The sequence below is a fragment of the Ramlibacter cellulosilyticus genome (assembly GCF_014297465.1).
Classification (GTDB): domain Bacteria; phylum Pseudomonadota; class Gammaproteobacteria; order Burkholderiales; family Burkholderiaceae_C; genus Ramlibacter; species Ramlibacter cellulosilyticus.
On the sequence record NZ_JACORT010000004.1, the window covers coordinates 1 to 113,083 of the forward strand.

Genomic DNA, 113,083 nt, shown 5'->3' on the forward strand with positions numbered 1-113,083 from the left:
ATACACCTTGCCGGCCCGGTCCGCATCGGCGAAGTCGTCGGCCACCCGCACGCGCTGGCCGAAGGTGACGTCCACCACGCCGGAGTTGCTCGTGTACTGGTAGTCGTCCAGCAGCACGCCCGCGAGGTTGTTGATCAGCCCTGCGCCGGCGTCGTTCGTCGGCGCCACGGCCGACAGCAGGTTCGATTCCGCTGCGATGCCAGCGGAATCCTCGGCATGCACCGACACGGATCCGGCCTGCACCGTGTTGCCCGGCCCCGCGGTGGTGAAGTCGATGTACGCCTCGGCCGTGCTGTTCACCATGTTGCTGGAGAGCACGAAGGCGGCGCTCATCCCACCGGCACCCAGGAACGCGCTCGGCGCGGACGTCGCCTCGTTGCCGACCCTGGCGCTCACCTGCGCCGAGGACGCGGCCGTGAGCTCCAGCGCGCCGTCCACGTCGAACGTCGTGTCCAGCGCATGAGCCGTCACGCTGGCCGGTTGCGACGCGGCCAGCGCATTCGCGATCAGCGGATCGCCCACCAGGGCGTCCACCGAGCTGAAGAGGACCCCCGAGGGCTGCCAGCCGATGGTGTTGAAGGCCAGCAGCACGCCCACCGCGTTCGCGCCGGACGTGGCGGCGCTCAGGGTCGTCGCCTGGATGTCGGAGGTGTTGGCAGCGGTGATGCTCGCGTCGCCGCCGGTGACCGTGACCTCGCTGTCCGCCACGTGCGCATCGGCGGCGCTCAGGATCATGTTGCTGGCAATGGTGCCGTTCACGGCGAGCGAGGTGCCCTGCCCCGTGAACGTGCTGCCGCCGGAGGACGACGTGCTGTTGTCCGCCTTCGCGCGGATGACCGCGTTCTCCACGGCTTCGACCGAGAGCGATGCCGCCTCGACGATTGCATTCTCGATGCGCGCCCGGACCGAGGCCCGCACGTCGTTGAGCACCACCATGCCGCCGAGGGCGACCGAGCCGGACTGCGTGAAGTTGATGCCCTGCGGGATGTACTGCGTCTCCGGCACTTCCTTCCAGAAGCCCTGGTCGCTGTAGTCCTGCACGCCGAGGTCCAGGCCGGCGCCGGAGGCGGCCGTGCCCATGTACTCGTAGACGCTGCCGGACGTGCCGGCGATCTTGCGCCACAGCGCGGTGTCGCCGTAATCCTGCACGCCGAGGTCGCGCGTGCCGGCTCCGCCGACGTAGCGGTAGCTCGCCCCGGCCTCGCCGCCGATCTTCACCCACGGGCCGGTGGAGTAGTCCTGCGCAGAGAGGTCGCGCACGCCGCCCGCGCCGGTGTACACGTACACCGCGCCAGCCTCGCCGCCGTTGGCGTAGCCGTCCAGCACCTGCACCTTGTCCCCCGCGACCAGCGCGCGGTTCCCGTACTCGCTGTCGTAGTCGGCATCCAGGTAGTCGCCGGCCACGCCCACGATCGTCCCGGTACCCACCGACTGCAAGCCGTGGTCCGAGCTGCGCGTGGGCACGGCGTAGCCGTCGGCCACGTACACGGTGTCGCCGAAGGCCACGTCCTGCACGCCGTCGGTGCTCGCATGGTCCGAGTCCAGCAGCAGTCCCGCGAGCTGGTCGGCCGTGCGCAGGCCGCCGTCGTTGGTGGTGATGGAACTCGCGACGAACTTGCTGTTGGAATAGATGCCGGCGTCGTCCGAGGCCTGCACGGCGAGGGCGCCGCCAGCCGTGAGGTCCACGTCCTGCGCGTAGGCCTCGGCGCCGCTGGCCACCTTGTTGCTGGCCAGCACGCCGCCGCCCGCACCGCCGAAGGTGCCGAAAAGCGAGGACGCGGTGCTCTGGGCCGCGTTGCTCACCGTGGCGTTGACCTGCGCGGCGTTCTGCGCCCGCACGGTCAATGCGCCGGCAGCCAGCACCGTCGTTCCCTGCAGGAAGGCGCGCGCCTCCATGGGCGTGGCGACGCCGAAGGGCACGAGGTTCTCGATCCAGTCCTTGGCGGGGTCGCCGAGCAGGTCTTCCACCGTGGCCGCGAGCACGTCGTACATGCTCCAGCCGACTGCGTTGTAGGCGGCAGCGGAGCCGAAGGCGAGCGCGGGCGTGGGGACGGGAACGGCCAGCGAGGCGGCCGTCGCGTCGGCCACCACGCGCGAATCGATGCTGGCGGCGTTGACCGCCGTGACCGACACGCTGCCTGCACCGGTGGTGCCCAGCGACGAGTCCTCGACGGAGGCGATCACCGAGCCGTTCACGACGTTGATCGCCGACACGTTCGCCGCGCCGAACACCGGGCTCGTCGCACTGAGCGTCGACAGCGCCGTGACCGAGGTCGTGTTGTCGGCGCTGAGGACGATGCTGCCGCCGTCGGAGGCCAGCGTCGAGGCGGTCGCCGTCGCGGCCACGTCCTTGCGGACGTCGTTGTAGCTGCTGCGGTCGCCCTCGCCCAGCGAGCGGGCGACGTAGCTGGAAGCATCCTCGGCCTCCACCGTGATGCCGCCCGCGTCGGCGGTGACCGTGCTGTCGTCGATCGCGGCACGCACCTCGCCGCGCGCGGTCGTGCCGTTCTCCTCGGCTTCGCTGGCATACGCCGAGGTATTGACGGCGCGGACCTCCAGTCCCGTCACGTCGAGGTCGGCGTTGGTCACCGAGGCCGCGACATCGTCGCGGACGAAGGTGGTCGCGCGGAACTCCAGCAGGCCCGAGGCTACGCGGGTGGCGATCGAGCCGCTGTTCGCCGCACCGACCTTCACGATTCCGCCCTGCACGTCTGCGCGTTGCAAAGCGTCGCCGATGGAGGCCGTGGTGTCGCGGTCCAGGCCGAGGAGGCCTTCCACGTAGTCGTCCGCCGAGAGGCCGGCAAGCGATGCCGTCGTGACGTCCAGCGTGATGGAGACCTCGTCGTGCGCCTGCACGAGCAGGCTGGCGGATTCGGAGCCGGAAATGGGCTCCGTTCCCGTCACCACGTGCGCGCCGCCGTCGATGCTGGCGAGCGTCACGACCACCAGCGGGGTGGAGATCGTCTCCACGTCGGCGCTGCCGGCCAGGGACGCGTCGAGGAAGTCCGCGTACGACAGGTCCTCGCCCACCAGGTTCGTGCTCTCCTCGCCGAACGTCTCGCCGCGCAGCAGCTGCGCCATCAGCGTCTTGGAGTAGCTGTGGTTGGCGGCAAGGTGCCCCGCCCCCGGCTGCGTCGGCGAGTCGGGGTTGACGTACAGGTCCAGGTGGCCGGCGGGGCCGTCGAAGCCCAGCGTGGTCGTGGTGTGCAGCACGACGACGCGGTCGGCGTCGCCCATGTCGAGCCGGTGGTCCAGCGCCTTCGCGGGGATGCCGAGGGTCTCCTCGAAATTCGGGCCGGCCGGGTCCAGCGCATAGATGCGCGCCAGCGCGTTGCCGGTGAGGTCCTGGTAGCGGCCGCCCGCGACCCCGCTCACCTGCCCGCCGAGGCTGTGCCCGATCAGGGTGACGTCCTGGGGGTCGAAGGGACGCGTCGCCAGGAAGTTGGCCAGCAGGCCGCCAACGGCGTAGGTGTCGTCCGCGGCCTCCGGATAGATGGGGTTCTTCGCCCACTCGCCCCAGTCGACGAAGACGACATTGGCTTCCGGATCGACTTCCTGCGCGGCATTGATCAGGTCGTAGTAGCTGGTGTCCAGGTCGCCCATCCAGCCGTGGACGACCACGTAGGTCGCCTTGGAATAGTCCAGCGTGTCCTTGCCCCACAGGTAGAACTTCGCCGGGCCGTCCTGCGTCAGCAGCGTGACCTCGGGGCGGGACGAATCCTTGGTGGGGGAACCGACGCCGCTCGTGCCGCCGGGTGCATCCGTCACGGTGACGGTGACGTTCGTCTGCGAGAGCGAAGACACCGTGAGCGTGCCAGCCGTCACGTGCGCGGTGCCGGCGATGCGCGCCACCGCCTCGGTGCTGGACTCCACCTGCAGGTTGCTGCCGGAGGCCGCCAGCGTGACCGTGTTGTCGACGACCGCCTCGAGCACCAGCGCGCCGCCCACTTCCATCTCGCCTTCGACCAGCACCTGGGCACCGAATTCGATCGCGTCCGGGCTGGCGCTGCCGATGGTTTCCGCGGACGCTTCTGCCCGCAAGCTCACGTTGCCGCTGGTGGCCACGCGCGATGTGGTGGGAACGTGGATGGATTCCACCCGCACGGTGAGATCCGTGCCGCCCAGTTCCAGCGTGCCGAGCGTGATCCCGTCGGCGCCGTCGCCGCCCTCGATGGTCAGCGAACTCGCCGGCAACAGGAAGTCGATGCTTTCAAAGGTGGACCCGGAGAGCACCAGGCGTCCGGCGCCACCCGCCGCCAGCAGCGCATCGGGATCGTCGCCTGCGGTCAGCTCGAAGATGCGCTGCGCCGCCGTCGTGTTGTCGACGATGGGCTCCAGGCCGGTGTAACGCAGCACGTCGCCGCCGCGCTGGATCTCGCCCGCAAGCGGGCCCCACGCGCTGTAACGGACCGTGCCGAAGCTGCCGCCGTCCAGCGTCAGCGTGTCGTGGCCGCCCTCGCCGCCGCTGATGGTGCCGGCGATGCTGCCGGCCGCCGAGACCACGAAGTGGTCCTGGTTGCCGTCCGCGCCCTGCAGGTTCTCGATTTCGCCGAAGCCCGCCGTGCCCACCAGGCCGGCGCCTGCGGCGTTCACCGTCCAGGTCGCGTCGCCGTTGTCCCACTCCAGGGCGTCGGTGCCGCCGCCGCCCAGCAGGTCGACCCCTGCGGTCACGTCGACGAAGCGGAAGCTGTCGTCCCCTTCCCCGCCCCGGACCACGATGGTCGAAAGGCCTGCGCTGTCATCGCCCCACCGGTTGGTGACGCCGCCCACCGTGAGGTCCACGATGACGCCGCCGCCCGCGGAGGTGCCGACCTGCGTCACCACCAGGGTGTCGGCCCCGTCGGTGAGGCTCGCGGTGAGGATGCCGTCCTGCGCCGCGACGAGGGGGTCGCCGGACATCAGCAGGCGCTGTTCGAGCATCTCGAACAGCACCTTGCGGCGGAAGGGGGGCCGCGCGCGCGCGGCGTGTGTGCGCTGCTTGCGCGCGTGGAAGATGCGGGAGAGGGACAGCGCCCGCGCGCCGACCTGGCGCAGGGCACCCGTGAGGGACCACGACCGACGCATACGGAACCTCCGTGCACGGATCGCCCGTCACGGACCGCGCGGCGCGGCTCACGTGGAGTGGCAGCGCCGGCGGGAAACCCGGCGGGCTTGTTGTTCGTGTAGGCACGGGCTCCCGGGCTCCGGCTGCTGCCGGTATCTCCCGCGTGCGAGCCGCGATCCTATCCTCACGCTTGTCTCAGTTCAATGACAGTTTCAACGTCTGGTTGCAACCGGGCGCGCGCTGCTCTTCGCTGGTGCGTCGGCGGCCCGGCGGACGGACCGGGGGAGCGCGCCGATAATCGCGGCGTGACTTCAACTTCTCCAAGCGAAGGCGCCGTGCTGTGGGCCCCTTCGGCTGATCGGGTCGCCGCCTCGCGGCTGGCGGATTACCAGCGTTGGTTGCAGGCCCATCGCGGGCTGGAACTTTCGGCTTACGAAAAATACTGGCAGTGGTCCGTCGACGAACTCGACACGTTCTGGCGCACCGTCTGGGACTTCTTCGACGTGCAGGCGGACGGTTCGCCGGAGCCGGTTCTGGGCACGCGGCAGATGCCGGGCGCGAAGTGGTTCCCGAACGCGCGCCTGAACTACGCCGAGCACGTCTTCCGCAATGCCACGGGAGACCGGCCGGCGATCGTCGCCCGTGACGAAACCGGGGTCCGCGAGGTGTCGTGGCGCACGCTGGAGGACCAGGTGGGCGCACTGGCCGCGACGCTGCGCTCGCTCGGCATCCAGGCCGGCGACCGCGTCGCTGCCTACCTTCCCAACCATCCGGAGACCGTCGTCGCCTTCCTGGCCTGCGCCAGCATCGGCGCGATCTGGTCCAGCTGCGCGACGGACATGGGCCCGTCGGTCGTGCTGGACCGCCTGAAGCAGATCGAGCCGAGACTGCTGCTCGCCTCCGACAGCTACCGGTACAACGGCAAGACCCACGACCGGGAAGCCGTGGTGACCGAGCTGCTGCGCGAGCTGCCCGGCGTGCAGCACGTGGTGCACGTGCCGGGGCCGCTGGCCGCCAGCCGCCCCGTGACCTGGCGCGACCGCCTGCCGTGGCAGGATGCGATCGCCAGGCCCGCCGCGCTGCGCTGCGAGCGCCTGCCGTTCGACCATCCGCTGTGGATCGTCTACTCCTCCGGCACCACCGGCCTGCCCAAGGCGATGGTCCACGGGCACGGCGGCATCGTGCTCACGCACCTCAAGACGATGGCCTTCCAGCACGACGTGCGTCCCGGCGACCGCATGATGTTCCTGGGCAGCACCGGCTGGATCGTGTGGAACCTGCAGGTGGGCGCGCTGCTCGTGGGCGCCACGGTCGTCCTGTACGACGGCAACCCGGCCTGGCCCGATACGCAGGCGCTCTGGCGCTTCGTCGACCAGCAAGGCGTCACCCTCCTCGGTTGCGGCGCGGCGTACCTGATCAACTGCATGAAGGAAGGCCTGCGGCCGCGGGAGTTCGCGCGCTTCGACCAGCTGCGCGCCATCAACTCCACCGGCTCGCCGCTGCCCATCGAGGCCTATCTCTGGGTGTACGACGCCGTGAAGCCGGACCTGTGGCTCGCCTCCATCAGCGGCGGCACGGACATCGCCTCGGGCTTCGTCGCCTGCGCGCCTTCGCTGCCGGTGACGGCCGGCGAGATCCAGTGCCGCGAACTCGGCGTGGCGGCGTACGCCTTCAACGAGGCGGGCCAGCCGGTGGTCGACGAAGTCGGCGAGCTGGTCGTGACGCAGCCGATGCCTTCCATGCCCCTCTTCTTCTGGAACGACCCGGAAGGCCGGCGCTACCGGGAGAGCTACTTCGAAACCTTCCCGGGCGTCTGGCGCCACGGCGACTGGATCCGCTTCACCGAGCGGGGCACGGCGGTGATCTACGGCCGCTCCGACAGCACGATCAACCGCTTCGGCATCCGCATGGGCACGGCGGAGATCTACCGCGTGGTGGAGGAGCTGCCCGAAGTCCGCGACAGCCTGGTGGTGGATCTCGAGTACCTGGGACGCCCGTCCTTCCTCGCGCTCTTCGTGGTGCTGCAGCCGGGGCATGCCCTGGACGACGCGCTGAAGAAGAAGATCTTCGACCGCATCCGCACCAAGGCCTCGGCTCGCCACGTGCCGGACGAGGCGTACGCGATCGCCGAAGTCCCGCGCACGCTCACCGGCAAGAAGATGGAAGTGCCCGTGCGCAAGCTGCTGCTGGGCGCCGCCCCCGACAAGGTGGCGAGCCCCGACGCGATGGCCAACCCCGCGAGCCTGGCGTTCTTCGTGGACCTGGCGCGCGAGCTGAATCCTTCCTGATGCAGGTCGCGCAGATCCGCGAACGGCTGCGCGCCGCCGGCGCCGGCCCCGGCCACGCCTACCGCGTGCTGCGACTGTGGTCCAACGCCCTGCCCCAGTCCAGCGGCAAGCGGCGGCCGGAGCACTTCCTGCCGGCGACGCTGCTGGCCGCCCTGCCGGAGATCGAGGCCGACCTCGCCGCGCTCGCCCGCCTGCAGTCGGTGCACCCGGCGGAGGACGGGTCCGAGCGGCTGCTGGTGGAACTGGCCGACGGCCAGGCCGTGGAGAGCGTGCTGCTGCCGCGCGACGGCCTGTGCATCTCCTCGCAGGTCGGCTGCGCGGTGAAGTGCGTGTTCTGCATGACGGGCCGCGAGGGACTGGTCCGCCAGCTCGGGAGCGCCGAGATGGTCGCGCAGGTCGCGCTCGCGCGCACGCGGCGGCCGGTCAAGAAGGTCGTCTTCATGGGGATGGGCGAGCCGGCGCACAACCTGGACAACGTGGTGGAAGCGATCGAGCTCCTGGGCACCGCCGGCAACATCGGCCACAAGAACCTGGTGTTCTCCACGGTCGGCGACCCGCGCGTGTTCGAGCGGCTGCCGCAAGGCCCGGTCAAGCCTGCGCTGGCGCTGTCCCTGCACACCACGAAGAAGGACCTGCGCGAGCAGCTGCTGCCGCGGGCGCCGCGGATGTCTCCCGAGGAACTGGTGGAGGCCGGCGAACGCTACGCGCGCGCCACCGGCTATCCGATCCAGTACCAGTGGACGCTGCTCGAAGGCGTGAACGACGGGCCGGACGAGATCGAAGGCATCGTGGAGCTGCTCTCCGGGCGGTACGGGGTGCTGAACATGATCCCGTTCAACAAGGTCGACGGCCTCGATTTCCGGCGTCCTTCCTGGGAGCGCGCGGCGGAGATCGCGCGCACGCTGCACCGCCGCGGCATCCTGACCAAGCTGCGTCAGTCGGCGGCGCAGGACGTCGACGGCGGCTGCGGCCAGTTGCGCGCCCGCGCGGCCCAGCCGGTGCGCCTCCAGCCGCGCGCCTTGCTGCAGAAAGAGATTTAGTCTATTATTGCTGCAGCAAGAAAGGAGGTCGCCATGGCCGGGCTTCGCAAGCGCACCGCCGCGCCGCAGGACGCAGCGCCTTCGGCCGACGCCGCCTCCGCCGTGCTGACCAAGGCCACCTTGCGCGCCGCCGAACTCCTGGGCCTCAACAACGCCACCCTCGCGCGGGTCGTGGGCGTGAGCGAAGCGCACGTCTCCCGCATGGCCAAGGGCGAGCGCGTCCTCGAAGTCGGCACCAAGCCGGCCGAACTCGCGGCGCTCGTCGTGCGCGTGTACCGCTCCCTCGATGCGCTCGTGGGCAACAGCGAGCCGCAGCGCCGCGCCTGGATGACCAGCTTCAACCGCGCGTTCAACGAGGCGCCGAAGGACGCGATCCAGCGGGCCGAAGGCCTCGCCCGCGTCGTGCACTACCTCGACGGCGCGCGGGCCATGGTCTGATGCCCTGGCAGCAGGAGTGGCTCGCGGGTGCGGCCGCAGCGCAGCGCGAGCTCTGGCGCGGGGTGGAAGCGCAGCACCGGGTGGCCACGATGCGCCTGGTGGACAACCTCGCCGAGCAGGAGCTGCTGGAGCAACTGCTCGAAGCCAGCAAGCCGCCGCTGCCGCCCGGCGCCCGCACGCGCGACTACCTCCTCTTCACGCCGTTCCGGTATGCGTCGCCATGGCCCTCGCGCTTCCGGCGGCCGCACGAGCCCGGTGCCTGGTACGGCGCGGACGAACCTGCCACCGTGGCGGCGGAACTCGCGCACTGGCGCTGGACCTTCTTCATGGATTCCGACGGGCTGCGCGAGACGCAACTCGTCACCGAGCACACCTTCTTCCGGGCACGCTTCGCGGGCCGCGAGCTGGACCTCACGCAGGCGCCTTGGGCGCAGCACCGCGAGCAGTGGCGCCACCCGGACGACTACGCTGCGTGCCAGCAACTCGCCGCGGCCGCGCGCGCGCTGGAGCCGCCCGTGCAGGCGATCCGCTACGAGAGCGCGCGGCGCGAAGGCGGCCTCTGCCAGGTCGTCTTCGACGTGCAGGCGCTGGCGCTGCCGCGGCAGCACCTGCAGCAGACCTGGGTGTGCAAGACCACCGCCGCCCTCGTGCTCCTCTCGCACGACGACGGCCGCTACGAGTTCAGGATGCCGGCAGGCTGAGCCCTTGCAGCACCCGCGCGACGATCCGGTCGCAGCGTTCGCCGTCGAAGTCGAACACGTCGCCCTGCGCCATGTCCAGGTCCTGCGCGATCGCTTCCCGCAGGAAGCTGCGGGCGCGGAACAGGCGCGTGCGCACCGTCGCCTCGGCGATGCCGAGCGCCTGCGCGGTCTCCTCGACGCTCAGCTCCTCCACCGCGCGCATCACGAAGACGACCCGGTAGGGCCCGGGCAGCTGGTCGATGCGGCGTTCGAGCAGCGCCCGCATCTCGGCGCGCCACAGCAGCCGGTCCGGCGGCTCCACGCGCGCTGCCGTCGCGTCCTCCTGCGGCAATTCGCCGTCCTCGGTGGTCCACGCATCCGAGGCGACGATGGGCACGATGTTGTCGCGCCGCGCCTGGCGGCGCAGGCGGGTCATGCACTCGTTCACGACGATGCGCGAGAGCCACGTGGCGAGCGACGCGTCGCCCCGGAATTCGGCGAGCGAGCGAAAGCCGGAGAGGTAGGCCTCCTGCACCGCGTCCTCCGCTTCGGCCGTGTCCCCGAGCATCGACCGCGCGACGCGGTACAGGCGCCGGTTGTGGCGCCGCATCAGGAGCTCGAAGGCCGCGGCGTCGCGCTCGCGCAGCCGCGGCAGCAGGTCCTCGTCGGTGGCGACGTGCTTGGCGACCGCGCTCATGGGACGCTCACCGTGCCGATCATGCCGGGATGGTAGACGCAGACGTAGCCGTGCCGGCCTTTCCCCTTCGCCTTCCAGGTCCAGCTCTTCCCCGGGGCGATCGATCCCGAATCGAAGACGCCTTTCGCCGTGGCGGTGTGCGGCACCACGTCCTTGTTGCGCCAGACGACCTGGTCGCCCGGCTTCACCTCGATGGATGCGGGATGGAACACCATCCCCTCGATGGTCACGACATGGGTGCCCGCCGCCGCGAGCACCGGGACCAGCCACGCCGCGGCGGCGGCTCCCAGGACGGCCTTCTTCACTTCAGTTGCGCCTGCAGGGACTTCGCGTGCTCGAGGTGGTGCACCAGCGCCGGGCGCACCTTCGCGATCAGGGCCTTCAGCTCCTCGTTGCGGGCCGATGGCAGGAGCGTCTTGTCCACGGCGTCGATCACGGCCTGGTGGTAGGCGACCTCGTGGTCCACGTAGGCCTTGTCGAACGCCTTGCCCTTCAGCTTGCCGAGCGTGGCCAGGTTCTCGTCGCCGCCCTTCTTCAGGCTGGCGCTCGTGTCGTTCGCTTCCGGCTTCACCTTCAGCTTCTGCACGAGCTCGGTCGCGGACTTGTTGACGGCCGTGTGGTCGTCGACCATCTGCTGGCCGAAGCTGCGCACGTCCTTGGAAGAGCCCTTCTTCCGGGCGAGCTTGCCGGCATCGATGTCGACCTGGTTGGCCGTGACCACGATATGGGCGATCTGCGGGTCGGTGGGGCCTTGCTGGGCGGCGAGCGGCAGGACGAGGGAGCCGGCGAGAAGTCCGGCAAGAAGGGTGCGGGTGCGCATGGCGATGGATCTCCAGTGGTTGTGCGGACCTAGACGCCACGAGTCCGCCGCGCGTTCCCGGCGCCTACCCCATCCGTGGCAGTCCCGCTTGATGCATGGCCGCGTCCTACCGGCGCCGCTCCCCGGCGGCCGCAGACGGACCGCAGCCGCAACGGCAGCGAGCGCCGGTGAGCGTCCCCAGCAAAAAAGCCGCCCCGAGGGGCGGCTTTTTCGCGTGCTGCGGACGGCTTACTTGCGCAGCTTCGCCAGCGCGTCCTGGGTCTCCTTCCAGAGATCCTGGCCCACGTCGGCGGCGATGGTCGCGTTCACCTTGGACAGCTTCTCGCGCATGCGGTTGGCTTCCGCGGCCGGCAGTTCGTTGACCTGCATGCCCTTGGCCTTCAGGTCCGCCAGCGCCTTGGCGCCTTCCTCGCGGGTGTCCTTGCGCTCGAAGTCGCGCGCGGCCTTGGCGGCGTCGCTCAGGATCTTCTGTTCGTCCTTGGACAGGCCGTCCCACCACTTCTTGGACACCGTCACGATCCACGGGCTGTACACGTGGTTGGACACGGTCAGGTACTTCTGCACCTCGTAGAACTTGGAGGACAGGATGGTGTTGTACGGGTTCTCCTGGCCGTCGACCGTCTTGGTCTCGAGCGCGCTGAACAGCTCCGAGAACGGCAGCGGCACGGCGTTGGCGCCCAGGGTCTTGAAGGACTCGAGGTACACGTTGTTCTGCATCACGCGCAGCTTGACGCCGTCCAGGTCTTCCAGCTTCTGCACCGGGCGCTTGCTGTTGGTCAGGTTGCGGAAGCCGTTCTCCCAGTAGGCCAGGCCGACCAGGCCCTTGGGCTGCAGCTTGTCCATCACCTTCTGGCCGATCGGGCCATCCAGCACCGCGTCGGCTTCCTTGGCGTTGTTGAACAGGAAGGGCGTGTCCCAGAGGGCCATTTCCTTGGTGATGCCCACCAGGGTGGCCGTGGAGCCCACCATCATTTCCTGGGCGCCGCCGATCAGGGCCTGCTGCATCTGCGTGTCCGGGCCGAGGGCCGCCGCGCCGATCGCGCGGACCTTCATCTTGCCCTGGGAGTTCTTCTCCACCTGCTCGGCGAAGTACTTGACCGCGCGGCCCTGGTTGCTGTTCTCCACCAGGCCGTAGCCGAAGCGGATCAGGCGCGGCTTGATGTCGGCCGCGAAGCCCGCCAGGGGCGCGAGCAGCGCGCCGGTGGCGGCGGCGGCGAGGATGGTGCGACGCACGAACTTCACTTGTTGTCTCTCTTTCGCAAGGACGAAAACCGTGGGGAACACCTCAGCGCATCCACGCGACCGGCACGGTGACCAGCTGCGGGAAGACGACGAACAGCGCGAGGATCAGGACATAGGTGACCAGGAAGGGGTTCACCCCCTTGATCACCTGGTGCAGCGGCAGCCGGCCGACGCCCGCCACCACGTTGAGCACGGTGCCCACGGGTGGCGTGATCAGGCCGATCGCCCCATTGAGCACGAACATGAGGCCGAAGTAGACGGGGTCGATGCCCGCCTTCACGGCGATGGGCAGCATCACCGGGCCGAAGATCAGGATGGTCGGCGTGAGGTCCAGCGCGGTGCCGATCAGCACGAGCACGACCATCATCACGGTCATCAGCAGGCGCGGGCTCTCGACGAGGCCGCCCAGCCAGCCGGTGAGCACGTTGGGCAGGTCCGCCAGCGTGATCATGTAGCTCGCGACCTGCGCGCCGGCGCACAGGAACATCACGACGGCGGTCGTCTTGGCCGCGCGCACCAGCACCGGGCCGATCTCGACGATGCGCATTTCGCGGTGCACGAACAGCGCAACCACCAGCGCGTAGAACGCGGCCACCACGGCGGCCTCGGTCGGCGTGAACACGCCGGTCTTCATGCCGCCGATGATGATGATGGGCATCAGCATGGCCCAGGCTGCACGCAGCGTTGCGCGCAGGCGCTCGCGCATCGGCAGCGGCTCCCCTTGCGGGAGGTCGATCTTGCGCAGAACGAGCTTCCACGCCACCAGCAGGCCGGCGCCCATGATGATCCCCGGCACGATGCCGGAGAGGAACAGCGCGGAGATGGAGGTGTTGGTCGTGACGCCGTAGATCACGAAGGGCATCGACGGCGGGATGATGGGCGCGATGATGCCGCCGGACGCGAGCAGGCCCGCGGAGGTCGCGAGCGGATAGCCCTGCTTCTTCATCATCGGCAGCAGGATGGTCGCGAGCGCCGCCGTGTCGGCGAGCGCCGAGCCGCTCATGCTGGCCATCAGCACCGCGGCGGCGATCGCCACGTAGCCCAGGCCGCCGCGGATGTGGCCGACCCAGGCCTGCGCCATGTCGATGATGCGCCTGCTGATGCCGCCGGAGTTCATCAGCTCGCCGGCGAGGATGAAGAAGGGCACGGCCAGCAGCGGGAAGCTGTCGACGCCGGCGACGAGGTTCTGCGCGAGCAGCTGCGTGTCCCAGAACCCCAGGACGTACGCCATGCCGGCGCCCGTGAGCACGAGCGCGAGCGCCATGTTCATGCCGATGCCCATTAGCACCAGCATGCCGGCGGTGAAGACGACGAAGGCGAGCGCTTCGGGGGACATCGCTTACTCCACTTCCGCCGCGTGGCCCAGGTCCAGCGGATCGCGCCGCACCAGTTCGACGAGTGCCATCACCGCGATGGCGACGGCGCACAGCAATGCCGGCAGCGGCAGCAGCGACGCCGGATAACCCAGCACCACCGACTTGCTGTCCATGCCGACGATCACCTGCTGCCACGCGCCCCAGGCCACCAGCACGCAGCCGAGGATCACGAGCAGCCGGATCAGCGCGGTCATGGCGGCCATCGCGTGCGGGCGGTTGCGCAGCATGCCGACGAGCGAGGTGAACGCCATGTGCTCGCCCGCCGGGTAGGCCGCGGTGGCACCCAGGAACACCATCCAGACGAACAGCAGGCGCGAGAGCTCCTCGCTCGCGGCGATGCCGCTGCCGAAGCCGTAGCGCAGCACCACGTTCACGAACACGGCGACGGCCATCACGCCGAGGCAGGCCGCCATCAGGAAGTGCGTGAGGCGCTGGAAGCGCCCGTGCGCGAGCGGGAGGTTCATGCGGGGTCCTTGTCCTGCAGCCAGGCGGCGACGTCCTGCCGCAACTGCTCGATCGGCGCGAGCGCGTCGGCGCGCAGCACGCCGGGTTCGCCGACGGGCGACTCCAGCGTCGCGAACTGGCTGTCGACGAGGCTTGCGGAGAAGAAGTGCGAGCCGCGGCTGCCCACGCGTTGCAGCGCGCTCTCGCGGTCGATCTCCAGGAACACGAAGCGCAGGCCGGTTGCCGCCGCCCGCAACTGGTCGCGGTAGGCCTTCTTCAGCGCCGAGCAGGTCAGCACCACGCCATCGGGGTGCGCCGCGAGCTGGCCACCGAGCGTGACCAGCCACTGGGCCCGGTCCGTGTCGGTGAGCGGGATGCCGGCGGCCATCTTGGCCCGGCTCGCCGCGCTGTGGAAATCGTCGCCTTCCACCAGCGGCAGCTGCTGCGCTGCGGCGACGGCGGCGCCGACGGTCGACTTGCCGCAGCCCGCCACGCCCATGATCACGATCCGCTTGCCCACTGGATAGCGCTGTCCGAATAATCCGAAGAAAAAGGTGCTTCGAGGCACCCTTGTCAAACCCTGTTGGATAGCGCTATCCTAATCCGCATCCGTACGGTTGCTGTACGGGTTTTCCCTTATCCATGCAGAAAGCACCCCGCTCCCGCGCCACCGGCCGCGTCACGCTGGCCGACGTCGCCCAGGCCGCCCAGGTCAGCCCGATCACGGCCTCCCGCGCCTTGCGCGGCGAGCGGGCCGTGGATCCGGAGCTCGTCGCGCGCGTGCAGGCGGCGGTGGAGCGGCTCGGCTATGTCCCGGATCCGGCGGCGCGCGCCCTCGCCTCGCGCCACGGCACGCAGGTCGCGCTGCTCGTGCCCGCGCTGTCGAACGCGCTCTTCGTCGACCTGCTCGAGGCCGCCCAGGGAACGCTCGCGCGGGCCGGTTACCAGACGCTGATCGGTGTCACGCATTACGACGCCGAGGAGGAGGAGCAGCTGCTGCGCAGCCAGCTGCTGCACCGCCCCGCCGGCATCCTCGTCAGCGGCTTCGACCGCAGCGAACGCACGCGGCAGCTGATCGCCGGCAGCGGCGTGCCTTGCGTGCACCTCATGGAGACCTCCTCCGCCGAAGGCGTGTACAGCGTGGGCCTGTCGCAGCGGGATGCGGGCCACGCCATGACGCAGCACCTGCTCGCCCGCGGGCGCAGGCGCATCGCCTTCGCGGCGGCGCAGCTCGACCCGCGCACGATGCAGCGCCTCGAAGGCTGGCGCGACGCGATGCGCGACGCGGGCCTGCACGGCCCAACGCTCGAGTGGCTGAACCCCGCGCCCTCTTCCCTCGCCCTGGGCGGCGTGCTGTTCGAGCAGATCGTCGGCCAGGTCCCGCCGGTGGACGCCATCTTCTTCTGCAACGACGACCTGGCGCAGGGAGCGCTGCTCTGTGCGTTGCGCATGGGGGTCCCGGTGCCGCAGCGCGTGGCGATCGCCGGCTTCAACGACCTCACGGGCAGCGACCAGATGGTGCCGCCGCTCACCACCGTGCGCACGCCGCGCGCCGAGATCGGAGCCGAGGCCGCTGCCATGCTGCTGCAGTTGATCCGCGGGGAGACGGTGACGAAGCGCTGCATCGACCTCGGCTTCGAGATCGTCGTGCGCGCGAGCACCTGACCCAAGAAGAAGGCCGCTCCGCGACGGCCGCGTCAGCCGGCCCGCAACGGCAGCTGCAACGAGACGGTGCCCTCGGGCGTGGGCCGGGTCGTGAAGCCCAGCGATCGCGCCAGTGCCAGCATGCCACCGTTCTCCTGCAGGCATTCGCCCTTCACCGCGCGCGTGCCGCGCGAACGCAGGTACGCGAGCAGCTTTTCCAGCAGGGCGCGCCCGAGCCCGCGCTTCTGCCAGTCCGATGCCACCTGCACCGCGAACTCCGCCACCTCGTTGTCCGGGTCGCAGATGGCACGCGCCTCGCCGGCGATGCGGTCGCCGTCGAGCGCGACGAACGTCATCTCGCGCTCGTAGTCGATCTGGCAGTAGCGCGCCAGCTCCGAGCGCGGCACCTCCCGCCGCGCAAGGAAGAAGCGCAGGCGCATGTCGGCCGGCGTGGCCTCCGCATAGAAGGCCTGCAGCCGCGTGCCGTCCTCGGGCCGGATCGGCCGCAGCGTGAGCCGGCGGTCGCCGAGCACCAGCGGCTGTTCGAGCTCGGAGGGATAGGGGCGCAGCGCGAGCCGGCTGCCCTCGCCGGCGACGGGGCGGCGCAGGCGGATGCGCGCGTCGAGTGCCAGCACGCCCTGCGCGTCGGCGAGCAGCGGGTTGATGTCCAGCTCCGCGAGCTCCGCGAGGTCGCAGGCCATCTGCGACACGCGCAGCACCGCCTGCACGAGCGCACCCTGGTCCACGCCCGGTTCACCCCGGTAGCCGGCGAGCAGCGGCCCGACCTGCGTGCGGGCGACGAGGTCGCGCACCAGCGCCTCGTTCAGCGGCGGCAGCGCCACGGCGCGGTCCTTGCGGACTTCGACCGCCGTGCCGCCCGCGCCGAAGAGGAGCACCGGCCCGAAGACGGCGTCCTCGGCCACGCCCACGATCAGCTCGTGCGCGCGGGGACGCTGCGCCATCGCCTGCACCGTGAAGCCGGTGACGGAGGCCTGCGGGCTCAGGCGCGCGACCCGCTGCCGCATGCGCACGGCCGCGACGCGGACCTCCTCGCCGGAACCGAGGTGCAGCGCGACGCCGCCGACGTCGGACTTGTGCAGCACCTGCGGCGACAGGATCTTCAGCGCCACGGGGTAGCCGATGTCGGAGGCGGCCGCAACGGCCTCCTCCACGTCGCGGGCGCGCCGGGTCTGCACCATCGGCACGCCGTAGGCTTCCAGCACCTGGCGGGCTTCCGTCTCGTCGAGCCACTCGCGGCCGCGCGCCAGGGCCTGGCGCACCACTTCGCGCGCCGCCCGCGCGTCCACGGCCGGCAGGCGCGCCTGCGCATCGGGCAATTGCAGCAAGGCGGCCTGGTGGCGGTGGTACTGCACCAGCTGCAGCCAGCCATCCACGGCACGCTCGGGGGTCGTGTAGCTCGCGAGGCCGGCGGCGGAAAACGCCGCGCGGGCCTCCTCCACGCTGCTCCCGCCGAGCCAGCTGGACAGGACCGGCCTGGGCGCATCGCGCAGCAGGGGCACGCAGGCTTCCGCGATCCGCGCGGCCGGCACGATGGCGGTCGGCGCATGCATGAAGAGCACGCCGTCCACCTCGTCGGCCTGCAGCAGCACGGAAAGGGCCTGCGTGTAGCGCTCCACCGGTGCGTCGCCGACGATGTCCACCGGGTTGCCGTGCGACCAGTTGGCGGGCAGCACGGCGTCCAGCTTCGCGAGGGTTTCCTCGCCGAGGCTCGCCAGCTGTCCGCCCCCGAGCGCGAGCGCGTCGGCCGCCAGCACGCCGGCGCCACCCCCGTTGGTGATGATCGCCAGGCGCTCGCCGCGCCAGCGGCGCACGTGTGCGAGGGTCTGCGCCGCGTCGAACAGCGCTCCCAGCGTGTCGACGCGCACCATGCCCGCGCGCCGCACCGCGGCGTCGAACACGGCGTCCGAGCCGGCCAGCGCGCGCGTGTGCGAGGCCGCCGCGCGCGCACCTTCGGGTGCGCGGCCCGCCTTGACCACGATCAGGGGCTTGTTGCGGGCTGCGGCACGTGCCGCCGACATGAACTTGCGCGCGTGCTTCACCGACTCCACGTACAGCAGGATGGCGCGCGTGCCGCTGTCGCTCGCCAGGTAGTCCAGCACGTCGCCGAAGTCCACGTCCGCGCTGTCGCCGAGCGAGACGAAATGCGAGAAGCCGATGCCCTGCGCGTTCGCCCAGTCCAGCATCGCGGTGGCCAGCGCACCCGATTGCGTGACGAACGCGAGCTGGCCGGCCTGCGCCTGCCCCGGCGCGAAGCTGGCATTCAGCCCGATGCCGGGCACCAGCGCACCGATGCAGTTCGGACCCAGCACGCGCAGCAGGTGCGGCCGCGCCGCGTCCAGCATCGCCTGTTCCAGCGTGGGGCCGCCCGGCTCCACCGGTGCCTGCATGCCGGCGCCGAGCACGATCGCCGCGCGCGTGCCCTTGCGTCCCAGCGCTTCGACGAGGCCGGGCACCGTCGCCGCCGGCGTGCAGAGTACCGCGAGCTCGGGCGCTTCCGGCAAGGCGTCGACGCCGGCCAGCACCGGCACGCCGTCCACTTCGGTCGCGCGCCGGTTCACCGCCCAGACGGGCCCTGCGAAGCCGCCCGCGCGCAGGTTGCGCAGCACGATGGCGCCGAGGTTGCCCGGCGAAGCGGAGACGCCGACCACCGCGACGGAACGGGGGGCGAACAGGGAGTCGAGATGGCGGACGCTCATGGCAATCGGGGTTTCGGCGGGGGGATGCAGGCAGGTTAGGCCCAGGGCGTGACCGACACTTGCGCCAGATCAAGGCGGCGCCCGGGCGCCTGCCCAGAATGAGGCAACCCTTGACCGCAGGCCTGCCATGAACCTCATCGCTCCTTCTCCCGTGCTCGTCCGGCAACTCGCGACGCAACTGCGCCAGCGCCAGTCCGAACTGCAGGCCATGCTGGCCGCCGCCAACGGCGCCGCGAAGCAGGAAGAACAGGCAGGCGACGTGCTCGACTTCAAGGACGTCGCCGCCGAGGACGCCCGCGCGATGGTCGACGAAGTGGCGCACGCGCATGCGGCCGCGGAACTCGGGGAGATCGCCGCGGCCCTGCGCCGCGTCGACCAGGGGACCTACGGCCAGTGCGAGGACTGCGGCGAGTCCGTCGACGAGCGCCGCCTGCGCGCCCTGCCCGCCACGCGCTTCTGCACCGCCTGCCAGGCGATCCACGAGCGCCCGTCCCTGCAGCGCCGCTGACGCGGCCTCACTCCTCGAACACGTAGCTTCCCGGCGCGGCCACCACCGCGCCGGCCATGCGCACCCGGGGCACCGCGGGTGCCGCGACTTCGCCCGAGCCGTGCGAGCGCAGCCACTGCTCCCAGCACGGCCACCACGAGCCCGCCTCCTGCCGCGCGCGCGCGTGCCACGCGAGCGGGTCCGGCGGCGCCGCGTCGACGCCGTGTTCCGCCCAGCGGTAGCTCGCTTCGGCGTGCGCGGAAGGGCCTGCGGGCGGGCTCACGATGCCCACGTTGTGGCCGCCCGAGGCGAGCACGAAGCGCGTCGGCCCGCCGACCAGCCGCAGCACCTTGTACACGGACTGCCAGGGCGCGACGTGGTCGCGCTCCGTCGCCAGCACGAACAGGGGCACGCGGATGGCGCGCAGGTTCACGGCCTGGCCGTGCACGGGGTAGTCGCCCTCGGCCAGCTCGTTGTCCAGGTACAGCCGCCGCAGGTACTCGCTGTGCATCCGCGCGGGCATGCGGGTCTGGTCCGCGTTCCACGCACGCATGGCCGTCATCGGCGTCTGCGCGCCCATGAGGTACTCGTGGAGCAGCTTGGACCACACCAGGTCCCTGGAATTGAGCAACTGGAAGGCGCCCGCCATGCGGCGGCCGTCCAGGTAGCCAGGTTCGGCCATGAGGTCTTCGAGGAAGGCGACCTGGCTCTCGTCGATGAACAGGCCCAGTTCGCCCGGCTGTTCGAAGTCGACGAGTCCCGCCAGCAGCGTGACGGTCTTCAACACCTGCGACTTGCGCGCGCCGAGCACCGCCGCGGCCATCGCGAGCAGCGTGCCGCCCAGGCAATACCCCGCCGCGTGCACCGGCACGTCGCCGCACGCGGACCGCACGTGGTCCAGCGATGCGAGCACGCCGAGGTCCAGGTAGTCGTCCAGCGTCAGCGCGCGGTCGGCGGTGTGCGGATTGCGCCAGGACACGACGAACACGGTGTGCCCCTGGTCCACCAGGTACTTCACGAGCGAGTCCTGCGGCGTGAGGTCCAGGATGTAGAACTTCATGATCCAGGACGGCACCAGCAGCACCGGCTCGCGGGCCACCTTGGGCGTCGTGGGTTCGTACTGGATCAGCTCGCAGAGGCGGTTGCGGTGCACGACGCGGCCCGGCGTGAGCGCCACGCCCTCGCCCGGACGGAACGCCTCCACGCCGCGCGGCCGGCCGTCGGTGGCCACGGCCATGGCGTCGCGTGCCCAGTTGGCGATGCCCTGCGCGAAGTTGAGGCCGCCGCTCGCGGCGGCCTGGCGCAGGACCTGCGGGTTCAGCCAGGGCACGTTGGAGGGCGAGAGCATGTCCAGCCACTGCCGCACCGTGAACGCGGCGACCTGCTCGTGGTGGCGCGACACGCCGCGCACGCCATGCGTGGCTTCCTCCCACCACTGCTGCGCGAGGAGGAAGCCCTGCGCCAGGGCGCCGAAGGGCGGCGCCTGCCACTCGGGGCGGCTGAAACGCCTGTCGTCGGCGACGGGCGCAACGCAGCTGGCGCCCTGCCCGCGTGCGCAGGCGCCCAGGTACTGCCACCAGAGCAGGTTCTTGCGCAGCGCACTCGAGGCCAGTTCCGCCTGCTTCGACGGCGACACGGCCAGGTGCAGCAGCCAGTCGAAGTGCGCGAGCCCCAGGGAAGCGGGCGAGACGCCGTTCGCCAGGCGAGCGATCGCCGTCTTCAGCGGCAGGTCGAGGGCCGCGGCTTGCGGCTCCGGGGCGGCGGGACGGGAAGTGGCCATGCTCGAATGGTCGAGTTTGGCGCGCGATGCGGACTTGCGGCAGGTCAAGCACCATCGCATCCGGCCGCCGCGCGCGCCGCCCGGCGGCCTAGCATCCGGCGATGCTTCCTTCCTCGATGCGCGCCATGGCCGTCGATGCGGCCACCCGCCGGCTGCAGCCCGTCACGCGTCCCGTGCCACAGCCGGGCCCGGGTGAAGTGCTGCTGCGCGTGCGGGCCTGTGGCGTGTGCCGCACCGACCTCCACATCCTGGACGGCGAGTTGCCGCCGCACCGCGCGGGCGTGGTGCCGGGCCACGAGGTCGTCGGCGAGGTGGTGCTGCCGGGCCGCGGCGCCAGCCGCTTCGCGCGCGGCACGCGGGTCGGCATTCCGTGGCTGGGGCGCACTTGCGGCACCTGTCCCTACTGCACGAGCGACCACGAGAACCTCTGCGACGAGCCCACGTTCACCGGCTACGACCGCGACGGCGGCTATGCGGAGTACGTCGTGGCGGACGAGCGTTTCTGCCTCGCGCTGCCGCAGGCCTGCGACGACGCGCACGCGGCGCCGCTGCTGTGCGCCGGGCTCATCGGCTTCCGCGCCTGGCGGCTCGCGGGCGGACCGTCGGCGCACCGCATCGGCCTCTGGGGCTTCGGCGCGGCCGCGCACATCGTCTGCCAGCTCGCCGTGGCGCAGGGCCAGGCCGTGTACGCGTTCACCCGGGCCGGGGATGTGGCAGGCCAGGCCTTCGCCCGCAGCCTGGGCGCCGTGTGGGCGGGCGGCAGCGACGCAAGCCCGCCGCAGCCACTGGACGCGGCGCTGATCTTCGCCCCGGCCGGCGCGCTGGTCCCCGCCGCCCTCGCGACGGTGCGCAAGGCCGGCGTGGTGGTGTGCGGCGGCATCCACATGAGCGACATCCCCGCGTTCCCCTACGCGCTGCTGTGGGGCGAACGCGAGCTGCGCTCCGTCGCGAATCTCACGCGCGCGGACGGGGAGGACTTCGTGGCCCTGCTCGCGCGCGTGCCGCTGCGCACGCACGTGCGGACGTATCCGCTGGCCGATGCCAACCTTGCGGTGGACGACCTGCGCGCCGGGCGGCTCCAGGGTGCGGCGGTGCTCCTGCCCTGAACGGCCGCCGGCGTGGCGCGGCAGCTTGAGACAGATCAAGCGGCAAGGGGCCCGCGTTTCCTAGAGTGCCTCCCGTGGCCCGTGGCCACCCAACCCCCAACCCTTTCGCGAGGTAGCCCCATGAGCAACATCCGACTGCTGGACCCGGTCTTCGGCGACAACTTCGACGCCGCCCTGCGCCGCTTCTTCTCCCCCGCCGCGTTCGAGGGCGAGCCGCAGATGAAGATGCGCATCGACGTGACGGAGAACGACAAGGCCTACAGCGTGAAGGCCGACATCCCCGGCGTGAAGAAGGAGGACATCAACGTCCGCATCGACGGCAACGTGGTGCAGATCGACGCCACGACGCGCAGCGAGAAGGAAACGCGCGGCGACGGCGACAAGGTGCTGCGCAGCGAGCGCTACTACGGCAGCATTTCCCGCACCTTCAGCGTGGCGCAGGACATCGACGACGGCAAGGTGCAGGCGAAGTACGCGGACGGCGTGCTGAGCCTGGAACTGCCGAAGAAGGCGCCGGCCGACGCACGCCGGATCGCCATCCAGTAAGGGAGGCCGGCCATGGCACCGGCAGGACCGGGCGAGCCGGTCCTGCGGGCCCGGGCGCTCGCCAAGACCTACGGCAGCGGCGCGTCCGCCGTGTACGCGCTGCGCTCGGTGGACCTCGAGATCGCGCGGGGCGAGTTCGTCGTGCTGCTGGGTGCCTCGGGCAGCGGCAAGTCGACGCTGCTGAACATCCTGGGCGGCCTCGACACGCCCACGTCCGGCGAGGTCTGGTTCGAGGACCACGCGCTGCACGGCGCGGGGGACGAGGCGCTCACGGCGTACCGGCGCGAGCACGTGGGCTTCGTGTTCCAGTTCTACAACCTGATCCCCAGCCTCACGGTGGCGGAGAACGTGGCGCTGGTCACCGACATCGCGGCCGACCCGATGCCGGTGGACGAGGCGCTCGCGCTCGTGGCGCTCATGCCGCGGCGCAACCACTTCCCCTCCCAGCTTTCCGGCGGCGAGCAGCAGCGCGTCGCCATCGCGCGCGCCATCGCCAAGCGGCCGCAGCTGTTGCTGTGCGACGAGCCGACCGGCGCCCTCGACTACGCCACCGGCAAGCTGGTGCTGGAGGTGATCGCCCGGATCAACCAGGAGCTCGGCACCACCGCCGTCGTCATCACGCACAACGCCGCGATCGCGGGCATGGCGGACCGCGTGGTCCGCGTCGCCGACGGGCGCATCGCGAGCGTCGAGGTTCCCGCGCGGCGGCTCACCCCGGCGGAGCTCTCCTGGTGAAGGCGCTCGACCGCAAGGTGTGGCGCGACCTGCGCCTGCTCTGGAGCCAGGCGCTGACGATCGCGCTGGTGGTGGCCAGCGGCGTCGGCGGCTTCGTCGCGACGCTCTCGGCGGTGGACTCGCTCGCCCAGGCCCGCGACGACTTCTATGCCGCCGGACGGTTCGCCGACGTGTTCGCGCTCGTCAAGCGCGCGCCCGACGCCATGGCGGCGCGCCTGGCGGAACTGCCCGGCGTCGTCGACGTGCAGCCCACGGTGGAGGCCATGGCGCGCGTCGCGGTCCCCGGCACGACCGACCCCATCATGGGTCAGCTGATCGGCCGCGACCCGCGCCGGCCGCAGCGCCTGAACCAGGTGCAGCTGCGCAGCGGCCGCTGGCCCGAAGGCGGCAGCCATCGCGGCGGCGAACTGGAAGCGGTGGTGACGAGCAGCTTCGCCGACGCCCACGCGCTGAAGCCCGGCGCCACCGTGTCGGCGCTCGTGAACGGCAAGTACCGCGTGCTGCGCATCACGGGCACGGCGCTCTCGCCCGAGTACATCTTCGGCGGGATCATGGGCATGCCCGACCTGCGCGCCTTCGGCGTGTTCTGGCTGGACAAGGACGAACTCGCCGCGGCGATGGACATGCGGGGCGCCTTCAACCGCGTCGCGCTCAAGCTGGCGCCCGGCGCTTCCCCGCCGGCCGTGATCGACGCCGTGACGCGGCGGCTCGCGACCCTGGGCGGGTCGCCGGCGCACGGGCGCGACGAGCAGCCCTCGCATGCCATGCTGGACAACGAGATCCGCGAGCAGCGCGTGCTCGGGACCATCCTGCCCGCGATCTTCCTCGCCGTCGCGGGCTTCCTGCTGCACGTCGTCACCGCGAGGCTGGTGGCCACGCAGCGCGAGCAGGTCGCGGCGCTCAAGGCGCTGGGCTACCGGGACCGCAGCATCGCCCTGCACTACCTCAAGCTCGTGGCGCCGATGGTGCTGGGCGGCTACCTGCTGGGGCTGGTGCTCGGGAGCGGCATGGGGCGCATGATCACGGGGCTGTACGCGGAGTTCTTCCGGTTCCCCAGCTTCGTGCACCGCATCACGCCGGAGCTGGCGTGGATCGCGCTCGCCATCGTGGCGACGACGGCGGTGCTGGGCACGCTCACGGCCATCGCGAGCACCGTTCGGCTCTCGCCCGCGGAGGCCATGCGGCCGCCGGCACCCGGCAGCTACCGGCGCGCGCTGCTGGAACGCGTGCCGCGCCTGCGGCTCGCGCCGGCGCTGCGCATGATCCTGCGCAACATCGAGCGGCGGCCCTTGCGCGCCGCGCTCACCACGGGCGGCATCGCGGCCGCGGTCGCGATCGTCGTCCTGGGCAACTTCTTCCGCGACGCGATCGAGGCGATCGTCGACACGCAGTTCAACCTGCAGATGCGCGGCGACGTGATCGTCTGGATGAACGACCCCGTGGAAGCCTCGGCGGGGCGCGAACTCGCCCGCCTGCCCGGCGTGCTGCAGGTGGAACCCGGCCGGCGGCTCGCGGTGCGCTTCGTCCACCGCCACCGCAGCGAGAAGGGGATCATCGACGGCCACGTGGCCGTCCCGCAGCTGCAGCGCGTGGTGGACGTGCACCAGCATCTCGCGCTCGCGCCCGCCGACGGCCTGCTCATGACGGACCGCCTGGCGGAGAAGCTGCGCCTGCGCCCGGGCGACACGGTGACGGTCGAAGTGCGCGAAGGCCGCCGTTCCGTCGTGCAGCTCGTCCTGCAGGGCACCGTGAGCGACATGATGGGCCTCAACGCCTTCATCCAGCGCGACGCCCTCAACCGGCTGCTCGACGACGGCGACGTGGCCAACTTCTTCAGCCTGCGCGTCGGCCAGGCCGACCTCCCGCGCCTGCTGCAGCAGACGCAGGAGCTGCCGCGGGTGGCGGGCGCCTTCAGCAAGGCCACGATGCTGCGCAACATGCAGGAGATCAGCGCCCGCAACATCCGCATCATGAGCGCGATCCTCACCGCGTTCGCGGCGGTGATCGCGGTGGGCGTCGTCTACAACAACGCCCGCATCGCGCTGGCCGAGCGCACCTGGGAACTCGCGAGCCTGCGCGTGCTGGGCTTCACGCGCGCCGAAGTCTCGCTGCTGCTCCTGGGCGAGCTGGCCCTCGGCATCGCCGTGGCGATCCCGCTGGGGATGCTGCTCGGATGGGGCCTCGCGCACCTGATCGTGGAGGCCATGCGCCACGACCAGTTCCTCTTCCCGGTGGTGATCCAGCCGCGCACCTATGCCTGGGCGGCGCTGTGCGTCATCGCCGCCGGCATCGGCAGCGCGCTCGTCGTGCGCCGGCGCATCGACCGCCTCGACCTCGTCGCGGCCCTCAAGACCAGGGAGTGAACATGTTCCGCAACATCGGCAGGAAGCACCTGTGGACGGGCGCCGCCGTCCTCGCGGTCGCCGCGATGGTGGCCTGGGCCTTCGCGCCGCGGCCCGTGCCGGTCGAGACTGCCGTGGCGGGCCTCGGCCGCTTCGAACAGGCCATCGAGGAGGACGGGCAGACCCGGCTGAAGGACCGTTATGCCGTGTCCGCGCCGGTCGCTGCGCGGCTCACCCGCATCACGCTGCGGGAGGGCGATCCCGTGCGGGCCGGCGAGCCGGTGGCGCTGCTCGTGCCCGTGATGTCTTCCATGATCGACGAGCGCGCGCGCCGGGAGGCCAGCGCGCGCGTGCTGATGGCGACCGCGCTCGTGGCCCGCGCGGAGGCGCAGGTCGGGCGCGCGCGCATCGCCGTCGACGACGCCCAGCTGGAGCTGCACCGCACCGAGAAGCTGGCGCGCGAAGGCTTCCTGCCCGGGTCGCGCCTGGACAGCGCCCGGCTCGCGCTGGACGGCGCGAAGCGCGAGCACGACGCCGCGCGCGCAGCGCGAAGCCGCCATCCACGAACGCACGCAGGCCCAGGCGGCCCTGCAGCCGGCAGGCGGCATCGAGGCCGGCAAGCCCTACACGGTCACGTCGCCGGTCGACGGCGTCGTGCTGAAGGTCGCCCAGCCGAGCGAGGCGACGCTGCCCGCCGGGGCCGTCCTGCTGGACGTGGGCGACCCGAAGCGCATGGAGGTCGTGGCCGACCTGCTGACCACCGACGCCGTGCAGGCGCAGCCCGGCCGCCGCGCCTGGATCGAGCGCTGGGGCGGCCCGCCCGTGGAAGGACGCGTGCGCCGCGTCGAACCGGCGGCGTTCACCAAGGTCTCGGCACTCGGCATCGAGGAGCAGAGGGTCAAGGTGGTCGTGGACCTGGACCAGGTGCCGGATGCCTGGCATGCGATGGGCGACGGGTTCCGCGTCACGCTGCGCGTGATCACGCAGGGCGTGGACCAGGCCGTGCTCGTGCCGGTGGGCGCCCTCTTTCCCATTGCCGACGGCGGCACGGGCGTGTACCGCGTCGAGGACGGTCGCGCCCGCCTGCGCCCGGTGGAGCTCGGCGGCCGCAACGGCAACGAGGCCCGGGTGCGCGGCGGGCTCCAGCCCGGCGACACCGTCGTCGTCTATCCCCCGCCTGCCGTGGCCGATGGCCTGCGCGTCGCCGCGCGCCGCCCTTAGGATCGCCCCGATGGCCGACATCCTGACACTGACGCCCAACCCAGCCCTCGACGTGTTCACCAGCACGGCGCGCGTGCAGCCCACGCACAAGCTGCGCTGCGGCGCGCCCCTGCTGCACCCCGGCGGCGGCGGGATCAACGTCGCGCGCGTGCTGGCGCGGCTCGGCACCGGCGTGCGCGCGCTGTTCCCGTCGGGCGGCGTCGCGGGGCAGCAGCTGTGCGGGCTCCTGGAGGCGGAAGGCGTGGCGTACGAGACCCTGCCGATCGCCGGCAGCACGCGCGAGAGCTTCTCGGTGCGCGAAGAGGCGAGCGGACAGGAATACCGCTTCGTGCTGCCCGGCCCCACCCTCTCGGACGCCGAGTGGCAGGCCAGCCTGGACTTCGCCTGCCTGCATCGCCCCGGTGCCCGCCTGTTCGTCGCGAGCGGCAGCCTGCCTCCCGGCGTGCCGGACGATTTCTACGCCCGCCTCGCGCGCCGGCTCGCGGCCGCCGGCGTGCGGCTGGTGCTGGACACGTCGGGCCCGCCGCTGGCCGCCGCGCTCGATGCGGGCGTGCACCTGGTCAAGCCCAGCCTGCGCGAGTTGCAGGAACTCACGGCCCAGCCGCTCGCGACCATGGCGCAGCGGGAGGCAGCGTGCCGGTCGCTCGTCGAGCGGGGCAGCGCCGGCATCGTGGCGCTCTCGCTCGGTGCCGAGGGCGCGCTGCTCGTGTCTGCGCAAGGTGCGTGGCACGCGCCGGCGCTGCCCGTGCAGGTGGTCAGCACCATAGGCGCCGGCGACAGCTTCGTCGGCGGCATGGTGTTCGCGTTCGCGCGCGGCGAGGACTTCGCAGCGGCGCTCCGGCACGGAATGGCCGCCTCCGCGGCGGCGCTGCTCTCCGGCGGCACCGCCTTGTGCCAACCGGAGGACGTGGCGCGGCTGCTGCCGCAGGTCCAGGTGCGCAGCCTCGGCTGAGTGGCGATGCAGCGCGAACGCGTGGAACGGCTGGCCCGCCGCCTCGGAGCCGAACTCGTCGAGACGCACATCTCCTGGGTCGTGCTGCTGCCGGACCGCGTGTACAAGCTGAAGAAGCCGCTGCGCCTGCCCTTCGTGGACTATTCGACGCCCGAGCGGCGGCAGGCGTTCTGCGAAGAGGAAGTGCGCCTGAACCGGCGGCTCGCGCCGACGCTGTACCTGGGCGTGTCGCGCGTGACCGGTCCCGCGGACGCGCCGGCGTTCGACGGCACCGGCGAAACGCTTGACCACGCCGTCCGCATGGTGCGCTTTCCCGAGGAGGCGACGTTCGCCGCGCGCGCCCAGGCAGCTCGCCTGGGCCCGGCCGACGTCGACCGGCTCGCGGCCATGCTCTCGGCCTTCCACGCGGCCGCACCGGCGGTGCGCGACCCGGCCCCGGCCACGCTCTCGCAGCGCGCGCTGGCGGTGCTGGACGCGTGCGCGGCGCTCCTGTCGATGGAAGATGGCGAGGCGCTGCGCGCCTGCATCGGGACGGAAGCGAGCGTCGCCGAACCCTTGTGGCAGCAGCGCCGCGCGAGCGGCCATGCGCGCGACGTCCACGGGGACCTGCATCTCGCCAACCTGCTGGAGCTCGGCGACGAGGTCCTCGCCTTCGACTGCATCGAGTTCGACCCCGGCCTGCGCTGCATCGACGTCCTGGAGGACGCCGCGTTCGCCGCGATGGACCTGGCCGCCCATGGCCTGCCCGCCCTGTGCTGGCGCTTCCTGAATGCGTGGCTGGAAGGCACGGGCGAGTACGACGCCCTCCCCGGGCTGCGGCTGTGCCTCGTCTACCGCGCCCTGGTCCGCGCCTCGGCGCAGCACCTCCGGGAGGCGCGCAGCGCCAGGGCGTTGCACTACGCGGCGCAAGCACTCGCGTGGAGCCGGCGCACGCCGGCGCGCCTGGTCATCACGCACGGCCTGCCGGGATCCGGCAAGACCTGGGCCTCGCAGCGCCTGCTCGAACGCGAGGGCGCGATCCGCATCCGCTCCGACGTGGAACGCAAGCGCCTGCACGGGCTCGCCGCGCTGGCCGACTCGCGCGCGAGCGGCTTGGAGATCTACGGGACCGAGGCGACGCAGCGTACGTACGAGCGGCTCTTCGCGCTGGCTTCCCCCATCCTGCAGGCCGGATGGACCGTCGTGCTCGACGCGGCCTTCCTGCGGCGGGCCGAGCGGAACGCGGCGCGCTCGCTCGCGCAGTCGCTGGGCGTGCCGTTCGCCATCCTGCACTGCGAGGCTCCTGCGGAAGTCCTGCGCGACCGGATCGCCGGGCGCCGCGGCGACGCCTCGGAAGCAGACCAGGCGGTGCTGGAGAAACTGCTGGCGCAGGCGGAGCCACTGGCGGACGACGAACGTCCCCTCGTGTGCGCCTAGCGTGCCGCGCTCTGCCGCTCGACTTCCTCGCGCTTCATGCGCAGGTAGGCATCGCGCTCCACCTCGTGCAGCTGGCGCGGGTATTTCTCGGTCGCGTCGTACCAGGACTGCAGCCGCCGCTCGAGCTGCTGCCCGGCGGGCGCCGCGAGCGAGTCGAGGTAGGCGTCGATCGCGAGGTAGTAGCGCATGGTGTTGCGTTCCACCACGCCGCGCATGCCGCCGACGAAGGCCTCGTCGGCGGTGCGGGTCGGGTGCAGCCGGGTGAAGCCGACCTTCTCGCGCGCCACGGTGCCGAGGTACAGCTGCATGGCCACCTCGCTGGCGATGCCGTGGCTGAGCGCATAGCCCATGTGCAGGAAGGTGCGGTTCGTGTCGAGCGGCACGGCCTCGGCCAGCAGGCGGTAGTCGCGCGTGTCGTAAGGCCCTTCGGCGGCTTCCAGCGTGGCCGCCATGTAGTCGGGCCGGACCACGGGCGGCCGCCAGCTGAAGGCCAGCTTCGATGCGGACTGCACGGACTGCGGGCCCTTCTTGCCGATGCGCACGTCCAGGCTCGTGCCGGCCGGCTCCTGCTGCCGGCGGCAGTACTTGGTGTTCAGGTGCAGGATGAGGATCTCGCACCACTGCGCGGGGTCGGACAGCGCCGCCGACACCTTGGCGAACGGGTGCTCGACGATGGCGAAGACCTCGCCGTCGATGCGCCGCGCCGCCTGTTCCGACTTCAGCACCAGCGGCCCGCCGAAGGGGTTGCTGGCCAGTTCGGGGCCGAGCGCCGCGTGCCGCGCCTGCAGGGCGGCGGGACCCAGCGTCCCGGCTGCCGGTGCGAGGCCGGGCAGCAGTGCCATGACGAGGAGCGCCGCGGCGCTCCAGAGCCTTGTCTTGTTCATCCTTGCACCATACGGGCTCGACGCCGACACCGCATGCGCTAGCGCAATTCCCCGCCGGCTGAGCCACCCATCCGCGCAGCCTGCAGGATGGCGACCACCTCGGCATCTTCCAGCTGGGGGAAGGAACGGTAGAACTGGCTCACCGCGCCGAAGCGCCGCGGCACCTGCAGCGCGACGACCTCGTCGGCGTGCGGCCGCACGAGCTTGACGCTTTCCTCGGAGGCGACCGGCACCGCGCACACCAGGTGGGCCGGACCGCGCTGGCGCACGGCATGCAGTGCCGCGATCATCGTCGCGCCGGTCGCCAGGCCATCGTCGACGACGATCACCACGCGGCCCGCAGCCGGGATGGCGGCGCGCCCCGGCGTGTACAAGGCCCGTCGCCGGCGCAGTTCCTCGAGCTCGTTTTCCTTCTGCTCGCGGACGTAGCTCTCGGTCGCACCGACGGCGGTCGCGTGCGGCGCGAGGTACACCCAGCCGGATTCGTCCACCGCGCCCATGGCGAACTCCGGCGCGCCGGGCGCGTGGATCTTGCGCACCAGGACCAGGTCCAGCTCGCCTTCGAGGCGGCGCGCGATCTCCGCCGCCATCGGCACCGCGCCGCGCGGGATGGCGAGCACGAGCGGGTGCCGCCCGCGCCAGACGTCCAGTGCCTGCGCGAGCTGTGCGGCGGCGTCCGTGCGGTCCTCGAACATGGCATGACCGTACACCTTCCCGCAGCGTCCGCCAACGCCCCGCGGCTGATCCAGGTCAAGCACGCAGCGCGCGCCGCGCAACGTGCGCAGGCGGCTGCCGGACAATCGTCCGCATGAGCGCCGCACCCCTCCCCGCCCCGCCTTTGCGCCTGCGCCGCCTGGGCATCGACACCTACCAGGAGCCGGTGCTCTACATGCACCTCGAGTGCCCGGTGTGCCGTTCCGAGGGCTTCGAGGCGCAGTCGCGCGTGGAGATGACGGCGGGCGGGCGCACCATCGTGGCCACGCTGAACGTCGTGCAGGGCGGCTTCCTGGGCGTGGCGGAGGCCGGCGTGTCCGAAGCCGCGTGGCGCATGCTGCAGGCGCCGGAAGGCAGTGCCGTGGCCCTGCGCCACCCGCCGCCCCTGGAATCGCTCGGCCACGTGCGCGCGAAGATCCACGGCCGCAAGCTGACGGCGCCGGCCGTGCGCGCGGTGATCGAGGACGTGGCCGCCGGCCGCTACTCCGAGCTGCAGCTCGCCGCCTTCGTCACCGCGTGCGCGGGCGACCGGCTCGACCAGGAAGAGACGATCGCGCTCACCCGGGCCATGGTCGACGTCGGCGAGCGCATCGCGTGGGGCGGCGGACGGGTGCTGGACAAGCACTGCGTCGGCGGGCTTCCCGGCAACCGCACCACGATGATCGTGGTGCCCGTCGTGGCCGCCTGCGGGCTGCGCATGCCCAAGACGTCGTCGCGCGCCATCACCTCGCCAGCGGGCACCGCGGATGCCATGGAGACCGTCGCGCCGGTGGAGCTCGACGTGCCGGCCATCCAGCGCGTGGTGGAGCGCACCGGCGGCTGCATCGCCTGGGGCGGCGCCGTGCGCCTCAGCCCGGCCGACGACGTCCTGATCCGCGTCGAGCGGCCGCTGGACCTGGACAGCCAGGGCCAGCTCGTCGCGTCCGTGCTGTCGAAGAAGGTCGCGGCCGGATCGACGCACGTGCTGATCGACGTGCCGGTCGGCCCCACGGCCAAGGTGCGCAGCGCGCAAGCCGCACAGGTGCTGGCGCGCCAGCTCGAGGTCACCGCGCAGGCCCTGGGACTGCACCTGAGCGTCGTGCAGACCGACGGCACCGCGCCCGTCGGCTACGGCATCGGCCCCGCCCTGGAGGCGCACGACGTGCTGGCCGTCCTGCGCAACGAGGCGGCCGCGCCGCCGGACCTGGCCGACCGCGCCCTGCTCCTGGCCGGCCACCTGCTCGAGCTTGGCGGCGCCGCGCCCGCCGGCGGCGGCCGCGCCCTCGCGCACCAGGTGCTGGCGACCGGCGCCGCATGGCGCAAGTTCCAGGACATCTGCGAGGCGCAAGGGGGCATGCGGCAGCCGCCGGTCGCGCCGTTCCGGCACGCAGTCGCCGCGCAGCGCAGCGGCTCGGTGCTGGCCATCGACAACCGCCGGCTGGCCCGCATCGCCAAGCTGGCCGGCGCGCCGCGCGCGGCCTGTGCCGGCCTGGCCCTGCACGTGCGTATCGGCGACTTCGTGGAGCGCGGCGAGCCACTGTTCACCGTGCACGCCGATTCGCCCGGCGAACTGGCGTACGCTCTCGACTACGCCGCCGTCCAGTCCGGGACGGTGCACGTCAGCGAGGACGCATGAACACCATCATCCTGGCCTTGCCGGGCGCGGAGACCCTGGCCGAAACGCTCGCGCAGCAACTGCACTGCCCGGCCAGCACGCTCGAGCTGCACCGCTTTCCCGACGGCGAAGGCGTCGTGCGCCTGCGCACGAGCGTCGACGGGCAGCGCGTGCTGCTCGTGGCGCATCTGGACCGCCCCGACGACAAGACGTTGCCGCTCGTGTTCGCCGCGGATGCCGCGCGCGAACTCGGTGCGCGCGAGCTGGGCCTGGTCGCTCCCTACCTGCCGTACATGCGCCAGGACGACCGCTTCCGTCCCGGCGAGGCGATCACCTCGCGCACCTACGCGCGGCTGCTGTCGTCCACCGTCGATTTCCTGGTGACGATGGATCCGCACCTGCACCGCTGGCCCAGCCTGGATGCGATCTACACGATCCGCACCCGCGTGGTGGCTGCCGCGCCCGCCATTGCCGAATGGATACAGCGCGAGGTGGAGCGGCCGATCATCGTGGGGCCGGACAGCGAGAGCGAACAGTGGGTCGCCGACGTGGCACGGCGCATGGGCGCGCCCCACGTGGTCATGAGCAAGGTGCGGCACGGCGACCGCGACGTGCGCGTGCACCTGCCCGCGGGCGCGGACCACGCCGGCCGCACGCCGGTGCTGGTGGACGACATCATCTCCAGCGGCCACACCATGGCCACGGCGGCGCACGTGCTGCGCGGCGCGGGCTGGGGACGGCCGTGGTGCGTCGGCGTGCACGCCCTGCTCGACGTGGCGAGCGTCGACATGTTGCACCGGGCCGGCATCGCGCGCCTGGCGAGCTGCGACACGGTGCCGCACGCCACCAACGCGATCGGCGTCGCGCCGCTGCTCGCAGAAGGCATCCGCGGCTTCCTCGCCGCCTGAGCACGGCCGCCCGGGTCAGGCGTGCGGCTCGCGCCAGGGCGTCGGCCCTTCGCGCGGCAGCGTGGGCGGATGGGGAATGTGCGCGTTGAGCGAGCGCAGCTGCTGCTCGAGCTGGGCGATGCGCTGCAGGTACCCGAGCAGGAGGCTGATGGTGAACAGGTCCAGGTCGTAGTGCGCGCGCAGGCGCGAGGCTTCGCGCAGCGGGGGCACGCAGCTCGCGCTGAACTGGCGGTTGCGCGGCTCCGCCACCACGGGCACGAGGGCGCCGTACTCCACGAGCTCGTCGAGCTCCGTCACGCTCATGCTGCACATGTGCGCGAGCTCGGCCTGGTCGATGCGGCGCAGCGGGTCGAGCCAGGTCCAGTCGGAAGCTTCAGTGGCCATGCACGGCCTCCTTGGCGACGGTGGCGCGCGCATCGAAGCGGGATTCGCGCGCCAGCTCCTCGAACAGTTCGCGTTCGCGCGGGCTTAGGCTGGCCGGCACCTCGATGCGCGCCGTGGCGTACAGGTCGCCCCGGCCGCCGGTACCGTTCGCGAGGCCGCGTCCGCGCAACCTGAGCTTACGCCCGGATTGGGTTCCGTGGGGCACCGTGAGCAGCACGGCACCTTCCAGCGTGGGCACCTCCACTTCCGCGCCGAGCGCGGCTTCCCAGGGCGCGAGGGGCAGGTCCATCAGGAGGTCGTGGCCGTCGGTGCGGAACACCGGGTGCGGCGCAAGGGTGATGTGCAGGTAGATGTCGCCGGCGGGCCCGCCGTGCCGGCCGGCACCGCCCTTGCCGCGCAGGCGCAGGCGCTGGCCGTCGACGACGCCCGGCGGCACGGTCACCGCGAGCGTGCGCGTGCCGTCCTCGTGGGTCACGTCGAGGTTCACCGTGGTGCCGCGGTGTGCATCCTCCAGCGACAGCCGCACGGCGGTTTCGTAATCGCGTCCGCGCAAGGGCACGGTGCGCGACGAGGCGCGGCCGCCCCCATGGCGTCGCGAGAGCGCATCGAGCAGGTCGGACAGGTCGATGTCGCCGAAGCCGGCGGCCCCGAAGGCGTCGCCGCCGCCGAATTCCCGCTGCCAGTGCGGCGGCGGGCTGAAGTCCTCGCCGCCGGGGCGCTGCCCGAGCGCGTCGTAGGCGGCGCGCTTTTCCGGATCCTTCAGCGTGGCGTAGGCCTCCGCCACTTCCTTGAAGCGGGCTTCGGCCTGCGGATCCTTCGACACGTCGGGATGGTGCTGGCGCGCGAGCTTGCGGTACGCCTTCTTGATGGCGTCGGCGTCCGCATCGCGCGGCACCCCGAGTGCCGCGTAGTAGTCCTTGAACTTCATGCCGGGACTCCTTGGGAGTCCACCGACTTTACTGGACGCGCAGCTCGAACGCCTGCTGCAGCCCCGGCAGGTCGGTGATGCGCACGTGCTTCTTGTCGACTTCCAGCAGGCCCTGGTGGGCGAAGGCCGAGAAGGTGCGGCTGACCGTCTCCAGCTTCATGCCGAGGTAGCTGCCGATCTCGGCACGCGACATGCGCAGGTGGAACTCGCTGGCCGAGTAGCCGCGGGCCTTCATGCGCTGGGAGATGTTCAGCAGGAAGGCCGCCAGCCGCTCTTCGGCGTTCATGGAGCCGAGCAGCATCATCAGGCTGTGCTCGCGCACGATCTCGCGGCTCATCAGGCGCGAGATCACGTGCTGCAGGTCCGTGCTGGTGCTCGCCAGTTCGCTCAGGTGGGCATAGGGGATCGCGCAGATCTCCGCGTCCTCCAGGGCCGTCGCCGTGCTCGCGTGCTTGCCGGAGGCCAGCCCGTCCAGGCCCAGCAGCTCGCCCGCCATCTGGAAGCCCGTCACCTGTTCGCGGCCGTCCCGGAGGTTCAGCGTGGACTTGAACGTGCCGCTGCGCACCGCGTAGATGAACTGGAACTTGTCGCCTTCGTGGTAGATCGCCTGGCCTTCCTTGACGCGGCGGCGGGCGAACTTGAGGCCGTCCAGGCGCTCCACGTCGGTGCCGGTGAGGCCGCACGGCAGGCACAGGTCCTTGAGGTGGCAGGTCGAGCACTGCGTCTTCAGGGGCGTGGGAGCGTCGTCGATGGCGGCGGCAGTCGCGCGCGGGACGAAGCGGATCGGGGCGACGGAAGCGTGGGTGGCGGTTTGCATGGGGGTCCTCCTGCTCTTGTTCATCAATGGACGGAATGGCTGCCGGCGCTCGCGACGGCCTGGGCCAGCTGGTCGAACTCGGTGCTCTTGTCGAGGAAGCGCACGGCGCCCTCGCCCAGGTAGCGCTTGCGGTAGGCAGGCGCGGAGTTGTTGCTGAACACCACGAAGGCGACCTGCGGGTCGGCCAGGCGCACCGCCTTCAGGACTTCCAGTCCCGTGCCGCCATCGAGCTGCACGTCCAGCACCACGACGTCCGGGTGCGAGTCCAGGATGCCGGCGATGCAGGTCTGCGGCGTGGCGGCTTCGCCGACGATCGACATGTCGGCGGCGCCGAGCATCGCGTTCACGCGGTCGCGGATCTGCTGCGAGTCGTCGGCGAGGAAAACCTTGATGGAAGCGTTCGGAACCATGGGATGAACTATCGCGGAGCCCGCGTCTTCGCGACATCGGCGCCGGCTGAATCGAAGGCTCGGAGGAATCCGAATCGCCCCGGCGCGGGGACCGAGGCGGCCTAGGAATCGTCCTAGTTGATGCGGGTCAACTCGCGACGCGATGGCGCCCTCCACCATGGGTGCATGGCTCCCGGAAAGGAAGGAACTCCATGTACAAGCGCATCCTCGTGCCGGTGGACGGCAGCGAAACGTCGAACAAGGCGCTGGTCGCCGGCCTGCAGATGGCGCGCGAGAGCGGCGGCCGCGTGCGCCTGGTGCACGTGCTCGACCCCATGGCCTTCATCAGCACGGGCTACGGGCCGGTGGTGGACCTGCTGGAGGTGGGCAAGCGAGGCGCCGCGCAGGTGCTGGCCGATGCCCTGGAGATGGCGAAGGCCGCCGGCGTGCCCGCCGACACCAAGCTGATGGACTCCCCCGGTGCCCGCCTGGGCGAGGACATCGCCGACGAAGCGCGGTCCTGGGAGGCCGACCTGGTGGTCGTCGGCACGCACGGCCGCCGCGGCGTGAGCCGCGCGCTGCTCGGAAGCGGCGCGGAACAGGTGCTGCGCCTGTCGCCCGTGCCCGTGCTGGCCGTGCGCGCGAGCGAGCCTCCTGCCCGCTGAACACCGGTGCCGCGGCACCGGGCGGCTCAGTGCAGCAGGACGGCCCCCGCGGCCTCGCCCGCACCCTGCAGCGGGCCGAGCGGGTTCGTCTGGCTGTCGGTGCGGCCCAGCCTGGGCTGCCCCGCGACGTTGCGGAAGAGGACCACCCCGTTGGCGTCCACCACGACCAGCGCCTCGAACCACCAGCCGGTCACGTTGGTCACGCGGCGGATGTTGAAGAAATCCAGCATGAAGCTGCCTTCGCGCTTGCGGTCCTCGCGCTCGAAGCGGAACAGGTAGCCCTTGCAGCCCGCCATCGCCAGGATGCAGCTGCGGATGCCGGGGTCGAGGTGCTCCAGGGCCAGCGCGGAGTACGGCGCGAGGCGCGCGACGATGTTGGGGTACGGGATCAGCGTCACGTTGCTGCCCTCGCGCGCATCGAAGCCCAGCCGGGGCAGTTCGCCCTCGCGGGTCTGGAAGGGGACGATCTTCCCGGCCGCGACCTCCGCCTGTTCGTAGCTCTCGAACGGCCGCGGCGCATCGGTGGCACCGTGCGGCAGCATGGTCGTGCAGGCGGTCAGCAGGAACGCGAGGCAGGCGCAGGCGGCGGAGCGGGCTTTCATGCTACCACTTTGGAAGCTGCCGGGCCAGGAGCAGTTGACGCGGGTCAACCGTTCGTCATCCCCGGATGGCGCGGACCTTGGTCCTTTTGTTCTACTTTCCCCGACGAACGGCAGACATGGCTGACCTCCGGTTACGAATCGAAGTCTTGTCCAGCTAGATTCCGTGAACTCCGTCACCGGGCGCCCTTGTCACTCCAGGACAATCGGCATACCTTTCGCAAGACGGATCACATCCGAACACAAGCCGTTGGGGACAGGATCGAATATGCGCTGGTTCAAAGGCTCGCTCCGTCAGAGCATCTATGGTCTCCTGGGCAACCCCGCGTTGCCCAGCGAATCCGTGCTGGACTCCGGCACCGAGGACATCCGCGAGGCGATGCTGTCCCTGCTGTCCGAAGCGGGCGGCCGGCAGTTCGCCAACGTCACGCGCCGCGTCCGCTACGCGAACGACATCCAGGGCCTGTGGTACCTGCGCGGCGACCTGCTCGCGGCGCTCGCCAGCGTGCACGGCGAAGCGGTGGCGCGCCAGAAGGTGCAGCGCGTGACGCGCATGTTCCAGGGCCTGCTGCCCGGCAGCCTCACCTCGCGTCCCAGCCCGCTGATGAACTGAGCGATCCCCACCCTCGCAACGAAGCGCGGCCCGGCCGCGCTTTTTTCATGCCTCAGTGGCCGTGGCCGTGCGCATGGCCCCAGAACACCAGCGCGTCGCGGCCCTCGGCGGCGAGCGTGACCTCCGCGCCGACAGGCAGGCAGACCTTGGTGGGGACGTGCCCGAACGGCAGCCCCGTGAGCACCGGCGCCTTGACCTGCGTGCGCAGCCAGTCGAACACCGTCTTCAGCTTGAAGCCCTTGTCGTGCGGCACCGGCAACCAGTTGGTGAAGTGGCCGAGCAGGATCGCCTTCTGCTTCTGCAGCACGCCGGTGTACAGCAGCTGCGTGAGCATGCGTTCGATGCGGTAAGGGTGCTCGCTGACGTCCTCCAGGAACAGGATGCCGCCCTTCACCTGCGGCATCCACGGCGTGCCCGCCAGCGCCGCGACCATCGCCAGGTTGCCGCCCCACAGCACGCCCTTGGCCTGCATGGGACGCGCGAAGCTCTCCGCCGCCGGCAGCTGCCAGCCCGTGCCTTCGCCCTGCCCGCTCGCCAGGTCTTCGAAGCAGGCCTGCATGATCTCGTCCGGCTCCGCTTCGACGCCGAAATCCTCGCCGACGGCCGGCCCCGACCAGGTGACGCGGCCGGTCTCGGCCAGCACCGCGTTCTGGAAGGCCGTGAAATCGCTCAGGCCCACGAACTTCATGCCGCGGTCGATGGCCTTCGCGACCTTCTTGTACGGGATCTGCGGCAGCAGGCGCGTGAGGCCGTAGCCGCCGCGCGTGATGATCGCGATGTCCGCGCCGCTCGCGGCTGCACGCTCGATCGCCGCCACGCGCGTGGCATCGTCGCCCGCGAAGCGCATGTGCGTGGAGAAGGCGGAAGGATCGAGTTCGACTTCGTGCCCGAGCGCCTTCAGCCGCGCGATGCCGCGCCGCAGCGCCGGCTTGTTGCGCACGGCGCTGGAGGGGGAAAAGATGTAGATGCGTTGCGTCACGCCCGGAAGTATCCCACTGCCTCGCGGGCGATCGCCTCGCCGTGCTCCTGCACGAAGTGCCCCGCCTGCGGCAGCACCAGCGGCTCGGGGCAGTTGCGGATCTGCGCGCGCAGCGCCTGCATCACCGGGACGCCGAGCACCGGGTCCTGAGCGCCCACGGCCATCATCGTGCGCCCGTCCCAGTGCTGCGCGAGGAAGTCGCGGGCCTGCCGCGAGACCGCGGCGCCGTCGGCCTCGGGATGGTCCGGCACCATGGGCGGGAAGGCCCGCAGCGCGGCGCGATGGCCCGCATCGGGAAATGGCGCGTCGTAGGCGGCGCACTCCGCGGGAGAGAGGTGCGGGTTGCCGCGGGCGAACAGGCGGCCGACGCCGAAGTCCGGGTTCTTCGCGCACATCTCGCGCCAGGCGAGGAAGCCCGGGCTGAGCGGCGCATCACCGGTGCCCAGCGCCGTGTTCATCACGAGCAGCCCCCGGTAACGCTCCGGATCCTCCATCGGCAGCGTCAGCCCGAGCAGCCCGCCCCAGTCCTGCACGACGAGCACGATGTTCCTCAGGTCCAGGCGCTCGACGAATTCCAGCAGCACCTGGCGGTGCCATTCGAAGCGGTGCGTCGCGTCGCGCTTCGGCTTGTCGCTCCTGCCGAAGCCGACCAGGTCCGGCGCCACGACACGGCCTCCCGCTTCGAGGAACACCGGGATCATGCGGCGGTACAGGTAGCTCCACGCGGGGTTGCCGTGCAGGCACAGCCACGTGAGCGGCGCATCGCGCGGGCCTTCGTCCAGGTAGTGCATGCGCAGGCCCGCGAGCGCAGGCAGGTCGCCCACGTAGTGCGGCGGCCAGGGATAGCCCGGGAGGTCGCCAAAGCGTTCGTCCGGCGTGCGCAGCGCGTCGTCGCGCAGGGGCTGGGCCTTCCTGCGGGTCTCCTGCCGGCGGGCGCGGAAGAACGTGGTGAGCAGCGCGCCGCAGTCCTGCGCCAGCACGCCGCCGGTGATCGCGGTCTGGTGATTCAGGCGCTGCTGCGCGAACAGGTCCAGGACGGAGCCGGCGGCGCCCGTCTTCGGATCGTCGGCACCGTACACGACGCGCGCGAGCCGTGCGTGCAGCATCGCACCGCTGCACATCGCGCAGGGTTCCAGGGTCACGTACAGCTCGCAGCCGTCGAGGCGGTAGTTGCCGAGTGCCTGCGCCGCTTCGCGCAAGGCGCGGATCTCGGCGTGCGCGGTCGGGTCGTGGCTGCCCACCGGGGCGTTGTGCCCGCGGCCGACGATGCGGTCGCCGTGCACGACGACGGCGCCCACGGGCACCTCGCCTGCCGCCAGCGCGAGCGACGCCTGTGCGAGCGCCTCGCGCATGAACCGCGCGTCGCGCTCGCCGCCCTGCGTCACTTGGGCTCTTCCGGCAGCGGGCGCGCCTGCTGCATCGCGCTTTCCGCCGCCTTCTGGAACTGCTGCACCTGCTGCTGCGGCGTGACCGCCGCCGGCGCACCGGTGGCCGCGGGTGCGCCCGCCGCCGTCAATTGCTTCTTCGCCAGCAGGCCGACGATCGCCACCACCACCAGCAGTCCCACGACTCCGAATGCCGCCTTCATCGCTTTCCCTCCATGCCGAGCCGCTGCATCCATGCGGCGAGTTCCCTCTCGTCCTCGCCGCCGGCCGCATACGCCGCGTGCAATGCCGCATGCGACTCGGGCCGGTGCTGGTTGAGCTTCAGCTTGCAGGCGCACTCCAGCACCTCCAGCTCGAAGCCCATGATCCCCGCGAGCAGCTTGTGTGCGAATTCCTCGCCGAGGCCGCGCCACTGCTCCGCGTACGGCGGCTCGTGGTCGGCTATCAGTTTCTTCAGCAAGGCGTCCTTCGCCACCGCGTCTTCCACCAGCCGTGCCTGCACCTTGCAGTGCACGGCCAGGTAGTTCCAGCTCGGCACGCGCTGGAGGTCGGGATAGACCTTCGGGGACAGGTAGGCGTGGGGGCCGAGGAAGGTGACCAGGGCCTGCGGCCGCGCCTGCAGGTAGCGCCAGTGCGGATTGGGTTTCGCGCAGTGCCCGAGCAGGACGAAGCGGCCTGCCCTCTCCTCGAGGTGGAGCGGCAGGTGCGTGACGAAGGGAAAGCCGGCGTCGTCCGTCGAGACCAGGCTCGCGAACGGGTGCTGCCGCATCAGCTCCGCGGCGACGGCGGGATCGGCGTTGCGGAACTGGGGCGGCTGGTACATGGCCGCATTGTGCCGCGCGGCCCCCGGCGCGTCGCCAGGAGCCGCGGCGCGCGTCTCACGCGCGCATCAACGCTGCATCATGTTCGCGCCGCCGGGCGACACGACGTTGGCGCCACCGGGGGCGATCACGTTGGCGCCGCCACCGGACACCACGCGGCCGCCATTCAGCGCGGGGTTGACGTTGCCGAAGTTGTTGCCGCCCGCGCCGGGACGCGCCGAGCCGGCGATGTTCTTGCCGAACGCGACCTTCACCTTGGACACGAGGTCGGGATAGCTGTTCCAGCGGCCGCCGCCGTAGCGGTGGATGTCGCATTCGCCGCTGCTGCCGGAGCCGTTCGGCGCGCGGCCCATGACTTCGGTGACCGCCTGCGTGACCCACGGGTCCTTGCAGGTACCGGCGCTTGCCGCGCCCGCGACGGCCAGCAGGCCGAGGGTGAACAACTTCTTCACTGCTCTCTCCAATGACGTCTCCGCAGGATCGCGGCTTCGCCCCTGCCGTGCGCAGGTGCCGACGCAATGTAACGAGGCGTGACGAAGCGGCCCTATCCGCCGGAAGGAGTATTCGCGCCGGGCGCGTGCTGCGCGGTGCCGACCGGCACGCGCAGCGTGAGGCGCGTGCCGCCTTCGGAACTCGCGACCTCGAGCTGCCCGTGCAGTTGCTGCGCCCGCAGCCGCATGTTGCGCATGCCGCGATGCGCCGTTCCCGCGAGCGCACCCTCGGCCGCGAAGCCGCAGCCGTCGTCCTCGATGCGCAGCACGAAGTCGCCGCCCTCCATCCCGCAGGCGAGGCGAAGCCGGGTGGCGCGCGAATGCTTCAGGACGTTGGTGACGGCCTCCTGCACGATGCGCAGGACCTGCAGCGAGGCGCTGGCCGAAGGCAGCGCCGCCACGTCGTCCATGCGCCACTCCAGGGCGACGCCGGAGGCGCGCAGGCGCGGCTCGAGGCGGTAGCGCAGGTTTCCCAGGGCGATCTGCAGGGAGTCCCGCTCCGGCTCCAGCGAATCGATGACGAGCCGCAGGTCGTCGATGCAATCGCGCAGGTGCCGCTCCACTTCCTGCGGGTCGGCTGCGCCGCGCTGCACGGCGTCCAGCGTCGTGATCAGCTGCGAGCCGATGCCGTCGTGCATGTCGCGCATCAGCCGGTCGCGCTCGGCGGCGACGGTCGCGTCGCGCTCCAGCGCGCGCAGCCGTTCGTGCGTGCGCTGCAGCTCGCCGGCGCGCTCCTGCACCCGCTGCTCCAGTTCCGCGTTCAGTGCGCGGGCATGGTCGTAGGTCCGGAAGTAGTTCTCGGCCATCGCGTAGACTAGCGCGCACAGCAGCAGCGGCGCGCCGTAGGCCATGCGGGCCGCGGGCCCGAAGGGCAGCACCTGGGCGGAGACGCCGAGGTCCGTCAGGCCCAGCAGCAGCGTGAGCACCAGGCCGCCGAGGATCACCCAGGGGCCGGCACTGCTCCGTGCGGGTCCCCGCAGGTGACGCAGCAGCAGCACGATCGCCCAGGCGCCCACCGCGGCGCACAGCAGGTACCAGGGCATGCGCACGGCACGCACCACCTGGGGGTCGAGCAAGGCGAAGACGGGCAGCGCCGCCAGGGCGGACGCCAGCAGCCCCCGCTCCACCCGCGCGGGCGGCAGGCCCGTGTAGCGCCGCATGAACATCCACGTCAGCACCACCACCAGTCCGAGGCTGCCCAGCACGAAGGCTTCCCAGACCGACGACGGCAGGCCCCGCACGTCGAGGCTGTAGTGGAAATTGCGCAGCGACCACACGAGCGCCAGCGCCGCGAACAGCCCGTAGATGCCCTCCTCCGGCCGGCGCAGCCACAACAGCAGCACCAGCACGCCGACGAACACCAGCGCCATGTTCAGCGCGCGCGGGAAGGTGACGCGCAAGGCGAGGTCCCGGTCGTAGACGGGCTCGACCACGGTCTGCGGCCCGAGGGTGACGGGCCCGAGCCCGCCGCGCAGGTTGGGCGCCACCCGCAGCCGGATCGCCACCTCGTTGCGCCCCGCGCGCAGCAGCTGCGGCGCGATCACGTTCAGCTGGGGCCGCCCCAGGGAGCGGCTGATCGCCCCCGTCATGGGTCCGCCGCCGACCGTCACGCCGTTGACGAGGAGCTGGTGCGTCGTCGCCACCGTGGGCAGGAAAGCCGCCCAGGTTTCCGCCGGCGCGGACGGCAGCTCGAACTCCGCGCGGTACCAGCCGTAGCCGGACTGGCCGGGGTTGCTGCGGTTCCAGTTGTCGGGGAGCGCGCGCAGCACCCAGCCCGCGCCGGCGGGCGGCGGCTCGCGTGCGTCGGACTTGAGGAACAGGGCCTGCGTGATCTCGATGCTGTGCGCGTCCACCGGCGGCTGCGCGAGCTGCACCATCGCCGCCGCCGCGCCGAGCGCGGCCAGCAGGAGCAGCAGCAAGGCGCCGGCGAGCCGGCTCACAGCTTCAGGAACCCGCGCTGCTGCGCGAGGTACACCGCGTGCTGGCGGGAGGTCGCCTCCAGCTTGCGGTAGATCTTCTGCACGTGCGACTTCACGGTGAGCGGCGAGATGTGGAGGTTTTCGCCGATCTCGGGGACGCTGCTGCCGCGCGCGATGGCTTCGAGGATGGTCATCTCGCGCGGCGACAAGGGCGACGGCTCGGCGGGCGCCGCCGGGACGGCCGCCGCCTCGGTGACCACGGGCGCGGCCGGCGCGGGCGCGCCGGACCCGGGGCGCAGCCGCACGAGCAGCAGGCGCGCGAGCGCGGGGCTGATGGGCGACTCGCCTGCCTGCAGCGCGTGGATGCTGGCGTTGAAGTCGTCGGCCAGGCTGTCCTTCAGCAGGTAGCCGGTGGCGCCGGCCTCGATCGCCTCGAAGAGGTTGCGCTCGCCCCCGAACACGGACACCACCATGATCGACGTGTGCGGGCTGGTGGCTCGGATGTGCCGGATCACGTCGAAGCCGCTGCCGTCCGGCAGGCCCAGGTCCACCAGCGCGACGTCGGGCGCCAGCTTGCCGACGGCCGCCATCGCGGCGAAGGCGCTGTCGAACTCCCCCACCAGCACCAGGCTGGAGTCGCGGGCCAGGTTCTCGCGGTAGCGCTGCGCGTGCAGCGCGTTGTCTTCCACGATGACGACGGAGGTGCGGATCGCCGCGCGGCCGGCGGGGTACTGCTGAATCACCGGATCACTCCCACTCGATCGTCGCCGGCGGCTTGCTGCTCACGTCGTAGGTGACGCGGTTGATCCCGCGCACCTCGTTGATGATGCGGCTGGACACCTTCTTCAGCAGCGCGTACGGCAGTTCCGCCCAGTCGGCGGTCATGAAGTCGCTGGTCTGCACGGCGCGCAGCGCCACCACGTAGTCGTAGGTGCGGCCGTCGCCCATCACGCCCACGCTCTTGACCGGCAGGAAGACGGTGAAAGCCTGGCTGGTGAGGTCGTACCAGGTCTTGCCGGTGTGCTCGTCGCGGAAGTTGCGCAGCTCCTGGATGAAGATGTCGTCCGCGCGCCGCAGCAGGTCGGCGTAATCCTTCTTCACCTCGCCGAGGATGCGCACGCCCAGGCCCGGGCCCGGGAAGGGATGGCGGTAGACCATCTCCGGCGGCAGGCCGAGCGCCACGCCCAGCTCGCGCACTTCGTCCTTGAACAGGTCGCGCAGCGGCTCCAGCAGCTTGAGCCCGAGCTGCTCCGGCAGCCCGCCCACGTTGTGGTGGCTCTTGATCGTGACGGCCTTCTTGCTCTTGGCGCCGCCCGACTCGATCACGTCCGGGTAGATCGTGCCCTGCGCCAGCCACGCGACGTGGCGCTGGTGCGTCTGCTTGATCTTCGCGGCTTCGGCCTTGAAGACGTCGACGAACAGGCCGCCGATGATCTTGCGCTTCTGCTCGGGGTCGCTCACGCCGGCGAGCTTGCCGAGGAACAGGTCGCTCGCGTCCACGCGCACCACCTTCGCGTGCAGCTTGCCGGCGAACATGTCCATGACCATGTCGCCCTCGTTCAGGCGCAGCAGGCCGTGGTCGACGAACACGCAGGTGAGCTGGTCGCCGATGGCGCGGTGGATCAGCGCCGCGGCCACGGAGGAATCGACGCCGCCGGACAGGCCGAGGATCACTTCCTCGTCGCCCACCTGCTGGCGGATCGCCTCCACGGCTTCGGCGATGTGGTCGCGCATCACCCAGTCCGGCTTCGCCTGGCAGATGCCCAGCACGAAGCGCTCCAGGATCGCGCGGCCCTGCACGGTGTGCGTGACCTCGGGGTGGAACTGCACGGCGTAGAAGCGGCGCGCCTCGTCCGCCATGCCGGCGATGGGGCAGCTTTCCGTCGACGCCATGAGCTTGAAGCCGGGCGGCATCTCCGCGACCTTGTCGCCGTGCGACATCCACACGTTCAGCATGCCGTGGCCTTCGGCCGTGGTGAAGTCCGCGATGTCGCGCAGCAGTTCCGTGTGGCCCCGCGCGCGAACCGCGGCGAAGCCGAACTCCCGCTTGTGGCCCGGCTCCACCTTGCCCCCCAGTTGCTGCGCCATGGTCTGCATGCCGTAGCAGATGCCCAGCACGGGCACGCCGAGCTCGAACACCGCCTGCGGCGCGCGGTCGGTGGACTCCTCGTAGACGCTGGCGTGGCTGCCGGAGAGGATCACGCCCTTGAGCTTGCCGTCGGCGGCGTATTCGCGCACCCAGGCGTCGGTGACGTCGCAGGGATGCACTTCGGAGTAGACGTGCGCCTCGCGCACGCGGCGGGCGATCAGCTGCGTGACCTGCGAGCCGAAGTCGAGGATGAGGATCTTGTCGTGTTGCATGTTCAGGCGTTCAGGGCAGGTCGGTGATCAGCGGATGGTCGATCTTCCGGCAGGCGCGCTGCAAGGCGCGGTCCATGGTCACCAGGGGGGCTTTGAGGTCGACCGCGACCTTGAGGTACGCGGCGTCGTAGGGCGTGAGCTCGAGCGACCGGGACCAGTTCCAGAACTCGAGGGGCGAGACGCGCAGGGGCGCGAGCGCCACGGGCAGGCGGCTCAGCAGGCGCAGCACGTGCTGGTGCACGCTCGGCGTGAACCGGCCACGCGCGAGCGCCTGGCCGGCCGCATGCAGGGCTTCGAGCGGGAAGATCGCCGCGCTGGTGGCGCTCTCCTCCTCGGTGATCACGCGCACGAGGGCCTGCGACACCTTGTCGCCGCCTTCGTCGGGAAAGACCCAGCTCGCGAAGGCCGAAGCGTCAACGACCAGCATCGTCGCCCTTGGGGTCGCGGGTCCACGCGTCGCCGCGCGCATCGCGGTCGCGCTTGTGGTCTTCCCAGAGTTCCTGGAAGGGCTCGCCGCGGCCGACCTTGGCGCGCAGGGCCTCGAGCTCCTGCGTGATCGCCTGGCGGCGCGCCTCGATGCTGGGCTGCTCCGTCTCCGGCTCCTTGATCAGCCGGATCACGCGCTTGCCGTGCCGCGTGAGCACGACTTCCTCGCCCTGCTCCACCGCGCGGATGAGCTCGGAGAGCTGGCTCTTGGCCTGGTGGATGGGAATCGTCTGCATATCTGGCTCGACTGCGGCGGGATCTGGCCAGATTTTAAGGGCGTGCAAGAAAAAAGGCCAGAAAATTCTGGCCTTTTTTGCCTTGCGACTCAGTCCGCCCGGTAGTTCGGCGCTTCCTTCGTGATCTGCACGTCGTGCACGTGGCTCTCGCGCATGCCGGCGGCCGTGATCTCGACGAACTCGGCGCGGTTGCGCATGTCCTCGATGTTGCCGCAGCCGCAGTAGCCCATCGCCGCGCGCACGCCGCCGGCGAGCTGGTAGACGATGGTGACCAGCGAGCCCTTGTACGGCACGCGGCCTTCGATGCCTTCGGGCACCAGCTTGTCCGCGTTCGGGTTGCCGGTGGTCGCTTCCTGGAAGTAGCGGTCGGCGCTGCCCTGCTGCATGGCGCCGATCGAGCCCATGCCGCGGTAGCTCTTGTAGCTGCGGCCCTGGTACAGGACGATCTCGCCGGGCGCCTCCTCGGTGCCGGCGAACATGCCGCCCATCATCACGGTGCTCGCGCCCGCGGCGATCGCCTTGGCGATGTCGCCGGAAAAGCGGATGCCGCCGTCCGCGATCAGCGGCACGCCGCTGCCGGCCAGCGCCGTGGCGACGTTGTCGATGGCGGTGATCTGCGGCACGCCCACGCCCGCGACGATGCGGGTGGTGCAGATGGAGCCCGGGCCGATGCCGACCTTCACGGCGTCGGCACCCGCGTCCGCCAGCGCGCGCGCGGCGGAACCGGTGGCGATGTTGCCGCCGATCACGTCCACCTGCGGGTAGTTCTGCTTCACCCAGCGCACGCGGTCGATCACGCCCTTGCTGTGGCCGTGGGCCGTGTCCACCACGATGGCGTCCACGCCGGCCTTCACCAGCGCCTCGACGCGTTCCTCGGTGCCCTCGCCCACGCCGACGGCGGCGCCGACGCGCAGCCGGCCGCTCGCGTCGCGCGCGGCGTTCGGGAAGCTGGTCTGCTTGGTGATGTCCTTGACGGTGATCAGGCCCTTGAGCGCGAACGCGTCGTCGATCACGAGCAGCCGTTCGAGCTTGTGCTTGTTCAGCAGCGCCTTGGCTTCCGCCGGGCTGGTGCCTTCGCGCACGGTGATCAGCTTCTCGCGCGGCGTCATGATCTGGCTCACCGGCACGTCGTAGCGCGTCTCGAAGCGCAGGTCCCGGCCGGTGACGATGCCCACCACCTTGCCCGCATCGAGCACGGGGAAGCCGGAGATCCCCAGCTGTTCCTGCAGCGCGATGACCTGGCGCACGGTGTGCTGCGGCGTGATCACGACGGGGTCGCGCAGCACGCCGGACTCGTAGCGCTTGACGCGCGCGACCTCCGCGGCCTGTTGCTGCGGGGTGAGGTTCTTGTGGACGATGCCCATGCCGCCTTCCTGCGCGATGGCGATCGCGAGGCGCGCCTCCGTCACCGTGTCCATCGCCGCGGACACCAGTGGCAGGTTCAGCTGGATGTTGCGCGAGAGCTGGGTTGCGAGGGAGGTGTCCTTGGGCAGGACCTGGGAGAACGCCGGCACCAGCAACACATCGTCGAAGGTGAGCGCTTTTCCGAGAAGGCGCATTCTGAAGGCTCCAAAAAAAGGATTGTACCCGCGTGCAATTTCGCACAGGCGGCCCGGGGCATGGCCGCAACGAAGAGGGATAGGCACTAGGGTCCGGGGGGGCCGCCGAGCTAAACTGAAACGCATGAATGCTGCCCGCCTCGCCCTGCTCGCCCTCGCCTGCTCCCTGCCCCTGGCCGCCACTGCGCAATGGCAGTGGGTGGACAAGAGTGGCCGCAAGGTCTACAGCGACCAGGCTCCGCCGGCGGACATCCCGGCGGACAAGATCCTGAAGGGCCCCAAGGGCATGGTGCCCGCGGCGGCCGCGCCCGTCGCCACCCCGGTGGTGGATACCGCGACCGCTCCCGCCGTTCCCAAGCTCTCCGGCAAGGACAAGACGCTCGAGGAGAAGAAGAAGCAGCTCCAGGCCGCCGACGCCGAGAAGAAGAAGGCCGAGGAGGCGCAACTCGCCGCCGCCCGCGCGGAGAACTGCGCCCGCGCCCGCAACGCCAAGACCACCTACGAGTCCGGCCAACGCATCGCGCGGGTCGACGCCAAGGGCGAACGCGTCTACGTCGAGGACGCCGAGCGTGCCGCCGAGATCAAGCGGCTCGGCGACCTGATCTCGCGCGACTGCGTTCAGTAACCCGGCTTCGCGCCCGGCCGCCGCTGCGCGAACAGGCCAGCGGCGCGGGAGCCCTGCTTGCGGAAACGCTCGCGCCGTGCCACCTTCGGGTCCACCTTGAGGTCGCGGTAGACCTCCACCCGGTCCCCGTCGCGCACCGGCTGCTGCCCGGCGCAGCGCCTCCCCCAGATCCCGACTTCCGGCACGGCCACGTCCGGTGCCGCAGCGCGCCAGCCGCTCGCGAGCACGGCGTCGCGCACCGTGGCGCCCTCGGGCAGGTCCACGGTCCACTCCAGCACCTCGCGGGGCGCGGGCGAATAGAGCACGGTCACGCGCGGCATGGCATCACCCGTAGATCTGCTCGGCGCGCTTGACGAAGGCGTCGACCAGGTTGCCCGCGATGCGGTCGAACACGGGACCCACCAGGGCCGCGAGCGCGGCGTTCTTGAACGCGTACTGCAGCTCCAGCGTCACCTTGCAGGCGCGCTGGCCGGCGTGCCCGAGCGGCTGGAACTTCCAGGTGCCATCGAGGTTGGAGAACGGCCCGTCGACGAGTTTCATGCGCACCTCGCGCCCCGGCAGGTGCGTGTTGCGGGTGGTGAAGGTCTGGCGGATGCCGGAGAAATGGATGCCGACCTCCGCCTTCATGCCGTCCGGCTCGAGCGCGATCACCGAGGAGCGGTCGCACCAGGGGAGGAATTCGCAGTACTTCGCCACGTCGGTCACCAGCGCGTACATCTCCTCGGCGCTGTACCAGATGAGGACGGACTTGTGGACGGATTTCATGGAGAATTGCGGGCCCGCGCGGGATTGTAGAGAGCCGCTGTCGGCCTCAACTGTCATCCTATGGCGCAAAAGAAAGAAACCTCCTCTCCCCGCATCGCCGAAAACAAGAAAGCCGCCTTCGACTACTTCTTCGAGGAGCGGCACGAGGCCGGCCTCGTGCTGCAAGGCTGGGAGGTCAAGGCGGCGCGCAACGGCAAGGCGCGCATCACGGAGGGCTACGTCGTCATCCGCGACGGCGAGCTGTTCCTGATCGGCTGCCACATCGACCCGCTGAAGACCGCGTCCACCCACGTCAATCCGGAAGCCGCCCGCACCCGCAAGCTCCTGATGCACAAGGACGAGATCCGCCGCCTGATCGGCAAGGTGGAACAGAAAGGCCACACGCTCGTGCCGCTCCAGTTGTACTGGAAGGCCGGCAAGGTGAAGGTCGAAATCGCGCTGGCCCGCGGCAAGGCCACGCACGACAAGCGCGAGACGATCAAGGACCGCGAAGGCAAGCGGGAAGTCGAGCGCGCCATGAAGGAACGGCACCGCTGATCCGGCCCGCGCCAGCCCGGCGGGAATAAACCGGCCCCGCCCCGCGTTCATCCGTCAAACCCATACACGGAGAACGCCATGCGCGCCCTTTCCCGCCTCGCCCCCCTCGCCTGCGCCGCCCTGCTCGCGGCCTGTTCGTCCATGCCCTGGTCGCGCGCGCCCGCGACCGTGGCCGACGGCGTCTTCGTCGGCCCGAACGGCATGACCCTCTACACCTTCGACCGCGACACCATGGGCGCGGGCAAGTCCGTGTGCAACGGTCCGTGCGCCACCGCCTGGCCGCCCCTGATGGCCAGCGCCGGCGACACCGGCAGCGGCGAATGGACCATCGTCACGCGCGACGACGGCAGCCGCCAGTGGGCCTATCGGGGCAAGCCCGTGTACTACTGGGCGCGCGACGCCAAGCCGGGGGACCGCACCGGCGACGGCTTCAACAACGCCTGGCGCCTGGCCCGTCCCTGAGCCATGCTGAAGCAGCTCCTGTCCTTCGCGCGCTGGGGGCGTCCCCGCTTCCTGGAGTCCGCGCCGGTGATGGATGCCTGCGTGGTCGAGGAAGTGCGGCAGGCGATGCGTGAACGCGTGCAGGAAGTGCCGGGCGCAGCCACGGCGCGCCTGATGGGAGCGATCGAGCGGGCGCCGGACCTCCAGGCGCTGTGGTTCCTTCGCTCTCCCCTGATGCAGGCCCTCGCCAAGGTACGGGGCGAGTTGGGAGCACGGGTGGCCCTGGCGGAACTCGATCTCCTGTTCCGCCAGGGCTGGCCCGACGCGCCGCTGTCGCGTTTTGCTGCGCTCGGGTAGGCTCGCGGCATGTCGTCCACGCAACCGAGCAGCCTCGTCGGCCACATCCCGGACCTGCGGCGCTATGCCCGCTCGCTCACGGGCGATGCCTGGGCGGCCGACGACCTGGTGCAGGACACGCTGGAGCGCGCCTGCCATCGCTGGCAGCTCTGGGCGGCGGGCAGCGACCTGCGCGCGTGGCTGTTCACGCTGATGCACAACCTGTTCGTCGACGGGGCGCGCCGTGCGGTGCGGCAGCAGGTGGCGCACCGGGTCGACGTGGACGACGTGGCGAACGAGCTGGCCGCTCCCGGCGGCGTGCCGGACCAGGCGCTGGACCTGCAGCGCTGCCTGCTGCGGCTGCCGGCCGAACAACGCGAGGTGCTGCTGCTGGTGACGCTGCAGGACCTGGGCTACGAGGAAGCGGCGCGCATCACGGGGGTGCCGATCGGCACCGTGATGTCGCGCCTGTCGCGGGCGCGCGCCCGGTTGCGGGACCTGATGGAGGGCAAGCCCGTGCCCGCCACGCCCTCCGCCCCGGCGCTGCGCCGACTGAAGTGATGGACATGAAGGAAGACACCCAACTGCTGCCCGGGGAGGCCGAATTGCACGCCTACGTCGATGGCCGACTCGACGCCGCCGCGCGGGCGGCGGTGGAAGGCCGGCTCGCGGTCGACCCCGAGGCCGCGGAGCGCGTGCGGGCGTGGCGCATGCAGCGCGACCTGCTGCGCGCGCTGCACGTCGACGTGCGCGACGAGCCCGTGCCCGAGCACCTGCTGCATGCCGCCGGCCAGCTGCAGCGGCGCAGCGTGCGCTTCGCGCAGTGGCAGCGCTGGGGCGGCATGGCGGCTTCCGTTCTGCTCGCGTTCGCGCTGGGCTGGGCGGGCCACGTGCAGTGGCAGGCCAGCGGCTTCGGCGCCGGCAATGCGCGCGGCACCGTCGCCTTCGCGCACCAGGCCGCGGTGGCGCACGTCGTGTACATGCCCGAAGTGCGGCACCCGGTGGAAGTCGAGGCCGCGCAGCAGCAGCACCTGGTGCAGTGGCTGTCCAAGCGGCTGAACCGGCCGCTGAAAGTGCCCAACCTCACCGCCAACGGCTACGAACTGGTGGGCGGCCGGCTCCTGCCCGGCGACGGCGGCGCCCGCGCGCAGTTCATGTTCCAGAACGCGGCCGGCGAACGCATCACCCTCTACATCGGCGCCGTCGACGGCGCGAAGCAGCGCGGCATGGAGGAAACCGCGTTCCGCTATGCCACGGAAGGCAGCGTGTCGACCTTCTACTGGGTGGACCAGGGCTTCGGCTACGCGCTGTCCGGACGCCTGCCGCGGCAGGGGCTGCTGTCGCTGGCGGACGCGGTCTACAAGCAGCTGTAGGAAGGTCCTGCGCGCATCGCTGGGGTTCCTTTGCCACCGGCACCCTACGTTCACGCCCCCTCACCTGTAGGCTGGCGGTGAGCGGAGCGAACCCCAGCGGTGCGCGCAGCGCCGTCCTTACCCGAGGTCCCGCAACGGGTGCGCGTGCCCCGGCCACGGGCTCGCGAAGAACGCCTGCACCATCTCCGGCGTGACGTCCTCGATGCGCGCCGGGTTCCAGCGCGGCGCATGGTCCTTGTCCACCGCCAGCGCGCGGATCCCTTCGAACGTCTCGCCCGCGGCCCCGGGCCGCAGGTGGAAGCAGTGCCGCACCATGTCGCGCTCCATCCGCAGGTCCGCGGCCAGCGTCATGTGCCGCGCGCGCCGCAGGTGTTCCAGCGTGACGTGCAGCATGAGCGGGGACCGCTTGCGCAGCACCGCCGCCGTCTCGCGCGCCCAGTCGGACGCGTCCGCCTCCAGCGCGCGGACGATCTCGCCTACCGTGCCCAGCCCGAAGAACCGGTCGATGCCGGCGCGGCGCGCCGCGAGATCGCTGGCCGGCCGGGCGGCCAGCTGCACCTGTTCGCGCAAGGCTTCGAAGCTCTCGCGGTCCGCGAGGCTGTCCCACGCGCGCGCGAGCTCCGCGGAAGGCAGCACGCCGTCCGCGAGGCGCACGGCGGCGGCATCGCCGCCGGTGATCAACTGTCCCGTGAGCGCGAGGTACTCGCCGATCCGCCCCGGGCAGCGCGCCAGGAACCAGCCGCCGCCCACGTCCGGGAACAGGCCGATGTTCGTCTCCGGCATGGCCATCTTCGTGCGCTCGGTCGCGATGCGCAGGCTGGCGTCGCTGCCGTGCGCCGAGATGCCCATGCCGCCGCCCATCACGATGCCGTCCATGAACACGACATACGGTTTCGGATAGCCGTGGATCAGGTGGTTGAGGGTGTATTCCTCGGTGAAGAAGTCCTCCAGCCGCGGGTCGCCCGCGAGCACCGCCTGGTGGAAGAAGCGGATGTCCCCGCCCGCGCAGAAAGCGCCGAAAGGTCCTTCCTTGCCCATGCCTCGCACGCCGACGCGCTCGATGCGCGGGTCGTCGCGCCAGGCGAGCAAGGCCGCCGTGAGGTCGCGGATCATCTCCAGCGACAGCGCATTGAGCGCCTTCGGTCGGTCCAGCGTGACCAGGCCCGCGGTGCCGCGCACTTCGGCCTGCACGTGACTCATATCCTCTGCCTCCATCCCACGAGTTCGTTGACCACCAGCGCCCCCACCACCAGCGCGCCGCCGGTGAGCACGGAAGGACGCGGCACTTCGTTCGCCCCCAGCCAGGCAAGCAGGATGCCGAAGATCACTTCCAGCAGCGCCAGCAGCGCGACCTCCGGCGCCTGCAGCACGCGCGCGCAGACCACGGCCAGCACGCAGGGGATCGCCAGCTGCACGAGCCCGAGCAGCGCCAGCAGCCCGAGGTCGTGCGACGTGGCCTGGAAAGGCAGCGCCAGCGGCAGCGTGGCCAGCGAAGAGAGGGCCGCGCCCACGAGCACGGCCGGAACCAGGTCCACCTGCGTGCCCTGCGCGTGCGCGCGCTGCGTCAGGGTCCAGTTCACGCCGCCCGCGATGGGCACGCACAGCGCCACCAGCGTGCCGGCGAAGCGGCCCGCCTCGATCTGCGTGCCGTACATGTAGGCGATGCCGGCACCCGCGACGAAGATGGCGAGCCAGGTGCGGCCGGGAATGCGGTGGCCGATGACGGCCCACGCGATCAGCGCCGTCAGGAAAGGGCCCAGCGCCATCGTCACGAGCACGCTGGCGACGCTCGTCATGGTGAGGGCCACCATGAAGGCGGTGAACATGATGCTCCAGCACACGCCGGACAGCCACAGGGGCCAGCCCGCGCGCCGGATCTTCGTGAACACCTCGCGCCCCTGGAAGAACGGCAGGATCACCAGCAGCGACACCACGGTGAAGAAGCTGCGCCAGAAGGTCACCTCGAAGCTGCGCGCGTGCTCCAGGTGCCGCGTGACCACGCCGGCGATGGACCACATGAGCGTCACGGCGACCATGAGGAACACCGCCTGTGTGTGGGTGAGTTTCATTGTTGTTCTGCCGGGGTCGGCTTCGCCGGACCCGGCCTGCGGGCGAAAGAAAAGGCGGGCACCGGGCCCGCCTCGCATCTTAAGCCGCTTCGCGCAGCGCACGCTTGCGCTCGTGCTCCTTGAGGAAGCGCTTGCGCAGGCGGATCGTCTGGGGCGTGATCTCCACCAGTTCGTCCTCCTCGATGAACTCCACGCCGTATTCCAGCGTGAGGTCGATCGGGGGCGTGATCTTGATCGCGTCTTCCTTGCCGGAGACGCGGAAGTTGGTCAGCTGCTTGGTGCGCGTCGCGTTCACGACCAGGTCGTTGTCGCGGTTGTGCACGCCGACGATCATGCCTTCGTAGACCTTGTCGTTCGGCTTCACGAACATGCGGCCGCGGTCGTCCAGCTTGCCCAGGGCGTAGGTGAAGATCTCGCCTTCGTCCATGGAGATCAGCACGCCGTTCTTGCGGCTGGCGATGTCGCCCTTGAACGGCTCGTAGCCGTCGAAGATGTTGGAGATCAGGCCCGAGCCGCGGGTCAGGTTCAGGAACTCGTTGGAGAAGCCGATCAGGCCCCGCGCGGGAATGCGGTACTCCAGGCGCACGCGGCCGCGGCCGTCGGGCTCCATGTTCACCAGCTCGCCCTTGCGCTCGCCGAGCGCCTGCATCACGCCGCCCTGGTGGCCTTCCTCGATGTCGGCCGTCACCAGCTCGATCGGCTCGTTGCGCACGCCGTCGATGTCCTTGAACACCACGCGCGGCTTGGAGACTGCCAGCTCGTAGCCCTCCCGGCGCATGTTCTCCAGCAGGATGGTCAGGTGCAGTTCGCCCCGGCCGCTGACTTCGAACACGCCTTCCTCGTCGGTCTCGCGCACGCGCAGGGCCACGTTGGACTGCAGTTCCTTCTGCAGGCGGTCCCAGAGCTGGCGGCTCGTCACGAACTTGCCTTCCTTGCCGGCGAACGGCGAGGTGTTGACGCAGAAGTTCATCGTCAGCGTCGGCTCGTCGATCTTCAGCATCGGCAGCGGCTGCGGGTTCGCCGGGTCGGTGACCGTCACGCCGATGCCGATGTCCTCGATGCCGTTGATCAGCACGATGTCGCCGGGGCCGGCTTCCTTGACCTGCACGCGCGTGAGGCCCTCGAAGGTCAGCACCTGGTTGATGCGGCCCTTGACCTGCTTGCCGTCCGGGCCTTCCATCACGAGGACGTCCATCGACGGACGGATCGTGCCCTGGTTGATGCGGCCCACGCCGATGCGGCCCACGAAGGTGGAGTAGTCCAGCGCGGAGATCTGCAGCTGCAGGGGCGCGGCGGCGTCGCCGGCGTGCTCCGGCACGTGCTTCAGGATCGTGTCGAACAGGGCGGACATGTCCGGGCCCCACTGGGCGCCGGCGTCGCCCTCTTCCATCGAAGACCAGCCGTTGATGCCCGAGGCGTAGACGACCGGGAAATCGAGCTGTTCGTCGGTGGCGCCGAGCTTGTCGAACAGGTCGAAGGCGGCGTTGATCACCTTGTCGGGGTTCGCGCCCGGCTTGTCGACCTTGTTCACGACCACGATCGGGCGCAGGCCCAGGGCCAGCGCCTTCTTGGTCACGAAGCGCGTCTGCGGCATCGGGCCTTCCTGCGCGTCGATCAGCAGCAGCACGCCGTCGACCATCGACAGGGCGCGCTCCACCTCGCCGCCGAAGTCCGCGTGGCCGGGCGTGTCGACGATGTTGATGTGGGTACCCTTCCAGCTCACGGCGCAGTTCTTGGCCAGGATGGTGATGCCGCGCTCGCGTTCGATGGCGTTGTTGTCCATCACGGTGTCCTGCACCTTCTCGTGCTCGGCGAAGGTGCCGGACTGGCGCAGCAGCTGGTCCACCATGGTGGTCTTGCCGTGGTCGACGTGGGCGATGATGGCGATGTTTCGGATTTGCGTCATACGTTCTCTGGCTCGGCCACGCCGAGGATTTGCTGGATTTCGATGGGGCTCAGCAGGCGGGAGGGGATCAGCTCCCCCGCCTTCACGTGAGCGGTGCCGAGGAGCGCACGCGGAGCGTCCCCGAAGACTGCGACCTGGGGGGCGTCGCGCCAGCCGCCGCGGCGGCGCAGCCCGCTGAGGAAGCGGGCTGCATCTTCCGTGCCCAGCGTGACCGGCACGTGGCCGGGCAGCAGGGCCTCCACCGGCAGCAGCCGGCCGATACGGTCAGACTCCGGCAGCGCCTCGAGTTCCGCCAGCGTCAGGCATTGCGAAACATCGAAGGGCCCCGTGGCAATTCTTCGCAGGGCGCGCAGGTGGGCGCCGCAGCCCAGCGCCTGGCCGATGTCCTCGCCCAGCGTCCGGATGTAGGTGCCCTTGCTGACCCTGGCCACGATCTTCAGGAGCGCGGGCTCGACGAGTTCCAGGCGGAGCTCGAACACGCGCACCTGCCGCGCCTCGCGTTCCACCTCGACGCCCGCGCGGGCGTACTCGTAGAGGGCCTTGCCGTCCTTCTTGAGCGCGCTGTGCATGGGCGGGACCTGGGCGATCCCGCCGGTGAACCGCGCCTGGACTTCCGCCAGCGTCCCGGGCGGGATCGCCGGCACGTCGCGCCGCTCGACCACCTCGCCTTCGCTGTCGCCGGACGCCGTGCGCACGCCCAGCCGGGCCAGCGCTTCATAGCTCTTGTCCGCGTCGAGGTGCAGCTGGCTGAACTTGGTCGCCGCGCCGAAGCACAGCGGCAGCACGCCGGTGGCCATCGGGTCGAGCGTGCCGGTGTGGCCGGCCTTCTCCGCCCGCAGCAGCCACTTGGCCTTCTGCAGCGCGTCGTTGCTGGACAAGCCCAGCGGTTTATCGAGCAGCAACACCCCATGCACAGGGCGCCGCTGCACCCTGGTGCGTGGCGCGTTCACGTGCTATTCGTCCTTGGAACGGGAAGAGACCGCCTTGGCGATCAGGGCGTTCATGTCGGCCGCGCGCTCGGTGGTGCGGTCGAAGTGGAAGTGCAGCGTGGGCACCGTGTGGATGTGGAGCCGCTTGAACAGGTGGTTGCGCAGGAAGCCGGCGGCCTGGTTGAGGGCCTCCTCGGTTTCCTGCGGGTCCCCCACGAGGATGCTGAAGAACACCTTGGCGTGCGCGTAGTCCGGCGTGACCTCCACGGCACTGACCGTGACCATGCCCACCCGCGGGTCCTTCAACTCGCGGGCGATCAGCTCCGTCAGGTCGCGCTGGATCTGGTCCGCGATCTGGTAGGAGCGATTGGGCTTGGTGGACTTCTTGGGCATGACTTTGCGCGATCTGAACTACCAACATCCGGACGCAGAAGACGCAGAGGTTTCGCAGAAGACGCAGAAGGAGCCAAGAAAGTCCTTCTGGAAGTTCTTTTGCGTCTTCTGCGTCACTTTTGCGCCTTCTGCGTCCGGTTGTTTGTCTTTGGCTGTCCGCCTTACAGCGTCCGCGCGATCTCCTTGACTTCGAAGAATTCGAGCTGGTCGCCTTCCTTGATGTCGTTGTAGTTCTTCAGCTTGATGCCGCACTCGAAGCCTTCCTTGACTTCGCGCACGTCGTCCTTCATCCGCTTGAGCGACTCGAGCTCGCCCGTGTAGACCACCACGTTGTCGCGCAGCAGGCGGAAGTGCGCGCTGCGGGTGACCGTGCCGGACGTGACGTAGCAGCCTGCCACCGTGCCGATCTTGGACGCCACGAAGACGGTGCGGATCTCGGCGGAGCCGATGACCTCTTCCCGCTTCTCGGGCGCCAGCATGCCGGACATGGCCGCCTTCAGTTCATCCACCGCGTCGTAGATGATGTTGTAGTAGCGCAGCTCGACCCCGTTGCCCTCGGCCAGCTTGCGCGCGCCGGCGTCGGCACGCACGTTGAAGCCGATGATGATGGCCTTGGAGGCGATCGCCAGGTTGACGTCCGATTCGCTGATGCCGCCGACGGCCGTGTAGACCATCTGCACCTTCACCTCTTCGTTCGACAGCTTCAGCAGCGACTGCGCCAGCGCTTCCTGCGAGCCCTGCACGTCCGCCTTCACGATGATCGGCAGCGTCTTCACCTCGCCGGCGGTCATGTCCGCGAACATGTTCTCCAGCTTGGCGGCCTGCTGCTTGGCGAGCTTCGTGTTGCGGAACTTGCCGGCACGGTAGGTCGCGATCTCGCGCGCACGGCGCTCGTCCGACATCACCATGAACTCGTCGCCGGCCTGCGGCACGTCGCTCAGGCCCTGGATCTCCACCGGGATGGAGGGACCCGCGGACTTGATGGTCTTGCCGTTCTCGTCCAGCATGGCGCGCACGCGGCCATAGGTCTGGCCTGCCAGCACCACGTCGCCGACCTTCAGCGTGCCGGACTGCACCAGCACCGTCGCGACCGGACCGCGGCCCTTGTCCAGCTGCGCTTCGATCACGAGGCCCTTGGCCATCGCGTCCACCGGCGCCTTCAGCTCCAGCACTTCGGCCTGCAGCAGCACCTGCTCCAGCAGGTCGTCGATGCCGGCACCGGTCTTGGCCGACACGCTCACGAAGGGCGAATCGCCGCCGTACTCTTCCGGCACGACTTCCTCGGCCACCAGTTCCTGCTTCACGCGGTCCGGGTTGGCATCGGGCTTGTCGATCTTGTTCACGGCCACCACGATCGGGACGCCGGCCGCCTTCGCGTGCTTCACGGCTTCCTTGGTCTGGGGCATGACGCCGTCATCGGCCGCCACCACCAGGATCACGATGTCCGTCGCCTGCGCACCGCGGGCACGCATGGCGGTGAACGCCTCGTGGCCGGGGGTGTCCAGGAAGGAGATCACGCCGCGCGGGGTCTCCACGTGGTACGCGCCGATGTGCTGCGTGATGCCGCCGGCTTCGCCCGCGGCGACCTTGGCGCGGCGGATGTAGTCCAGCAGCGAGGTCTTGCCGTGGTCGACGTGGCCCATGACGGTCACGACCGGCGCGCGCGGCAGCGCCTCGGCGGTGGCGCCGGACACTTCTTCCTCGGTGAACGCTTCCGGATCGTCCAGGGCGGCGGTCACCGCCTTGTGGCCCATTTCCTCGACCACGATCATGGCCGTGTCCTGGTCCAGCGACTGGTTGATCGTCACGAGCTGGCCCATCTTCATCAGGGTCTTGATCACCTCGGACGCCTTCACGGCCATCTTGTGCGCGAGTTCGGAGACGGTGATCGTCTCCGGCACGTGCACTTCGATGATGCGCTGCTCCACCGGTGCGGACTGCTGGTGGTCGTCGCGGTCGCCGCGGTGGTCGCCACGGCGCCCGCCACGGGGGCCGCCGCGCCACGAATTGCGGCCGACGCCGCCGGACGCATCGCCGCGGGTCTTGATTTCCTTCTTCTTGGCCGGATCGTTCGCCCAGCTGGAGGACAGCTTGGCGGACTTCACTTCCTTGCCGGCACCCGGGCCGGCGGGCGCGGGGGCGGCGCCGGGCGCGCCCGGACGGCCCGGCTGCGCCGGCGGCTTGTGCAGCGTGCCCTTGACGCCCGGCTTCGCGGGTTCCGGTGCCTTGGCGACCGGCTTCTCCGGCGCCTTGGCGACCAGCACCTTCTTGGGCGCGCTCATCATCGAGCGGATCGCGGCCGCTTCGGCTTCGGCCTTGCGGCGGCGTTCCTGCAGGTCCTTGGCGCGCTGGGCTTCCTCGTCGGCGCGTGCCTTCGATTCGGCGGCGGCCTTCTCGCGCGCTTCCGCGGCGGCCTTGTCGCGTGCTTCCTGCTGCGCCTTGGCGACGGCCTGCGCCGCTTCCTGTTCGGCGGCCTTGGCGGCGGTGGCGCCGGCCTGCTTGGCCTCGTACGCCTCCGCGCGCTCCTGCGCCTCGCGCTCCTTCTGGGCCTGCGCGGCACGGGCTTCTTCCTCGGCGCGCTGGCGCGCTTCGGCTTCCTCGCGCTCGCGGCGCTTGGCGGCCAGTTCTTCTTCCTGGCGGCGGATCAGTTCGGCCTGGTGGCGGGCTTCCTCTTCCCGGCGCGCCAGTTCAGCCTCGTCCGGGCCTTGCGGCGCGGGCGGCTGGGCGGCTTCCGGCGCCTCGACGACCGCGGTGTCGCTGCCTTCGTCGCGCTTGATGAAGGTGCGCTTCTTGCGCACTTCCACCTGGATGGTGCGGGCCTTGCCGGTCGCGTCCGCCTGCTTGATCTCGCTGGTGGACTTCTTCACCAGCGTGATCTTCTTGCGTTCGGGCGTGGCGGTGCCGTGGCTCGCCTGGAGGTGCCCCAGGAGCTTCTGCTTGTCGGCGTCGGTCAGGGAATCGGTCGGGCCCGATTTGGTGACGCCGGCGCTGCGGAGCTGCTCCAGCAGCGTCTCGGTCGATTTCTTGAGTTCGTTCGCGAACTCGGCGACGGTGGTGCTAGACATGTTCTGTTCGTCCCCCTCCCTTTATTCATGGGTCGCAGCAGCGGGCTGGTTGCTGAACCAGTGCTCGCGCGCCTTCATGATCAGGGCCTTGGCTTCATCGGCGGTCTGGCCGGTGATATCCGTGAGTTCGTCGACGGCCAGGTCGGCCAGGTCGTCGCGGGTGTGCACGCCGTTCTCGGCGAGCTTGGCAATGAGCTGCGGGTTCAGCCCGTCGAGGTCGCGCAGGTCCTGCGAGACTTCCTCGACGCTTTCCTCGCGCTGGATCTCCATCGTCAGGAGCGCGTCCTTGGCGCGGGTGCGCAGCTCGTTGACGGTGTCCTCGTCGAAGGATTCGATCTCCAGCATCTCGGAGATGGGCACGTAGGCCACTTCCTCCAGGCTGGTGAAGCCTTCCACGATCAGGATGTCGGCGATCTCCTCGTCGACGTCCAGCTTCTCCATGAACAGCGCGCGGATCGTGGACTGCTCCTCGGCCTGCTTCTGCGCCGACTCGTTCGCATCCATGATGTTGATCTTCCAGCCGGTCAGCTCGGAAGCCAGGCGCACGTTCTGGCCGCCGCGGCCGATGGCGATCGCGAGGTTCTCCTCGTCGACCACCACGTCCATCGCGTGCTTCTCCTCGTCCACGACGATGGAGGTCACGTTGGCGGGCGCCAGGGCGCCGATCACGAACTGCGCCGGGTCTTCCGACCACAGCACGATGTCCACGCGCTCGCCGGCGAGCTCGTTGGTCACCGCGTTCACGCGGGAGCCGCGCACGCCGACGCAGGTGCCGATGGGGTCGACGCGCTTGTCGTGCGAGACCACGGCGATCTTGGCGCGCGAACCGGGGTCGCGGGCGCAGCTCTTGATCTCCAGCAGGCCCTGCTCGATCTCCGGCACTTCCTGGCGGAAGAGCTCGATCATGAACTCGGGCGCCGCGCGCGACAGGATGATGGGCGCGCCGCGCAGCGTCAGGTCCACTTCCATGATCATGGCGCGGACGCGGTCGCCGTTGCGCAGGTTCTCCTTGGGGATCATCTCGGCGCGGCGCAGGCGTCCCTCGACGCGGCCGCTCTCGACGATGATGTCGCCCTTGTCCATGCGCTTGACGGTGCCCACGAAGATCTTGTCGCCGCGCGACATGAAGTCGTTCAGCAGCATCTCGCGCTCGGCGTCGCGGATCTTCTGCAGGATCACCTGCTTGGCGGCCATGGCGCCGATGCGGCCGATCGGCAGCGACTCGACGCCTTCCTCGATGTACTCGCCGGGCTCCACCTCGCCCTCGCCGCCCACGCGGTCCTTGGCGTCCATCAGCAGTTCCTCGGCGTCCGGGTTCTGCAGGCCCTGCTCGTCGGGCACGACCAGCCAGCGGCGGAAGGTCTCGTAGTCGCCCGTGTCGCGGTCGATGGCGACGCGGATGTCCACCTCGCCCTGGTACAGCTTCTTGGTGGCCTGGGCAAGGGCGGCTTCGACGGCGCCGAAGACCACGTCGCGCTCGACGTTCTTCTCGCGCGAGATGGCGTCCACCAGCATCAACAGTTCGCGATTCATTTCCCTTGCTCCTGAACCCCGGCGCGCTTGCGCCCCTTGAAATCCACAATCGGTGCCAGACGCGCCTCCTTCAGCTCGTCCAGCGTGAAACCCAGGACCTGCACCGGCGCAGGTTCCTTCTTCTTCTTCGAGACCTTCTGGCCCGGCTTGGGGGCCGGCTCGTCGCTCCAGCTCACCTGCCAGCCCCTGCCGTCGGCCGCCTGCTCCAGGGTGCCCCGGAACTTGCGGCGGTTGGCGGCGACCTGCCCGGCCGCTGCGGCACCCATGGGCGCCTTGAGCGTCACGTCGACGACTTCGCCCGCGTAGCGCTCGAAGTCGCGCTCGTTGCGCAACGGACGATCGATGCCGGGCGATGACACCTCGAGGCGCTTGTAGTCGACTTCCTCGACTTCCAGCGTGTACTGCAGCTGGCGCGTGACGCGCTCGCAGTCCTCCACGTTCACGAACTTCTCGTCACCGGGCTCCCACGGGAAGTCGATGGTGACGCGCAAGGTTCCTCCGGCGGAACGTTCGAGTTCCACCAGTTCGTAGCCGAGTCCGGCGACGGTTTGGGCGACGATGTCCTGCAGAGCCAAGTTCGTGAGTCGATCAGCCAAAAAAAACGGGCGGTTGGTACCCGCCCGTTTGGTCGTGAAGCCGGTATTGTAACGAGGATCGCCTTGTGCTGCAAGGCTCCACGGGCGGCGCGCGGCCCGTGGCGGGCGCGGATTTCCTAGCTGGCAGCCGCGCCGCGCTTTTCAAGTGCTCCCGCCCGCGTGCGGCGCGGGGCCGAAACTCAGCCGGATCCACGCCTGCACGAGGCTCACGCTCGCCACCATGCCCCACACCATGCCCGCGGCCATGCCGGCGAGGACGGCGGGCGCATCGCGCACCGCCTGCACCCAGCCCGCGAGCTCCAGGAACACGAGCGAGCCCGCCGCCATGCCCACCACCATCCACGCGGAGCAGACCACGTTCTGGCCCAGCCGGGCGCAGAGCTGGCGGCGGCAGCCTCGGCGCACGCGCGGCATCAGCGGCACGACCAGGAGCCCGCCGGCCAGCATGCCCACGTGGGCCAGCGGGAGCTGGCTCAGGTGCAAGGCCAGCATGCCGGCGAAGTCGGTCGGGCCGGAACACAGGGCGGCGAGCACCTGCAGGCCGCCGGACCGCGCATCCAGCGCCAGCCCGCCCCCCATGCCGAGGGCGCCGAGGAGCAGCATCCATTGCGGCGAGGTGAGCCCGCCGCGCGCGGGCCGCAGCCGCGAGAGCACCAGGAGCCCGGCGAGCACCAGCGCCACTCCCAGCGCCGTCCAGGCGAGCGCGGACACTTCACGCCTCCACCGGCTCGGCGAGCCGCTGCAGCACCCGCTCGTAGTCCGCGGGCGTGTCCAGGTCCGTGGTGAACCGGTCGTGGACGGCGTCGTGGTACCAGGTCTCCTCCGGGTACTGGGCGGCCAGCTTGCGGCAGCCGACCAGCCGCCGCCCCGCTGCGACCTCCGGCGCGTAGGCTGCGGCGAACACGATCGGATTGCCGCGCTGCCCCCCATGGCGCGGGATGACGATCGAGTGGTCCGCGTGGGCGGCGTAGGCGTCCATCAGCTCCGCGACGTCGGCCGCCGTCAGCAGGGGCAGGTCCCCCGGACAGACGAGGATGGCATCGGTGGCGCGCGCGAGAGCCGCGACGCCGGCCGCCACCGAGCGCATCTGTCCGTCCTCGTGCCGGAGGTTGGGCTGCAGCGTGACGGGCAGGTCCGCCAGCACCCGCATGACCTCGCGCGCCTGGTGGCCGGTGACGACCACGGCCTCCTGCACGCCCGCCGCGAGCACTGTGCGCACCGTGCGGCGCACGAGCGGCTCGCCCTGCACGGGCAGCAGCAGCTTGTTGGGGCCTCCCATGCGGGAGGACGAGCCCGCCGCCAGGACGACGGCGGAGAAGCGGAAGGCGGGATCGTTCATCGCAAGGCCTCCAGGAGTTCCGGCAGCACGGCCTCGATCGCGGCGAGGCTCGCGCCGGGGGCGTGCAGGTCGAGGTACGGCAGAGCCGCCTGCATGCCGCGGGCGAGCGGCGCGTAGCCGGGGAGCGCGGCGAGCGGGTTCAGCCACACGATGCGGCGCGCGCGCCGGCGCAGCGCGGCGAGCGCGGTCGCGAGCTGCTCCGGCTCGCCCGTGTCGTAGCCATCGCTCAGCACGAGCACCGCGGTGCGCGCATGCACCAGGCGGCGCGCGTGTTCGCGGTTGAACTGGGCCAGGCTCTCGCCGATGCGCGTGCCGCCGCCCCAGCCCTGCGCCAGCAGGTGCAGGCGCTCCTGCGCGCGCCACGGATCGGGGTCGCGCAAGGCGTCGGACACCGCGGTCACGCGCGTGTGGAAGATGAAGGTGTGGACGTCCGCCAGCTCGCCGCTCAGCGCGCGCGCCAGGCGCAGGTAGAAGAAGCTGTACGCGGCCATCGAGCGGCTCACGTCGAGCAGCAGCACGAGCCGCGGCCGCACGCGCCGCGGCGCCTTCCAGCACAGGTGGAAGGGCGTGCCGCCGCTGGCGATGCTCCGGCGGATCGTGGGCGCCAGCGCAAGGCGGTGCCCGCGGCGCGCACGCGCCTCGCGGCGCAGCTGCACATGCCGGAGCCGGCGCGCGAAGCGGCGCATCAACGCTTCGATCTCGAGGAGCTGCTCGCCCTCGTGCAGCTCGCGGAAATCGGCGGAGGCCAGCGATTCGGCAGGGCTCGCCGCGTCGCGCGGGCTCGCGCCCTCGCCGGCGCGCCGCCCGCCCTCCCCGCCCCGGGGCGACGGGACACCGGCGCCCACCTCCACGCTGCGCCGTTGCGGCGCGGCCCAGCGGTTGGCCGGAAGGAACCAGGCATCGAACAGGGCGTCGAAGCGCCGCCACTCGTCCGCGCGGCCGCACAGCAGGGCCTGCAGCGACCAGCGCAGCAGCCGGGGATCGAGCACGCCGACGAGGGCGGCCGTGCGCAGCACCTCCACGGCGTCGCCGGCGCCCAGCGCGAAACCGTTGGCGTGCAGGAAGCCGGGGAAGCCCGCGAGGCGTTCGCTCGCCCGCGCCTCCAGCGGCAAGGGCGCGAGATTCAACATGCGGCCGCCAGCCGGGCGACCGTCTCCCGCGGCAAGGCGGTGCGGTCGACCCGCGTCTTCACCAGCGCGCCCAGGGTCTCGAGGATGCGGTCGGTGCCGTCCCGGTCGATGGCGGTGATGCCCAGGCGCAGCAGGGCCGCGGTCCAGTCCAGGGTCTCCGCGATGCCCGGCTTCTTCTGCAGCTCGAGCCGCCGCACCGCCTGGACGAAGGCGACGATCTGCCGCGCGAGGCCGGGCGCCGCCTGCGGCGCCTTCATGCGCACGATCGCGAGCTCCTTCTCGTGGTCCGGGTACTCGATGTACTGGTAGAGGCAGCGGCGCCGCAGGGCGTCCGACAGTTCGCGCGTGCCGTTGGAGGTGATCACCACGTGCGGCCGGCTGGTCGCCCGCACCGTGCCCAGCTCCGGGATGGAGAGCTGGAAGTCGGACAGGAGCTCCAGCAGGTAGGCCTCGAAGGCCTCGTCGGCGCGGTCGACCTCGTCGATCAGCAGCACCGGCGGGTCCGCGCAGCTGATCGCCTCCAGCAGCGGCCGCCGCAGCAGGTAGCGCTCCGAGAAGATGTCCTTCTCCTTCTGGCCCAGGTCCCGCCCGTCGTCCTCCAGCAGCTTGATCGCGAGCAGCTGGCGCTGGTAGTTCCACTCGTACATCGCCGACTGCGCATCCAGCCCCTCGTAGCACTGCAGGCGGATCAGGCGCGCCTGCTGGATCGCGGCGAGCGCCTTCGCGACCTCGGTCTTGCCGACCCCGGCGTCGCCTTCGAGCAGCAGCGGCCGGCCGAGGTCCCGCATCAGGAGCAAGGCGGCGGCGAGCGCGGGCTCGGCGATGTAGCCGGCGGCCGCCAGCGCCTGCTGCAGTCGGGCCACTTCCTGCATGCGGCCACCCGTCATGCCCGCCGGGCGAAGAGCTGCTGGAACCAGCCGCGCACCATCGCCCACAGGAGGGCCAGGCCGTTGAGCTCGCGCGCGGGCTCCGCAGGCGCGGGCGCGGGGCGTGCCGCCTCGGGCTGCACCGACGGCAGGCGCTCGCGGAAGTTGGCGACGAACTGCTGCAGCACCTGGTCGGCCACGCCGGACATCAGGCGCCCGCCGAAGGTGGCGGCCTTGCCGCTGACCGACACCTCGCTGTTTCCCAGCAAGGTGCAGGACGCCGGGTCCACCGGCTCGATCCGCGCCTGCAGGTCCATGGACGCGCCGGACGTGCCGGTCGTGTCCGTGCCGCGCGCCATCAGCCGCAGCATGCGTGCCTCGGGATCGCAGGCGACGACCTCCACTTCGCCGCGGAACGCGAGGCTCGCCGGCCCCAGCTTCACCGTCACGGTGCCCTTGTAGTGCGTCGCGTCCACGCGCTCCGTGATGCGCGCGCCCGGCATGCAGCCGGCGACGGCCTCCACGTCCTGCAGCAGCGCCCACGCGGACGCGGCCGGCGCCGCCAGCGCATACGACTTCTCGAGCTGCACCTTCATGGCTCAGCCCTCGTGCCTGTCGATGCCGAGCGCGTGGCATTGCTGCCAGACCCGGAAGGCGCTGTGGGGCATGTCCATGTGCGTGACCCCGAGGTGCGCGAACGCATCGACCACCGCGTTGCTGATGCAGGGAATGCCGCCCACGTGAGGCGACTCCGCCACCCCCTTCGCGCCCAGCGGATGGTGCGGCGAAGGCGTCACCGTGTGGTCGGTCTCCCACTTCGGCGTCTCGACGGCCGTGGGCAGGAAGTAGTCCATGAGGCTGTTGCCCAGGTGGTTGCCGTTCTCGTCGAACGGCACCTGCTGCCCCAGCGCCACCGCGAAGGCCTCGGTGAGGCCGCCGTGGATCTGGCCCTCGATGATCATCGGGTTGATGCGCGTGCCGCAGTCGTCCAGCGCGTAGAAGCGCCGCACCTTCACCTCGCCGGTGAAGCGGTCGACGTCGACCACGCAGACGTAGGCGCCGAAGGGATACGTGAGGTTCGGCGGGTCGTAGTAGGCGACCGCGTTGAGGCCCTGCTCCATGCCTTCGGGCAGGTTGCCCTGGTGGGCGGCCATGCAGATCTCCTTCATGGTCTTCGCCTGGCCCGGGTTGCCCTTCACGGTGAAGCGGTCCACCTCCCAGTCGAGGTCGCCCTCGCCCACTTCCAGCAGGTGCGCGGCGATCTGGCGCGCCTTCTCCTTGATCTTGCGCGCCGCCTTGGCGGTGGCCGCGCCCGACACCGGCGTGGAGCGCGAACCCCAGGTCCCGGCGCCGTAGGGCGCCTTGTCCGTGTCGCCCTCCTCGACCACGATGTCGCTGGCCGGCAGGCCCAGTTCGGTCGCGATGATCTGCGCGTACGTCGTCGCGTGCCCCTGGCCCTGGCTCATGGTCCCGAGCCGGGCGATGACGCCGCCGGTGGGATGCACGCGGATCTCGCAGCTGTCGAACAGGCCGATGCCCAGGATGTCGCAGGCCTTGGTCGGGCCGGCGCCGACGATCTCCGTGAAGGTGGAGATGCCGATGCCCATCAGCTCGCCCTTCGCGCGCTTCTCCGCCTGCTCGCGCCGCAGCCCTTCGTAGTCCACCGCCGCGAGCACCTTCTCCAGCGCCGGGACGTAGTCGCCGCTGTCCAGCGTCCAGCCCAGGGACGTCGTGTACGGGAACTGCTCCTTCTGCACGAAGTTGCGCCGGCGGATCTCCGCCTTGTCGATGCCGAGCTTCTGCGCCAGCACGTCGATCATGCGTTCGATCAGGTACACCGCCTCCGTCACCCGCAGCGAGCAGCGGTAGGCGACGCCGCCCGGCGCCTTGTTGGTGTAGACCGCGTCGACCCGGCAATACGCGTTCGGGATCGCATAGGAACCGGTGCAGATGGAGAACAGCCCGGCCGGGAACTTCGTCGCCGACACGTGCGAGTTGAACGCGCCGTGGTCCGCCAGCGCCGTGAAGCGCAGGCCCTTGATGCGCCCGTCGGCGTCCGCCGCGAGCTCGCCGACGCCGTGGTAGTCCCGCGCGAACCCGGTGGTGGAGATGTTCTCGATGCGCGACTCGATCCACTTCACCGGCACCCCGGTGACGATGGAGGCCACGATCGCCACGACATAGCCTGGATACACCGGCACCTTGTTGCCGAAGCCGCCGCCGATGTCCCCGGCCACGACGCGGATCTTGCTCTCGGCGATGCCCGAGAGCATGGCCAGCACGGTCCGCACCAGGTGCGGCGCCTGCGTGGTCAGGTAGACCGTGAGGTTGCCGGTGGCCTTGTTGAACGAGGCGACGCAGCCGCAGGGCTCCAGCGGGCAGGGATGCACGCGCGGGTTCAGGATCTCCTCGCGCACGGTGACCGCCGCACCGGCGAAGGCCGCGTCGGCCGCCGCCTTGTCGCCCGCTTCCCAGGTGAAGATGTGGTTGGGATGCGTGCGCGGCCCGTGGCCCACTTCCTTCTTCTCGGCGATGTCCTCGCGGATGACGGGCGCGTCCGCGGCCATGGCCTTCTTCGGGTCGACGATGGCGGGCAGTTCCTCGTAGTCGACCTCCACCAGCGCGGCGCCGTCCGCGGCCGCGTAACGGTCGGTGGCCAGCACCATCGCGACTTCCTGCAGCTGGAAGCAGACCTTCCCGTCCGCCAGAACGGCCTGCACGTCGCCGCCGAGCGTCGGCATCCAGTGCAGGTTGACCGGTTTCAGGTCGTCGGCGGTGAGCACCGCCACGACGCCGGGACAGGCCAGAGCCTTGTCCTTGGCGATGCCGCGGATGCGCGCGTGCGCGTACGGGCTGCGCACCAGCGCGCCGAACAGCATGCCCGGCAGCTTCACGTCGTCCACGTAGCTGCCCTGCCCGCGGATGAAGCGGGCGTCTTCCTTGCGCAGGAGCGAGGTGCCCAGGCCCTGCAGCTTGTCTTCGCGTTCGCGGATCTCGGACAGGTCCATGGCAGCTCCTCAGGCCGGCTGGGCGGCCGCGAGCTTGCGCGCCGCCGCCTGCACCGCCTTGACGATGTTCTGGTAGCCCGTGCAGCGGCACAGGTTGCCGGAGATCCAGTAGCGGATCTCGTCCTCCGTGGGGTCCGGGTTCTCCTGCAGCAGCCGGTACGCGCGGGTGAGCATGCCCGGCGTGCAGAAGCCGCATTGCAGCCCGTGCTGTTCGTGGAACGCCTCCTGCAGCGCGTGCAGCACGCCGCCCTGCTCCAGGCCCTCGACGGTGAGCATCTGCGCGCCGTCGCACTGCACCGTGAGCATCGTGCAGGCCTTCACCGACATGCCGTCCACGTCCACCGTGCAGGCGCCGCAGTGCGAGGTCTCGCAGCCGATGTGCGGGCCGGTGTGCAGCAGCCGCTCGCGCAGCGTGTGGACCAGCAGTTCGCGCGGTTCCACCGCGACGTCGACGTCCTTGCCGTTCAGACGGAACGACACCACCTGTTTGTTCGCCATGTCCTGCTCCTTGGTGCTCAGGCCGCGCGCGAACGCGCACGCAGCAGGGCGCGACGGGTCATCTCGCCCGCCATCGCCCGCTTGTAGTCGGCGTCGCCGCGCTGGTCGGCGACGGGGTCGCAGATCTCCATGGCCAGTTGCGCCGCCTCCGTGAGGGCGGCCTCATCCAGCCGGCGGCCGACGAGGGCCTGCTCCGCATCCCGCGCCTTCAGCGGCGTGGCGCCGACGTTGGTCAGCGCGATGCTGGCGGCCGCGATGCGCTCGCCGTCCATGCGCAGGAGCACCGCGGCCGCCGCCGTGGCGAAGTCGCCGATCTTGCGCTTGAGCTTCTCGTAAGCCCAGCCCGTGCCCGGCGGCGGGATGGGCACCTCGATGCGCGTGAGCACCTCGCCGGGCTGCAGCGCGGTCATGTACGGTCCCTGGAAGAAGTCGGCCGCGGCCACCATGCGCTCGCCGCCCGCGCCCCGCACCGCGAACGCGGCATCCAGCGCCAGCATCAGCGCCGGGTGGTCGTTGCCGGGATCCCCGTGCGCGAGGTCGCCGCCGACCGTGCCGCGATAACGCACCTGCGGGTCGGCGATCGCGCGGGCGCCTTCCACCAGCAGCGGCACCTTCTCGGCCAGCAGCTTCGACCAGACGAGGTCGTTCTCGGTGGTCATGGCGCCGACGTGCAGGGCGCCGCCCACCTCCGCGATGCCCCGCAGGTCCGGGATGCGCCCCAGGTCCACCAGGTGCGCCGGCGCGGCGAAGCGCAGCTTCATCATGGGCAGCAGGCTGTGGCCGCCGGCCAGCGGCCGGGCGTCGTCGCCCAGGCGCACCAGCAGCGCGATCGCGTCGGCCAGGCTGGCGGGGGCGTGGTACTCGAAGGCACTGGGAATCACGTGCGTCTCCTCGTGCGGCCGGCAGGCCCGGGCGGAGGACTGTAGGCACGCCGCCGGTGCACGCGCGGACGGCGCAACCAACGGCGGTCCGGCTGCACGAACGGCAGCCGGGCTGCACGAACGGGGGGCGGAGGCTGCTACGGATGCGTGGGGATGCCGCCGGCGAGCCCCAGCTGCTCCAGCAGGTGCGGCGCGCTGGCGCGGGACACGGGGATGTCGACCGGCGTGCTGCCCATCATGCGCAGCATCAGGCGGCCGTCGTCGCGCACGATCTCGTCCACCTGCGCGAGGTTCACAATGTAGCTGCGGTGCACGCGCAGGAAGGCCTGCGGGTCGAGCCGGCTCTCCAGGTCGCCGATCGCCAGGTTGCAGAACTGTGCGCCCTGGGGCGTGTGCACCCAGGTGTAGTGGCCCTCGGACCGGATGAAGGACACCGCGGGCACGTCCACCAGCAGCACGCGGTTCTTCTTGATCGTCGGGATCTTGCGCAGGCGGCGGCGCTCGGAGCCGCGGGCCGGGTCGTCCTCGGCCTTGTGGCTCACCACCTCGGTGATGTCGTAGAAGACGAGCGTGTAGCCGGTGGTCGCGCCCTGGGCGTCGCCGATCTTGGACACCTTGATCAGCAGCACGCGGTCGGGGATGTTGATCATCAGCGCCATCGGCGGCGCGTTCATCACGGGGCATTCGGCCTGCCCGAGCAGGAACTTCAGCTTGGCGCGCGCGGCCTCGGGATGGAAGGACGTGACGATCTTGCCGAAGGGCAGCTTCTCCTGCACCGGCAGGCTGCGCCGCGCGAAGTCGTTCATGCCCACGACGCGCAGCTCGCGGTCGACGTTCACCACGCCCACGTCGAACCGCTCCAGCAGGTACAGCCAGGAGCTGGAGGGCGCAGCCGGCTCGGCGCCGTAGGGGCAGGTCTTCACGGAGGAAGCCAAGCTACTCCGATCGCCGGCGGCCCGCAAGCGCATTTGCGCGGTCCGGCCGGCTTGACTCCGCGCGCGAACGGTCCACCATCGCAGTCCCCCGTCCGAGGAGCCTGCCATGACCGAACCGCTGCGCCCGGACCCGACCTTCCACCCCTCGCCCCGCCTGGCGATGGAGGCCGAGCCCGAACATCTCTGCTACACCGCCCTGCTCTCGCCGGACCGCTCGCGGCCCGACGCGATCGCCGTCGTCGACGTCGACCCCGGCTCGCGCAAGTACGGCCAGGTCCTGACGAAGGTGGACCTGCCGAACAAGGGCGACGAGCTCCACCACTTCGGCTGGAACGCCTGCAGCTCGGCGCTGTCGCCGCTCACCGGCCACGCCTTCCTGCAGCGGCGCTACCTCATCGTGCCGGGCATGCGCTCCTCGCGCATCCACGTCTACGACACGCAGCCGGACCCGGCGCGGCCGAAGCTCGTCAAGACCATCGAGCCCGACGAGATCCTGCGCAAGACCGGCTACTCGCGCCCGCACACCGTGCACTGCGGGCCGGAAGGCATCTACGTCAGCACCCTCGGCGGCGCCGGCCCGGACGGCACGCAAGGGCCGCCCGGCATCTTCATCATGGACTGCCAGACCTTCGAGGTGCTGGGACGGTGGGAGATCGACCGCGGGCCCCAGAAGCTGCACTACGACTTCTGGTGGAACCTGCCGCGCGACTACATGGTGTCCAGCGAATGGGCGCTGCCGCCGCAGTTCGAGAACGGGATCGTCCCCGAGGACCTGCTGGGCAACAAGTACGGCCATGCCCTGCACTTCTGGGACCTGCGCGATCGCAAGCACGTGCAGACGATCGACCTGGGCGCGAACCACCAGATGGCGCTGGAAGTGCGGCCCGCGCACGAGCCCACCAGCGAGTACGGCTTCGTCGGCGTGGTCGTGGATACGACCAACCTGGAGGGTTCCATCTGGACCTGGTACCGCGAGAACGGCAAGTTCCACGCGCGCAAGACGATCACCATCCCGCCGGAACCCGCGAAGGCGGACGTCCTGCCCCCGCTGCTCAAGGGCTTCGGCGCGGTGCCGCCGCTGGTGAGCGACATCGACCTGTCGCTGGACGACAAGCACCTGTACGTGGCGTGCTGGGGCACGGGCGAGCTGCGTCGGTACGACGTGAGCGACCCGATGGAGCCGAAGCAGACCGGCAGCGTGCGCGTGGGCGGCATCGTGCAGCACGCACCGCATGCGAACGGCAAGCCTTTCGGCGGCGGGCCGCAGATGATCGAGATCAGCCGCGACGCGAAGCGCGTGTACTTCACCAACTCGCTGTACAGCAGCTGGGACACGCAGTTCTATCCGGAAGGCATCCCCGGCGTGCAGGCGATGTGCAACGCGAACGGCGGCTTCGCGCTGGACAAGGAGTTCTACGTGGACTTCGGCGCGGGCTACGGCGCGCACCAGGTGCGGCTGCAAGGCGGCGACTGCTCCACCGACTCGTTCTGCTACCCCTCGGCTTGAGCACCGCGGCCGCGCTCTGGGCCACCGTCGTCGCGCTCGGCCTCTACCACGGGCTCAGCCCCTCGATGGGCTGGCCGCTGGCGGTGGCCAACGGGCTGGCGGAGCGCCGAGGCGCGGCGGTGTTCCGCACGGTGCTGCCCCTGGGCGGCGGCCACTTCGCCGCGATGGCGGTGGTGCTCGTGCCGGTGGCCTTCCTCGGCTGGCTGGTGGAATGGAACCGGCCGATCCGCCTCGGCGCGGCCGGGCTCGTGCTGGCCTTCGGCCTGGCACGGCTCGCCTGGCGCCGGCATCCACGGGCGCTTGCGCGCATCGCGCCCAGCCGCCTCGCGTGGTGGTCCTTCCTGATGGCGACGGCGCACGGCGCCGGGCTGATGCTGGTGCCTTTCCTGCTGGGCCTGTGCGGGCCGGAAGATGCGGCGCACGCGCGCTTGCAGTCCGCCCTGGCCCGTTCCGACCTGGCAACGGCCTTGCTCGTGGCCGTGGTGCACACCGTCGCGATGATGGTCGCCGGCCTGTGCATGGCGTGGGCGGTCTACCGCTACCTGGGCCTGCAGTTCCTGCGCAAGGCGTGGTTCAACCTGGACCTGGCCTGGGCGGCGAGCCTGGTGCTGGCGGGTGGGGCGGGACTCTGGATGGCGCTGTGACCGTAGGCTGGGTTGCGCGGATGCGCACCCCAGCGTTGCGTCAAAGTGCTGGGGTTCGCTGGCGCGAAACCCAGCCTACGAAGCCGCAGCGACCAAGGCCTGCGTGTACGGATTGCGCGGCCGGCGCAGGACGTCTTCGACCGTCCCGGACTCCAGCACCTGCCCGTCCTTCATCACCAGCACGTCGTGCGCCATCGCCCAGATCACGTCCACGTCGTGGGTGATCAGCAGGTAGGACAGGCCGCGTTCGCGCTGCAGCCGCTGCAGCAGCTTCAGCACCTGCTTCTGGATGGTGACGTCCAGCGCGCTCGTGGGTTCGTCCAGCACCAGCAGCTGCGGCTCGACGATCAGCGCCCGCGCGATGGCGAGGCGCTGGCGCTGGCCGCCGGAAAACTCGTGCGGGTAGCGACCCAGCAGGCCCGGAAACTGCGCTTCGGTCAGTCCCACTTCCTCCAGCACGCGGTAGACGCGCTCCCGGCGCTGCTCCTCGGACAGCGACGGCTCGTGCACCAGCAGGCCTTCGCCGACGATCTCCTCCACCGTCATGCGCGGAGAGAGCGAGGAGAACGGGTCCTGGAACACCACCTGCACGAGGCGGCGGATCGCCCGGTTGTCCGCGCTGTCCGGCCCCCACTGCTTGCCCACCACCTGCAGCTCGCCTTCGTGCGGGATCAGGCCCAGCGCCGCGAGCGCCATCGTGGACTTGCCCGAGCCCGACTCGCCGACGATGCCGAGCGTGCCGCCGGTGGGCACCGCGAACTTCGCGCCCTGCACCGCGACGAAGGCACCCTTGCGGAACCAGCCCTTGAAGCCGGGGAGCGGCACCGGGTAGCTCACGCGCAGCGCGTCGGCCTGCATCATGGGTGCGGCGCCCGGCTGCGGGTCCTGCACGTCGCGGGCCGGGCGGCTCTCGATCAGCTTGCGGGTGTAAGGATGCTGCGGCTGCTCGAACACGGAGGCGACGGGGCCCTGCTCCACGAGGTGCCCGCCTTCCATGACGGCGACGCGGTCGGCGAAGCGCCGCACCAGGTTCAGGTCGTGCGTGATCAGCAGCACCGCCATGCCGGTCTGCCGCTGCAGGTTGGCCAGCAGCTCGAGGATCTGCTGGCGCAGCGTCACGTCGAGCGCCGTGGTCGGTTCGTCCGCCAGCAGCAGCCGCGGCCGGCAGGCCAGCGCCATGGCGATCATGGCGCGCTGGCGCTGCCCGCCGGAGAGCTGGTGGGGATAGGTGCCGGCGCGGCGCGCCGGCTCGGGAATGCCGGTGGCGGCCAGCGCCTCGATCGCGGCGTCCCACGCCTGCTTCGCCGACAGGCCCTGCTTCAGCTGCAGCACCTCGGCGATCTGGTCGCCAACCGTGTAGACCGGGTTCAGGGCCGTCATCGGCTCCTGGAAGATCATGGCGATGTCGTCGCCGCGGATGCCCAGGAGCTGGCGCTCGGAAGCCTGCAGCAGTTCGACGGGCTGCCCGCCCGGCTTGGCGGGAGCCAGGCGCGCCGACCCCGTGATGCGCGCGTTGTGCACGAGCCGCACCAGGCTCAGCGCCGTGACCGTCTTGCCGGAGCCGGATTCGCCGACCAGGGCCAGCTTCTCTCCAGGCGCGATGGCGAGGTCCACGCCGTGGACCACTTCCTTGCCGCCGAAGGCGACGCGGAGGTCCTTCACCTGCAGCAGCGGCGGCAACGCGTTCTTCTGTTCATGCATGTTCAGGAGCCCTCACCCCGCCCCTCTCCCAGAGGGAGAGGGTGAGAACCGTGCTTCGCACACATCATGTATCGGCCTTCCGCGGGTCGAGGGCATCGCGCAGCGCGTCGCCCATGAAGGTCAGCAGCAGCAGCGTGATCACCAGCACGGCGAACGTGGACAGCGAGATCCACCACGCGTCGATGTTGTTCTTGCCCTGCGACAGCAGCTCGCCGAGCGACGGCGTCCCCGGCGGCACGCCCAGGCCGAGGAAGTCCAGCGAGGTCAGCGCCAGGATGGACGCGCTCATGCGGAACGGCAGGAAGGTGATCACCGGGGTCATGCTGTTCGGCAGGATGTGCTTCCACATGATCCGGCCGTTGCCCACCCCGAGCGCCTTCGCGGCCCGCACGTAGTCCATCTGCCGGTTGCGCAGGAACTCGGCCCGCACGTACTGCGACAGCCCCATCCACCCGAACAGCGACAGCAGGATCAGCAGCAGCGCCACGCTCGGCGCGAAGATCGCGCTGAAGATGATCAGCAGGTACAGCTCCGGCATCGAGTCCCAGATCTCGATGAAGCGCTGGAACGCGAGGTCGGTCTTGCCGGCGAAGAAGCCCTGGATCGCCCCCGTGATCACGCCGATCACCACGCCGATGAAGGTCAGCGCCAGGCCGAACAGCACGCTCAGGCGGAACCCGTAGATCAACTGCGCCAGCAGGTCGCGGCCGCGGTCGTCGGTGCCGAGGTAGTTCTCGCGCGTCGGCGGCGACGGGTTCGGCGCCTTGGCGAAGTAGTTCAGCGTCTTGGAGCCGTAGGGGTTGGGCGGGTAGATGGCGAAGTTGCCGTCCTTGCCCAGCTGCTCGCGGATGAAGGGATCGAGGAAGTCGGTCTCGGTCGGGAAGTCGCCGCCGAAGGTGGTCTCCGGGTAGCTCTGGACCAGGGGGAAGTAGTAGTCCCCGTTGTAGCGGACCACGAGCGGCTTGTCGTTGGAGATCACCTCGGCGAAGAGGCTCAGGACGAACAGCACCAGGAACAGGACCAGGCTGACGAAGCCCAGCTTGTTGCGGCGGAACCGGCGCCAGGCCCGCATGCGCGGCGAGACGTGGACCGGGAGCACGACTGCCGCGGGCGCAGCCGCCATCGCGCCGCCGCCCTCGGTCTGGCCCACGGCGGCGGGGTCGGCCATCAGGGTGCGGTCAGTCGAATTTGACACGGGGGTCCACCCAGACGTACATCAGGTCGCTCAGGAGCTTGGTGAAGAGGCCGATCAGCGTGAAGAGGTACAGGGTCCCGAGCACCACGGGATAGTCCCGCCGGATCACGCTGTCGTAGCTGAGGAGCCCGAGGCCGTCGAGCGAGAACAGCGTCTCGATCAGCAGCGAGCCGGTGAAGAAGGCGCCGAGGAAGGCGGCCGGGAAGCCGGCGATGATGGGCATGAGCGCGTTGCGGAAGACGTGTTTCCACAGCACGCGGCGCTCGTCGAGGCCCTTGGCCCGCGCCGTCAGCACGTATTGCTTGCGGATCTCCTCCAGGAAGGAGTTCTTCGTGAGCATCGTCGTGACGGCGAAGCTGCCCACCACCATGGCGGTGACCGGCAGCGTGATGTGCCAGAGGTAGTCGACGATCTTGCCGCCCAGGCTCATCTCGTCCCAGTTCGACGAGGTCAGCCCGCGCAAGGGGAACCACCCGAGCTGCCCGCCGAAGATCACCAGCAGCGCCACCCCGAGCACGAAGCCGGGGATCGCATAGCCGATGAGGACCACCAGCGTCGACACGAGGTCGAAGCGCGAGCCGGCCCGCACCGCCTTGGCCACGCCGAGCGGCACCGCGATGAGGTAGCTGATGAAGAAGGTCCACAGCCCCAGGCTGATGGAAACCGGGAGCTTCTCGACGATCAGCTGCGACACGGCCTTGTTCTGGAAGAAGCTCTGGCCCAGGTCGAAGCGCGCGTACTGCCCGAGCATCTGGAAGAAGCGCTCGTGCGGCGGCTTGTCGAAGCCGTAGAGGGCCTTGATCTGTTCCAGCTTCTTCGTGTCGACGCCCTGCCCGCCGCGGTACGAGAAGGTGCCGCCCTCGGCACCCCCGCCGCCCGCGCCGGCGCGCGCCTCGGCGAAGTATTGCTCCACGGGGCCGCCGGGCACGAACTGCGTGACGACGAAGGTGACCAGCAGCACGCCCAGCAGCGTGGGCAGCATGAGCAGGAGGCGCTTGAGGATGTAGGCGGCCATCAGAGGTTCGCCTGCTGCGGCCGCGACCACCAGGTGTCGATCGCCCAGCCTTCGCCCTGGGAATACGGCGGCATGGAGGGCGTGGGCTGCAGGCGCCAGGCGTTGTAGGCGATGCGGTGGGTCGACGCGGACCACTGCGGGATGAGGAGGTGCGAGTGCATGATCACGCGTTCGAGGGCGCGGCAGGCGGGGAGGAATTCGGCCTTCGTGTGCGCGCCGGTCATCTTCGCCAGGATCGCGTCCACCGCCGGGCTCTTGATGCCGGTGTAGTTGCCCGAGTCCTCGATGTCCGCCGACTTGCTGCCGAAGAGGTCCACGTACTCCTGTCCGGGCGTGTGGGTGCCCTGGACGTTGAGGCTGATGATCTCGAACTGCTTCTTCTGCAGCCGTTCCTGGTACAGCGCGAAGTCCACCGGCCGGAAGTTCAGCGTGATCCCGAGCTTCTCCAGGTTGCGGATCCAGGGCGTGACCACCCGCGCGCCGCTTTCCTGGCTGTCCAGGTATTCCAGCACCAGGGGCTCGCCCTTCGCGTTGCGCAGCGCCCCGTCCTTCACTTCCCAGCCGGCCTGCCGCAGCAGCTCGCGCGCCTGCCGCAGGTTGTCGCGCAGCGAATGGCCGGGCCCGTCGGTGCGGGGCGGCTCGTAGGCCGGGCCGAACGCGGCCTCCGGCACCTTGCCGCGCCAGGGTTCCAGCAGCGCCAGTTCCTCGGGCGACGGGCTGCCGGACGACTTGCAGTCCGTGTTGCCGAACAGGCCCGTGACCCGCTGGTACGAGTTGTAGAACATCGTCCGGTTCATGTACTCGAAGTCCATCGCGAGGCCGAGCGCCTGGCGCACGCGCGGGTCCTGCAGCTTGGGCAGGCGGGAGTTCAGGAAGTAGCTCTGGAAGCCGGAGGGCAGCTTGTGCTGGAACTCGCCCTTGACAAGCTCGCCGCTGTTGAACTTGCGGCCGTTGACGCGGCGGGCCCAGTCCCCGGCGGAGAAGAACCGCATCATGTCGAACTCGCCGGCCTTGAGGGCCTCCAGGCGTGCCGTGGCGTCCTTGTAGATCTTGACGGTGATGCGGTCGAAGTTGGACGTGCCCTTGCGCACGTTCAGGTCGCGCGCCCAGTAGTTCGGGTCCCGCACGTAGGTGATGTCCCGCCCGAACTTGACCGGGCCGATCTTGTACGGGCCGCTGCCGATCGGGATGTCCATCACGACCTGGTCGAAGCGCTTGGCCTTGCCGTTCTCCATGCCCCACTTGCGGCTGAAGATCGGCAGGCCGCCGACCGTCAGCGGCAGTTCGCGGTTGTTCTTCTTGAAGCGGAAGCGCACCGTGCGCTCGTCCAGCACGTCCAGGCCCGCCACGTCGTCCAGCACCGTCTTGTACGCCGGCGAGGTGTACGGGCCGATGAGGATGTCGTAGGTGTGCTTCACGTCGGCCGCGAGCACGGGGTCCCCGTTCTGGAAGCGCGCTTCCTTGCGCAGGCGGAAGGTGGCGCTCAGGCCGTCGGCGGGCACCTCGACGTCCTCGGCCAGCAGGCCGTAGCCGGAGCCGACCTCGTCCGCGGCGCCGGCCAGCAGGCTGTCGAACATCAGCGCCGAGAGGTAGGCCGGCGGCGAGCCCTTGATCGTGAACGGGTTGTACTTGTCGAAGGTGGAATACCGCAGGTTGCTCACCAGCCGCAGCTCGCCGCCCTTGGGCGCCTGCGGATTGACGTAGCTGAAGTTGGGAAAGCCGGCGGGATACTTCAGGTCCCCCCAGAGCGCGTATCCGTGGGCGGCCCAGGCGGCCGGGCTCAGGATCGCGCAGGCCAGCAGTAGCGGCAAACCTCGCATGCGACAATTCTGCCGAGATTTTCTGGAAGAGAGACCCATGGGATTCCTGGCTGGCAAGAAATTGTTGATCACCGGCGTGCTGTCGAACCGGTCCATCGCCTACGGCATCGCCCGGGCCTGCCACGCGCAGGGCGCGGAGCTCGCCTTCAGCTACGTCGGCGACCGCTTCAAGGATCGGATCACGGAATTCGCGGCCGAGTTCAACTCGAAGCTGATCTTCGACTGCGATGTCGGCGACGACGCGCAGATCGCGAAGCTGTTCCAGGACCTGTCGGCCACCTGGCCCAAGTTCGACGGCTTCGTCCACAGCATCGGCTTCGCCCCACGCGAGGCGATCGCGGGCGACTTCCTGGAAGGCCTGTCCCGCGAGGCGTTCAAGGTGGCGCACGACATCAGCGCCTACAGCTTCCCGGCGATGGCCAAGGCCGCCCTGCCCTACATGAACGAGAAGGCGGCGCTCCTGACCCTGTCCTACCTGGGTTCGGTGCGCATCGTCCCGAACTACAACACCATGGGGCTGGCCAAGGCGTCGCTGGAAGCGTCCGTGCGCTACCTCGCCGGCGCGCTGGGGCCCAAGGGCATCCGGGTGAACGGCATCAGCGCCGGCCCCATCAAGACGCTGGCCGCCAGCGGCATCAAGGACTTCAGCAAGCTGCTGAACATCGTGGCGGAGACGGCGCCGATCCGCCGCAACGTGACGATCGAGGACGTGGGCAACGTGGCTGCGTTCCTCCTGAGCGACCTGGCCGGTGGCGTGACGGCGGAGATCACGTACGTGGACGGCGGGTTCAGCCACACGGCGATCGCGGCGGAATGAACAAAGGGCCGCTGGCGCGGCCCTTTCACTTCGGGAAGCCCTGCGCCCCCGCCTTCGCGGGGGTGACGTTCACTTGCCGTTCCCGCCCGCGTTCTCCTGCACGCAGTCCGCGTAATACCGCATCTTCCCGTCCGGCCCTTCCTCCGCCACCAGGCCGTGGATGTCCGTCTCGAAGCCGGGGCACTCCTGGTTGAACGCGCGGGCGAACTTCAGGTATTCGACGATCCGCTTGTTGAACACCTCGCCCGGGATCAGCAGCGGGATGCCGGGCGGGTAAGGCGTGATAAGCGCCGTGGTCACGCGGCCTTCCAGCTCGTCGATCTCCACCCGTTCCGTCTTGCGGTGGGCGATGTGCGCGAAGGCGTCGCTCGGCTTCATCGCCGGCTGCAGGTCGCTCAGGTAGATGTCCGTCGACAGCTTGGCGATGTCGTACTTGGCATACAGCTCGTGGACGTACTGGCACAGGTCCGCCAGCCCCATGCGCTCGTAGCGCGGGTACTGCTGGCAGAACTCGGGCAGGATGCGCCACATCGGCTGGTTCTTGGCGTAGTCGTCCTTGAACTGCTGCAGCGCCGTCAGCATGGTGTTCCAGCGGCCCTTGGTGATGCCGATGGTGAACATGATGAAGAAGCTGTAGAGGCCGGTCTTCTCCACGATCACCCCGTGCTCCGCCAGGAACTTCGTGACGATCGCGGCCGGGATGCCGGTCTTGGCGAACTTGCCGTTCAGGTCCAGGCCGGGCGTCACGATGGTGGACTTGATCGGGTCCAGCATGTTGAAGCCTTCGGCCAGGTTGCCGAAGCCGTGCCACTTGGCGGTGCGCGCCTCGCCCTTGATGATCCAGTCGTCGGCGCGGCCGATGCCCTGCTCCACGAGCTTGTCGGGGCCCCAGACCTTGAACCACCAGTCCTTGCCGTACTCCTGGTCCACCTTGCGCATGGCGCGGCGGAAGTCCAGGGCCTCGACGATGGACTCCTCCACCAGCGCGGTGCCGCCCGGCGGCTCCATCATGGCGGCCGCCACGTCGCAGCTCGCGATGATCGCGTACTGCGGGCTGGTGGACGTGTGCATCAGGAACGCTTCGTTGAACAGGTGCCGGTCCAGCTTGCGCTCCTTGGCGTCCTGCACCAGCACGTGGCTCGCCTGGCTGATGCCGGCCAGCAGCTTGTGGATGGACTGCGTCGCGTACACCACCGACTTCTTGGTGCGCTCCCGCTTCCGGCCCATGGCGTGGAAGCTGCCGTAGAACGGGTGGAAGGCGGCGTGCGGCAGCCAGGCCTCGTCGAAATGCAGCGCGTCGACGTAGCCGTCCAGGAGGTTCTTGATGGTCTCGGTGTTGTACAGGACGCCGTCGTAGGTCGACTGGGTCAGGGTCAGGATGCGCGGCTTGACCTTCTCCGGGTCCACGCCCTTGAGCAGCGGGTTGGCCTTGATCTTGGCCTTGATCGCCTCGGGCGAGAACTCGCTCTGCGGGATGGGCCCGATGATGCCGAAGTGGTTGCGGGTCGGCTTCAGGAAGACCGGGATCGCCCCGGTCATGATGATCGAGTGCAGGATCGACTTGTGGCAGTTGCGGTCCACCACCACGATGTCGCCCGGCGCCACCTGGTGGTGCCAGACCATCTTGTTGGACGTGCTGGTGCCGTTGGTGACGAAGAAGCAGTGGTCGGCATTGAAGATGCGGGCGGCGTTGCGCTCGCTGGCCGCCACCGGGCCGGTGTGGTCCAGGAGCTGGCCCAGTTCGTCCACGGCGTTGCACACGTCGGCGCGCAGCATGTTCTCGCCGAAGAACTGGTGGAACATCTGCCCGACCGGGCTCTTGAGGAAGGCGACGCCGCCGGAGTGGCCCGGGCAGTGCCAGGAGTAGGAGCCGTCCTCCGCGTAATCGAGCAGCGCCTTGAAGAACGGCGGCTGGATGCCTTCCAGGTAGCTGCGCGCCTCCCGGATGATGTGGCGGGCCATGAACTCCGGCGTGTCCTCGTAGGCGTGGATGAAGCCGTGCAGCTCCCGCAGGATGTCGTTGGGCAGGTGCTGGGAAGTCTTGGTCTCGCCGTAGATATAGATAGGCACTTCCGCGTTGCGGCGGCGGACCTCGGCGATGAAGTTGCGCAGGTTCAGGACAGCGGGGTCCAGGTCGGGGCCCTGCGTGAACTCCTCGTCGTCGATGGAGAGGATGAAGGCGCTGGCCCGGCTTTGCTGCTGCGCGAACTGCGACAGGTCGCCGTAGCTGGTGACGCCCAGGACCTCGAAGCCTTCGGCCTCGATCGCCTGCGCCAGGGCCCGGATGCCGAGGCCGGAGGTGTTCTCCGAGCGGTAGTCTTCGTCGATGATGACGATGGGGAAACGGAACTTCATGCGGGACGGTCCAGGGCGGCGAAAAAGCGAAACGAAGGGGCGAAGTGTATGAAATCCGCAGCGCCCGGAAGTTGCGTGCCTGAGGAATTCGCCCACAATCCGCTCAAAGGGGACTTATGGCTGACTGGACTTTCTGGTGGCTGCTGGCCGGCGCGGCCGTGGCCGTCGAATTGCTGACGGGCACTTTCTACCTCCTCATGCTGGGCATCGGCATGGCCGCGGGGGCACTCGCCGCGCACGCGGGTGCCTCGATGACCGCGCAGGTCGTCGCGGCCGCCATCGTCGGTGGCGGCGCGGTCGCGGGCTGGCACGTGGCGCGCCGCCGGCGCATCGTCGACGGCCTGCCCGGGAACAACATGGACTTCGACGCGGGCGAGCGGGTCCACGTGGACGCGTGGACGGCGGACAACACCTCCACCGTGCGCTACCGCGGCACCGTCTGGACGGCGGTGCCCGCCGGCGGCACGCCGCAGGGCACGGGTCCGCACTGCGTGCGCCAGGTCGACGGCAGCCGGCTCGTCGTCGAAAAGATCTGAGGAACAAGAGGAGAAGAAGAAATGGAAATCGCAGTCGTCCTGTTCGTCGTGGCGGTGATCTTCGTGGTCCGCTCGATCAAGGTCGTCCCCCAGCAGAACGCCTGGGTGGTGGAGCGCCTCGGGAAGTACCACGCGACCCTCACCCCCGGCCTGAACTTCCTGGTGCCTTTCGTGGACCGGGTCGCCTACAAGCACAGCCTGAAGGAGATCCCGCTGGACGTCCCCAGCCAGGTCTGCATCACGCGCGACAACACGCAGCTGCAGGTCGACGGCATCCTGTACTTCCAGGTCACCGACCCCACGCGGGCCAGCTACGGTTCTTCCAACTACGTCGTCGCCATCACCCAGCTGGCCCAGACCACGCTGCGCAGCGTGATCGGCAAGCTGGAACTGGACAAGACCTTCGAGGAACGCGACATCATCAACGCGCAGGTCGTGCAGGCGATCGACGAGGCGGCGCTGAACTGGGGCGTGAAGGTGCTGCGCTACGAGATCAAGGACCTGACGCCGCCCAAGGAGATCCTGCACGCGATGCAGCGGCAGATCACGGCGGAGCGGGAGAAGCGCGCGCTGATCGCGGCCTCCGAAGGCCGCCGCCAGGAGCAGATCAACATCGCCACCGGCGAGCGCGAGGCCTTCATCGCCCGCTCGGAGGGCGAGAAGCAGGCCGAGATCAACAAGGCGCAGGGCGAAGCCGCTGCCATCGTCGCGGTGGCCGACGCAACGGCGGACGCCATCCGCAAGGTGGCCGAGGCGATCCGCCAGCCGGGCGGCGAGCAGGCGGTGCAATTGAAGGTGGCCGAGCGGGCCGTCGATGCGTTCGGGAAGGTGGCCGAGGATTCCAGTACCACGCTGGTGATCCCGGCGAACATGAGCGAGGTGTCCGGCCTGATCGCTTCCGCGATGAAGATGATTACCGGGATGCGCGCGCCGGCCGGCAGCGCGGGGTCCCCTGTCGTTCCTCCTCCGCCCTCCCCTCAGCTCTCGTCCGAGTGGGGGCGCGAGGTCCGGTAGTCCTCCGGCGGGCGCGAGTTGCGGTAGCTGGAGTTCAGCGGGCTCGGGCGCGAGCGCAGCCCGCTGGGCAGCAGGTCCGAGAACAGCGAGCTCAGCTCGTCGACCTTCTCCCGCGCGACGGCCTCCCCCTGGTCCCGCGCCAGCAGCTGCATCACCTCCCCCCGCATGAACCACAGCGCCTGCAGGTCCGTGGCGTAGCGGATGCGCCGCGCGAGGCCCGCGGCGCGCTCGCCCGGGTCCTCGGACACGAGGGCCAGCATGGCTTCGCGGATCTGGTCCATCGAGGCGGCATCCTCGGCATGCGAGGCGCGCGTGGTGACGCTGAACATCGCGTAGATGCTGCTCCTCAGGTCTTTGGTCTTGAACCAGCGCATGGGGAATCCTTTCGAATCAGCCTTCTTGGGGGCGTGTGGTGCCGTTGAGGGGTTGCAAGTCGATCAGTTCGGCCGCCGCGAGGCCGGCCACGCGCGCCGGCACCGCCTGGGGGGCGGCGATGTCGGCGAGCCGTGCAAACGTGGAAAGCAGCGGCGTCTCGGAACGGGTGCCCTCGAGGCGGGGCACGCCGAACCTGACGCGCTGGCGCTGGTCCGCCGGGAGCTTGCCCAGCAGGCTGCGCGTGACCAGGATGGCGCCTTCGCGGCTGACGCGGGAAAGCTGCTCCGCGTGGTCGGCCGTGTCGCCGACCACGCGGAGTGCTCCCTCCCCCGTCGCTCCCACGACGCCCATCCATTCCTGTCCTTCGTCGATGCCGACGTTCATCGCCAGCTCGAGCTCCCAGCCCTTGCGCGCCTGCCAGCGCTGCGAGAGATGGCGCATGGCCTCGCGCGCCTGCTGCGCGGCGGCCAGGGCGTTCCAGAGGTGGCTGCCGCCCTCCTGGGGCAGGAAGTAGCAGACCAGCACCTCGCCGCCCTGGGGGCCGGCGCGGCCCTTGTGCTTGCGGAACACGCGATCGAGCTCGGCCCAGATCTCGTTCAGCAGCTCGAAATACTCCTGCGCCGTGAGCTTCACCCACAGGCCGCTGGCGTCTTCCAGCGTGCTCACGAGCACCGACACCGGCGTGATGACCGGCGCCGCCACGGGCCGCTGCGCCGGCACCGGCACCGCGACAGAGCCCGATTCATCCTGCGCCGCATAGGCGAACAGCACGCCTTCGCGGAACTGCACCGCGTACACGGTGCGGGCCGGCAGCCCGTTGCCGGCGGGGATCGCCGCCTGCATCAGCAGGCCGGCGTCGCCGCGGCTGGGCTCGTCGTAAAGGCGATGGAGGCGCGAGGCTTCGTCCGGGGGAAGGTCCCGGAACAAGGCCCCGGCGGTGGCGCCGCGCGCCTGCGCAACCCGGAGATGAAAGCGCAGGATCGCGTCGCCCCCCTTGGCGGGGTCCACCGAGAGCAACTGGCTGAAGATGCTGGTGCCCTGCACGCCGGCGCGCTGGGCGAGCGGCGAGCGGGCGTCGGAGCGGGTCTCGTCGTTCGACCAGGTGATGCGGAAGGCGTCGTTCACCAGGTAGGCGGGGTGTCCCAGCGGACCGGCCGGCAGGCTGAGGACGACCGAGGGAGCGTCGCCGCGCGTCGAGGCAGCCACCGCGGCGGCCACGGGCGTGACGGGCGCCGGCGGCACGGTGCCGGAACGCTGCGCGGGGGCGGCTGCGGGCGGATGGGCCGAGAGGTGTTCGGCGATGCGGGCGATGCTCCAGCCCTGCGACTTCAGGCGCTGGATCTCCTCGACCCGCGCGATGGTGTCGTCCGGGAAGAAGCCGATGCGAGGCGCAGCGCCGTGCTCCGGTCCCGGCGGCAGGACCTGGGGCCGCGGCACGAGGCCGCTGGCGATGTAGTTGTTGAGAGTGGCACGCGAGATGCCGGTCCTCTCGATGATTTCCTTGCTGGTGAGCAAGAACGCCTCGTCTGTCTAATATGGACGAGGTGGAATGTACAGATGGGGAATTGGACGGTCAATGCAGTTGCTTACCGTCTGTCTGGACATTGATACACAGACAAACCCTTAGAAGCGCACAAGTCATTGAATTTACATGACTTGAACTGTCTTGCTTAGGTGAGTAGACAGTGGCACCCATCGGTAGACTGCTTAGGTCGTGTGTCTACTCTGTCTAATTGACTGTCCAAGTGTCTGTCCAAGCATCTGGACAGACATACCGGCTGCATCTTCGCTGTCTGTCCCAGGCAACAAAAAACCCGCCGGAGGCGGGTCGTTTGTTCTGCTGGCGGAGAGGGCGGGATTCGAACCCGCGGTGGGCTATTAACCCACACACGCTTTCCAGGCGTGCGACTTAAACCGCTCATCCACCTCTCCAGCAGAGCCCGCGATTGTAGCTCACGCCGTGGCGACCGCCCGCCTCGCTTCCTGAGGATTCGCCAACATCGACAGCAGCAGGTTCACGTCCGCGGGCTTGACCATGTGGAAATCGAAGCCCGCCTGGGCCGAGCGGGTGCGGCTTTCCGCCTCGCCGTACCCGGTGAGCGCGATCAGCAGGGCCTCGCGCGACTCCTCCAGGCTGCGCAGCCCGTGCGCCACCTCGAAGCCGTTCATGCCCGGCAGGCCGATGTCCAGGAGCACCACGTGCGGCTTGAACTCCCGCGCGATGGCGAGCGCCTCCTGGCCGTCGTGCGCCATGCGGACCTCGAAGCCTTCCATTTCCAGCAGCGTCAGCAGCGTCTCGGCGGAGGCCTGCAGGTCGTCGACGACCAGGATGCGGGACGCACCGGCGGGCATGGATGGGCTGTGGTGGCTCACCGCCGGCAGCGGCTCCGCGGGGTCCGACGCCACGCTGGCGGGAAGCGCCAGGCAGACCTGGGCGCCCTTCCCCAGCCCTTCGCTGGCCGCCCAGACGCGGCCGCCGTGCAGTTCCACGAGGTGCTTCACCAGGGTCAGGCCGATGCCCAGGCCGCCCTGCGAGCGGTCCAGGGACTGGTCCGCCTGCGCGAACAGGTCGAACATGTGCGGAAGGAACTCGGGCGCGATGCCGGCGCCCTCGTCCTTCACCGCGATCTCCAGTTCGCCCTCCTGGTACTTCGCCTCCAGCCCGATGCGGCTGCGGATCGGGGAGAACTTGCTCGCGTTGTTGATCAGGTTGGAGAGCACCTGCGACAGGCGCACCGAGTCGCCTTCCAGTTCGATGGTCTCCTTGGGCAGGATCACGTCCAGCACCTGCTCGCGGGCGCCGAGGCGGGGCGAACTCGCCTCCACCGAGCGCTCGATCAGCGTCGACAGGTGCAGCTTCTCCGGCTTGACGGCCACCTTGCCCTGCACGATGCGCGAGACGTCCAGCAGGTCGTCGATGAGGCGCGCCATGTGGTCGGCCTGGCGGCCGATCACGTCGCGGGCCCAGGCCAGCTTGGGCGGCAGTTCCTCCGCGCTGGCCAGGATGTGCACCGCGTTGCGGATCGGGGCCAGCGGGTTGCGCAGCTCGTGGGCCAGCATGGCCAGGAACTCGTTCTTGCGCCGGTCCGCCTCCTGCACCGCGGAATACAGGCGCGCGTTCTCCATGGCGATGGACGCGCGGCTGGTGAATTCGCGCATCAGGGCGATGCGGGTCGAATCGAACTGGGCGGCCGGCCCCAGCAGGACCAGCGCGCCGCGGATCTCGTCCCCCGCCAGCATCGGGCAGATGGCGCCGACGCGGCCGTCCTTCTGCCACAGGTTGAACTGGCGCGTGCGGATCACCTGGTCGGCGGCCTCGCGCAGCTCCGCCGTGAAGATCTCGTGGTCGTCCGCGCGCGGCGCCGGATGCATCTCCAGCCGGCGCACGCCGCCCTCCTTGTCCGGGATGCCCAGCACGGCCCGCTCCGCGAGCATCGGCACGCACAGCTGCAGCACCGCGGCGATGGTGTCGTCCAGGTTCAGCGAGCGCGACAGGGTGCGGCTCGCCTCGGCCAGGAAGTCGGCGCGGTGGATCGCGTCCTCGGCCGCCGCCCGGGCGGCCTCCGAACGCGCCAGCTCCTCGCGCTGCACCGCCTGCTTCTGCAGCTGGCGGTTCATGCGGAACAGCTCGACGAACACCCGCACCTTGGAGCGCAGCACCTCCGGCACCACCGGCGACGGGATGTAGTCCACCGCCCCCAGCGCGTAGCCGCGCCGGGCCTGGAGCTCGTCGACGTACGCCGTGATGAAGACGATGGGCGTCTGGGCCGACTTCTTGTACTGCCGGATCAGGCTCGCCGTCTCCAGCCCGTCGATGTCGGGCATGTTGACGTCGAGCAGGATGACCGCGAACTCCATGTCCAGGATGTACTTCAGCGCCTCCTGGCCGGACCGGGCACTGACGATGTTCTGGTCGAGCTCGTCCAGGATCGTCCGGAAGACGACGTGCTTCTCCGGGAGGTCGTCCACCACGAGGATGTTGACCTTCTCGGCAGCCTCCGGCGCGCTCGCAGCGCTGGTCGTCAATGGGCTCTCCTTACTGCTGCAACCACGCGCGCAGCACCGCCAGCAGGTCCGGCGTGTTCACCGGCTTGGCCAGGTAGTCCCAGGCCCCTGCCTCGATGCACTTCTCGCGGTCTCCCTTCATGGCTTTCGCCGTCACGGCGATCATAGGCAGATTCCGGCCCTGCGGGAGCTTGCGGATCTCCTTCATCGTCGCCATGCCGTCCATCTCCGGCATCATGATGTCCATCAGCACGACCTGGATCCCCGGGTCGTTGGCCACCCGGTTGATCGCCTCGCGGCCGTTGTCGGCCCAGACGATGTCCATGCCGTGCTCTTCCAGGACGGTCGCCAGCGCGAAGATGTTGCGCATGTCGTCGTCGACGATCAGCACCCGCTTGCCGGCGAGCGGCTTGGCGGTCTCGTAGACCATGTCGATGACGTTGCGCTTGGCCTCCGGCAGGCGCGCCAGGCTGCGGTGCAGCGCGATCAGCGCGGCGTCGAACAGGCGGGCGCCGCCGTGCACCTCCTGCACGGTGATGCCCTCGTCGGAGTGCCAGGCGTGGCGGGCGCCGTTGTCACCGCGGTAGAGGACGAGCGGCACCGGCCCGATGTTGGCCTGGGCCGCGACCTGCCGGCGGTACTCGCGCGGGTCGAGCCCGCCGAAGCCGTCCTCCAGCACCACGGCGTCGAAGCGCCCGTCGTCCAGCGCCTGCAGCAGCTGGGCGCCGGAAGCGACCACCGTCACGTCCACCTGCTCGCCTTCGAGCTGCGCGAGCAGCTCGTTGCGGGCCACCTGGTCGTCCAGCGCCACCAGCAGGCTCTTCTCGTGGCGGGAGACGTAGGCGTGCAGCTTGTCCAGCATGCCGTCCAGCACTTCCTTGGAGCGGATCGGCTTCTCCAGGAAGGCCAGCGCGCCGGACTTGAAGGCCCGGTCCTTGCTGTCGTCGGTGGAGATCACGCAGACCGGCACGTGGCGCAGGTCCAGGTCGTGCTTGATGCGATCGAGCACGCGCCAGCCCGCCATGTCGGGCAGGTGCATGTCCAGCGTCACGGCCGCGGGCTTGTGCTGGCTGGCCAGGGTCAGCGCGCCGGCGCCGACCGTGCTCACCAGGCCCTTGAAGCCCTTGGCACGGGCGGCATCCAGCAGGAAGCGGGCGAAGGCGAGGTCGTTCTCCACGATCAGCAGCACCTGGTCGCCCCCGTGGATGTTGTCGCGGTCGTCGTTCGCGACGTTGTCCGCGGCGACCTCCTCGTTCTCCACCGGCGCCTCGATGGCGACGTCCGTGACCTCCTCCGCGGCGCCCGGCGAAGGCTGCTGCGGCGGCGGCAGGCGCTTGGCGACCGGGGCGATCGTCGGCTCGGAGCGGTAGTCGGGACCGCCGCGGCGCGCCGTGCGCGTGGCCATGTAGACCAGCGGCAGGTACAGCGTGAAGGTGGAGCCCTGCCCCGGCGCGGACACCAGGCGGATCTCGCCGCCCAGCAGCTTCGAGAGCTCGCGGGAGATCGCCAGGCCCAGGCCCGTGCCGCCGTACTTGCGGCTGGTGGAGCCGTCGGCCTGCTGGAAGGCCTCGAAGATGATCTGCTGCTTGTCCGGCGAGATGCCGATGCCGGTGTCCGACACCGAGAAGGCGATCACCTGCTGGGCGCGGCCCAGGTCCTCGTTGTCGTTGCTCCAGCCCGCGAACACCTCCTCGATGGAGAGCGTCACGTGGCCCTGGTGGGTGAACTTGAAGGCGTTGGACAGCAGGTTCTTCAGGATCTGCTGCAGGCGCTTGGCGTCCGTGACCATGGAGGCCGGCAGGTTGAGGCCGCTGCGGACGGTGAAGTCCACGTTCTTGGCTTCCGCGACGTGGCGGAAGGTGCGCTCCACGTACAGCTGCAGGTCCGACAGGCGCAGCTCGTTGACGTCCACGACCACCGTGCCGGACTCGATCTTGGACAGGTCCAGGATGTCGTTGATCAGCATCAGCAGGTCGTTGCCGGACGAGTGGATCGTCTTGGCGAACTCCACCTGCTTGGGCGTGAGGTTGCCTTCCGGGTTCTTGCACAGCTGGTCGGACAGGATCAGCAGCGAGTTCAGCGGCGTGCGCAGCTCGTGCGACATGTTGGCCAGGAACTCGGACTTGTACTTGGAGGTCAGGGCCAGCTGCTTGGCCTTGTTCTCCAGCTCCTGCCGGGCCTGTTCCACTTCCGCGTTCTTGCGCTCCACCTCCTGGTTCTGGTGCGCGAGCAGGCGGGCCTTCTCCTGCAGCTCCTCGTTGGTCTGCTGCAGTTCTTCCTGGCGGGACTGGAGTTCCTGCGCGAGCGACTGCGACTGCGCCAGCAGGTCCTCGGTCCGCATGTTGGCCTCGATCGTGTTGATCACGATGCCGATCGATTCCGTCAGCTGGTCCAGGAAGGCCTGGTGGGTCGGGTTGAAGCGCTCGACCGAGGCCAGCTCGATCACGCCGCGCACCTGGCCTTCGAAGATGATCGGCAGCACCAGCACGTTCAGCGGCGTCGACTCCGTCAGGCCGGACACGATCTTCAGCGTCTCCGGGAAGCTGGAGGTCAGCGTGATCTTCTTCTTGTCGAAGGCCGCCTGGCCGACGAGGCCCTGCCCCAGGTCGACTTCCTTGCCATAGGCGCCGTGGCCGTCCGAGGCGTACGACGCCATCAGGCGCAGCTTGGGCTGTTCCTGGCTGTAGCGCAGCACGTAGAACTCCGCCTGCTGCGCGCCCACCACGGGTGCCAGCTCGGACAGGATCAGGTGGCCCACCGCGACCAGGTCGCGCTGGCCCTGCAGCATCCGCGAGAACTTGGCCAGGTTGGTCTTCAGCCAGTCCTGCTCCGTGTTCACCTGCGTGGTGTCGCGCAGGTTGCGGATCATCTCGTTGATCGTGTCCTTCAGCGCGGCCACTTCGCCCTGCGCCTCCACGGTGATGGAGCGGGTCAGGTCGCCCTGCGTCACGGCGGTCGCCACTTCGGCGATGGCTCGCACCTGCGTCGTCAGGTTGGCGGCCAGCTGGTTCACGTTCTCCGTCAGGCCCTTCCAGGTACCGGCGGCGCCCGGCACCTTGGCCTGCCCGCCCAGCTTGCCTTCCACGCCCACTTCGCGCGCCACGGTGGTCACCTGGTCGGCGAAGGTCGCGAGCGTGTCGGTCATGGAGTTGATCGTGTCGGCCAGCGAAGCGATCTCGCCCTTGGCTTCCACGGTCAGCTTCTGCTCCAGGTCGCCGTTGGCCACGGCCGTCACCACCTTGGCGATGCCGCGCACCTGGGACGTCAGGTTGCCGGCCATGAAGTTCACGTTGTCCGTGAGGTCCTTCCAGGTGCCGGCCACGCCCTGCACGTAGGCCTGGCCGCCCAGCTTGCCCTCGGTGCCCACCTCCCGCGCGACGCGGGTCACTTCGGAAGCGAACGAGGAGAGCTGGTCCACCATGGTGTTGATGGTGATCTTCAGTTCCGAGATCTCGCCCTTGACGTCCACGGTGATCTTCTTGGACAGGTCGCCGGCCGCCACGGCCTTGGTCACGTCGGCGATGTTCCGCACCTGCGAGGTCAGGTTGCCGGCCATGAAGTTCACGTTGTCCGTGAGGTCCTTCCAGGTGCCGGCCACGCCCTGCACGTAAGCCTGGCCGCCCAGCTTGCCTTCGGTACCCACCTCGCGGGCGACGCGGGTCACTTCGGAGGCGAACGAACGGAGCTGGTCCACCATCGTGTTGATGGTGTTCTTCAGCTCCAGGATCTCGCCCTTCACGTCCACGGTGATCTTCTTGGACAGGTCGCCCGCCGCCACGGCGGTCGTCACGTCGGCGATGTTCCGCACCTGCGCCGTCAGGTTGCCGGCCATGGAGTTCACGGAGTCGGTCAGGTCCTTCCACGTGCCGGCCACGCCCTGCACGTCGGCCTGGCCACCCAGCTTGCCTTCGGTACCCACTTCCCGCGCCACGCGCGTCACTTCCGAAGCGAAGGATCGGAGCTGGTCCACCATCGTGTTGATGGTGTTCTTCAGCTCCAGGATTTCGCCCTTCACGTCCACGGTGATCTTCTTCGAGAGGTCACCGGCGGCCACGGCCTTGGTCACGTCGGCGATGTTCCGCACCTGGGCGGTCAGGTTGCCGGCCATGGAGTTCACGTTGTCCGTGAGGTCCTTCCAGGTGCCGGCGACGCCCTGCACTTCCGCCTGGCCGCCCAGCTTGCCTTCGGTACCCACCTCCCGGGCCACCCGGGTCACTTCGGAGGCGAACGAACGGAGCTGGTCCACCATCGTGTTGATGGTGTTCTTCAGCTCCAGGATCTCGCCCTTCACGTCCACGGTGATCTTCTTGGACAGGTCGCCGGCCGCCACGGCCTTCGTCACGTCCGCGATGTTCCGCACCTGCGCCGTCAGGTTGCCGGCCATGGAGTTCACGGAGTCGGTCAGGTCCTTCCACGTGCCCGCCACGCCCTGCACGTCGGCCTGGCCGCCCAGCTTGCCTTCCGTACCCACTTCGCGCGCCACGCGCGTCACCTCGGAGGCGAACGAGGAGAGCTGGTCCACCATGGTGTTGATGGTGTTCTTCAGCTCCAGGATCTCGCCCTTCACGTCCACGGTTATCTTCTTGGACAGGTCGCCCGCCGCCACCGCCTTCGTCACGTCGGCGATGTTCCGCACCTGCGAGGTCAGGTTGCCGGCCATGAAGTTCACGGACTCGGTCAGGTCCTTCCAGGTACCGGCGACGCCCTGCACGTCCGCCTGGCCGCCCAGCTTGCCTTCGGTACCCACTTCCCGCGCCACGCGGGTCACTTCCGAGGCGAACGAGGAGAGCTGGTCCACCATCGTGTTGATGGTGTTCTTCAGTTCCAGGATCTCGCCCTTCACCTCCACGGTGATCTTCTTGGAGAGATCACCGGCCGCCACGGCGGTCGTCACGTCGGCGATGTTCCGCACCTGGGCCGTCAGGTTGCCGGCCATGGAGTTCACGTTGTCCGTGAGCTCCTTCCAGGTGCCGGCCACGCCCTGCACGTCGGCCTGGCCACCCAGCTTGCCTTCGGTACCCACTTCGCGGGCCACGCGGGTCACTTCCGAAGCGAAGGATCGGAGCTGGTCCACCATCGTGTTGATGGTGTTCTTCAGCTCCAGGATCTCGCCCTTCACGTCCACCGTGATCTTCTTCGAGAGGTCACCGGCGGCCACAGCCTTGGTCACGTCGGCAATGTTCCGCACCTGGGCCGTCAGGTTGCCGGCCATGGAGTTCACGGAGTCCGTGAGGTCCTTCCAGGTCCCCGCCACGCCCTGCACGTCGGCCTGGCCGCCCAGCTTGCCTTCCGTACCCACTTCGCGCGCCACGCGGGTCACTTCCGAAGCGAAGGATCGGAGCTGGTCCACCATCGTGTTGATGGTGTTCTTCAGCTCCAGGATCTCGCCCTTCACGTCCACGGTGATCTTCTTGGAGAGGTCGCCGGCGGCCACGGCCTTGGTCACGTCGGCGATGTTCCGCACCTGCGAGGTCAGGTTGCCGGCCATGAAGTTCACGGACTCGGTCAGGTCCTTCCAGGTGCCGGCCACGCCCTGCACGTCGGCCTGGCCGCCCAGCTTGCCTTCGGTACCCACTTCGCGGGCCACGCGCGTCACTTCCGAAGCGAACGAACGCAGCTGGTCCACCATCGTGTTGATGGTGTTCTTCAGCTCCAGGATCTCGCCCTTCACGTCCACGGTGATCTTCTTGGAGAGGTCGCCCGCCGCCACGGCCTTCGTCACTTCCGCGATGTTCCGCACCTGCGCCGTCAGGTTGCCGGCCATGGAGTTCACGGAGTCGGTCAGGTCCTTCCACGTGCCCGCCACGCCCTGCACTTCCGCCTGGCCGCCCAGCTTGCCTTCCGTGCCCACCTCGCGCGCCACGCGCGTCACTTCGGCGGAGAAGGTGCCGAGCTGCTGCACCATCTTGTTGATGGTCATGGCCGTCCGCAGGAACTCGCCTTCCAGCGCGCGGCCGTCGGCCTCGAGCGCCATGGACTTCGAGAGGTCGCCCTGCGCCACGGCGCCGATCACGCGCGCCACTTCGGACGTCGGGTGCACCAGGTCGCCGATGAGGGAGTTGATCGATTCGGCGGAGTCGCGCCAGAAGCCGTCGCTGCTGGGCATGGAGGCGCGCTCCTTCAGCTTGCCCTCCTTGCCGACCACGCGCGAGAGGCGCGCGAGCTCCTGCGACATGCGCACGTTCTGCGCCACGACTTCGTTGAAGGCATCGGCGACCTTGCCGAACAGGCCGGTCCAGTCGTGCGGCAGTTCCGCATGCGAATTGCCCTTGCGCAGCTCGGTGATGCTGGCCAGGAGCGTCTTGGTCCGCTCGTTCACCAGTTCGACTTCGTCGAGCAGGCCGTTGACCGCGGCCACGTTCTCCTGCCAGAAGCCGGTGAGCTTGTCGTCGGCCACGCGCCGGCCGGCCTTCGCGCCGCTGTGCGGCCCGGCCGAGACGGACTTCAGCTTGTTGCTGGAGCGCGCCGTCTGCGACGACAGCTCGTTGAATTCGGCGGCGATCTTGCCGTACAGGCCGTCCCACTCCGTGGGCAGCGTCACCCCTTGCTCGCCGCGGCGGAAGGCCGACAAGGCCTTCAGCACGAGTTTCAGATCCCCATCGCGGTGCTCAGCGGCAGGCGGTTTCGCCAGAACTTCCATGTGATTCCCCATTCGTAAGCATCTGTTGACACGTCAACAGAGCTTGGGAGGGTACTGTCTTCCCAAAGAGCCTTCAACACGACAGGAAGTGTGCATCGCCCGCAAACCCAGTACTGGCGCGGGTTGTAGGAGCGCTCCCACAGGAAAAGCACCGCAGAGCCTACATGGCGCGAGCGGGGAAGCGACGCTTTTGCATCAATGCACCGGAAACGAAAAGGCCGCCCGGAGGCGGCCTTTTCGGATACGCGGTGTTACCGCGGATCAGCAGCTTACAGCGGCGTCTTCTTGCCGTCGACGTACTTGTACAGCGTGGTCGCGGCGTTCTTCAGCTCGCCGTTCGGCTCGAAGGCGATGTTGGCGGTGACGCCCTTGTAGTTCGCCTTCTTCAGCATGGGGATGTACTTCTTCGGGTCGATCGAGTTCGCGCGCTTCATCGCGTCGACCAGCACGAAGGTCGCGTCGTAGGTGTACGGGCTGTACACCTGGAACTGGTTGGGGTACTTCTTGTCGTACTTTTCCTTCCAGGCCGTGCCGCCGGGCATCTTGGCGATGGACGCGCCGCCTTCGGCGCAGATCACGTTGCCCAGCGTCTTGGCGCCCGCGGAGAGCTTGGCGATCTCGGACGTGCAGATGCCGTCGCCGCCGAAGTACTTCACGTTGGTCATGCCCAGCTGCTCCATCTGGCGGAGCATCGGGCCGGCCTGGGGGTCCATGCCGCCGTAGAAGATGGCGTCGGGGTTCTTGGCCTTGATGGCGGTCAGGATCGCCATGAAGTCCGTCGCCTTGTCGTTCGTGAACTGCTCGTCGACGACCTGCATGCCCTTGGACACGGCGGTCTTCTTGAACACTTCGGCGACGCCCTGGCCGTAGGCCGTGCGGTCGTCGATGATGGCAACCTTCTTCAGCTTCAGCTTGTCGGCCGCGTGCAGGGCCAGCGCAGCGCCCAGGGCGTTGTCGTTGGCGATGATGCGGTAGGTCGTGTCGTAGGCGGGTTTGGTCAGGGCCGGGTTGGTGGCCGCGCCGGTGACGTGCGGGATGCCGCAGTCGTTGTAGACCTTGGAGGCGGGGATGGTCGTGCCGGAGTTCAGGTGGCCCACCACGCCGGCGACCTTCGCGTCGCACAGCTTCTGCGCGGCGGCGGTGCCCTGCTTCGGATCGGCCGCGTCGTCTTCGGCCTGGATCTCGAACTTGACCTTCTTGCCGCCGATGGTGACGCCCTGGGCGTTCAGGTCCTCGATGGCCATGCGGACGCCGTTCTCGTTGTCCTTGCCGTAGTGCGCCTGCGGGCCCGACAGCGGTGCGACGTGACCGATCTTGACGACCTGGTCCTGGGCGGCGGCCATGCCGCACACCGCGGCGATGGCCATCGCGGCCGTCAATTTCAGCTTGAATTGCATAGGGAAACCTCCGGATTGGGTAATGGGTTGAGGTCCGTTGTTCTTGCTCAACGGGCGCGAACATATCGCAATTTCCGAGCCCGAACCATAGGGATTGGTTCTAGGCGTCAGCGAATCGCGACCATCGCGCCGCCAAGCGAGCGCGCAGCCCCCGTTGCCTCAAACGCCGCTGCCGCCGCTGCGTTGACGGGACTGCATCTCTTCCGCGACAGCCTGCGACACGATCTCGCGCACGAGGTCCTCCACGCGCTCGCGCAGCAGCGGCGCGAGCGCACTGGTCTGCTCGAGGACCACGGTGGCGATCTCCTCGCGCAGGCGCCGCTCGAGGACGAGGTCCACGCGGCGCAGCACGCGCTCGGCGAGCTGGTCCAGCGGCGGGACCACGGAGGTGGGGCCGAGGGACGCCGGACCCGAATGCACCACTTCGGTCAGCGTCGGCACGAACCGCGGCGGGGGCCGGTTGGTGGCCATCAGGTGCCCTCCTTCGTGGCGACGTCGTGCCGCTTGATCGCGTAGCCGCGGTCCGCATAGTGCTTCCAGCGGCCGCGCGCCTGCTGGCGATCGTCCTCGTCCACCGACACGAGCTCGTTGAGGCGCTCGAAGCGCTCGAAGCCTTCGGGGATGCGGCCCCCGAGGTTGACCAGGACCTGCTCGTGCGGCGTGCCGCGCGGCGAATCCGCCAGCACCACCGGCGAGGCGGCCAGCACCTGCGGCTCCGCCGAGGCCGCGTAGCAGTGGGGGATGAACTCCTGCGGGGAGAAGGTCCAGAGCTCCACGTCCAGGCTGCGCAGCATCTCGGGCTGCCCGGTCACCACGACGCGGTAGCCCGCCCCCGTGGCCCTGCGCAGCAGCCGGCAGGCGTACGCCAGCTTGTCCTGCACGTTGAAGTGGAACGTGACCTCGGTCATGCGTGCGGGACTCAGGCCGCGGCGCGGCGGCGGCCCGCGGGCTTCGTCGCGGCTTTCGCAGCGGGCTTGCCCCCGGCCGCGCGGGGCGCGCCGGCCGCTTCCTGCGCGACGAGGTATTCGAGCAGCAGGCCGACCGGACGGCCGGTCGATCCCTTGGCGGGGCCACCCTTCCATGCCGTGCCGGCGATGTCCAGGTGCGCCCAGGGATAGTTCTGCGTGAAGCGGTGCAGGAACTTGGCCGCCACGACGGCACCGCCGGCGCGGCCCGCCACGTTGGCGACGTCGGCGAAGTTGGTCTTGAGCCCTTCGGCGTATTCGTCGTCCAGCGGCAGGCGCCAGCACGGGTCCAGCGCCGCGTCGCCGGCCTGGACCAGCTGCTGCGCGAGCGCGTCGTCGGTGGCGAACATGCCGCTGCGCACGTTGCCCAGGGCGACCACGCAGGCGCCCGTGAGCGTCGCGATGTCGATCACGGCACGCGGCTTGAACCGCTCGGCGTACGTCAGCGCGTCGCACAGGATCAGGCGGCCTTCCGCATCCGTGTTCAGCACCTCGATGGTCTGGCCCGAGAGGCTGGTGAGGATGTCGCCGGGCTTGTACGAGCTGCCGTCCGGCATGTTCTCGCAGCTGGGGATCAGCCCGATCACGTTCAGCTTCGGCTTCAGTTCCACGAGCGCACGGAAGGTGCCCAGCACGCTGGCGGCCCCGCCCATGTCGAACTTCATCTCGTCCATCTCGGCCGAGGGCTTGATGGAGATGCCGCCGGTGTCGAAGGTGATGCCCTTGCCCACCAGCACGATGGGCGCCTCGCCCTTGCCCGCGCCTTCGTAGCGCAGCGTGATGAAGCGGGCCGGTTCGGCGGAACCCTTGGCCACGCTCAGGAACGAGCCCATGCCGATGCGCGCGATCTCCTTCGGGCCGAGCACCTCGACCTGCAGGCCGTGGGACTTCGCCATCCGGGTGGCCTCTTCGCCGAGGCGCGTGGGCGTGGCGTAGTTGGGCGGCAGGTTGCCCAGCTCGCGGGCGAACTCGATGCCGACGGCGGCCGCGCGGGCGCGGTGGAACGCCTGCTTGCCGGCGGCCGCGTCGGCGACGCCGATCACCACCTTCTTCAGCTCGCGGCCTTCCGGCTTGGACTTGGTGGCGACGTAGACGTAGCTGCTTTCGGCCGTGCCGCAGACGGCGGCGCGCACCGCGTCGTCGCCGGTGCCGGCCGGCAGCAGGATCACGAGCTTCTTGGCGGCGGAGGAACGCAGCGCGCCCGCGGCAGCCTGCACCGCGGACTGCACCCGCTTGCCCGAACCATCGCCGCAGCCCGCGAGGATCACGCGCGGCGCGGCGATGCCTTCGGCGCGGTACGCGTGCAGCAGCTTGCCGGGCTTGGGCTCGAGGTCGCGGGCCTGCAGGGCCGCCGACACGAGGCGCGAGACCGGGTCCTTGCCCGCCTGGAAACCTTCCGTCACCAGCACCAGCAGCACGTCGGCCTTCTCGGTGGCCGCACCCGCGGGAGCCAGGGTCTTGAGTTCGAAGTCCATAATCCTTGTTGTTCGTTCCAGCGCGCCCAGGCGCCTGCCAAGCCGCAGATGTTATTCCATTCAACCGTACGCAAGGAGCTGGCCCGCAGTTTCGGGGCGTCCCTCGTGGTGCTCGTCACCATCGTGATGACGATGACCCTGATCCGCACGCTCAGCCTCGCCAGCCGCGGCAGCGTGAATCCCGAGGAAGTGATGATGGTGATGGGCTACACCGTCCTGGGCTACCTGCCGACCATCCTCACGCTGTCGCTCTTCGTCGCCATCGTCGGCACCCTCTCGCGCATGTATCGCGACAGCGAGATGGTCATCTGGTTCAGCGCCGGCCGCGGCCTGTCCGCGCTCGTGCGGCCGCTCTTCGGCTTCGCCTGGCCGGTGCTCCTGGTGATCGCGCTCATGGCCCTGGCCGTGTGGCCGTGGGCCAACCAGCAGGCGCAGGACCTCAAGGACCGCTACGGCCGCCGCGGCGACCTCGAGCGGGTCGCGCCCGGGCAGTTCCAGGAATCCGCGAGCGGCCGCCGCGTGTTCTTCCTGGACAAGGACACGCCGGACAACAAGTCGGGCAAGAACATCTTCATCTCCACGGTGGAGAAGGACAAGGAGACGGTCACGTCGGCGCGCAGCGGCCGCGTGGAGTTCATCGGCGACGACCAGTTCCTGCTGCTGTCGAACGGCCAGCGGCTGGAGAACTCCCTGCGCGGCGAAGGCCTGCGCATCAGCGAGTTCGAGCAGCACGGCACCCGCGTGCGCGAGAACTCCCTGCTGCCCGGCGACAACACCCCGGTGAAGACGCGCTCCAGCCTGTTCCTGGCGCGCAACCCCACGCCGGCCAACCTGGCGGAGCTCGCCTTCCGCGTCGGGCTCGCGCTCGCGGGCCTCAACTTCGTGCTGCTGGCGATCACCGTGTCCAGCGTCAACCCGCGCGTGGGCCGCAGCGGCAACCTGGTGTTCGCCCTGTTCGCCTTCATCGTGTACTACAACCTGCTGAACCTGGGCCAGAGCTGGATCTCCAGCCAGCGCATCCCCTTCGCCTCCTTCCTGCTCCTCGTGCACGGCGGCACCTTCGCGCTGGCGTCGCTGTGGCTCGCCAAGCAGCACAACAACTGGGCGGTCCGCCCGCTGCTGCGCCGCTTCCGGCGGGATCCGGCATGAGGACGATCCGCCGCCTCATCTACGTCGAAGTCCTCTACGCCGTCCTCTTCGTGAGCGTCGGCTTCCTGGGGCTGTTCTTCTTCTTCGACTTCGTCGAGGAGCTGGGCAACGTCGGCCGCGGCGTGCAGGCCTACCGGGTGACGCAGGCGCTCGTCTACGTGGCGCTGCGCATGCCCAGCCACCTCTACGAGCTGCTGCCCATCGCGGTGCTGATCGGCACCATCTTCGTGATGGCGCGCTTCGCGCAGAGCTCGGAATACACCATCCTGCGCACGAGCGGCCTCGGGCCGTGGCGGGCGCTGCGCACGCTGCTGGTGCTGGGTCTGGGCTTCACCATCCTGACCTTCGCCACGGGCGACTACCTCGCGCCGCTGTCCGACCGCACCGCGCAGCTGCTCAAGGCGCGCATGAGCGGCGGCCTCACGGTCGGCACGACCGGCGCCTGGCTGAAGGAGCGGCAGCGCTACCTCTCGTACAACGTGAACGTCTTCCAGCTCACGCCCGAGGGCCAGATGGACCGCGTGCGCATCTTCGAGGCCGACTCGCGCGGCTTCCTGGTGTCGCTCACGCAGGCGCCGCGCGCGACCTTCGCCGATGGCGCGTGGGTGCTGCAGGACGTGGAGCGCACCGAGTTCCAGAGCGAAGGCGGGACCACGAAGGTGGAACGCCTCAAGCTTCCCACGATGCGCTGGCCGACGGAGATCACCCAGGAGATGGTGTCGGTGGCCCTGCTCAAGCCGGACCGCATGAGCACCATCGCCCTCTTCCAGTACGTCCGGCACCTCGCGGCCAACTCGCAGACCTCGCAGCGCTACGAGATCGAGTTCTGGCGCAAGGTGTTCTACCCGCTGTCGTGCCTGGTGATGGTGGTGCTGGCCCTGCCCTTCGCCTACCTGCATTTCCGCTCGGGCGGGATCACGAGCTACGTGTTCGGCGGCGTGCTGATCGGCATCAGCTTCTTCCTCCTGAACAACGTCTTCGGCTACATCGGCAACCTGCAGAACTGGCAGCCCTGGGTGGCGGCCGGGGCACCCGGCTTCCTGTACACGCTGATGTCGCTCGGCGCCTTCGGCTGGCTCGTGCTGAGGCGGTAGGCATGGCACGCGCCGTCGTCCTCTTCGGCCACGGATCGCGCGATCCGCTCTGGCGCCTGCCCATGGAAACCGTGGCCACCCGGCTGCGGACCATGCGGCCGGACACGCTGGTGCGCTGCGCCTTCCTGGAACTGGATGCGCCCAGCCTGCCGGCGGCCGTGGCGGACCTGGTCACGGCAGGTGCCGTGCAGGTCACCGTGGTGCCGATGTTCCTGGGCACCGGCCGGCATGCGCGCGAAGACCTGCCGGCGCTCGTGGAGCAGCTGCGCGGCGCCCACCCGCAGGTGGAATTCGTGTTGCAGAAGCCCGTCGGCGAAGACGGGCGCGTGCTGGACCTGATCGCAAAGATTGCCCTGGAATAAAGAGCGAAGGCATAATGAATTTCTCCTTTAGAAGAAATTCAGCATGAACCTGCATCAGTTTCGCTTCGTCCAGGAAGCGGTGCGGCGCAATCTCAACCTGACGGAAGCAGCCAAGGCGCTGCACACCTCGCAGCCCGGCGTGTCCAAGGCGATCATCGAGCTGGAAGAGGAGCTCGGCGTGGAGATCTTCGCGCGCCACGGCAAGCGGCTGAAGCGGGTGACCGAACCCGGCCAGCACGTCCTCAAGAGCATCGAGCTGATCATGCGCGAGGTCGGCAACCTCAAGCGCATCGGAGAGCAGTTCAGCGCGCAGGACAGCGGGACGCTGTCCATCGCCACGACGCACACGCAAGCACGCTACGTGCTTCCCATTCCCGTGGCGAAGCTGCGCGAAGCCTATCCCAAGGTGTCCGTCAGCCTGCACCAGGGCTCGCCCGACCAGGTGGCCCGCATGATCCTGGACGAAGTGGCGGAAATCGGCATCGCGACCGAATCGCTGTCCGACTACCCGGACCTGGTGACGATGCCCTGCTACGAGTGGCAGCACGTGCTGGTGCTGCCGCAAGGCCATGCGCTCGCGAAGAAGGAGCGCGTCACGCTGGAAGACCTGGCGGCCGAGCCGCTGGTCACCTACCACCCGTCCTTCACCGGCCGCACGCGGATCGATACCGCGTTCGCGCAGAAGAAGCTGCAGCCGCGCATCGCGCTGGAGGCGATCGACTCCGACGTGATCAAGACCTACGTGCGCCTCGGCCTGGGCATCGGCATCGTCGCCGAGATGGCGGTGCGCGACGATCCCCTCAACGGCAACAGCGACCTCGCCGTGCGGCCCCTCGGCCACCTGTTCGGGCAGAACCTGGCGCGGGTGGCGTTCAAGCGCGGCGCCTACCTGCGAAACTTCGTCTACCGCTTCGCCGAACTGCTGTCCGACCGCCTCGACCGCAACCTCATCGCGAAAGCGATGAGCGGCCACGGCAACGACTACGAGTTATGACCCCCGATGCGGCCTGCGGCCGCCTCCCCCCGAGGGGGCGCCACCAGCGGCCCGGCAAAGCCGGTTCCGCGGTGGCCCTGGAACAGCGCTGACACAATAGGTTCCATATGAGCATTTCCGAACGCACCCCGCCCATCGAAACCAAGTTCCCGACGATGGGAACCACCATCTTCACGGTGATGTCCGCGCTGGCCGCCGAAAAGGGCGCCGTGAACCTGGGCCAGGGCTTCCCCGACTTCGAATGCGACCCCAGGCTGGTCGACGCGGTGACGGAGGCCATGCGCAAGGGGCTGAACCAGTACCCGCCCATGACGGGCATCGCGCCCCTGCGCGAAGCCATCGCGGCCAAGGTGGAAGCGATCTACGGCCGCAAGTACGACCCGGTCTCCGAGATCACGGTGACGGCCGGCGCGACGCAGGCGATCATCACCGCGGTGCTGGCGATCGTGAAGCCGGGCGACGAGGTCATCGTCCTGGAACCCTGCTACGACAGCTACGTGCCCAACATCGAGCTGGCCGGCGGCAAGGTGGTGCGCGTGCCGCTGGTGCCGGGCACCTTCCGGCCCGACTTCCCGAAGATCGCCGCGGCCCTGTCGCCGCGCACGCGCGCGATCATGATCAACTCGCCGCACAACCCGAGCGGCACCGTGTGGACGCGCGCCGAGATGCTGCAGCTGCAGGAGCTGCTGGCGCCGACCGACGTGTTCGTCATCAGCGACGAGGTCTACGAGCACATGGTGTTCGACGGGCAACTGCACCAGAGCGCCGCGCGCTTCCCGGGGCTGGCCGCACGTTCGCTGATCGTCTCCAGCTTCGGCAAGACCTACCACGTGACCGGCTGGAAGGTCGGCTACGTGGCCGCCCCCGCCGCGCTGAGCGCGGAATTCCGCAAGGTGCACCAGTTCAACGTCTTCACGGTGAACACGCCCATGCAGTACGGGCTGGCGAGCTACATGGCATCGCCGGAGCCCTACCTGCAGCTGCCCGCGTTCTACCAGCGCAAGCGCGACCTGTTCCGCGAAGGGCTGGCGCGCACGCGCTTCCGGCTGCTGCCCAGCGAAGGCACCTACTTCCAGTGCGTGGACATCTCGCAGGTGAGCGACCTGAAGGAAGCCGAGTTCTGCAAGTGGCTCACGAGCGAGATCGGCGTGGCGGCGATCCCGCTGTCGGCGTTCTACGGCGGTGGTTTCGACCAGCGCGTGGTGCGCTTCTGCTACGCGAAGAAGGACGAGACGCTGCGCTCGGCGCTGGACCGGCTGGCGAAGCTCTGACGCGCACGCGGGGTGCGTTGCGCTGGGGTTCGCTGGCGCGAAACCCAGCCTACGAAGGGCACCCGGATTGCGCGAAGCGCCCGTAGGGTGGGTTACGCGACGCGCACGTAGGCTGGGTTGCGCGAAGCGCACCCCAGCATCCCGCCATCAACACTGGATCGGATTCTTGCAATACCGCTCCAGCTCCCGCACCACCGTCCGCTCGCCCACCGCATTCCGCGCCTTCGGCCCGACGTCCAGGCTCAGCTTCATCTCGTACTTGCGGAAGAACTCGTCGAACAGCTCCGCGCCCAGCGTGGCGTAGGCCGTGAGCGTGTCCGCCTGCGCATCGTGCTGCAGCAGCACGGCGCACAGGGGCTGCTTCGCGGGCCCGGACAGCACCTCGGCGCCCCGCGCGGGGTCGTACTGGCTGTGCTCGGCGCAACAGTGGATCAAGCCGTCCTGCACCCCCCGCTGCGCCCGCGTCTTGCGGAAGCTGATGAAGCTCACGTCGCGCGTGGGGTAGACCAATTGGTGCGCGCAGATGGCGGAGAAGGCGACGATGCTGCGTTTCGGGCCCACCCCGCCCGGCCAGCTGTAGGAGTTGCGGTCCTGGGTGCTGAGCGTGTTCGGCCCCACGGCCTTTCCGAGGTCCAGCAGGAACACCGGCGTCGCCTCGAAGGGATACAGGAAGACGTAGTTGGTCTGCGGCTTGAGCGCGGACGCCTTGAGGGGATCGCCGCGCTCGTCGACGAGCAGGGTCCGCGCGTAGGCCTTCGGCTTCGCGTCCGCCGCCCAGGCGGGAAAGCTGGCCGCCGCGGACATGCAGGCGGCGCCGGCGGTGCAGGATTCCAGGAAACCGCGTCGGTCCATGGCAGGACTCCCTTCTTCGTTCCGCCCAAGGTAGCCGCTGGGCAGGCGGCTGGCTATCCGGGGTTTGTACCGTGAACGCAGGTTCTCAGCTTTGCAGTTGAGACCACACCTTATCCAGCCTTTTCACGCTCACCGGCTGCGGCGTCCGCAGCTCCTGGGCGAAGAAGCTCACCCGCAGCTCCTCCAGCAGCCAGCGGAAATCCTCCATGCGCTCGTCGACGTGGCCCTTGCGCTCGGCGACCAGCCGCCAGTAGCGCTGCTCCTGCGCCTTGAGCTCGGCCAGCCGCTGCGTATCGCGCGCGGGGTCGGCCCGCAGCTTGTCCAGGCGCAGCACGATCGCCTTCAGGTAGCGAGGCAGGTGCTGCAGGCGCGCCCAGGGCGTCGCGGCCAGGAAGCGCTTCGGCACGAGCCGTTGCAGCTGTTGCAGGGCGTCGGCGGTCGCCTCCGGCTGGATCTTGGTGTCCTTGATCTTGCGCGCGGCGGCGGCGTGGTCGACGAGGATGGTCGACGCGAGCCGCGCCACCTCGTTGGCGATCAGCGTCAGGCGCCCGCGCCCTTCCTCCAGCCGCTTCTGGAAGGCGGCCGCGTCGGCGGGCAACGGGTCGAGCAGGAACGCGCGGTCGAGGGCCACCTCCAGGATCTGCTCGCGCAGCTCCTCCTGCGTGCCCAGCGGCATGAACGCCACGGCCATCTTCTGGAGGTCCGGGATGTTCTTCTCCAGGTACTTCAGGGCGTCGCGCAGCTGCAGCGCGAACAGGCGCCGCAGGCCGCCGCGATGCTTTGCCGCGGCCACCTCGGGCTCGTCGAACACCTCGATGGTGACCGCATCGCCCTTGTCGATCAGCGCCGGGAAGCCGACGAGGCTGGTGCCGCCCTTGCGGATCTCCATGAGCTCGGGGAGTTCTCCGAAGGTCCAGGCGGTGTATTTCTGTTCGGCAGTTGCTCCTCCCCCCTTCGGGGGGAGGCTGGAAGGGGGGCTCGCGGCCTGTGCGCGGGCCGGAGCGCCCCCACCCTGCCCTCCCGCGGAGTTGGAGGGAACCACAGCCGTCTTGAGGCCCGCCAGGGCCTGGAATGCGCCACGCGCCTTGGCCCCCAGTTCCGCCTTCAGCGCCCCCAGGTTGCGCCCCATCCCCAGCTGGCGCCCGTGCTCGTCCACCACGCGGACGTTCATGAACAGGTGTGCCGGCACCATGTCCAGCTTGAAGTCGGTGCGCTTCACGTCGAGGCTGGTTTCTTCGCGCACCAGCTTCAGCAAGGCGTCCGTGAGGCTGCCCGCGGCGTAGCGTTCCGGCACCGACAGGTGCTCCGCGATGCGCGTAGCCGACTCCGGCAGCGGCACGAAGCGCGAACGCGGACGCTGCGGCAGGCTTTTCAGCAAGGCCTGCACCTTGTCCTTGAGCATCCCCGGGACCAGCCATTCCGCGCGCTCCTCGCTCACCTGGTTCAGGACGAACAAGGGCACCGCCACGGTCAGGCCGTCGCGCGGGTCGCCGGGCTCGTGCAGGTACGTCGCGCTGCAGTCCACGCCCCCGAGCTTCACGGTCTTCGGGAAGGCGCTGCTGGTGATGCCCGCTGCCTCGTGCCGCATCAGCTCGTCGCGCGTGAGCTTCAGCAGGTCCGGGTTCGCGCGGCTGGCCTCGCGGTACCAGCGCTCGAAGGTGGAGCCGCTGTACACGTCGCGCGGCACCTGCTGATCGTAGAAGGCGTAGATCAGCTCCTCGTCGACCAGCACGTCCTGGCGGCGCGACTTGTGCTCCAGCTCCTGCACCTGCCGCACCAGCTTCTGGTTCGCCGCCAGGAAAGGCAGGCGCGTCTCCCATTCGCCGGCGACCAGGCCTTCGCGCAGGAAGATCTCGCGGGCACCCTGCAGGTCGGCGCGCGCGAACGGCACGCGGCGGCCGCTGTAGATCACCAGCCCGTACAGCGTCGCGCGCTCCAGCGCGACGACTTCGGCCGCCTTCTTCTCCCAGTGCGGGTCCAGCAGCTGCTTCTTCAGCAGGTGCCCGGCAACCTCTTCGACCCACTGCGGTTCGATGTTCGCGATGCCGCGGCCGAAGAGGCGCGTGGTCTCCACCAGTTCCGCGCAGACCACCCAGCGGCCCGGCCGCTTCTTCAGGTGCGCGCCCGGATGGCGGTAGAACTTGATGCCGCGCGCCCCGAGATAGGCGTCGGGAGCCTGCCCCGGGCTTGACCCGGGGTCCTCCAGCTTGAAGCCGATGTTCCCGAGCAGGCCCGAGAGCATCGTCTTGTGCAGCTGCTCGTAGCTGGCGGGCTGCTCGTTCAGGCGCCACTTGTGTTCGGTGACGACCGTCAGCAGCTGCGAATGCACGTCGCGCCACTCCCGCACCCGGCGCACGTTGATGAAGTTCTGGCGCAGCAGCTGTTCGTACTGGCGGTTCGACAGTCGATGGTCCGTGCCATGGCCGCCGCGCGACTCCTCCAGCCATTGCCACAGCCGCAGGTAGCCGGAGAACTCGCTCTTCTCGTCGTCGAACTTGGCATGCTGCTGGTCGGCCTGCGCCTGCAGTTCCATCGGCCGGTCGCGCACGTCCTGCAGCGACAGCGCGGAGGCGATGACCAGCACCTCGTGCAGCGCACCGCGCTGGCGCGCTTCCAGGATCATGCGGCCGACCCGCGGGTCCAGCGGCAGCCGCGCCAGCTCCGCGCCCATGGGCGTGAGCTCGTTGGCGTCGTCGACGGCGCCGAGTTCGTTGAGCAGCTGGTAGCCGTCGGCGATCGCCCGCCGCGACGGCGGGTCGATGAAGGGGAAGTCCTCCACCGTGCCCAGGTGCAGCGACTTCATGCGCAGGATCACGCCCGCGAGCGAGGACCGCAGGATCTCGGGATCGGTGAAGCGCGGGCGGCCGGCGAAGTCCTGCTCGTCGTACAGCCGGATGCAGATGCCGTTGGCCACCCGGCCGCAGCGGCCCGCGCGCTGGTTGGCGGCGGCCTGGCTGACCGGCTCCACCAGCAGCTGTTCCACCTTGCTGCGGAAGCTGTAGCGCTTGACGCGTGCCGTGCCGGTGTCGATCACGTAGCGGATGCCGGGCACGGTGAGCGAGGTCTCCGCCACGTTGGTGGCCAGCACGATGCGGCGGCCCGTGTGGCCGTCGAACACGCGGTCCTGCTCCGCTTGCGACAGGCGCGCGAACAGGGGCAGCACCTCCGCGTTGCGCGTGAGCGCGTCGTGCGCCAGGTGCTTGCGCAGGTGGTCCGCCGCCTCGCGGATCTCGCGCTCGCCGGGCAGGAACACGAGGATGTCGCCCGGCGCGTTGCCGCGCCAGAGCTCGTCCACCGCGTCGGCGATCGCGTCGTTCAGGTCGAACTCGCGCGATTCCTCGAAGGGATGCCAGCGCTGCTCCACCGGGTACATCCGACCGGAGACGTAGATGACGGGCGCCGGCCCCTTCGCCGAAGCGAAGTGCTGCGCGAAGCGCTCGGCGTCGATGGTGGCCGAGGTCACCACGATCTTGAGGTCCGGCCGCCGCGGCAGCAGCTGCCGCAGGTACCCCAGCAGGAAATCGATGTTGAGGCTGCGCTCGTGCGCCTCGTCGATGATGATGGTGTCGTACGCGTTCAGCAGCGGGTCGGACTGCGTCTCGGCCAGCAGGATGCCGTCGGTCATCAGCTTGACGGAGGCGTCGCGCTGCAGCCGGTCCTGGAAGCGGACCTTGTAGCCGACCACCTCGCCGAGCGGCGTCTCCAGCTCCTGCGCGATCCGCTTGGCCACGCTGGAAGCGGCGATGCGGCGCGGCTGCGTGTGCCCGATCAGGCGGCCCTTGCCGTCCGGCGCGTTCCGCTTGCCGCGGCCCATGGCCAGGGCGATCTTGGGCAGCTGCGTGGTCTTGCCCGAGCCGGTTTCGCCGCAGACGATCACCACCTGGTGCGCGGCCATCGCGGCCATGATCTCCTCGCGCCGGGCGGAGACCGGAAGGTTCTCGGGGAAGGTGATGTTCAGCGGGGAAGGCAAGACGGCACGGGGAAAAAGCCCGTGATTATCCGATGTCGCCGGCGACCGTGCCGGCGCTCAGGCGGCCGCGGCCGCGGCGGCGCGGGCCACCCAGGCGGGCGCGCGGGTGTCGAGCTCGGCGATCTGCCCTGCTTCGGGGTCGAAGAAGGCCATGCGGCTGCCGTAGCTCCAGGCCGTGCGCGCCATGGCGCGTGCCGTCGATACGGCCTGCGACGGGCGGACCTGCGTGCTGGTGGACAGCACGCCGATGCCGACGTCGGCGCCCCAGCTGGTCCCCGCCTGCTCGAGGGCTGCGGGATCGCGCGCCGTGCTGAGCGACAGCGGCCGCGCCAGCCGGTCGCGGATCTGCACCGCCAGCACCGCCAGCCGCTCCAGGTCGGTCCCGTTCGGCACGAGCAGCAGGAAGCCGTCCTCGCCCAGGCGGCCCATCTCCACGTTCTGGGGCACCACGCGCCGCAGGCGCCCGGCGCACACGAACAGTGCGTGGTTGAAGGCGGCGCGCCCGTGCAGGTTCTCCAGCGCGTACAGGTTCGCCACGACCACGGCCAACACGCCGATCGGCCGCGCCTCGGCATTGCGCTGGAAGAACACGTCGCCCACCATCTGCCCCGTCTCGCTGTGCGAGCGCATGCGGGTGACGGGGTCGTAGCTGGGCCCGTGCGCCAGCACCTCGGACAGTTCCAGCAGGTAGGAGTAGCGCGCCCACAGCACGGCGGCGATGACGCACAGGTAGGCGACGCCGGCCGTGGCGCTGAGCGCGTGCACGGGCCAGGCGCGGGTGCGGCTCAAGGCGATCCAGCTCAGGCCCGCGATGGCCACGAGCATGAACACGAGGCCGGCGACCGCCGTCCAGCCCGCGCGGTCGCCGCGCAGCGCGCCCCGCGTGGCGGCGACCAGCATCCCGGCCCCGACCGCGAAGGCCGCCACCGAACTGAGCGCAAGCGCCTGTTCGGCCGCGAGCAGCCACCCGGCCACCAGCACCAGCGCGCCCCCGCCCACCAGCATCGCCACCCCTGCGCGACCGAGGGCCGCGTGGCGCAACATGCCCATGGTGGACATCAGCATCAGGGCCAGCGTCACCGCCGTGAGCACGGCGACGTGCGCCAGCACCCTCGCCTCCGCCGGCCCGTCCAGCGGCAGCCAGCCAAGGTAGGCCACGACGAAGCCGGCGGAGAACACGGACGTGAGCGCCGCCATGAGCGCCACCCGCCGCTGCGACCGGAGGAAGGCCGCCAGCGAGATCACCAGCATCAGCGTCGCCGTGCAGAAGAAGGCGCCCCAGAACGCGGCGGCGACGTTGTCCATGCGATGAAGATATCAAAGGGCGCCGGTAGGCGCCACACGGGTGTTGTCAGGCGATCGAAAGCGGCGAAGGCTGCGTGGGCAGCAGTTCCGCGATCTGGCCTGCCTGCGGATCGAAGAAGGCGATGCGGCTGCCGTAGGTCCAGGCAGTGCGTGCCATGGCGCGCACCGTGGCCACGGCTTGCGCGGGACGCACCTGCGTGCTGGTGGAAAGCACGCCGATGCCCACGTCGGCCGCCCAGCCCGTGCCGCGTCCGTCGATACGCCCCGGTTCGCGGCTGATGCTCAGGGACACGGGGCGCGAGAGGCGGTCGCGCAGCTGGCGGGCGAGCTGGTCGAGGGCGCGCAGGTCGTCCATGCTGCGCGTGAGCAGCAGGAAGCCGTCCTCGCCCAGCCGGCCCATTTCCACCGTTTCCGGCACGCAGCGGCGCAGGCGGCCGGCGCAGATGAACAGCGCGTGGTTGAAGGCGGCGCGCCCGTGCAGGTTCTCCAGCGCGTACAGGTTCGCGATGCACACCGCCAGCACGCCGACGGGCCGGGCCTCGGCTTCGCGGTGGAAGAACACGTCGCCCACCAGCTGGCCGGTCTCGCTGTGCGAACGCATGCGCGTGACGGGGTCGTAGCTGGGCCCGTGCGCCATCACCTCGGAGAGTTCCAGCAGGTAGGAATAGCGGATCCAGAGCGCCGCGGCCATCACGGACAGGTAGGCCATGCCCGCGATCGCGCTGACCGCATGCACGGGCCAGGCCACGTCGCGGTCGATGGCGATCCAGCTCAGGCCCGCGAGCGAGATCAGCATCACGGAGATCCCGCCCACCGTCGCCCAAGCCAGGCGGTCGCCGCGGCGGGCGCTGCGCATGGCCACGCCCAGCATCGCGCACCCGAGCGCGAAGGACACCACCGAGCTCAGGATCAGCGCGTGCTGCGCCGGCAGCGTCCACCCCACCGCCAGCACCGCCGCATCCAGCGCCGCCAGCGCCAGGACCGCGCGTCGGGCGATCCCCGGCTGCCGCAGCAGCCCCAGCAGCGCCAGCAGCATCAGTGCCAGGACGGTGCCGACCCCCATCGCCAGGTGCGCCAGCACGCGTGCCTCGGCGGCGCCTTGCAGCGGCAGCCAACCGAGGTAGGCCGCCACGAAGAGCGCGGAGACGAGCGCGGACAACCCCGCCGTGAGCGCGACGCGGCGCTGCAGGCGCAGGAAGGCGGCCAGGGAGATGCCGAGCATGAGGGTCGCCGTGCCGAAGAAGGCCCCCCAGAACCCGGCGGCGAGCGGATCCATGGCGCGCACGATAGCGCAAACGGCGCGGTCCGCCCAAGGGGTTCCCTTACACTGTCGCGCCGAGTCCTCACCGAGTTGCGCAGCGCCGCCGAATGTCCGCCATCTTCAACTTCACCTTCGTCCCGTGGTTCCGCTCGGTGGCGCCCTACATCCACATGCACCGCGGCAAGACCTTCGTGCTCGGGATGGCGGGCGAGGCGGTGGCGGCGGGCAAGCTGCAGCACATCGCGCAGGACATCGCACTGATCCAGAGCATGGGCGTCAAGGTGGTGCTGGTGCACGGCTTCCGCCCGCAGGTGAACGAGCAGCTCAAGGCCAAGGGCCACGCGGCGCGCTACTCGCACGGGATGCGCATCACCGACGAAGTGGCGCTGGACTGCGCGCAGGAAGCCGCGGGCCAGCTGCGCTACGAGATCGAGGCGGCCTTCAGCCAGGGCCTGCCCAACACGCCCATGGCCGGCTCCACGGTGCGCGTGATCTCCGGCAACTTCATCACGGCCCGCCCCGTGGGCATCCTGGACGGCGTCGACTTCCAGCATTCGGGCATGGTCCGCAAGGTGGACGTCGCCGGCATCAAGCGCACGATCGACCTGGGCGCCCTGGTGCTGCTCTCCCCCTTCGGCTTCTCGCCGACCGGCGAGGCCTTCAACCTCACCATGGAGGAGGTCGCCACCAGCGTGGCGATCGCGCTGCAGGCGGACAAGCTGGTGTTCCTCACCGAGATCCCCGGCGTGCGCACCCGTCCCCTGGAAGCCGAAGGCGAGGACAACCCCATCGACACCGAGCTGCCGCTCGCGGCCGCCGAGCAGCTGCTGGCCAGCCTGCCGCCGGCGAGCAACCCCAGCGACACGGGCTTCTACCTGCAGCATTGCGTCAAGGCCTGCAAGGCCGGCGTCGAGCGCAGCCACATCATCCCCTTCGCGGTGGACGGCTCGCTGCTGCTGGAGGTCTACGTGCACGACGGCATCGGCACGATGGTCGTCGACGAGAAGCTGGAGGAGCTGCGCGAGGCGACCGCCGACGACGTGGGCGGCATCCTGCAGCTGATCGAACCCTTCGAGAAGGACGGCACGCTGGTCAAGCGCGACCGCACCGAGATCGAGCGCGACATCGCGAACTACACGATCATCGACCACGACGGGGTGATCTTCGCGTGCGCGGCGCTCTACCCCTACCCCGAGGCCCGCACCGGCGAGATGGCGGCGCTGACCGTGTCCCCGCAAAGCCAGGGCCAGGGCGACGGCGAGAAGATCCTGCGGCGCGTGGAGCAGCGCGCCCGCGCCATGGGCCTCGAGAGCATCTTCGTGCTCACCACGCGCACCATGCACTGGTTCCTCAAGCGCGGCTTCGTGCAGGTCGACCCCGACTGGCTCCCGGAGGCGCGCAAGCGCAAGTACAACTGGGACCGCAAGAGCATGGTCTTCGTGAAGAAGCTGACCTAGTGACACGGGGCCGCGAGGCGCCTATGGTTGCCTGATCCGCGGCCGGCCCGCGCGTCCTACAGCACCGGCGCCCTGCGCCGACATCCGGGACCCGCCGGCTGCTCTACCTTCACCAGGAGGCAGCCATGACCAGCCCGTCCCCCGCCATCCCCTTGCAGGAAGTCCGCATCCCGGCCGGCACCGCGTCCCTTTCCGGGGACCTGGCCGTGCCGCCCCAGGCCCGCGGCATCGTGCTGTTCGCGCATGGCAGCGGCAGCGGGCGGCACAGCGCGCGCAACCGGCAGGTGGCCCGCCGGCTGCAGCAGGAGGGCTTCGCCACCCTGCTCTTCGACCTCCTGACGGCCCAGGAGGAGCAGGTCGACCTGCGCACGCGGGAACACCGCTTCGACATCGCCCTGCTCACGCGCCGCATGGAAGATGCGGCCGCGTGGCTGCACGCGCAACCGACGTTGCGCGAGCTGCCGCTCGGCTTCTTCGGCGCGAGCACCGGCAGCGCCGCGGCGCTGATCGCGGCCGCGCAGCTCGGGCGCGACGTGGCGGCCGTCGTGTCGCGCGGCGGCCGGCCGGACCTCGCCGGCCCCGCGGCCCTGGCCGCGGTCTCCGCCCCGACGCTCCTCATCGTCGGCGGGGCCGACGACGGGGTGATCGCACTCAACGAACAGGCGCTCGCACGCATGCGCTGCGTGCGCGAACTGGCGATCGTGCCCGGTGCCACCCACCTCTTCGAGGAGCCCGGCACGCTGGAACGCGTCTCGGATCTCGCCGCCGGCTGGTTCGCCCGCCACCTCGTCGCCGCCGCGCACCCCGCCTGAAGACCGCCACCGGAGATTCCATGGCCCACCCGTCCTCCACCCGCCAGGACCGCCTCCTGGAACAGCTGCGCCCTCACCTGCGCGCCCTGCCCGAGTCGGTCGCCGACGACGAGCTCCTGGTCG

Annotated in this window: 101 protein-coding genes and 1 tRNA gene (1 of these 102 cut by a window edge); 36 read left to right on the forward strand and 66 right to left on the reverse strand. The window is 70.0% G+C overall.

The features are described from left to right. Nucleotides 1–5,064, reverse strand: a 5,064-nt coding sequence (locus tag H8N03_RS10915) for an LEPR-XLL domain-containing protein (protein WP_187076212.1), incomplete at its 3' end; no start/stop codon positions are given. Nucleotides 5,065–5,349: 285 nt separating this feature from the next. On the opposite strand from H8N03_RS10915, the gene H8N03_RS10920 reads away from it, so the two are divergent. Genes H8N03_RS10920 through H8N03_RS10935 form a run of 4 tightly spaced genes read left to right on the forward strand, consistent with a single transcriptional unit; the run spans nt 5,350 to nt 9,511 of the window. Further along, the gene (locus H8N03_RS10920) at nt 5,350–7,332 is read left to right on the forward strand and encodes an acetoacetate--CoA ligase (RefSeq protein WP_435531662.1); all 1,983 of its coding nucleotides are present in this window, start codon (nt 5,350–5,352) and stop codon (nt 7,330–7,332) included. Continuing rightward, on the forward strand, nt 7,332–8,372 hold the full coding sequence (locus tag H8N03_RS10925) for an RNA methyltransferase (protein WP_187076214.1): 1,041 nt from the start codon (nt 7,332–7,334) through the stop codon (nt 8,370–8,372). Before H8N03_RS10920 ends, H8N03_RS10925 begins: the two co-directional genes overlap by 1 nt. A gap of 33 nt (nt 8,373–8,405) precedes the next feature. Continuing rightward, nucleotides 8,406–8,810, forward strand: a complete 405-nt coding sequence (locus tag H8N03_RS10930) for an MbcA/ParS/Xre antitoxin family protein (RefSeq protein ID WP_187076215.1) — start codon at nt 8,406–8,408, stop codon at nt 8,808–8,810. Further along, nucleotides 8,810–9,511: an RES family NAD+ phosphorylase gene (locus H8N03_RS10935; RefSeq protein ID WP_187076216.1), complete on the forward strand. Its 702-nt coding sequence runs from the start codon at nt 8,810–8,812 to the stop codon at nt 9,509–9,511. The genes H8N03_RS10930 and H8N03_RS10935 overlap by 1 nt, the downstream gene beginning before the upstream one ends. Here the strand turns inward: H8N03_RS10935 and H8N03_RS10940 are convergent. The 7 genes from H8N03_RS10940 to H8N03_RS10970 form a co-directional block, all read right to left on the reverse strand. After that, nucleotides 9,492–10,187, reverse strand: coding sequence for an RNA polymerase sigma factor (locus H8N03_RS10940; protein WP_187076217.1), 696 nt, complete (start codon nt 10,185–10,187; stop codon nt 9,492–9,494). The two genes, H8N03_RS10935 and H8N03_RS10940, sit on opposite strands and share 20 nt — an antisense overlap. Next, on the reverse strand, nt 10,184–10,492 hold the full coding sequence (locus H8N03_RS10945) for a cupredoxin domain-containing protein (protein WP_354005104.1): 309 nt from the start codon (nt 10,490–10,492) through the stop codon (nt 10,184–10,186). The genes H8N03_RS10940 and H8N03_RS10945 overlap by 4 nt, the downstream gene beginning before the upstream one ends. Next, nucleotides 10,489–11,007 (reverse strand): DUF4142 domain-containing protein, encoded by a 519-nt coding sequence (locus H8N03_RS10950; protein ID WP_187076218.1) that lies wholly within the window; start codon nt 11,005–11,007, stop codon nt 10,489–10,491. Before H8N03_RS10950 ends, H8N03_RS10945 begins: the two co-directional genes overlap by 4 nt. A gap of 228 nt (nt 11,008–11,235) precedes the next feature. Next, nucleotides 11,236–12,249 carry a TRAP transporter substrate-binding protein gene (locus H8N03_RS10955; RefSeq protein WP_187076219.1) on the reverse strand — a complete coding sequence of 338 codons (1,014 nt, stop codon included), beginning with the start codon at nt 12,247–12,249 and terminating at the stop codon, nt 11,236–11,238. A 43-nt stretch (nt 12,250–12,292) separates the two neighbouring features. Next, the gene (locus H8N03_RS10960; RefSeq protein WP_187076220.1) at nt 12,293–13,585 is read right to left on the reverse strand and encodes a TRAP transporter large permease; all 1,293 of its coding nucleotides are present in this window, start codon (nt 13,583–13,585) and stop codon (nt 12,293–12,295) included. A 3-nt stretch (nt 13,586–13,588) separates the two neighbouring features. Further along, nucleotides 13,589–14,089: a TRAP transporter small permease subunit gene (locus tag H8N03_RS10965; RefSeq protein ID WP_187076221.1), complete on the reverse strand. Its 501-nt coding sequence runs from the start codon at nt 14,087–14,089 to the stop codon at nt 13,589–13,591. Further along, nucleotides 14,086–14,568, reverse strand: a complete 483-nt coding sequence (locus H8N03_RS10970; protein ID WP_187076535.1) for a gluconokinase — start codon at nt 14,566–14,568, stop codon at nt 14,086–14,088. Before H8N03_RS10970 ends, H8N03_RS10965 begins: the two co-directional genes overlap by 4 nt. 143 nt (nt 14,569–14,711) lie before the next feature. On the opposite strand from H8N03_RS10970, the gene gntR reads away from it, so the two are divergent. Further along, nucleotides 14,712–15,734: an HTH-type transcriptional regulator GntR gene (gene gntR, locus H8N03_RS10975; RefSeq protein ID WP_187076222.1), complete on the forward strand. Its 1,023-nt coding sequence runs from the start codon at nt 14,712–14,714 to the stop codon at nt 15,732–15,734. Between the two features lie 32 nt (nt 15,735–15,766). Here gntR and H8N03_RS10980 read toward each other — a convergent pair whose 3' ends face one another. Then, nucleotides 15,767–18,430 (reverse strand): bifunctional acetate--CoA ligase family protein/GNAT family N-acetyltransferase, encoded by a 2,664-nt coding sequence (locus H8N03_RS10980; protein WP_187076223.1) that lies wholly within the window; start codon nt 18,428–18,430, stop codon nt 15,767–15,769. A 127-nt stretch (nt 18,431–18,557) separates the two neighbouring features. Between H8N03_RS10980 and H8N03_RS10985 the strand changes: the two genes are divergently transcribed. After that, nucleotides 18,558–18,938, forward strand: a complete 381-nt coding sequence (locus H8N03_RS10985; RefSeq protein ID WP_187076224.1) for a TraR/DksA family transcriptional regulator — start codon at nt 18,558–18,560, stop codon at nt 18,936–18,938. A 7-nt stretch (nt 18,939–18,945) separates the two neighbouring features. Here H8N03_RS10985 and H8N03_RS10990 read toward each other — a convergent pair whose 3' ends face one another. Then, complete coding sequence (locus tag H8N03_RS10990; RefSeq protein ID WP_187076225.1) at nt 18,946–20,697, reverse strand: PHA/PHB synthase family protein; 1,752 nt, start codon at nt 20,695–20,697, stop codon at nt 18,946–18,948. Between the two features lie 116 nt (nt 20,698–20,813). On the opposite strand from H8N03_RS10990, the gene H8N03_RS10995 reads away from it, so the two are divergent. The 4 genes from H8N03_RS10995 (at nt 20,814) to H8N03_RS11010 (ending at nt 25,447) form a co-directional block, all read left to right on the forward strand. Further along, nucleotides 20,814–21,803 (forward strand): zinc-dependent alcohol dehydrogenase family protein, encoded by a 990-nt coding sequence (locus H8N03_RS10995; protein ID WP_187076536.1) that lies wholly within the window; start codon nt 20,814–20,816, stop codon nt 21,801–21,803. A gap of 120 nt (nt 21,804–21,923) precedes the next feature. Continuing rightward, entirely contained in the window at nt 21,924–22,349 is a 426-nt protein-coding gene (locus H8N03_RS11000) for an Hsp20/alpha crystallin family protein (protein ID WP_187076226.1), read from the forward strand. A gap of 12 nt (nt 22,350–22,361) precedes the next feature. Continuing rightward, nucleotides 22,362–23,084, forward strand: a complete 723-nt coding sequence (locus H8N03_RS11005) for an ABC transporter ATP-binding protein (RefSeq protein ID WP_187076227.1) — start codon at nt 22,362–22,364, stop codon at nt 23,082–23,084. Continuing rightward, nucleotides 23,081–25,447, forward strand: a complete 2,367-nt coding sequence (locus H8N03_RS11010) for an ABC transporter permease (protein ID WP_187076228.1) — start codon at nt 23,081–23,083, stop codon at nt 25,445–25,447. Before H8N03_RS11005 ends, H8N03_RS11010 begins: the two co-directional genes overlap by 4 nt. Here H8N03_RS11010 and H8N03_RS26295 read toward each other — a convergent pair. Then, the gene (locus H8N03_RS26295) at nt 25,336–26,046 is read right to left on the reverse strand and encodes a hypothetical protein (protein ID WP_255428173.1); all 711 of its coding nucleotides are present in this window, start codon (nt 26,044–26,046) and stop codon (nt 25,336–25,338) included. The two genes, H8N03_RS11010 and H8N03_RS26295, sit on opposite strands and share 112 nt — an antisense overlap. 34 nt (nt 26,047–26,080) lie before the next feature. Here H8N03_RS26295 and H8N03_RS26300 point away from each other — a divergent pair, with 34 nt between their 5' ends. From H8N03_RS26300 to H8N03_RS11025, 3 genes are read left to right on the forward strand one after another with little or no spacing between them, the layout of a single operon-like run. Beyond that, complete coding sequence (locus tag H8N03_RS26300; protein WP_354005105.1) at nt 26,081–26,647, forward strand: efflux RND transporter periplasmic adaptor subunit; 567 nt, start codon at nt 26,081–26,083, stop codon at nt 26,645–26,647. Between the two features lie 10 nt (nt 26,648–26,657). Beyond that, entirely contained in the window at nt 26,658–27,599 is a 942-nt protein-coding gene (locus tag H8N03_RS11020) for a 1-phosphofructokinase family hexose kinase (protein WP_187076229.1), read from the forward strand. A 6-nt stretch (nt 27,600–27,605) separates the two neighbouring features. Next, a complete protein-coding gene (locus tag H8N03_RS11025; protein ID WP_187076230.1) occupies nt 27,606–29,015 on the forward strand; it encodes a bifunctional aminoglycoside phosphotransferase/ATP-binding protein in 1,410 nt (469 codons plus the stop codon). Here the strand turns inward: H8N03_RS11025 and H8N03_RS11030 are convergent. Continuing rightward, nucleotides 29,012–29,899, reverse strand: a complete 888-nt coding sequence (locus tag H8N03_RS11030) for a hypothetical protein (RefSeq protein WP_187076231.1) — start codon at nt 29,897–29,899, stop codon at nt 29,012–29,014. The two genes, H8N03_RS11025 and H8N03_RS11030, sit on opposite strands and share 4 nt — an antisense overlap. 38 nt (nt 29,900–29,937) lie before the next feature. Then, nucleotides 29,938–30,594 carry a phosphoribosyltransferase gene (locus tag H8N03_RS11035; RefSeq protein ID WP_187076232.1) on the reverse strand — a complete coding sequence of 219 codons (657 nt, stop codon included), beginning with the start codon at nt 30,592–30,594 and terminating at the stop codon, nt 29,938–29,940. A 113-nt stretch (nt 30,595–30,707) separates the two neighbouring features. On the opposite strand from H8N03_RS11035, the gene H8N03_RS11040 reads away from it, so the two are divergent. Together H8N03_RS11040 and H8N03_RS11045 are read left to right on the forward strand one after the other, a co-directional pair. Next, nucleotides 30,708–32,228 carry a thymidine phosphorylase family protein gene (locus H8N03_RS11040; protein WP_187076233.1) on the forward strand — a complete coding sequence of 507 codons (1,521 nt, stop codon included), beginning with the start codon at nt 30,708–30,710 and terminating at the stop codon, nt 32,226–32,228. Then, entirely contained in the window at nt 32,225–33,115 is an 891-nt protein-coding gene (locus tag H8N03_RS11045; RefSeq protein ID WP_187076234.1) for a ribose-phosphate pyrophosphokinase, read from the forward strand. Before H8N03_RS11040 ends, H8N03_RS11045 begins: the two co-directional genes overlap by 4 nt. Before the next feature lie 15 nt (nt 33,116–33,130). On the opposite strand, the gene H8N03_RS11050 is transcribed toward H8N03_RS11045, so the two are convergent. Genes H8N03_RS11050 through H8N03_RS11065 form a run of 4 tightly spaced genes read right to left on the reverse strand, consistent with a single transcriptional unit; the run spans nt 33,131 to nt 35,654 of the window. After that, on the reverse strand, nt 33,131–33,499 hold the full coding sequence (locus tag H8N03_RS11050) for a chaperone modulator CbpM (protein WP_187076235.1): 369 nt from the start codon (nt 33,497–33,499) through the stop codon (nt 33,131–33,133). Then, nucleotides 33,489–34,427, reverse strand: a complete 939-nt coding sequence (locus H8N03_RS11055; protein ID WP_187076236.1) for a DnaJ C-terminal domain-containing protein — start codon at nt 34,425–34,427, stop codon at nt 33,489–33,491. Before H8N03_RS11055 ends, H8N03_RS11050 begins: the two co-directional genes overlap by 11 nt. Before the next feature lie 28 nt (nt 34,428–34,455). Continuing rightward, entirely contained in the window at nt 34,456–35,244 is a 789-nt protein-coding gene (locus tag H8N03_RS11060; protein WP_187076237.1) for a helix-turn-helix domain-containing protein, read from the reverse strand. A gap of 23 nt (nt 35,245–35,267) precedes the next feature. Next, nucleotides 35,268–35,654, reverse strand: coding sequence for a response regulator (locus tag H8N03_RS11065; RefSeq protein ID WP_187076238.1), 387 nt, complete (start codon nt 35,652–35,654; stop codon nt 35,268–35,270). A gap of 191 nt (nt 35,655–35,845) precedes the next feature. Between H8N03_RS11065 and H8N03_RS11070 the strand changes: the two genes are divergently transcribed. Further along, nucleotides 35,846–36,298, forward strand: coding sequence for a universal stress protein (locus H8N03_RS11070; RefSeq protein ID WP_187076239.1), 453 nt, complete (start codon nt 35,846–35,848; stop codon nt 36,296–36,298). Between the two features lie 26 nt (nt 36,299–36,324). On the opposite strand, the gene H8N03_RS11075 is transcribed toward H8N03_RS11070, so the two are convergent. Then, nucleotides 36,325–36,900, reverse strand: a complete 576-nt coding sequence (locus tag H8N03_RS11075) for a hypothetical protein (protein ID WP_187076240.1) — start codon at nt 36,898–36,900, stop codon at nt 36,325–36,327. A 265-nt stretch (nt 36,901–37,165) separates the two neighbouring features. Between H8N03_RS11075 and H8N03_RS11080 the strand changes: the two genes are divergently transcribed. Then, a complete protein-coding gene (locus H8N03_RS11080; RefSeq protein WP_187076241.1) occupies nt 37,166–37,510 on the forward strand; it encodes a hypothetical protein in 345 nt (114 codons plus the stop codon). Between the two features lie 52 nt (nt 37,511–37,562). Here the strand turns inward: H8N03_RS11080 and H8N03_RS11085 are convergent, their stop codons facing one another. The 11 genes from H8N03_RS11085 to guaB all read right to left on the reverse strand — a co-directional run bounded on the left by H8N03_RS11085 (nt 37,563) and on the right by guaB (nt 47,747). Then, a complete protein-coding gene (locus tag H8N03_RS11085; RefSeq protein ID WP_187076242.1) occupies nt 37,563–38,489 on the reverse strand; it encodes an LD-carboxypeptidase in 927 nt (308 codons plus the stop codon). Further along, on the reverse strand, nt 38,486–39,874 hold the full coding sequence (gene tadA / locus H8N03_RS11090) for a tRNA adenosine(34) deaminase TadA (RefSeq protein WP_354005106.1): 1,389 nt from the start codon (nt 39,872–39,874) through the stop codon (nt 38,486–38,488). The genes H8N03_RS11085 and tadA overlap by 4 nt, the downstream gene beginning before the upstream one ends. Then, nucleotides 39,871–40,077 carry a hypothetical protein gene (locus H8N03_RS11095; RefSeq protein ID WP_187076243.1) on the reverse strand — a complete coding sequence of 69 codons (207 nt, stop codon included), beginning with the start codon at nt 40,075–40,077 and terminating at the stop codon, nt 39,871–39,873. Before H8N03_RS11095 ends, tadA begins: the two co-directional genes overlap by 4 nt. After that, on the reverse strand, nt 40,074–40,697 hold the full coding sequence (locus H8N03_RS11100; protein ID WP_187076244.1) for an FMN-binding negative transcriptional regulator: 624 nt from the start codon (nt 40,695–40,697) through the stop codon (nt 40,074–40,076). The genes H8N03_RS11095 and H8N03_RS11100 overlap by 4 nt, the downstream gene beginning before the upstream one ends. Before the next feature lie 66 nt (nt 40,698–40,763). Then, nucleotides 40,764–41,147: a hypothetical protein gene (locus H8N03_RS11105; protein WP_187076245.1), complete on the reverse strand. Its 384-nt coding sequence runs from the start codon at nt 41,145–41,147 to the stop codon at nt 40,764–40,766. Nucleotides 41,148–41,239: 92 nt separating this feature from the next. Next, nucleotides 41,240–43,126: a sensor histidine kinase gene (locus H8N03_RS11110; RefSeq protein ID WP_187076246.1), complete on the reverse strand. Its 1,887-nt coding sequence runs from the start codon at nt 43,124–43,126 to the stop codon at nt 41,240–41,242. After that, nucleotides 43,123–43,848, reverse strand: a complete 726-nt coding sequence (locus H8N03_RS26620; RefSeq protein WP_187076247.1) for a response regulator — start codon at nt 43,846–43,848, stop codon at nt 43,123–43,125. Before H8N03_RS26620 ends, H8N03_RS11110 begins: the two co-directional genes overlap by 4 nt. Before the next feature lie 4 nt (nt 43,849–43,852). Continuing rightward, complete coding sequence (gene guaA, locus H8N03_RS11120) at nt 43,853–45,466, reverse strand: glutamine-hydrolyzing GMP synthase (RefSeq protein WP_187076248.1); 1,614 nt, start codon at nt 45,464–45,466, stop codon at nt 43,853–43,855. Nucleotides 45,467–45,476: 10 nt separating this feature from the next. Continuing rightward, on the reverse strand, nt 45,477–45,893 hold the full coding sequence (locus tag H8N03_RS11125; RefSeq protein ID WP_187076249.1) for a type II toxin-antitoxin system VapC family toxin: 417 nt from the start codon (nt 45,891–45,893) through the stop codon (nt 45,477–45,479). Beyond that, nucleotides 45,880–46,188 (reverse strand): type II toxin-antitoxin system Phd/YefM family antitoxin, encoded by a 309-nt coding sequence (locus tag H8N03_RS11130; RefSeq protein WP_187076250.1) that lies wholly within the window; start codon nt 46,186–46,188, stop codon nt 45,880–45,882. Before H8N03_RS11130 ends, H8N03_RS11125 begins: the two co-directional genes overlap by 14 nt. A gap of 89 nt (nt 46,189–46,277) precedes the next feature. Beyond that, the gene (gene guaB / locus H8N03_RS11135; protein ID WP_187076251.1) at nt 46,278–47,747 is read right to left on the reverse strand and encodes an IMP dehydrogenase; all 1,470 of its coding nucleotides are present in this window, start codon (nt 47,745–47,747) and stop codon (nt 46,278–46,280) included. Between the two features lie 124 nt (nt 47,748–47,871). Here guaB and H8N03_RS11140 point away from each other — a divergent pair, with 124 nt between their 5' ends. Continuing rightward, nucleotides 47,872–48,372 (forward strand): DUF4124 domain-containing protein, encoded by a 501-nt coding sequence (locus H8N03_RS11140; protein ID WP_187076252.1) that lies wholly within the window; start codon nt 47,872–47,874, stop codon nt 48,370–48,372. Here H8N03_RS11140 and H8N03_RS11145 read toward each other — a convergent pair. Both H8N03_RS11145 and H8N03_RS11150 read right to left on the reverse strand, forming a co-directional pair. Continuing rightward, on the reverse strand, nt 48,366–48,692 hold the full coding sequence (locus H8N03_RS11145) for an RnfH family protein (RefSeq protein WP_187076253.1): 327 nt from the start codon (nt 48,690–48,692) through the stop codon (nt 48,366–48,368). The genes H8N03_RS11140 and H8N03_RS11145 overlap by 7 nt on opposite strands. Before the next feature lie 4 nt (nt 48,693–48,696). Continuing rightward, nucleotides 48,697–49,137, reverse strand: a complete 441-nt coding sequence (locus H8N03_RS11150) for a type II toxin-antitoxin system RatA family toxin (protein WP_187076254.1) — start codon at nt 49,135–49,137, stop codon at nt 48,697–48,699. 60 nt (nt 49,138–49,197) lie between these two features. On the opposite strand from H8N03_RS11150, the gene smpB reads away from it, so the two are divergent. The 5 genes from smpB (at nt 49,198) to H8N03_RS11175 (ending at nt 51,824) form a co-directional block, all read left to right on the forward strand. Next, complete coding sequence (gene smpB, locus H8N03_RS11155) at nt 49,198–49,674, forward strand: SsrA-binding protein SmpB (RefSeq protein ID WP_187076255.1); 477 nt, start codon at nt 49,198–49,200, stop codon at nt 49,672–49,674. A 78-nt stretch (nt 49,675–49,752) separates the two neighbouring features. After that, nucleotides 49,753–50,136 (forward strand): COG4315 family predicted lipoprotein, encoded by a 384-nt coding sequence (locus tag H8N03_RS11160; protein ID WP_187076256.1) that lies wholly within the window; start codon nt 49,753–49,755, stop codon nt 50,134–50,136. Nucleotides 50,137–50,139: 3 nt separating this feature from the next. Then, nucleotides 50,140–50,472: a hypothetical protein gene (locus tag H8N03_RS11165; RefSeq protein ID WP_187076257.1), complete on the forward strand. Its 333-nt coding sequence runs from the start codon at nt 50,140–50,142 to the stop codon at nt 50,470–50,472. Between the two features lie 9 nt (nt 50,473–50,481). Further along, complete coding sequence (locus H8N03_RS11170; RefSeq protein WP_187076258.1) at nt 50,482–51,012, forward strand: sigma-70 family RNA polymerase sigma factor; 531 nt, start codon at nt 50,482–50,484, stop codon at nt 51,010–51,012. Next, nucleotides 51,012–51,824, forward strand: coding sequence for an anti-sigma factor family protein (locus H8N03_RS11175; RefSeq protein ID WP_435531663.1), 813 nt, complete (start codon nt 51,012–51,014; stop codon nt 51,822–51,824). Before H8N03_RS11170 ends, H8N03_RS11175 begins: the two co-directional genes overlap by 1 nt. 117 nt (nt 51,825–51,941) lie before the next feature. On the opposite strand, the gene H8N03_RS11180 is transcribed toward H8N03_RS11175, so the two are convergent. The 17 genes from H8N03_RS11180 to H8N03_RS11260 all read right to left on the reverse strand — a co-directional run bounded on the left by H8N03_RS11180 (nt 51,942) and on the right by H8N03_RS11260 (nt 70,960). After that, the gene (locus H8N03_RS11180; protein ID WP_255428174.1) at nt 51,942–53,024 is read right to left on the reverse strand and encodes an enoyl-CoA hydratase/isomerase family protein; all 1,083 of its coding nucleotides are present in this window, start codon (nt 53,022–53,024) and stop codon (nt 51,942–51,944) included. Next, complete coding sequence (locus H8N03_RS11185) at nt 53,021–53,893, reverse strand: DMT family transporter (protein WP_187076261.1); 873 nt, start codon at nt 53,891–53,893, stop codon at nt 53,021–53,023. The genes H8N03_RS11180 and H8N03_RS11185 overlap by 4 nt, the downstream gene beginning before the upstream one ends. Nucleotides 53,894–53,972: 79 nt before the next feature. Continuing rightward, nucleotides 53,973–55,799 (reverse strand): translational GTPase TypA, encoded by a 1,827-nt coding sequence (gene typA / locus H8N03_RS11190; RefSeq protein WP_187076262.1) that lies wholly within the window; start codon nt 55,797–55,799, stop codon nt 53,973–53,975. After that, nucleotides 55,796–56,749, reverse strand: coding sequence for a tRNA pseudouridine(55) synthase TruB (gene truB / locus H8N03_RS11195; RefSeq protein ID WP_187076263.1), 954 nt, complete (start codon nt 56,747–56,749; stop codon nt 55,796–55,798). Before truB ends, typA begins: the two co-directional genes overlap by 4 nt. Nucleotides 56,750–56,752: 3 nt before the next feature. Then, entirely contained in the window at nt 56,753–57,121 is a 369-nt protein-coding gene (gene rbfA, locus H8N03_RS11200) for a 30S ribosome-binding factor RbfA (protein ID WP_187076264.1), read from the reverse strand. Nucleotides 57,122–57,282: 161 nt separating this feature from the next. Then, entirely contained in the window at nt 57,283–60,186 is a 2,904-nt protein-coding gene (gene infB, locus H8N03_RS11205) for a translation initiation factor IF-2 (RefSeq protein ID WP_187076265.1), read from the reverse strand. Nucleotides 60,187–60,207: 21 nt separating this feature from the next. Then, nucleotides 60,208–61,719 (reverse strand): transcription termination factor NusA, encoded by a 1,512-nt coding sequence (gene nusA / locus H8N03_RS11210; protein WP_187076266.1) that lies wholly within the window; start codon nt 61,717–61,719, stop codon nt 60,208–60,210. Further along, a complete protein-coding gene (gene rimP, locus H8N03_RS11215) occupies nt 61,716–62,294 on the reverse strand; it encodes a ribosome maturation factor RimP (RefSeq protein ID WP_187076267.1) in 579 nt (192 codons plus the stop codon). Before rimP ends, nusA begins: the two co-directional genes overlap by 4 nt. Nucleotides 62,295–62,456: 162 nt before the next feature. After that, entirely contained in the window at nt 62,457–63,026 is a 570-nt protein-coding gene (locus H8N03_RS11220) for a hypothetical protein (RefSeq protein ID WP_187076268.1), read from the reverse strand. Nucleotide 63,027: 1 nt separating this feature from the next. Continuing rightward, the gene (locus tag H8N03_RS11225) at nt 63,028–63,654 is read right to left on the reverse strand and encodes a nucleotidyltransferase family protein (protein ID WP_187076269.1); all 627 of its coding nucleotides are present in this window, start codon (nt 63,652–63,654) and stop codon (nt 63,028–63,030) included. Then, entirely contained in the window at nt 63,651–64,784 is a 1,134-nt protein-coding gene (locus H8N03_RS11230) for a vWA domain-containing protein (RefSeq protein WP_187076270.1), read from the reverse strand. Before H8N03_RS11230 ends, H8N03_RS11225 begins: the two co-directional genes overlap by 4 nt. Continuing rightward, entirely contained in the window at nt 64,778–65,671 is an 894-nt protein-coding gene (locus H8N03_RS11235; RefSeq protein ID WP_187076271.1) for an AAA family ATPase, read from the reverse strand. Before H8N03_RS11235 ends, H8N03_RS11230 begins: the two co-directional genes overlap by 7 nt. After that, on the reverse strand, nt 65,668–66,246 hold the full coding sequence (locus H8N03_RS11240; RefSeq protein ID WP_187076272.1) for an SRPBCC family protein: 579 nt from the start codon (nt 66,244–66,246) through the stop codon (nt 65,668–65,670). Before H8N03_RS11240 ends, H8N03_RS11235 begins: the two co-directional genes overlap by 4 nt. 3 nt (nt 66,247–66,249) lie before the next feature. After that, nucleotides 66,250–68,658, reverse strand: coding sequence for an aerobic carbon-monoxide dehydrogenase large subunit (locus tag H8N03_RS11245; RefSeq protein ID WP_187076273.1), 2,409 nt, complete (start codon nt 68,656–68,658; stop codon nt 66,250–66,252). Between the two features lie 9 nt (nt 68,659–68,667). Beyond that, nucleotides 68,668–69,156, reverse strand: coding sequence for a (2Fe-2S)-binding protein (locus H8N03_RS11250; protein WP_187076274.1), 489 nt, complete (start codon nt 69,154–69,156; stop codon nt 68,668–68,670). A gap of 17 nt (nt 69,157–69,173) precedes the next feature. Then, entirely contained in the window at nt 69,174–70,037 is an 864-nt protein-coding gene (locus H8N03_RS11255; RefSeq protein WP_187076275.1) for an FAD binding domain-containing protein, read from the reverse strand. Nucleotides 70,038–70,174: 137 nt separating this feature from the next. After that, a complete protein-coding gene (locus H8N03_RS11260; RefSeq protein ID WP_187076276.1) occupies nt 70,175–70,960 on the reverse strand; it encodes a LytTR family transcriptional regulator DNA-binding domain-containing protein in 786 nt (261 codons plus the stop codon). A 118-nt stretch (nt 70,961–71,078) separates the two neighbouring features. Between H8N03_RS11260 and H8N03_RS11265 the strand changes: the two genes are divergently transcribed. Together H8N03_RS11265 and H8N03_RS11270 are read left to right on the forward strand one after the other, a co-directional pair. Next, nucleotides 71,079–72,479, forward strand: a complete 1,401-nt coding sequence (locus H8N03_RS11265) for a selenium-binding protein SBP56-related protein (protein WP_187076277.1) — start codon at nt 71,079–71,081, stop codon at nt 72,477–72,479. Beyond that, nucleotides 72,476–73,123, forward strand: coding sequence for a hypothetical protein (locus tag H8N03_RS11270; RefSeq protein WP_187076278.1), 648 nt, complete (start codon nt 72,476–72,478; stop codon nt 73,121–73,123). The genes H8N03_RS11265 and H8N03_RS11270 overlap by 4 nt, the downstream gene beginning before the upstream one ends. A gap of 75 nt (nt 73,124–73,198) precedes the next feature. Here H8N03_RS11270 and H8N03_RS11275 read toward each other — a convergent pair whose 3' ends face one another. The 4 genes from H8N03_RS11275 to H8N03_RS11290 form a co-directional block, all read right to left on the reverse strand. Then, nucleotides 73,199–74,824, reverse strand: a complete 1,626-nt coding sequence (locus tag H8N03_RS11275; protein ID WP_187076279.1) for an ABC transporter ATP-binding protein — start codon at nt 74,822–74,824, stop codon at nt 73,199–73,201. A 64-nt stretch (nt 74,825–74,888) separates the two neighbouring features. Further along, entirely contained in the window at nt 74,889–75,947 is a 1,059-nt protein-coding gene (locus H8N03_RS11280) for an ABC transporter permease (protein WP_187076538.1), read from the reverse strand. Nucleotides 75,948–76,002: 55 nt separating this feature from the next. Next, complete coding sequence (locus tag H8N03_RS11285; protein ID WP_187076280.1) at nt 76,003–77,034, reverse strand: microcin C ABC transporter permease YejB; 1,032 nt, start codon at nt 77,032–77,034, stop codon at nt 76,003–76,005. After that, nucleotides 77,034–78,854, reverse strand: a complete 1,821-nt coding sequence (locus H8N03_RS11290) for an extracellular solute-binding protein (RefSeq protein ID WP_187076281.1) — start codon at nt 78,852–78,854, stop codon at nt 77,034–77,036. Before H8N03_RS11290 ends, H8N03_RS11285 begins: the two co-directional genes overlap by 1 nt. 37 nt (nt 78,855–78,891) lie before the next feature. Here H8N03_RS11290 and fabI point away from each other — a divergent pair, with 37 nt between their 5' ends. Further along, nucleotides 78,892–79,671, forward strand: a complete 780-nt coding sequence (gene fabI, locus H8N03_RS11295; protein WP_187076282.1) for an enoyl-ACP reductase FabI — start codon at nt 78,892–78,894, stop codon at nt 79,669–79,671. A gap of 69 nt (nt 79,672–79,740) precedes the next feature. Here the strand turns inward: fabI and H8N03_RS11300 are convergent, their stop codons facing one another. Beyond that, on the reverse strand, nt 79,741–82,026 hold the full coding sequence (locus H8N03_RS11300; protein ID WP_187076283.1) for an arginine/lysine/ornithine decarboxylase: 2,286 nt from the start codon (nt 82,024–82,026) through the stop codon (nt 79,741–79,743). Between the two features lie 116 nt (nt 82,027–82,142). Here H8N03_RS11300 and H8N03_RS11305 point away from each other — a divergent pair, with 116 nt between their 5' ends. Next, nucleotides 82,143–82,562, forward strand: a complete 420-nt coding sequence (locus H8N03_RS11305; RefSeq protein ID WP_187076284.1) for an NfeD family protein — start codon at nt 82,143–82,145, stop codon at nt 82,560–82,562. A 21-nt stretch (nt 82,563–82,583) separates the two neighbouring features. Next, nucleotides 82,584–83,576 (forward strand): SPFH domain-containing protein, encoded by a 993-nt coding sequence (locus H8N03_RS11310; RefSeq protein ID WP_187076285.1) that lies wholly within the window; start codon nt 82,584–82,586, stop codon nt 83,574–83,576. On the opposite strand, the gene H8N03_RS11315 is transcribed toward H8N03_RS11310, so the two are convergent. The 9 genes from H8N03_RS11315 to H8N03_RS11355 form a co-directional block, all read right to left on the reverse strand. Continuing rightward, on the reverse strand, nt 83,540–83,950 hold the full coding sequence (locus tag H8N03_RS11315; protein WP_187076286.1) for a hypothetical protein: 411 nt from the start codon (nt 83,948–83,950) through the stop codon (nt 83,540–83,542). The genes H8N03_RS11310 and H8N03_RS11315 overlap by 37 nt on opposite strands. 16 nt (nt 83,951–83,966) lie before the next feature. Beyond that, entirely contained in the window at nt 83,967–85,466 is a 1,500-nt protein-coding gene (locus H8N03_RS11320; protein WP_187076287.1) for an adenylate/guanylate cyclase domain-containing protein, read from the reverse strand. Between the two features lie 326 nt (nt 85,467–85,792). Further along, nucleotides 85,793–85,883: transfer RNA gene (locus H8N03_RS11325), tRNA-Ser, on the reverse strand. A gap of 21 nt (nt 85,884–85,904) precedes the next feature. Continuing rightward, nucleotides 85,905–87,977, reverse strand: coding sequence for a hybrid sensor histidine kinase/response regulator (locus tag H8N03_RS11330; RefSeq protein ID WP_187076288.1), 2,073 nt, complete (start codon nt 87,975–87,977; stop codon nt 85,905–85,907). A 10-nt stretch (nt 87,978–87,987) separates the two neighbouring features. After that, on the reverse strand, nt 87,988–94,596 hold the full coding sequence (locus tag H8N03_RS11335; protein WP_187076289.1) for a HAMP domain-containing protein: 6,609 nt from the start codon (nt 94,594–94,596) through the stop codon (nt 87,988–87,990). Between the two features lie 269 nt (nt 94,597–94,865). After that, a complete protein-coding gene (locus tag H8N03_RS11340; protein ID WP_187076290.1) occupies nt 94,866–95,993 on the reverse strand; it encodes a branched-chain amino acid ABC transporter substrate-binding protein in 1,128 nt (375 codons plus the stop codon). Between the two features lie 159 nt (nt 95,994–96,152). After that, on the reverse strand, nt 96,153–96,464 hold the full coding sequence (locus H8N03_RS11345; RefSeq protein ID WP_187076291.1) for a hypothetical protein: 312 nt from the start codon (nt 96,462–96,464) through the stop codon (nt 96,153–96,155). Then, the gene (locus tag H8N03_RS11350; RefSeq protein WP_187076292.1) at nt 96,464–96,901 is read right to left on the reverse strand and encodes a DNA polymerase III subunit chi; all 438 of its coding nucleotides are present in this window, start codon (nt 96,899–96,901) and stop codon (nt 96,464–96,466) included. The genes H8N03_RS11345 and H8N03_RS11350 overlap by 1 nt, the downstream gene beginning before the upstream one ends. Before the next feature lie 11 nt (nt 96,902–96,912). Further along, entirely contained in the window at nt 96,913–98,433 is a 1,521-nt protein-coding gene (locus H8N03_RS11355) for a leucyl aminopeptidase (protein ID WP_187076293.1), read from the reverse strand. 48 nt (nt 98,434–98,481) lie between these two features. Between H8N03_RS11355 and lptF the strand changes: the two genes are divergently transcribed. The 5 genes from lptF (at nt 98,482) to H8N03_RS11380 (ending at nt 103,303) form a co-directional block, all read left to right on the forward strand. After that, complete coding sequence (lptF, locus tag H8N03_RS11360) at nt 98,482–99,582, forward strand: LPS export ABC transporter permease LptF (protein ID WP_187076294.1); 1,101 nt, start codon at nt 98,482–98,484, stop codon at nt 99,580–99,582. Next, on the forward strand, nt 99,579–100,676 hold the full coding sequence (lptG, locus tag H8N03_RS11365) for an LPS export ABC transporter permease LptG (RefSeq protein WP_187076295.1): 1,098 nt from the start codon (nt 99,579–99,581) through the stop codon (nt 100,674–100,676). Before lptF ends, lptG begins: the two co-directional genes overlap by 4 nt. 2 nt (nt 100,677–100,678) lie before the next feature. Further along, the gene (locus tag H8N03_RS11370) at nt 100,679–101,038 is read left to right on the forward strand and encodes a sirohydrochlorin chelatase (protein ID WP_187076296.1); all 360 of its coding nucleotides are present in this window, start codon (nt 100,679–100,681) and stop codon (nt 101,036–101,038) included. 43 nt (nt 101,039–101,081) lie between these two features. Further along, on the forward strand, nt 101,082–102,032 hold the full coding sequence (locus tag H8N03_RS11375; protein WP_187076297.1) for a CysB family HTH-type transcriptional regulator: 951 nt from the start codon (nt 101,082–101,084) through the stop codon (nt 102,030–102,032). A gap of 107 nt (nt 102,033–102,139) precedes the next feature. Beyond that, nucleotides 102,140–103,303 carry a pyridoxal phosphate-dependent aminotransferase gene (locus tag H8N03_RS11380; RefSeq protein ID WP_187076298.1) on the forward strand — a complete coding sequence of 388 codons (1,164 nt, stop codon included), beginning with the start codon at nt 102,140–102,142 and terminating at the stop codon, nt 103,301–103,303. 147 nt (nt 103,304–103,450) lie between these two features. On the opposite strand, the gene H8N03_RS11385 is transcribed toward H8N03_RS11380, so the two are convergent. The 4 genes from H8N03_RS11385 to H8N03_RS11400 all read right to left on the reverse strand — a co-directional run bounded on the left by H8N03_RS11385 (nt 103,451) and on the right by H8N03_RS11400 (nt 110,706). Continuing rightward, on the reverse strand, nt 103,451–104,155 hold the full coding sequence (locus H8N03_RS11385; RefSeq protein ID WP_187076299.1) for a twin-arginine translocation signal domain-containing protein: 705 nt from the start codon (nt 104,153–104,155) through the stop codon (nt 103,451–103,453). An 85-nt stretch (nt 104,156–104,240) separates the two neighbouring features. Then, nucleotides 104,241–108,059, reverse strand: a complete 3,819-nt coding sequence (gene hrpA, locus H8N03_RS11390) for an ATP-dependent RNA helicase HrpA (protein ID WP_255428188.1) — start codon at nt 108,057–108,059, stop codon at nt 104,241–104,243. A 123-nt stretch (nt 108,060–108,182) separates the two neighbouring features. Beyond that, nucleotides 108,183–109,430: a GGDEF domain-containing protein gene (locus H8N03_RS11395; protein ID WP_187076301.1), complete on the reverse strand. Its 1,248-nt coding sequence runs from the start codon at nt 109,428–109,430 to the stop codon at nt 108,183–108,185. 46 nt (nt 109,431–109,476) lie between these two features. Beyond that, on the reverse strand, nt 109,477–110,706 hold the full coding sequence (locus H8N03_RS11400; protein ID WP_187076302.1) for a GGDEF domain-containing protein: 1,230 nt from the start codon (nt 110,704–110,706) through the stop codon (nt 109,477–109,479). A gap of 92 nt (nt 110,707–110,798) precedes the next feature. Here H8N03_RS11400 and argA point away from each other — a divergent pair, with 92 nt between their 5' ends. The 3 genes from argA to H8N03_RS11415 form a co-directional block, all read left to right on the forward strand. Next, nucleotides 110,799–112,148, forward strand: a complete 1,350-nt coding sequence (gene argA, locus H8N03_RS11405) for an amino-acid N-acetyltransferase (protein ID WP_187076303.1) — start codon at nt 110,799–110,801, stop codon at nt 112,146–112,148. Between the two features lie 125 nt (nt 112,149–112,273). Continuing rightward, nucleotides 112,274–112,960, forward strand: a complete 687-nt coding sequence (locus H8N03_RS11410) for a dienelactone hydrolase family protein (RefSeq protein ID WP_187076304.1) — start codon at nt 112,274–112,276, stop codon at nt 112,958–112,960. 20 nt (nt 112,961–112,980) lie between these two features. Further along, nucleotides 112,981–113,083 carry the 5' end (the start) of an erythromycin esterase family protein gene (locus tag H8N03_RS11415; RefSeq protein ID WP_187076305.1) on the forward strand. It continues 1,247 nt past the right edge of the window, so the window shows 103 of its 1,350 coding nt (coding positions 1–103); its start codon is at nt 112,981–112,983; its stop codon lies off the right edge, out of view.

Coding starts and splice junctions, on each gene's coding strand:
- H8N03_RS10925 (WP_187076214.1), top strand. CDS start 7,332: ATGCAGGTCGCGCAGATCCGCGAACGGCTGCGCGCCGCCGGCGCCGGC.
- H8N03_RS10930 (WP_187076215.1), top strand. CDS start 8,406: ATGGCCGGGCTTCGCAAGCGCACCGCCGCGCCGCAGGACGCAGCGCCT.
- H8N03_RS10935 (WP_187076216.1), top strand. CDS start 8,810: ATGCCCTGGCAGCAGGAGTGGCTCGCGGGTGCGGCCGCAGCGCAGCGC.
- H8N03_RS10940 (WP_187076217.1), bottom strand. CDS start 10,187: ATGAGCGCGGTCGCCAAGCACGTCGCCACCGACGAGGACCTGCTGCCG.
- H8N03_RS10950 (WP_187076218.1), bottom strand. CDS start 11,007: ATGCGCACCCGCACCCTTCTTGCCGGACTTCTCGCCGGCTCCCTCGTC.
- H8N03_RS10960 (WP_187076220.1), bottom strand. CDS start 13,585: ATGTCCCCCGAAGCGCTCGCCTTCGTCGTCTTCACCGCCGGCATGCTG.
- H8N03_RS10965 (WP_187076221.1), bottom strand. CDS start 14,089: ATGAACCTCCCGCTCGCGCACGGGCGCTTCCAGCGCCTCACGCACTTC.
- H8N03_RS10970 (WP_187076535.1), bottom strand. CDS start 14,568: ATGGGCGTGGCGGGCTGCGGCAAGTCGACCGTCGGCGCCGCCGTCGCC.
- gntR (WP_187076222.1), top strand. CDS start 14,712: ATGCAGAAAGCACCCCGCTCCCGCGCCACCGGCCGCGTCACGCTGGCC.
- H8N03_RS10980 (WP_187076223.1), bottom strand. CDS start 18,430: ATGAGCGTCCGCCATCTCGACTCCCTGTTCGCCCCCCGTTCCGTCGCG.
- H8N03_RS10985 (WP_187076224.1), top strand. CDS start 18,558: ATGAACCTCATCGCTCCTTCTCCCGTGCTCGTCCGGCAACTCGCGACG.
- H8N03_RS10990 (WP_187076225.1), bottom strand. CDS start 20,697: ATGGCCACTTCCCGTCCCGCCGCCCCGGAGCCGCAAGCCGCGGCCCTC.
- H8N03_RS10995 (WP_187076536.1), top strand. CDS start 20,814: ATGCGCGCCATGGCCGTCGATGCGGCCACCCGCCGGCTGCAGCCCGTC.
- H8N03_RS11000 (WP_187076226.1), top strand. CDS start 21,924: ATGAGCAACATCCGACTGCTGGACCCGGTCTTCGGCGACAACTTCGAC.
- H8N03_RS11005 (WP_187076227.1), top strand. CDS start 22,362: ATGGCACCGGCAGGACCGGGCGAGCCGGTCCTGCGGGCCCGGGCGCTC.
- H8N03_RS11020 (WP_187076229.1), top strand. CDS start 26,658: ATGGCCGACATCCTGACACTGACGCCCAACCCAGCCCTCGACGTGTTC.
- H8N03_RS11025 (WP_187076230.1), top strand. CDS start 27,606: ATGCAGCGCGAACGCGTGGAACGGCTGGCCCGCCGCCTCGGAGCCGAA.
- H8N03_RS11030 (WP_187076231.1), bottom strand. CDS start 29,899: ATGAACAAGACAAGGCTCTGGAGCGCCGCGGCGCTCCTCGTCATGGCA.
- H8N03_RS11035 (WP_187076232.1), bottom strand. CDS start 30,594: ATGTTCGAGGACCGCACGGACGCCGCCGCACAGCTCGCGCAGGCACTG.
- H8N03_RS11040 (WP_187076233.1), top strand. CDS start 30,708: ATGAGCGCCGCACCCCTCCCCGCCCCGCCTTTGCGCCTGCGCCGCCTG.
- H8N03_RS11045 (WP_187076234.1), top strand. CDS start 32,225: ATGAACACCATCATCCTGGCCTTGCCGGGCGCGGAGACCCTGGCCGAA.
- H8N03_RS11050 (WP_187076235.1), bottom strand. CDS start 33,499: ATGGCCACTGAAGCTTCCGACTGGACCTGGCTCGACCCGCTGCGCCGC.
- H8N03_RS11055 (WP_187076236.1), bottom strand. CDS start 34,427: ATGAAGTTCAAGGACTACTACGCGGCACTCGGGGTGCCGCGCGATGCG.
- H8N03_RS11060 (WP_187076237.1), bottom strand. CDS start 35,244: ATGCAAACCGCCACCCACGCTTCCGTCGCCCCGATCCGCTTCGTCCCG.
- H8N03_RS11065 (WP_187076238.1), bottom strand. CDS start 35,654: ATGGTTCCGAACGCTTCCATCAAGGTTTTCCTCGCCGACGACTCGCAG.
- H8N03_RS11070 (WP_187076239.1), top strand. CDS start 35,846: ATGTACAAGCGCATCCTCGTGCCGGTGGACGGCAGCGAAACGTCGAAC.
- H8N03_RS11075 (WP_187076240.1), bottom strand. CDS start 36,900: ATGAAAGCCCGCTCCGCCGCCTGCGCCTGCCTCGCGTTCCTGCTGACC.
- H8N03_RS11080 (WP_187076241.1), top strand. CDS start 37,166: ATGCGCTGGTTCAAAGGCTCGCTCCGTCAGAGCATCTATGGTCTCCTG.
- H8N03_RS11095 (WP_187076243.1), bottom strand. CDS start 40,077: ATGAAGGCGGCATTCGGAGTCGTGGGACTGCTGGTGGTGGTGGCGATC.
- H8N03_RS11100 (WP_187076244.1), bottom strand. CDS start 40,697: ATGTACCAGCCGCCCCAGTTCCGCAACGCCGATCCCGCCGTCGCCGCG.
- guaA (WP_187076248.1), bottom strand. CDS start 45,466: ATGCAACACGACAAGATCCTCATCCTCGACTTCGGCTCGCAGGTCACG.
- H8N03_RS11125 (WP_187076249.1), bottom strand. CDS start 45,893: ATGCTGGTCGTTGACGCTTCGGCCTTCGCGAGCTGGGTCTTTCCCGAC.
- H8N03_RS11130 (WP_187076250.1), bottom strand. CDS start 46,188: ATGCAGACGATTCCCATCCACCAGGCCAAGAGCCAGCTCTCCGAGCTC.
- guaB (WP_187076251.1), bottom strand. CDS start 47,747: ATGCGCCTTCTCGGAAAAGCGCTCACCTTCGACGATGTGTTGCTGGTG.
- H8N03_RS11140 (WP_187076252.1), top strand. CDS start 47,872: ATGAATGCTGCCCGCCTCGCCCTGCTCGCCCTCGCCTGCTCCCTGCCC.
- H8N03_RS11145 (WP_187076253.1), bottom strand. CDS start 48,692: ATGCCGCGCGTGACCGTGCTCTATTCGCCCGCGCCCCGCGAGGTGCTG.
- H8N03_RS11150 (WP_187076254.1), bottom strand. CDS start 49,137: ATGAAATCCGTCCACAAGTCCGTCCTCATCTGGTACAGCGCCGAGGAG.
- smpB (WP_187076255.1), top strand. CDS start 49,198: ATGGCGCAAAAGAAAGAAACCTCCTCTCCCCGCATCGCCGAAAACAAG.
- H8N03_RS11160 (WP_187076256.1), top strand. CDS start 49,753: ATGCGCGCCCTTTCCCGCCTCGCCCCCCTCGCCTGCGCCGCCCTGCTC.
- H8N03_RS11165 (WP_187076257.1), top strand. CDS start 50,140: ATGCTGAAGCAGCTCCTGTCCTTCGCGCGCTGGGGGCGTCCCCGCTTC.
- H8N03_RS11170 (WP_187076258.1), top strand. CDS start 50,482: ATGTCGTCCACGCAACCGAGCAGCCTCGTCGGCCACATCCCGGACCTG.
- H8N03_RS11175 (WP_435531663.1), top strand. CDS start 51,012: ATGGACATGAAGGAAGACACCCAACTGCTGCCCGGGGAGGCCGAATTG.
- H8N03_RS11180 (WP_255428174.1), bottom strand. CDS start 53,024: ATGAGTCACGTGCAGGCCGAAGTGCGCGGCACCGCGGGCCTGGTCACG.
- H8N03_RS11185 (WP_187076261.1), bottom strand. CDS start 53,893: ATGAAACTCACCCACACACAGGCGGTGTTCCTCATGGTCGCCGTGACG.
- typA (WP_187076262.1), bottom strand. CDS start 55,799: ATGACGCAAATCCGAAACATCGCCATCATCGCCCACGTCGACCACGGC.
- rbfA (WP_187076264.1), bottom strand. CDS start 57,121: ATGCCCAAGAAGTCCACCAAGCCCAATCGCTCCTACCAGATCGCGGAC.
- infB (WP_187076265.1), bottom strand. CDS start 60,186: ATGTCTAGCACCACCGTCGCCGAGTTCGCGAACGAACTCAAGAAATCG.
- nusA (WP_187076266.1), bottom strand. CDS start 61,719: ATGAATCGCGAACTGTTGATGCTGGTGGACGCCATCTCGCGCGAGAAG.
- H8N03_RS11225 (WP_187076269.1), bottom strand. CDS start 63,654: ATGAACGATCCCGCCTTCCGCTTCTCCGCCGTCGTCCTGGCGGCGGGC.
- H8N03_RS11230 (WP_187076270.1), bottom strand. CDS start 64,784: ATGTTGAATCTCGCGCCCTTGCCGCTGGAGGCGCGGGCGAGCGAACGC.
- H8N03_RS11235 (WP_187076271.1), bottom strand. CDS start 65,671: ATGACGGGTGGCCGCATGCAGGAAGTGGCCCGACTGCAGCAGGCGCTG.
- H8N03_RS11240 (WP_187076272.1), bottom strand. CDS start 66,246: ATGAAGGTGCAGCTCGAGAAGTCGTATGCGCTGGCGGCGCCGGCCGCG.
- H8N03_RS11245 (WP_187076273.1), bottom strand. CDS start 68,658: ATGGACCTGTCCGAGATCCGCGAACGCGAAGACAAGCTGCAGGGCCTG.
- H8N03_RS11250 (WP_187076274.1), bottom strand. CDS start 69,156: ATGGCGAACAAACAGGTGGTGTCGTTCCGTCTGAACGGCAAGGACGTC.
- H8N03_RS11265 (WP_187076277.1), top strand. CDS start 71,079: ATGACCGAACCGCTGCGCCCGGACCCGACCTTCCACCCCTCGCCCCGC.
- H8N03_RS11275 (WP_187076279.1), bottom strand. CDS start 74,824: ATGCATGAACAGAAGAACGCGTTGCCGCCGCTGCTGCAGGTGAAGGAC.
- H8N03_RS11280 (WP_187076538.1), bottom strand. CDS start 75,947: ATGGCGGCTGCGCCCGCGGCAGTCGTGCTCCCGGTCCACGTCTCGCCG.
- H8N03_RS11285 (WP_187076280.1), bottom strand. CDS start 77,034: ATGGCCGCCTACATCCTCAAGCGCCTCCTGCTCATGCTGCCCACGCTG.
- H8N03_RS11290 (WP_187076281.1), bottom strand. CDS start 78,854: ATGCGAGGTTTGCCGCTACTGCTGGCCTGCGCGATCCTGAGCCCGGCC.
- fabI (WP_187076282.1), top strand. CDS start 78,892: ATGGGATTCCTGGCTGGCAAGAAATTGTTGATCACCGGCGTGCTGTCG.
- H8N03_RS11300 (WP_187076283.1), bottom strand. CDS start 82,026: ATGAAGTTCCGTTTCCCCATCGTCATCATCGACGAAGACTACCGCTCG.
- H8N03_RS11305 (WP_187076284.1), top strand. CDS start 82,143: ATGGCTGACTGGACTTTCTGGTGGCTGCTGGCCGGCGCGGCCGTGGCC.
- H8N03_RS11310 (WP_187076285.1), top strand. CDS start 82,584: ATGGAAATCGCAGTCGTCCTGTTCGTCGTGGCGGTGATCTTCGTGGTC.
- H8N03_RS11315 (WP_187076286.1), bottom strand. CDS start 83,950: ATGCGCTGGTTCAAGACCAAAGACCTGAGGAGCAGCATCTACGCGATG.
- H8N03_RS11335 (WP_187076289.1), bottom strand. CDS start 94,596: ATGGAAGTTCTGGCGAAACCGCCTGCCGCTGAGCACCGCGATGGGGAT.
- H8N03_RS11340 (WP_187076290.1), bottom strand. CDS start 95,993: ATGCAATTCAAGCTGAAATTGACGGCCGCGATGGCCATCGCCGCGGTG.
- H8N03_RS11345 (WP_187076291.1), bottom strand. CDS start 96,464: ATGGCCACCAACCGGCCCCCGCCGCGGTTCGTGCCGACGCTGACCGAA.
- H8N03_RS11350 (WP_187076292.1), bottom strand. CDS start 96,901: ATGACCGAGGTCACGTTCCACTTCAACGTGCAGGACAAGCTGGCGTAC.
- H8N03_RS11355 (WP_187076293.1), bottom strand. CDS start 98,433: ATGGACTTCGAACTCAAGACCCTGGCTCCCGCGGGTGCGGCCACCGAG.
- lptF (WP_187076294.1), top strand. CDS start 98,482: ATGTTATTCCATTCAACCGTACGCAAGGAGCTGGCCCGCAGTTTCGGG.
- lptG (WP_187076295.1), top strand. CDS start 99,579: ATGAGGACGATCCGCCGCCTCATCTACGTCGAAGTCCTCTACGCCGTC.
- H8N03_RS11370 (WP_187076296.1), top strand. CDS start 100,679: ATGGCACGCGCCGTCGTCCTCTTCGGCCACGGATCGCGCGATCCGCTC.
- H8N03_RS11375 (WP_187076297.1), top strand. CDS start 101,082: ATGAACCTGCATCAGTTTCGCTTCGTCCAGGAAGCGGTGCGGCGCAAT.
- H8N03_RS11380 (WP_187076298.1), top strand. CDS start 102,140: ATGAGCATTTCCGAACGCACCCCGCCCATCGAAACCAAGTTCCCGACG.
- H8N03_RS11385 (WP_187076299.1), bottom strand. CDS start 104,155: ATGGACCGACGCGGTTTCCTGGAATCCTGCACCGCCGGCGCCGCCTGC.
- hrpA (WP_255428188.1), bottom strand. CDS start 108,059: ATGGCCGCGATGGCCGCGCACCAGGTGGTGATCGTCTGCGGCGAAACC.
- H8N03_RS11395 (WP_187076301.1), bottom strand. CDS start 109,430: ATGGACAACGTCGCCGCCGCGTTCTGGGGCGCCTTCTTCTGCACGGCG.
- H8N03_RS11400 (WP_187076302.1), bottom strand. CDS start 110,706: ATGGATCCGCTCGCCGCCGGGTTCTGGGGGGCCTTCTTCGGCACGGCG.
- argA (WP_187076303.1), top strand. CDS start 110,799: ATGTCCGCCATCTTCAACTTCACCTTCGTCCCGTGGTTCCGCTCGGTG.
- H8N03_RS11410 (WP_187076304.1), top strand. CDS start 112,274: ATGACCAGCCCGTCCCCCGCCATCCCCTTGCAGGAAGTCCGCATCCCG.